The sequence below is a fragment of the Tardiphaga sp. 841_E9_N1_2 genome, assembly GCF_051811065.1.
GTDB classification, from domain to species: Bacteria; Pseudomonadota; Alphaproteobacteria; order Rhizobiales; family Xanthobacteraceae; genus Tardiphaga; species Tardiphaga robiniae.
This window is the reverse complement of record NZ_JBPWQC010000001.1, coordinates 6,085,992-6,201,334: the sequence shown is the minus strand read 5'-3', so window position 1 is coordinate 6,201,334 and position 115,343 is coordinate 6,085,992. Positions and strand designations below refer to the sequence as shown.

Below are 115,343 nucleotides of genomic sequence, written 5' to 3'. Positions count from 1 at the left end.
GAGCCCATGGCCAGGTCGATCCGATCCAGCACTTGATTGGCACAGCCTCCGGTTGGGGCGGCATTCCGGAAAAGGACGCCATGTATCCGAGTTTCACTCCCGCGAAGAACGACGGCAAAACGGTCTACACCCTCGATGTGCCAAAGACCGTGCCGGTGAAGGCTTTCTGGTCGATCAGCGTCTACAACGCAAAAGGCTTCTTCGAGAAAAACGCCTATAATGCCTATTCGATCAACAACATCACCGCGAAGAAAAATGCGGACGGCTCGGTCAAAGTCCAGTTCGGCGGCTGTGACGGCAAGATCCCGAACTGCCTGCCGATCGTTGAGGGCTGGAACTACACCATACGGCTTTATCGCCCCGAACAGCCCATCGTCAGCGGCAAGTGGAAACTTCCGGAAGCCCAGCCTTTAAACTGAGACTTATCGGGCATGCGGCGACCTTGCGAGGACGCGCGCGGACAAAGCGATAGACAAAATCCGACTGTAACGGGACAATCGATCCGTCTTAGTGAACTGGTTCGCTAGATCCAGACTGACGGGGCGCCTCGGGCGGCGACTTTTCCCCGCACGCACACCACGCCGTTATGAATTGAATCGGTTCGGACGCGTCCGCACCTTGACGGAACGACGTCCGCTAATGGGATGGACCGGCTGCTTCTCCCGCGCGGCAGTCGGCCTAGACTGCTGCATTTCAACCGGAGAAGCAGCCCATGGATACGACCATTGCGCCACTCGCCTCGATCGGCATCGATATTGGCAAGGAAGTCTTCCACCTCGTCGGCTTCGGCACCGACGGCAAGATCGCGTTCCGTCGCGAGATCAAGCGACTAGCCCTTGTGGAAACGTTCAAGAAGCTACCGCCATGCATCGTTGGCATGGAAGCTTGCCTCAGCGCCCACTTCGTCAGTCGCGCTTTGCGACAGCTCAGCCATGAGCCACGGATCATTCCGGCGATCTATGTGAAGCCATTCGTGAAGGGGCGAAGAACGACTACAACGACGCTGAGGCAATTGCCGAAGCCGCTTTAAGTAACCTGCGTACCGTCCGGGAGAAAAGTCAAGATCAGCTTGATCTGCAGGCCTGCCACCGGGTTCGCTCTCGGCTGGTCTCCCGCCGAACAGCGACAATCAACCAGATCCGAGCCTTCCTCATCGAACAGGGCATTGCCGTACGAACCGGCTCGCGCGCCTTGCGCGCCTCACTATTCGAGATTCTGAAGAACCGCAAAGACGAGATGTCGCTACGCATGAGCGATCTGATCATCGGGCTCCATGAGGACTGGCTCCGGCTCGACGAGCGCATAGAGACGACCACGCGCGAGATCGAAGAGATCAGCGAGCACGAGGAGAACTGCACCCGCCTCATGAGTGTGCCTGGCGTTGGGCCATTAATCTCGACGGCCGTTGTCGCAGCGATCGGCACGGGCGAGGCTTTCAACCGAGGCCGGCATTTTGGCGCCTGGCTTGGGCTGGTGCCGCGACAGTACAGCACCGGAGGGCGCTCGATCCTGGGCGGCATCTCCAAGCGCGGCAGCCGATACCTGCGAACCCTCTTCATCCAGGCTGCCAAGGTCCTTTTGATGCGACCTCAAAACTGGGCGAAGTTCAGCTTCGGAGAGTGGCTGACCAATGCCGCGCCGAGGATGCATCGCAACAAGCTCGCCGCCGCTCTGGCCAACAAGCTCGCCCGCATTGCCTGGAGCGTGCTCTATAGCGGAAAGGCCTTCGACACCCACAGACTTGAGGCCGAAACCATCTAGGCTCTCGACCTCCAAATCAGTTCGCGATTGAGAAGCTGCATGGAACGGATCGATCGACGTGCTCAGAGCCTGGTGGCGCAAATGGTTACTCGAAAACCTGTCCGCTAATGAGGCCAAAGGTGCGTGCGTATCCCCATCAAGGCCACGGCCCGCGAGCCGATCAACAGGCCGGATACATATCAGCGACTTCCGCTATCCACGCAAACTTTCACTTGCGATCAGCAGCCGGTCCATACATTGCGCCAGGAGCTGCCAATCGCCCAAGCTGAGCCGAAAAGCCCACTGCTTCACGATAGCTCGTAGCTGTCGTATCACCAGCCCCATAGCCGCCAATTAGAGGCACATGGGGGCACCAACCGACTGAGCCCCACCTTCCAGCCCATTTCGTTTCCACGGTCGCAGTTTGGCGTTCGCGCCGGGTTGATGTCACTCATTGCAGAATGGCGAGATCACACCGAGTTAGCTGATCGCCGATGACTGTATAGGAAAATGCAGTTTCCTATACAGTCATCGGCGTGGACGAATTCTCATGTTTCTTAGTTCAGCAATGATCGTCGAACTATCCCGCTCCTCGAACTGATCGCGCCTCGTTTCGAAGCGGGTTCAGAACTACACGGCCCTCGTCAGAGCACCGTCGATGATGAGGTTGGTACCCGAGATGCGGCTCGCGATCGGGCTAGCCACGAACACGACTCCGGCGGCCACTTCCTCCGCGGTTCCCATTCGACCGGTCGGATTCAAGCTCATGGCCGTCTTGTAAAGTTCGGGCGAGCCGTGTTCGATGCCCTGCCATATGCCGCCTTCGAAATAGGTGTTGCCGGGCGACACCGCGTTGACGCGGACGCCTTTGCCGGCGAGCTGATTGCTCAATCCCTTGGCATAGTGGATCAGTGCAGCCTTGAAGGCGCCGTAAGAGCCGGCGGCGAAATCGACCTCGAACCCGGAGACGCTGGAGACGATGACAATCGACGGCGTCTTCGATTTTTCCAGATAGGGAAGCGCGGCCGCCACCGCATTGACCGTGTGCATCATGTCGATGCGGAATGACTTTTCCCAGGTTTCCGCGGTATCGCCGACCGCCAGTGCGCTGACATTGCATACGAGGATATCGACACCGCCGAGCTCGGCGGCCGCGCCGTCAACCCATTGCTTGAGGGCGACGGGATCGGCGACATCGGTCGACTTGCCCCAGGCTTTGACGCTCTTCGCCTGCAAGGCCGCAACGACGCTGTCGATCTGCTCTTGTTGTCGCGCGCAAATGGCGACGTTGGCGCCCTCGCTAGCGAACATATCCGCAATCGCACGACCGATTCCCTTACTTCCGCCCGTCACGAGAGCGTTCGTGCCCTTCAATCCCAGATCCATGGTTCACTCCTCGGTTGAGATGCCTGACTGCTCGTCTTGCACGATTGTCATCGGTGCTCTCGCGCGTGCCACCCCGCAGCCTTCGTGATCAACCCGCGGTAGCTGTGCGGCATCCGCATAGCAACCAGATCTTTCCGGCGCACAACGTTGGTCGGATAGACGGTGTCGAGATTCGTGGTGTCCACCACCGCCGTCGCCGTCCCTTCGGTATCCGCCGCGATGGCTTCCCGACGCGGAAACTCGAAGGTGTCGGGGCCGAACACGCCGCTGAGGCCTGGATATCCGTTGCCGGGATCAAACACATTCGAGAACGCAAAAAACACGTTGTTCTCGCCGGCGCGAACCCGGAAGTGATGCCAGTGATAGAGATCGGCGCCGGTCGGGATCGGATAGTTCTGCGACACAAGCGATCCCACATGCGGGGTGCTGAAACGTTCCTTAATCGCTGCCGCGCAGACGATGAGATCACACCCCTTCAGCGCAAGGATGCGGCCGGCTTCAGGAAACGATGCATCGTGACCGATCAGAAGGCCGATGCGCCCGACCGACGTGTCGGCCACCACCCAGTCATCGCCGTGACGCGCCCAGGCACGCTCGGATTCCGTCAAGTGGGTCTTGCGGTAAACCGCGACAAGGCCTTCAGGCCCGATCAGGCACGCGCTGTTGTAGATCGCATCGCCGTTACGCTCGGCGATGCCGACGACAAGATACACCTTGAGCTGGGCGGCCAGACGGCAGAGCTGATCGGTCACCGGCCCCGGAACAGTCTGCGCTCGCGCGCCGGGATTGTTGAGGCCGCTCAGCGCGAGTTCCGGAAACACGACGAGGTCGGCCTTGCCCTCAAGCTCCGCCTGCCGCGCAAGCGAGGTGATGCGCGCGAGATTTGCTTCGACGTCATCACTGGGACTCATCTGCGCGACCGCAACCCGCGACGTCCGCCCCGTCGGCCAGGGCTTGTGGCCGTACAACTTGAAGAAATCGCGAGGATTCCAGCTGAACGTATCGGACAGCAGCCCCGCATAGAGTTCGGGGCGGCGCTGAGAGAACACGGCTTCACCGCCAACACGCCGCGCGCGGGACGCGTCCAGATCCATGTCAGCTAGTGCGAAGCCGTCCCCGCCATCGATCAGAGCCGCAATTGTTCCGTCCGGCGCGATCACGCAACTGCCGCCGCTGAACTGGACGGTGCGTTCAAGTCCCCACCGATTGCTTTCGATCAGATAGCAACCGTTCTCGAACGCCCGGCTGATCCAATACGGAGCCGGTGTGCGCTCAGCGAGCCAGTTCGAGATATGGCAGATCACGTCGGCGCCCTGCAAGGCGACGAGACGCGCTGTCTCCACAAAGTGGATGTCCATGCAGATCAGCAGCGCGATGCGCCCGATCGGCGTGTCTAAGACCTGATGGCCGAGATCGCCTGCCGCCGACCATTTCGGCTCCGCAATATAGGGATGCGTCTTGCGATGCTGGCCAATCACACCTTCGGGTCCGATCAGCACCGCAGAGTTGAAATAGATGCTGTCGCTATCGACCTCCGGCATGCCGACAACAATGTAGCAGTCATGTTTCCGCGCGAGCGCTGCGAAGCGATCCGTGGTCGGCCCCGGGATCGTCTCGACGAAAGGTGCGACCTCAGCCCGGTCGAACCAGCAATAGCCCGTGGTGCCCATCTCCGGCGTAACGATGAGCCGGGCGCCCGCTGTCGCCGCCGCTTCGCAGAGTTCGAGCAGCCGCGCGATATTGCGCTCCTTCTCGAACATGGTCGGTTCGAACTGAACCGTGGCAACCTTGTGCACGCGCGACATGATCGGCTTACCTTTTAGACCAAAAATGATTTCTTGATCGAAGCGCCGAGCGTATATTTCGGATCCACCATGTTGCCGAGCCGGACGCGGCCGGTCTGGGTCAGCAGCATGTAGGCATCGATCTCCTCAAAGCCGTAATCGGCCGTCATCCAACGGCAAAGCTCGCGATAGGCGATGCGCGCAGCATCTTCCATCGGCCGCGCCGAGCCGATCGTCATGATGAAGTCCTTGGTCTCCAGCCGCGGCCAAGCAATGCTCCAGCCCTTGATCAGATCGATCTGGACCGTGGTCACGGTCGGATGCTCGATCGCGACGCCGCAGAGTTCGCCGTCGCCCTGCGCCGCGTGGCAGTCACCGAGATAGAGCAACGCGCCCTTGGTATTGACCGGCAGATAGATCACCGCACCGACACCGACGTCGGGCAGGTCCATGTTGCCGCCGTAATAGTCCGGCACCAGCGACGAAATCGCCTCGATCTCCGGCGAAGTGCCGATGGTGCCGATGAACGGCTCATAGGGCAGCGTGATCTTGTCGTTCCATTTGGTGCCGTTCTCGAGAGTGATCTCGAGCTTCTTGACGCGCTCGGGCAAAGCCGGATTGAGCAACGCGGTCTGGCCGGTGCCGACCAGCCCGCCGAATTCCGGCATGACGACAGTGGTGCCGCGCGGTTGCGGCCCACGCGGCACGATGCTCTCGATATAGACCGCGAGCGTATCGCCCTTCTCGGCTCCGTTGATCCAGATCGGCCCGTTCTGCGGGTTGAGAAAGGGAAAGTTGAGAATCTTCGAGGGGATGTCGGTCTCGTGCTTGATGGCGCCCTCGAACGCATCATGGGTTTCGGCGGAGACCACAGCGCCGGGATCGACCGTCAGCACAGGCCCTACGTAAGGGCCATAGACATAGTGGTACTTGCCCTGATCCTGTTCGGTGATCATGTGATGGGTGCCGGGTTTTCCCTTGGCGACGCCCTTGCTCGCCATGATCGAATTTTCCTGCCAGGCCATCGATTCCCTCCTTCATCTCTGTGTTGTTATGGGCGTGGGTTGGTTTCAGACCGCGAGATGGCGGCGCATTTCTGCCGGATCGTCGAGCGCGGCCCGATCGAGGCTTGCGACGATGCGCCCCTTGTCCATCACGTAGCAGCGCTGCGCCATGGCGCGGATCATGTCGAGATTCTGCTCGACCAAGATGATAGTGACGCCGGTGCTGCGGTTGAGTTCGAGCATGTTGCGGGCAATGTCCTGAACGATATTCGGCTGAATGCCTTCGGATGGCTCATCGAGCAAAATGAGGTGGGGATCGGCAATCAGCACACGCCCGATGGCGAGTTGCTGCTGCTGGCCGCCGGACATGGTGCCGGCACGCTGGCTCCAGCGCTCCGCGAGGATCGGAAAGGCTTCCACGATCCGCCGCCGTCCCTCCTCGGGGATATCGCCCTTGATCGCAGCGCCGACAGCGATGTTTTCGGCCACCGTCAGGCGCGGAAACACGTCGCGCCCCTGTGGCACATAACCCATGCCAAGCCGCGCCCGTTTGTACGGCGGCAACAGTTCGACGGCCTCGCCGCGATAGACAACCGAACCGCTCATCGCCGGCACGAGGCCAATCAGGCTTTTCATCAGCGTCGATTTGCCGACGCCGTTGCGGCCGATCACAGCGATGATCTCGCTCTCCCGTACCTCGATTTCGAGGCCCTGCAACACCGGCTTGCCGCCGTAACCGGCGCGCAAGGCCTGCGTCGAGAGAATGACTTCCTTACGCATGGGCCTGCCCCAGATAGATAGCGGCGACGCGTTCGTCGGCGACGATCTCATCGATCGAGCCTTGCGCGAAGACCTGTCCAAGATGCAGCACCGTGACGCGCTGCGCGACCTGGCGCACGAAGGCCATGTCGTGCTCGATCGCCAACACTGTCATGCCGTCCGCATTCAATCGCTGCACCATCTCGCCCGTCTGATGCGTTTCTTCCGGCGACATGCCCGCAGTCGGCTCGTCGAGCAGCAACAGTTGCGGCTTCAGGCTGATCGCCATGCCGATTTCGAGCCACTGCTTCTGGCCGTGGCTCAGATTCCCGGCGGTCTGCATCTGCTCGGCTTCAAGGTTGAGGAACGTCAGCAACCGATCGATCTCGCGCGCGAGCTCAACGCTGCGATGCGTCCGCTGCAGGGCGATTTCGAGGTTTTGTCGGACAGACAATCCCTTGAATACGCCAGGCACCTGGAATTTGACCGACAGCCCGCGGTGAATGCGCGCGAACGGTTTCAGCGCAGTGATGTTCTCGCCGGCGAACAGAATATCGCCGCTGCCGGGATGGTGTTCGCCTAGGATCAACCTGAACAGCGTACTCTTCCCCGCACCGTTCGGACCGATCAGGCAATGGATTTCACCGACCTCAAGCACGAGATCGACCGAATTGGTGACATGCAAGCCGCCGAAATGTTTATTGAGTCCGCGAAGCTCTAGAAGCGCCATCAGACGTCTCCCTTGCTGCGGCGCGCAACGAGCCGGGAAATCAGATTCATGGCACCGAGCACGAGCCCGTTCGGCGCGATCAGCACGGTCAGTACCAGCAGCACACCCATGAACACCAGCGCGTATTGGCTGCCGTAAATGGTCAGGGCCTGGAAGGCCGCGAGCACCACCAGCGTGCCGATCAGGGTCGACGTGAGATCGCTGCGGCCGCCGACCGCGACCCAGATCAACGGCAGCGCGGCCGCGGTCATGCCCATGCTCGACGGCGTGATGTACTGTCCCCACGCCGTGTAAAGCACGCCGGAAATGCCCGCGAGCGCCGCTCCGATCACGAAGGTGATGAGCTGATATTTGCGCACGTCGTAGCCCAGCATCTCCGCGCGCTCCGGATTCTCGCGGATAGCAACGATGACATTGCCAAACGAGGAGTTCATCAGGATGCGCAGGCCGAGATAGACCAGCAGCAGCAATCCCAGCACGGCGTAATAGAGTCCGATATCGGCCAACAACACGATGTCGCCACCGGACCATGGGATCGTTAGCGGCGGCATCGCGCTCATGCCATTAAAGCCGTTGAGGCGCGCCGCGCCGATGCGCCACTCAGGGCCCGCGGTCTGGGCCATAAAGCGCTCCAGCATCAGCGTCACCGCCAGCGTGACAATACCGAGGAAGACGCCGGCGATACGGCCGAAGAACATGAAATAGCCGAGCAGCAACGCAAACAGCGCGGCGATCACGACCGCCAGCACCAGCGCGACCAAGGTGAACCCATAAGCCGAGCCGAAATTGAGCGTGAGGATGCCGTAGCTATAACCGGCAATGCCAAAAAAAGCAGTCTGCCCGAACGAGAGCGAACCGCCATAGCCCCAGATCACACACAGGCTGAGCGCGATGAACACCCAGACGAAGAAATACACAGTATTGCCGACCGTATAACCGTCGCTGAACGACGGATAGGCGCAGGCAATCGCGAACACGATGGCGAACATAATCCAGAACGCCGGACCACGACCCACAGTCTGCGGGCCTTCGAGGCGGCGGAGGAAACCAGGCAAACCGTTCACAGCTGCGGATCCTTCAGGTTCGTTCGCGCAGCAGGAAGCCGGAGATGCCTTTCGGCAGGACCCGGACAACGATGATCACGGCGACCAGCAAACCGATCTGGCCAAACAATTGTCCCTGCCAGGAGGTCATCACCGACTTCACCACCGCGAGGATCGCGCCGGCCGGCGCGGTACCGAGGAATACGTCGGCCCCACCAATCACCACGGTGACGAAGGCCTCCATGATGAAGGTGGCGCCCATCGTCGGCACCAGCGTCATGGTGGGCGCGTACAGGCCACCTGCAAGACCGGCGAGCCCGGCACCGCAGGCAAAGGTGAGACTGTAGATCAGGCGGGTATCGACACCGAGAGCCGCGGCCATGTGCGGCACCTGGATGGTGGCGCGGGCAAGCACGCCGAAGCGCGTCCAGTTGAACAGCATATAGAGGCCGCCGAGTACGCCGAGCGCGGAGGCAAACAGCACGAGGCGATAGATGGAATAAGAATACTCGCCAACCTGAAAGCTGCCGAACGGCGTTCCGACGCCGGCCATGGACGAGCCCACCAAGATCAGCGTCCCCTGGGTCGCAATGAGGCTCAGGCCCCAGGTTGCCACGATGGTGTCGAGCGGCCGGTCATAGAGATGGCGGATCACCACGAGTTCGACTAGCGCGCCGACCAACGCGGCGACGATGGCCCCGGCCAAGATCGCCAGCGGCAGCGGCAGGCCGAGATGGACGGTGGAAGCCGTCACATAGGCGCCGCACATGATGAACTCGCCATGGGCGAGATTGATCACGCCCATCATGCCGAAGATCACCGCGAGTCCGCATGCCGACAGCACGAGAAAAGCGAATGCATCGCCGAACTGATAGAGCGCCGAGAATATATGCGTTGCGATGTCCATGAACCAACCGGGATGATGCAAATTCGAAATGCGAGGGAAACTTCAGCTCTTCGAGAACACTGTCCCGGCAGGCAGACATACCTGCCGGGGCGGCGCCGACGCCGATGTCAGGGTTTCGGCGGCGGGTTCGAGGGCGTGTACTGCGCCATAGGATCCTTCTTGGTCAGATCGCAACCGGCATCGCCCAGCCAGTACGGCTTGATGCCCTCCCACACTTTCGGAAACGAGATCGAATGATCGGCCCCGACCTTGGCGAGATAAATGGTGTGCGACATATGCTGGCTCTTCGGGTCGATACAGACCTTGCCCTCCGGCGCATCTATGCAGACATCACCGACCGCGATTACCTTGCGGATATCTTCCCGCTTGGTCGACTTCGCCCGTTCGACCATCTGCTTATAGAGATAGACTGCGAGATAGGAATTCTCGGCTTCCTGGTTCACATAGGGCTCGTTAGGGAACTTGGCCTTGAACTTGGTGTAGAATGCCTTGCTGGCCGGGGTATCGATTTCCTCGATGTAGTTGGTCGTGACGTACATGTCCTTCAGGCTTGGCGGCTTGAAGCGTTTGTGTTCGTAGCCCTGCCCGACGTTGACCGACGAGGCCATCGGCAGATTGACGTTGGCGGATGCCGCCTGCTCGTAATAGGAAGCCTGCGCAGTGCCAACCAGCAGCGTCACCACAAAATCAGGCTTTGCTTTCTGGATATTCTGGATGCTCTGTGAGAACTGGGACACGCCGAGCGGGATGAACTCCTCACCGGCCATCTTGCCGCCGTTCTCCTTGACGATGTTGCGCACCCACTCCGCCGATATCTGGCCGAAATTGTAATCCGCGGCGAGCGTGTAGACGTTCTTGCCGTACTTCTCCATCATGTAGGGAATGAGCGTGGAGAACTGCTGTTCCGGCACCGCACCGGTGACAATCATATGGCCGTCGCAAACGCCGCCTTCGTACTGATTGTTGTAGAATGCGAAGCCGTTGAACTGATCGACGATCGGGCGATAGGCCTCGCGCGAAGCGGACGAGAAGCCAGCGAATACTACGTCGACCTTGTCGCGCTGGAGCACACGCCGCATGAATTCCTGATAGCGTGTGTTGTCGGACTGAGTGTCGTAGGCGACCAGCTCAAGCGGCCGGCCGTCGATACCACCGGCCTTATTGATCTCTTCGGCCGCGAGTTGGATCGCATGCACTTTTCCGATGGTAGCCACCGCGAAATCGCCGGACTGGTCCTCCAGCACCCCGAGCTTGATCGGGGTTTGCGCAAACGCCGCACCTGTCGCGAGAACAAGCGTCCCCGTGAGGGCTACGGCGCGCAGCCCCCGCAACACATTCTTGGTCATGTTGGTGTCTCCTACATCGCTTGCTTGTTGCCGCCTCGCAGCGTGATGCTGGTCGCGCGGCCGGGAATGTCGGGCGCACTTGCCCGCCTGCTCAGAAATTCCTCGCAGTAGAGTTCCAAGTTCTGCCGCGCGCGCATGCTCTCGCGGCGAAGCTGGGAATAGGCGCTCTCTTCATCGAGACCGTCTTGCTGCATCAAGAAGATCACCGCGCGGATCACCGCGCGACGGCTACGACGGCGTTCTTCGAGATCCTGAAGGCGGGCATGCATATCGCTACGCAACATGAACTGGTTCACGCCCATGAACAGTGAGGTGTAGACGGCGCCGCCGTGGACCGGCTTACGCAGGAAGGAAGTCGCGCCGAGATTGACCAACGCCTTCAGACGGCTCGGCGCCTCGACGCCGACCAGACCGATCACCGGCACCGGCGGCAGGCGTGAGATGGGATTGACCTCAATCGCCACCGCGCCTTCGAGATCGCCGTCAACGAACAGGATATCGCGCTCGGACTGCAGGTTGCCGACATCGATCTGCGCGCGGCCGTCGACGATCTCGGGATATTCGGTCGTTACACCAAGTTTGGCGAGGGTGGACTCGAGTGAGCCCTCTTTTCCGCCGCGTCCGATGACGACAAGAGCGCGACCGCCTTTGAAATTCTGCAGCAACCGGGATGTCATGATTGCACCACTCTGAGCACGGGAGAGCGCATTGCACTCGCAAAGCGCGGCGACGACTGAACGAGATAGGGATCTGGCGCGATTGGGCTGCGTGCCTCCAGCAGCACTTCGAACTGCCCATTGAGGGTGGAACGGGCGATCCGCGGTGTCAGCCAGGCGTGATAGGTTTGCGGATCAATGCGCACCTCGCCCTGCGGCGCCAGCAGGCTCTGGCTGGCGACCGCGGCGCGCACGGCGCGTGCATCATCGGTACCCGCCTGCTCCAATGCTGCGGCCAGAAGCTTGACGGCGATGTAGGACGCTTCTGCGTCGGCGGACGATACTGGTCCGCCGGGGAATGCCTTGGCATAGGCGGCGATGAATGCCGCATTCGCCGGAGATTCCAACGAGGAGAAATAGACGCTGGAGCTCAAGTGCCCGTCGATAGCCTCGTCGCCAATCTCCGCAAGCTCCGGCTCTGACAGCGTGCAGCTGGCCACCGGAATTTCATTGACCTGATCGATACCACGCGCACGGCAGGCAGCGCGGAAAGCGCGGAAGAAGGCATAGGCGCTCGTACCGATCAGATTGTTGAAGACGAAATCTGGACGCTGCTCAAGGATCGCCGATATCACCTGGTCGAATTCGGTATCGCCCACGGACAGGTATCGCTCTGCGACCACGGTGCCTCCCCGCGCGGTCAGCGCCTCACGGAAGATGCGGTTGTTCTCCCAGGCCCAGATGTAGTTGGAGCCGACGCAGAATGCGCGAGTACCAACCCGCGAGGCGAGATACTCGACCAGTGGCAGCACGTGCTGGTTGGGCGATGCTCCGGTGTAGATCACATTGTCCGAACTCTCGAACCCTTCATAATGCGACGGATACCAGAGCAACCCGTCAAACTTCTCGAAGCAGGGAATGACCTCCTTGCGACTCGAAGACGTATAGCAGCCCAAAACTTGGCGGATGCCGGCGCCGAGCAGCTCGAGGCTAAGTGCGCGGTAACGTTCAAGATCGCCCGACGGGTTCACCACGACGGGCTCCAACATCGCCGCACCGTCTGCCTCGGCATTCTCCTGGAACGCCAGCAACGCGCCGTTCAGCATCGAGCGTGCGACGACGCTGTAAGACCCTGTCGTCGAGAACATTATGCCGATGCGATAGTGCTTTCGCGCCATTAGCCGATCCAAAACAAAAAAAGCGCCCGCCGGCTGTGAAGCCGTGGGCGCCCTCGCCACCAACTGGACACGCTTGAATTTGAAGCGCGGTGTTGGAAATGGTTTGAACTTGTAGCGTTATCGGGCAGCTCTGCCCAACGCTTGCAGTTTAAGCTCCCTTAGAACGACCATACTGTCAAGCACGTTGTTACGGCGAGAGCTGCTTCAATTCATCCCTCGTTGCAGCAAAACTATGCAGGGCGCCGGGGAATTACACTGGTTGCACGAGCGCCAATGACAGTCATTGCGTCGGGATCCATTCAGACTGCAATGCAGAGCATCACCTACCATCCACAGCTATCGAATTAAATCGCAGGTCATACCCAACAGATGTATTATGAACCGGCAAACAAAAATATCGACCTTCGAAGACGAGTTGAATGAAAACGCCAGCAATTTGACGACCACCAACGAGGAGACCGCGTGGACCATACACTGCGACGTTGCGTGGCTCTTCGTCGATCGGCATTTAGTCCCATTGGATGAGCGACATCTACGAGAGGAGCTCGCTGAGCGCGACCATGGAGCCGCAGGTCAATCAACTTTCGACGCGCTCGCGGTAATGCTCAAACACACTTGTAACGCCGCGGGATGAGATCCAGCCATTCAAGCACCAGTTCCCGCCCTGTCGCCATCACAGCAGCTCACGTTTCAACAGTCCATCCAGCCAGTCCGCAAAGACCTGAAACCTCCGAGAGAGATGCTGACGGTGTGGATAGAGCAGTGCCATCGGCATCGGCGCAGCTCGATGATGGGGCATCACCTCGACGAGTTCGCCCGCGTCGAGGTGGCGTTTTACATCGTAGGCCGGGACCTGGATGAGGCCGAGGCTGGCAAGGCAGCAGGCGATATAAGCTTCGGCACTGAAGACCTACCCGGGTTTCCAAATTCAAGGTTGGCTTCATTCTACGCAGCAATATCCGGTAGCTACGAAATCGCCTTTCTCTCTCGCCCCAGGCGTCCCAACAGGATCAATCCGGCGAAAATCGCCGCGATCCCGACGACGTGATACCAGGCGAGATGTTCGCCCAGCCACCAGATCGAAAACACTGCCGTACACAGCGGGCTGAGATACAGAAATCCTGCAGCACGCGTCGGTCCGTTGGTGGCTACGCCGTACATATAGAACACGTTACCAAGCATGGTAGGACCCAATCCGGTATAGGCGATCGCGCCGAGGGCTATGGCCATGTCAGCGTCGGTCCAGGCGAACCATGGACCGCCGCTTGCAACCCATATGACATAGACCGGCAACGACACGACCAGGAGACCTGCCCAGGCAGTCACCACCGCGAGCGGCAAGGTTTCGATCACGCGCGACCATTCGCGCACACGGATCGAGAACCACGCAAAGAAGATCGCTGCGAGAAGCGACCAGAGATTTCCAAGATTCAGTTGCAGCCCGGTCAGTCGCAGCAGATCGCCCTTGCTGATGATCAGGAGCGTGCCGACAAAAGCCAGAGCGAGCCCAACTTGGCCCATTCGGGCGACTTGCCCCTGCCCCACGATCCAGCCGATCAACACGACCCATACCGGCGTCGTGGCATTGATGAAGCCCACTTCGATAGCTGGGCTTTGATAGGCTCCGCCGATCAGAAGAAACGAAAACAGGCCGACGCCGACAACGCCACCGATCGTCAATTCGCCCAGCCGCGGCCGGATCTCAGGCCAGCCGCGCCGCAGGGACGGCCACGCAATGACTGTGAGAATGATGAGAGCGGGCAGCCAGCGCCAGAACACTAGCGCCGGCAAAGGCGCCGCGTCACGCGCGGCCCGCGCGACCACATGGTTGCTGCCCCACAGTGCCGCAGTCACTATCAGCGCAAGCGTACCGAGTGATCGCGAGCCGCCGTTCATGCCCGATCGGCGGATGACTGATGACGCCCGCGTTGCGAGACGTGCCATGGCAAGGATAGCCGCTCAGCATAGTCTACGAGAAAGAAGAGGATTGTTCCGACTACGCCCAACAACAGCAGCGACACGAACACACGAACCGTGTCGAATTGCCCTTGCGCAACGAGTATCTGAAAACCGATCCCCCGACTGCCGGCCACGAACTCTCCGACGATGGCGCCCACCAGCGCGAACGAGATCGCCACTTTCATGCCCGCGAACAGACTCGGCAAAGCGCAGGGAAAGCGGATTTTTATCAATACGGCCCAAGGCGATGCCTTTGATACCTTGGCCAGCGCCAGCATGTCAGGATCCACCGACCGCAGGCCTAGAACCATATCGATGACGATCGGAAAGATCGCCAGCATTAGCGCAATCGCCACCTTGGGCTCAGGACCGGTGCCCATCCAGATAACGAACAGCGGCGCCAGCGCCACTTTCGGGATCGAGTTGAGCGCCACGAGCAGCGTATAAATAGTCCGCTCGAGGAATTTCGAATAGACAATCCCGACCGCCAGCGCGACGCCGATGACGACCGCCAGTACAAAGCCGAGGCATGTCATCCAGAGCGTAAAGCCGAGATGACGCAGGAACAACCCAGGTGTCTCCAGAAACGCGGCAAAGATCGCCGACGGCGCCGGCAGGATCAGCGGCGACGGCTGGAACACGCGAACCCCGATCTCCCACAGAACGAGAGCTCCGGCCAGCACGACGATGACGTCGCGTGTTTCGTTATCGCCCAGAAACAGACGCCTTGCGAAACGCATCATTCCTTGACGATCCCCAACTCGGCGAAGTGGTGACGGATCCGGTGCACATAGGCGGCGAATTCCGGCGTGTCGCGCACTGCAAGCAGGCGTGGTCGCGGGAGGTCGATGGTGATGACATCGACCACCATGCCCGGCGCCTTGCTCATCATGACAACGCGATCCGACAGGAAGACGGCTTCCGCAATCGAATGCGTGATGAACAAGAGCGTCTTGCGCGTGTCCTGCCAGATCTGCGCGAGCTCGATGTTGAGATCATCGCGGGTCATGGCATCGAGCGCGCCAAATGGCTCGTCCATCAGAAGCAGGTCGGGATCGGCCAGCAGTGCACGGCAGATCGATGCGCGCTGTCGCATGCCGCCCGACAATTCCCACGGAAACCGATGCTCGAAGCCACCGAGGCCGAACCGGTTCAGCAAAGCCGCCGCCCGCGCGCGTTCATCGGGGGTCGGTTTGCGGGTGAATTCGATCGACAGCAGGACATTGTCGAGAATGGTGCGCCAGTCCAGCAGGACATCGCGCTGGAACACGACGCCAAGCCGATCCGGCGTGCCGTCGAGCGGTTTGCCGCCGATGTCGATCGTTCCGGAGGTCGTCCCTTCGAGGCCGGCCACCAGCTTCAGCAAGGTGCTCTTGCCGCAGCCGGACGGGCCGACCACGCTGACGAATTCCTGTGGCCGGATGTCGAGATTGATGTCGACCAGGGCCGCGACCGGCCCGCGTGGGGAGGCGTACGTCTTCCCCACGCGGCCAAGCGCGACATAGGCCGCCGTCTCTGATGAAGCAGGAGGCGCCATGTTACTCGACGAGGCTGTTGGTGTAGTAATCGGTCACTTTCCAGCCCGCCGGCAACACGCCCGCGGCTTCCATCGACTTGCCAGCCGCTTCCCAGTCCGCCTGTGCCTGCCAGCCGATCGGCTTGCCCTGCGACGCCGGCGTGTCGAAGTAATCCAGCGTCAGCTTGATTTGCCCGAGCAGCACCACGGGATCCAGCTTGGCGTCCGGACGCTCGGCGATCATCGCCTTCACGCCGTCCTCGGGATTGGTGCGCAGATGTTGCCAGGCACGCTGTTGCACTTCGATCAGGCGCTTCAACGCAGGTCCCTTGCTGGCGATCACCTCGTCACGTGCAACTAGGCCGTAACTCGGGAAAGCGATCCCGGCGTCCGACGCCAGCAGGCACTTCGAAGGTCGCGATGCTTCTGCGAGTGGAAGCGCCGAACCGATCGTGGACATCAGGCCATCGGATCGCTTGGCAATATAGGTGCCCCACAATGCGGCCGGATCGACAACTTCAACCTTGAGATCGTCACGCGTCAGTCCGCCCGATTTCAGATAGACATCGATGAAAGGCGCCCATGGGCTCGCCGCAAAGACCACCACGTTCTTGCCGCGCAGGTCCGCGACCTTCTGCATGGGCGACGCCTTGTCGACCAGAATGCAGAGATCAGTCTTGCGCTGGAACGTCGCGATCGATCGAATAGTGGCGCCTTTGGCGCGCGCAGAGCCGACGAGCCCGACTTGAACCTGACCGACGTCGACCTGGCCGGCATTCACCAGCTGGATCGTGTTGCCGGAGCCGCGACCGTCCTGAATATCGACGTCGAGCTTGGCTTCCTTAAACCAGCCGCGGTTCTGCGCGAGATGCATCGCCGCCTGCACGCCCCATGGCGAGAAATCCAGCCGCACCGACAATTTATCCTGGGCCTGAGCAGGTGAAACACCCGCGCCGGCCGCAACACCTAGAAGCATCAGGGTCGATAGAAAAAGCCTTCGCATATCCCAATCTCCGGTTTGATTACTCTGTGTCCGCGCCATCCGCTTCTGCCGGCGAATTCTGCGTCAAATAGCTCAGCACCATCTCGACGACGTGCTGGCGTCTCTTGAGCACACGTCGGCGCGCCGCAAGATCGCGGTCGAGCAGCCAGGACAATGTGTGCTGATTGGACAGAAAGAAGTAAGCGAGGCCGGAGATCGACATATAGAGATCGACCGCATCGACATTGGCGCGAAACACACCCTCGGTCTGGCCGCGTTTCAGCAGGATCTGGATCGTGTCGAGCAACCCGCGATAGAGCGGCTTGATGGTGCTCGAACTTTTGAGGTGATGCGCATAATGGATGTTCTCGATGCTCATCAACCGGATTAGATCCGGCGTCGCAACGAAATGATCGAACGTGCTGCTGACCAGTCGCTTCATGCCTTCGACCGGCGGCAGACCGCGCAGGTCTTCGTCCTGCTGCTTAGTACGCAAGTCCGTATAGATGCGCTCAAGTACTGCCAGATAGAGCTCGTCCTTGGAGCCGAAATAATGGTAGATCAGGTTCTTGTTGACACCGGATTGTTCGGCGATGCGATCGACGCGCGCGCCGTTAAGCCCGTTGGAGACGAATTCGATCCGTGCCGCGTCCAGGATCTTGGCACGGCTCGCTTCCGGATTGCGGGTGATCTTGCTGGGCGCGGCCACACTAAGCTCCATGGCGCCCTTCCGGTAATGGCGGGGCGTCCCGTGAGGATCGTAGTGCCGCAGTTCCCTCGACGTCCAGCACGCCACGCGGGCCGAATGTCACAGCATAATGCTTTCGCGCGAACTCGGCCGTGATCTTGCCGTCCAGGAAATCCTCGCGCACATCGGAGGGATCACGCAGCAGCGGATTGCCGAAGCCGCCTGCACCGGCCTGCTCGTGGATCAGGAGCGCGCCCTCAGTGACATTCCGCGTGATCTTGCCAGGAATGGCACTACGCTCATTGCCGATCTCGATGTAGTTCTTCGACAAGCCGCCGGGCTCGCCCCCATTGAGACCATAGGGATGAAACTTGACGCGGTCGGTGCGCAATTGCAGCAACGCTTCCGGCGCGAGGATACGATAACTACGGCGAATGCCGACACCGCCGCGATATTGTCCAGCACCACAGCTGTCCGGCACGAACGAGTAATCCTCGATTCGCACCGGATGCTCAGCCTCCATCACTTCGACCGGCATGTTCGAGAGATTTTGCGAGGCATTGGTAACCGCTTCAAGCCCGTCTTTGTCGGGACGACCACCCCAGGCGCCGCAGATCATGTCGACGATGATGAAAGGCTGGCGGTTAGGTCGCAGGCCGCTGATACAAATGACGCTGTTGCCGCCCTCACCTGCGGCTGGCACCTTGTCCGGCACGATCTGCGCAAGTGCTCCGAGCATCGTATCGAACACGCGATACCCCGTCAGCGCACGTGCCGCGCACGGCCCAGGCATGATCGGGTTGAGCACGGAAGCTTCCGGCGCTTTCACTGTAATGCAACGAAAAAGGCCGACATTGTTCGGCACGTCCTTAGCCAGCACGCAGCGTATGCTGAGATAAGTCAGCGAATGTGTGAAACTGAGCGTCGAATTCAACGCTCCTTTCACCTGTGGCGAAGAGCCCGTGTAATCGACCAGCAGCGTACCGTCGCCGTTGACGGTGATTGCAACCTTGATAGGGATCGGCGTATCGGAAAATCCGTCATCATCGATATAGTCGATGAAACTGTACGTACCCTTCGGCCAGGTCTTGATCTCCTGCCGGGTCAATCGTTCCGCGTAGTCGAGCAGTTCCTGCATATAGGCGTCGACATCGTCCGCGCCGTAACGCTGCATCAGCTTCTCCAAGCCGCGCTTACCGACCTGAGCCGCCGCAAATTGCGCCGAAAGATCGCCCCAGACCCGATCCGGAACCCGAACGTTGATCTTGATCAGCGCCTCTAGCGTCGTGTTCAGCATACCGCGGTCATAGAGCTTGAGCGGCGGAATCCGCAGCCCTTCCTGATAGATCTCGGTCGAATCCGACGCGTTGGAGCCGGGCACGCGGCCGCCGACATCGGTGTGATGGCAGATCACCACGGCGAAGGCGCGCCGTTTGCCGCTGTGGAAAATCGGCACGAACATGAAGATATCAGGCAGATGCATGCCGCCGTGATAGGGATCGTTCATGATGACGACGTCGCCGTCGTGCAGATCGCCTTCGTATTTGCCGAGCACGGAGGCCATGGCTTCTGGAATCGCGCCGAGATGCTGGGCGATGGTCTTGGCCTGCGCCACCATCTGGCCGTCGCCGGCACAGATTGCCGCGGAAAAATCCATCACGTCCTTGACGATTTCCGAACGCGCTATGCGCACGACCGTATAGGCCATGTCGTCGGCGATGGAATCCAGGCCGCTCTTGATGACCGCGAAGGTGATCGGATCGACTTTCATACCTCGAACTCCAGCACAATGCAGCCGATCGCATCCTTGTGCACCCGAGCATCGGGCGGCACGATGATGGTGGCGTCGAATTCCTCGATGATCAGAGGTCCCTGCCGTGGCGACATTCCGACCGCGCCGCGATCGACGATCTCGACCGCGACAGCGGCCTCGCCACGCGCGAAGGAAACGTCGCGGGTTCCGGAACGCGATGCGCCCTGCCGCGCGGCGATCTTCATGGCCGCAAAATCCAGGCGGTTCTCGCGCAGGCCGCGCCCGGCCACGCGCACTTTCATCAGTTCGATCGGCGTGGCGTCACGATAGCCATAGGTCTTGAAATACTCGGCGATGAACCGCTCACGGATCTGATCGAAATCTTCGCCCTCGAACGGCACCGTGAGTTCGGTGGCCTGACCTTCATGACGCAAATCGGCTTCCCACAGAAACATCGTGCGTTCGGCCTGATAGCCATCGCCGGCGAGTTGCCCCGCCACTTGCTGTTGCAGCTCGGACTTGATCGCCTTGAGGTCGCTGACCTGCATCCCGTCGAGATATAGGCTGACGGTTTTCAGTGCGGTATGCTCAATATCGGAAGCCAGCATGCCCAGTGCGCTGAAAATTCCCGACATCGGCGGCACCACGACGCGAGGAATGCCCAACTGACGCGCGAGATCCGGCGCATGCACGCCCCCGTTGCCGCCAAATGCCATCAACGTGAGATCGCGCGGATCGCGACCACGCTCGACGGTGACGGCGCGCACGGCACGCGCCATCGCCGCATTGGCGACGGCACGAATGCCATGTGCGGCGTCCAGTAGAGTGAGGTCGAGCGGGTCGCCGACATAGGTACGGATGGCAGTCTCGCTTAGCTTGCTATCGATATTGAGATTGCCGCCAGCCAGCGACGTGGCGTTGATGAAACCGAGCACAACATTGGCATCTGTCACTGTCGGCTTTGTGTTGCCGAGCCCATAGCAGGCCGGGCCCGGAACGGCACCTGCGGATTGCGGGCCGACGACCAGCAGGCCACCTTTGTCGATGCCGGCAATGGAGCCGCCGCCGGCGCCAACCTCGGCGATATCGATAGCCGGCACCTTGAGCATATAGCCGCCGGCCTTGATGAACCGGCTCGACGTCGAAATTCCATCGCGGAATTCGTATTCCGACGTCATGGTCGGGCGGCCGTCCTCGATAATGACCGCCTTGGCCGTGGTGCCGCCCATGTCGAACACGATGACGTCGCGATCGTCACGCGCGATGCCGAGCCGTGCCGCGCCGATGACGCCGCCCGCAGGACCGGACGCCACCACCAGCACCGGCTTCTCGCAGGTCACATTGGCAGCCAGCATGCCGCCATTCGAGGTCATGACCAGAATGGGCGCAGCCACGCCGATCGAGCGCAGACCCGATTCAAGCTTCTGCAGATAAGTGCGCATGGCCGACAACAGATATGCATTCACCACCGTCGTGCTGGTCCGCTCATATTCCTTCATCTCGGGCAGCACCGCGCAGGATGTCGTCACCAGCAATTGCGGGAAATTGGCCCGCAAAATCGCTTCGGCCTGCAATTCATGCGCCGGATTACGATAGCTGTTGATGAATGCGATAGCGACGGCCTCGATATCCTCGGCGAGTAGCGCCTCTCCGGCCGCGATGACGCTTGCTTCGGAGAGCGGCTCGACCGTCGTTCCGTCCGCCGCCATGCGTTCGGTCACTTCCATACGATACCGGCGCGGCACCAATGGCTGCGGCTTCACCCATGTCAGGTCGAACATGTCGGGCATCCGGATGCGCCCGATCTCCAGCACGTCCCGGAAGCCGCGCGTCGTGATCAGTCCAGTCTTGGCGCCCGACCGTTGCAGGATGGTATTCGATCCGACGGTGGTGCCGTGCAGCACTTCGGCCACAGCCGAAGGCGCAATCGATAGCTCCGCCAGCAGGCTTCCGACGCCGTCAACAACCGCCCGACTCGGATCGGCAGGCGTCGACGACACCTTGCTCTGATGGATCAGGCCAGACTCAAGGAACAATGCGATGTCGGTGAATGTTCCACCGATATCGACCGCAACCCGGATTTTTCCGCCTGACGCCATAGCCACTACCGCCCACCCGTCATTACTAACTAGTTAGTCAATAATCTTGACTAGAGGATGCAGAGTGTCAAGCTGCTGTTTTCGGCGCCTAGCGCTCGAAAAACAGGCTAAAGGCTCACTTTTGATCATGTGGGATTGGCTGGCGACGCACGACCAAGCGTAGGGTCGGGGTTCGGCTTCTTGATAGCTACGCTAGCTTGCGCGCGGAACGCTTCAGCCAGATTCCGCATCCGTTCAGCGTGCTCGGTGTCTTCCGAGCGATGAGCTACGGCCTCGGCTTTCTCGGCCTGCTTCCTCAGCGACTTCGTTGGCTTCATGCCGATGTTATACCGCAACGCGGGAAGTTGTTCCACGCTTCCACGCTCCCTCCGGACAGCGTAGGATCCGACAATGAAACAGTCCGACACTTACCGGGCGAATGCAGAGAACTGCGCGGAGATGGCTGCTGCATCCGATAGCGAGCCAGCCAGGAATCGTTTCAAGCGCATGGAAGCTGCATGGCTCGCGTTGGCCGAGGAAGAGGACTGGCTCGACGGCGAGACACCGCTGGAGAAGTCACCAGTTAATCGACAGTAACACTCCGCGAGCGACGCCGGAGTTTATGATGCTGGCACCCTTCCGGGCAATCATAATGGCGCGACCGATGCATCTGCAGGTGCTGTGCGCCGTCGGGGCTTCTGGCCATATGTCCGTCTTCAAGCCCGTTATTGATTTCCTCTATGCAGGCCTCAACGGCACGCTCCCGCGTCAAATGTTTGGCGTCGCCAACCACTTTTGGGGCGTCCTCCGTCTTGGGATATGATCCAGCACCTATCCCGGGTCGGTCTTCTTGAACGCCGTAATCAATGCCCCGGTGCTTCACGATCGAGTCGAGTCCTTAATTGCGGCCAAACATACCACGGTGGCAGGACCGGCGCGACCAAGCCGCAAACGGGGAACCCTTTTATCGGCCTCCCAAAAAGAGCGAAGGAACCGCGTTGATCTGGCGCAGAATGGAGGCTGCACCTTAACTTCTCGCTCCTGTCTTCGTATTTGGATCAACGATGCAGCAAGAGGTGACGTTTTGACTTATGCCGATCAGATCGAAATAGCGATTGCAGATCAGGACATCGACAGGTTGATAAAATTTGCATACGACGACACATGTAGGTGCACTACCGTCAAAGGTGAACCGATGTGCGTCTGCAAGATGTTGGCGACAGCACTTCGCTCCAAAGTTGTCCCGCGCTCACTTTTCGAAAACAGGATTGAGCGAGTTACCTCGATCTAACGGTCGATAGATTTCCGACTCGAGTTAACGCAGGATGACAGCGACCGAATCTTGCCCCCAGAAGCCTCGCTTCGGTCGGCCCGGCGGTAGAGCGACCTACTCGCCGGGCCTTTAGGGAACAATGTGCCCTAACGTTGCTGTTCGAGCAGCCGGACAGCATCCTCCAGCATCGATGTGCCGGTCAGGCCCGACGCGCATTGCCCCAAGGGGGCGTAGGCAGGATGCACGAGTCCGCCGATCCGAACATGAGCGCCTGGTGCAGGCAGGCGCTGGCATGACGCCAACATGAACAGCTAAATGGATCAGTCCGCGAAGCCGGTCAAGAAGATGAAGAAGTCGAAGACAATGTGAGAGCCATGGTGATCCGCGAGGGGCCCTTTCGCAGTTCACGTTTGACTTCTACTGCACGCCAGCAAGAAATCCAGAGCCGACATAGCATCCAAGTATCGCAGTTTGACGCGGCTATTAACTCCAACCACCTCGTCGACTAACGTTTGATCCGGCACGCGCATGAAGCCCATTGACCAGTTCGGAAATAGCCGGTCCCCAAATCCAAGGCCTCGTTGAAGCAAGCTGACATCGCGGTGCCGTGGGTCGACGCTGATACGATCGTATACCCCGATAACATCCTCCGGCTCTCCCTCAAGCACCTGAAGAAAGTCACCGTCCGAATGCACAAGCATGCCTGTGACGTGGGCCGCATTATTGCGAGCCCTCGCCTTCTGCAGTAGCTCGGAAAGATCACCGGAAGAAAATGCTTGATTTGCAGTGCTGAGGTATGAGATTCGAAACATGGCTTGCTCCAACATCCGTTAACGCCGGATACTGGAGAGAGTTCACTTAGCTCGCCTTCAAACCTGCTGCCCTCCAATATGACCTCCCGAAAGAAGAAAGCCCCAGCGACGTTTTTGCCTCAGCAGAGTGACGCATAAACCATCACCGCGCCATCATGACGATTTGTGTGACCCCAGTGTGCTCGCTTAACGGCACGACATCCCTTCGGACATGTTGCCCCAATAGCCGCACTGAGTGGCCGGTGCAGCGGGTCTGTTTAGGTGGAGCGGATCATGAGCATTGAGATCGCTGCGGAAGAGGACGAGAAATGCGGCAGCCAAGAGGGCAGCCGGAAGAAACATGAGTAATCGATTTTTCATGCCGCGCTTCTTACGCGATCGCGCCCCGTTTTCAAAATGACGCCCGTAGAATATCTATCGTGCACTCTTGGGTAAAAGTGCGCCTTGAAGCCAATCGGCCGTACCGCGCGACCAATATGGTTCGCCGCAGGATCCGCCGGACATACTGTTCTACGGGCATAACGTGGCTGCTGCTCTCGACAACGTTTCTGACGAACAGTCGAGATTGGGAGGTCTCCAAATGCTGGCAGAACCGGAAATGTTGCTGCGCCTGTTCTCAGCTGCCGCTCTCGGCAGCTTGATCGGTTTCGAGCAGGAACGCCTACTTTGGGCGGCGGGCATACGCACACACATGCTTGTTTGTGTCGGTGCATGCCTAATAATGTTAGTCTCTCAATATGGCTTCTCCAACATCCTCACTCATCAGAATATTGTGCTCGATCCGTCACGCATCGCAGCACAGGTCGTGTCCGGTATCGGATTTCTAGGCGCCGGCTCGATCCTGGCGCGCGGCGATATCGTCAAAGGACTAACCACGGCAGCAAGCATTTGGACAGTGGCCGCAATTGGGCTAGCTGTTGGCGGTGGACTATACCTCGCCGCTGGCGCCTCGAAAGTGATCAGTCTGATCATCCTGGTTGGCATTAAGCCATTGGAGGAAGTTTATCGCTCGCGAAATCAGTCTTGCATGCTCAAGATCGAGGTAGAAAATAATGGCCTGACACCAGAGTTATTGCGTGAAACTCTCGCACTGAGAGTCGGACAGGTAAAAAGATTTCTGGTCGAAAACCACGATCCAAATGGTATGGATCGACTATCGATACTTCTCACGAAGGTCTCCTCACGCGATATCGCAACATATCCTGAGAAACTTCGCGAGCTTGAAAGCGCGCGCGATGTTACCATCGTCAAGCGCGCAGATGCTAGCGCCGTCAATCTTCGCGATTAGTCTCGCTCGATCCAGAGCCATAACATCTGACGCCCTAGATAAACAGGCGTTCCTTTCGTGAAGAGCGCCTGCAGCATGCCGAGGCGGGCGAACTCGTCCGCCGTACGGCGGCCTGGATCAAGACGTGCATCGCGTTCTGCCACGATGGCGTGTCAGCATCCACGGTATGGATTTCTACGATCCGGTCAGCGTGAGAATGACCAGACGGCGCACTGGGCCTGATGAACAGTCGCCCCAAGAGTATCGAACTTCGTAACAAAGGATTTGATCGAGGCGGATTGCGGCGGAAGCTTGGCTTTCGGTCGAACTGCCTGATCGGTTATGTTTCCACGTTCGGCTATTGTCGCAGTCTCCGGGCTTCCCACTTCGCCTCCATCTTCTGAAATTCAACGACCGCTTCGCGCAAAAAGGCGCGTCACTGCATGACGCGCCTTAGATCCCTTTAGAGGTCCACCTGCTCAGACATGGCAAGTGCATCATCCACCTCAATTCCAAGATACCGCACCGTACTTTCGAGTTTTGCGTGGCCTAAGAGCAATTGCACCGCTCGAAGATTTCCGGTTCTCTTATAAATCTGAGATGCTTTTGTCCGACGCATCGAATGCGTCCCATAGCGTCGTCGGTCCAACCCAATACTGGTGACCCATCGATCTACGATTCTCCCGTATTGTCGGATAGACAAATGAGGTTTTGAGCGCATTCGACTCGGAAACAGGTGGTCTGCCGATGTCAGTTCTCGTTCAACGATCCATTTCTCCAATGCGGACCTTGTGTGCTCTGAGAGCTCGAACTGGACTGGCCGTCCGGTCTTTCTTTGGATGACCGTCGCCCGATCGCGTAGGACGCCCGATATCGTCAAATTGCCCACTTTAATCGACGTCAAATCGCAAGCACGAAGCTTACTGTCGATCGCAAGGTTGAAGAGAGCAAGCTCTCGGAGATTCGAGGCAACCTCCAATCTGGTTCGTATTCCCCAGACTTCTTTCGGTTTTAACGGCAGTTTTTGACCGACGATCTGCCCCTTATTCCAGACAGGCATAGCTAGACTCCATGCCACCCGCCCAGCCCCACCGCTCCCATCGAGCAAGAGGAATCTACGCTATGGAGCTAAATGGCGCCTTAGCGCCACAAGCCGACGTCACGGCGAGATGCGCCTTTATCTTCAGCGGTTACGAAGTCAGCATCGGCTTTTCCGGTCGCTGTGACGCCAACGGCGCGGCTTGGGAAGCTACGGCACTGGCAGGCAAGCGCTGTCTGCGGCTGGCCGCCGAGCTGAAGCTTCTGCATCGGACCGACCGGCCTCAGCGCCGAACCGGTCGAAAAGATTTGCATGCGCGGTCCACGGACGAACCTGCTTCGAATCGCGTCACAAGAGTTTCGAGCGTCAGACGCTGAGGTAGGCGCGCTGTATCTCGCTGTTGTGTGCCAGATCCTGCATCGAACCTTCGTACATAATCTGCCCCTTCTCAAGTACGTAGGCACGATCCGATACCAGGCACGCAAAATGAAAATTCTGCTCAGACAGCAGAATACTTGCTCCGCGTGCCTTGAGCGACAGGATCATATGCGCCATCTGCTCGACGATCACCGGCGCGACGCCTTCCGACGGTTCGTCGAGCAGGACCAATAGCGGATTGCCCATCAACGTACGGGCCACCGTGAGCATCTGCTGTTCGCCGCCGCTCATCTGGCCGCCGCGCCGATCCTGCATGCGGCCGAGATTGGGAAAGAGCTCGTAAAGCGCGTCGGGCGTCCAGTTGAGTGCGGCACTTCCATCCGCCCACTGCCGCGGCGCCTGCCTGCCGGTTTCCAGATTCTCGGTCACCGTCAAATCAGGAAAGATACGCCGATCCTCGGGCACGAACCCAAGCCCCATGCGCGCCACCTGGAAAGGCGCCTTGCCAGCGATGTCCTGCCCCAGGAAATTGATCTGCCCCTCGCTCCGCGACAGCAGGCCCATGATGGCCTTGAGCGTAGTGGATTTGCCGGCGCCGTTGCGCCCCATCAGCGATATGACTTCGCCACGGCGCACGTTGAGCGCAACGTCGAACAGGATGTGAGCTGCGCCATACCAGGCGTTCAGGCCGGAGACGTCGAGCAGGATCGGATTCACGGATGCAGTCATGCGGGTATCCTTGCCGCGACGGCCGGTTCCGGCGGATGTTCGAAAGTCAGGCCGTTGCCGAAATAGACTTCCTTGACCTTGGGATGACTGCGGATTTCGTCTGCTTCCCCTTCCGCAATCAATTTGCCGCGAGCGAGCACGATGATGCGGTCGGCATGGGCGAAGACGACATCCATGCTGTGCTCGGTGAACAGCACGGCCATGTCGCGCTCGATCACCAGCCGCTTGGTCAAAGCCATCAATTCGTTGCGTTCGCGTGGCGCCATCCCGGCGGTCGGCTCGTCCATCAGTAGCAGCCTGGGATTGTTCGCCAGGGCCATGGCGAGCTCGACGCGCTTGATGTCGCCATAAGCCAGTTCGCTGCAAGCTCGGTCAGCCTGCGCGTCCATGCCGACCTGCGCGAGCAGCATCAACGCCTCATCGCGATAACGGCTTGCGGCGGGGCGCCATAGCGAAAAGATCTGCTGCTGGTGGGACATCACCGCCATTTGCACGTTCTCCACGACCGTGAAGGATGCGAATGTGGCCGCGATCTGGAATGTGCGCCCGACGCCCAGGCGCCAGATTGCGCGCGGCTTCATCCCGACCAGCTCTTGCTCGGCCAAGCGGACGGATCCGCGCGAGGCACGCAGCTGGCCGTTGACCATATTGAAAGTGGTGGATTTGCCTGCACCGTTCGGGCCGATCAACGCCAGCAATTCGCCGGGATGAAGGTCGAAGGTGATTCCATCGACGGCACATACGCCGCCGAACGTCATATAGAGATCGCGGACCTCAAGCAGCGCGCCACTCATGTCAGCTTCTCCCGTCGGACAACGCCCACGGCTGGACGATACAGCTGCCATAAGGTTTCGATCTGGCGCGAGATACCCGCCAGTCCCTCCGGGAAGGCGAGCACCAGAAACAGAATGATGCCGCCGAACAAAGCCCGCCAGTAATCAGTGGCGCGCATCACCCAGTCCTGCAGCACACCGAACACCGCCGCACCGATCACAGGCCCCGTGAGTGACTGAATGCCACCCAAGAGAACCATGACGAGCCCGTCGACCGATTTGCTGACCGAGATCACATCCGGCGAAACGCTGCCCTTGGAGAAGATGTAGAGCGTGCCGGCCAATCCGCCGAACACGCCGGCGATCGTGAAGGCCAGCCACTGCACGAGCTTCACATCGATACCGATGGCCTCGGCACGCAGCGCTGAATCCCGTCCGGCCCTCATCGCATAACCGAACGGCGCAAAAGCGAACCGCCGCAGCGCGTAGGCCGAGAGCCCAACCAGTATGAGGGTGAAGTAGTAGTAGCGCGTTCCGCTCAGCCAATCGGCCGGCCAGATGCCCACCATGCCGTTGGAGCCGCCGGTGACCGCATCCCATTGAAACACGACCGACCAGACAATCTGCGAGAAGGCGAGCGTGAGCATCGCGAGATAGACGCCCGACAGCCGGACGCAGAACCAGCCGAACAGCAAGGCGCCAAGACCGGCCACCAGGGGAGCGACCAGCATCGCGAGCGGCATGGGCATGAATGCCAGTTTGACCAGGATCGCCGCACCATAGGAACCGAGGCCGTAATAGGCGGAATGCCCAAAGGAATGCATCCCGCCCGGTCCCATCATGAAATGCAAACTGACCGCGAAAAGCGCCGCGACAAGAATGTCCTGACCGAGCACCGCAGCATAAGGCAGCGATTGATCGAGCATAGGCAACACCGCCATCAACAGGAAGACGCCGATGACCGTCATGCGAAACCAGTTGGAACCCGGCTTCAACGGTGCTTCGACCGGCGCCGAGTTACGACTGGTTGCTTGCGGCCGTCCCAACAGCCCCCACGGCCGGATCACAAGAACCACCGCCATGATCAGGAATTCGACCACCAGAGTGAGCTTGGAGAACGAGATCTCAATCCCCGCGAGATGAACCGTACCGATGCCGATACAAATCGCCTTCACTTCGGCGATCAGGAGCGACGCCAGAAAGGCACCGGGGATAGAGCCCATGCCCCCCACGACGACGACGACGAACGCATCACCGATCGTCGAGATATCGACGGTGAGACTCGCCGGCTGACGCGGAAGCTGGACCGCTCCGCCGAGTCCCGCCAGCATGCAGCCGAGCGCAAACACGCCGGTGAACAGCCACGCCTGATTGACGCCGAGCGCGCCCAGCATCTCGCGGTCGTGGGTTGCCGCACGCACCATGACGCCCCAGCGCGTCTTGGTTAGCAGCATCCAGAGCAGGCCGAAAATCGCAGGGCCGATCACGATCAGGAACAGATTGTAACTCGGATAGGCACGACCGAAGAGCTGGATAGCACCCTCCAGGCCTGGTGCACGACGACCGAGCAAATCCTCCGGCCCCCAGATCCATAGTGCGGCATCATTAAAGACGAGCACCAGCGCGAATGTCGCCAGTAGCTGAAACAGCTCGGGCGCCTTGTAGATCCGACGCAGCAGCAGAATTTCCACCAGCGCGCCGAGCAGTCCGACAGCCAGTGCTGCGAGCACCAGCGCGCCCCAGAAACCAATCGCCCGCCAAGGCCCCACGCCGATACGTTCGATCAATGAATAGCTCACATACATGCCGAGCATGAAGAACGAGCCGTGGGCAAAATTGACGATCCGGGTGACGCCGAAAATCAGCGACAAGCCGGTCGCCACCAGGAACAGGGACGACGCCCCGGCCAAGCCGTTCAACAATTGAGCCAAGAAGGCAGACAGATCCATGGCAGTCTCGCTCGGGACAGATGTGGCGCTCAAACGCGACCAGGCGCCCTCGATAGGAGGACGCCCGGCATTGGGTTAGTCGGCTGGACGCAGCTTGCGCACTTCGTCGTCCGACGGCAGCAATTTGTCGCCCGGGGCGTAGCGATAGTCGACCATCACGCCCTTGCCGTCCTCGACGGCGAGCTTGCCGACATAGAGGCCCCAGGTCGCCTGATGATCGATCTTGCGGAAGCTGGTCTTGCCGTCCGGCGTATCGAAATTGAGCCCTTCGAACGCTGCGACGAGCGAATCGCTGTCGGTCTTTCCGCCGGATGCGGCGACACCCGCCTCGATGGCCTTGATCGTAGAATAGCCGATGATCGACCCGAACCGCAGATTCTCCTTACCGTACTTCTTCTGATACTCGGTCAGAAATTCCTGATGGGCTGGCGTCTTGATGCTGTACCAGGGATAACCGGTCACCATCCAGTTCTTGGGGATCTCATCGCGCAGCGGTTCGAGATATTCAGGCTGACCGGTGATGATGCTGAACACCGGCATCTGGTCACCGAGATATCCACGCGTATTGCCCTCGCGGATGAACTGGGCGAGATCGGAGCCGAACAATGCGTTGAACGTGGCCTCGGGCTTGGCGTCGGAGAGCGCCTGGATCACGCTTCCAGCATCGATCTTGTTGAACGGCGGCGCTTGTTCGGCGACGAACTCGACGTCCGGCTGCTTCTCCTTCATCAGCCTCTTGAAGGCCGATGCAGCCGACGTTCCGAATTCATAGTTCGGATAGATCAGTGCCCAGCGCTTCTTTTTCAGTTTCACCGCTTCATCCACCAGTGAAGAAACCAGCATATAGGTCGAGGAGTCGAGGCGGAATGTGTATTTGTTGCCGACGGCCCAGACAATGTTATCGCTCAGCGCCTCGGTGATCAGCATGAAGCGCTTCTTCTGCTTCGCATAGTCGGTCAATGCCGTACCGATATGCGCGTAGAAGGCGCCGGCAAGAATGTCGACCTTTTCGCGGGTGACCAGATCTTCTGCCTGGCGGATCGCTTCGCCCGGATTGGCATTGTCATCGCGGGTGATGAGCTCGAGCTTGCGCCCGGCCACACCGCCCTTGGCGTTGATCTGATCAATGGCGAGCATCATGCCCTTCTTGTAGCCGTCGGTGAAGACCGGCTGGGACTTGTAGCTGTTGATCTCGCCGATCTTGATGGGGTCGTCGGCCCTGGCCGGAACCGAGGCTCCAATGGCAATCGTCGCCAAGCCAGACAGTAGGACGTGTCTAAAACTCACTTGCTTGATCATGACTTACCTTCTCCGGTGGATGATATGATCGTGGAACGTGGGTGGGTGCTCGGAACAACGAGACAACAGCTCCTGACGATCGACCGTGCCGAACGAGCAAATGTCGACCCGAAGCATGCCATGTGAGTGGATGCTTCTCAGGAAGCCGCGCTTAGAGCCGGGGATTTGCCGAAGCGATCACGGCAGGTGCGGGCGTCGTATTGGTAGACCCACTCAGCCTTGATCCCGACTGCGTTGGGGTTCTTCGCCTGCTCGAGCTTGAATGCGAGGTCGCGCGCTTTCGATTCTTCGGGAGAGGACAAATGATATGTGCGGCCACGCTCACGTGCCTCGAGCTGAACACGCGTGGTGCGCGGACGGCGCTCGGCCTCATAGGCATCGAGCGCCGCGCCGAGATCGCCCGGGCCGAAATGGCTCAGTGCCTGCGTGAGAACATAGCCGTCTTCGACTGCCATGGCTGCGCCCTGCGACAGGAAAGGCAGCATCGGATGCGCGGCATCACCGAGCAGCGTGGCATTACCGCGCGACCAGCGTTGCATCGGATCGCGATCGAACAGCCCCCACTTGTAGATCTGATCGGGATTGGTGAGCTCGAACAGACGGATCAGGTTGTCGTTCCAGCCCGCGAACCCATCAAGCAGTTCCTGCCGGCTGCTCTTGATGGTCCAGGACTCCTCGACCCAATCGTGATTCTCATTGACGGCAACGATGTTCACCATCGCGCCACCCTTGACGTAATAGGTCACCACATGCCCCTTCGGTCCCATCCAGAAGGCAGACGTCGGCGTGACGAAAGGCAGTGGAAACTGTTCGACCGGAACAAGGGCACGCCAGCACATATGCCCGGTGTAGCTGGCCGGTTCCTGGCCCCAGAGCGCGGCGCGGACAGCCGAGCGAACGCCATCGGCGCCGACCACCAGATCGGCCGCATATTCGCTGCCATCGTCGAAGCAGGCGATCGTGCGCCCAGCCTGCTGACGCAGCCCAGTGCAAGATACACCGAACGTGATGCGCTCAGGCGCGATATCTTTCACCAGCATGGTGTGCAGGTCGGCGCGATGAACGTGATAAAATTCGGCCCCGAACACTCGAGGGCATACTTCTCGGAGCGGCGTACGAAACAGCTCTTCGCCGCTCTGCCAATTCCATCCCACCATGGCCTCCGGCAGGAAGCCCGCTGCGATCAAATCCGGTCCCAGGCCAAGCGCTTCAAGCACCTTGACGGCGTTGGGCGTCATCTGCACGCCGGCACCCACTTCGCTCAAGGCCGAGGCGCGTTCGAACATGTGATAGTCGATACCGAGCTGGTCCAGACTGCGGGCCAGTGCCGCGCCGCCGATACCGCCGCCAATGATGGCTACTTGGAAATTATGTTTCATGTTGTCTCCGATCACAGGACGTCACGTGAATTAAAGGTCCAGCTCGAGTGTGGTCAGCCCGCGCGAGCAGCAGGCCATCATCGTGCTGGAAGACGCTCTCGCCGCGGGCGCAATCACTTGGTCGCGATGATCGACGCGCCCCGAGAGAACGCGGACTTCGCAAGCACCGCAGACGCCTTCCTCGCATGAGTAGGAAAGATCGATTCCGGCGGCGAGGCAGGCGCTGAGCACAGTCTCCTGTGTCCCGACATCGAGCGTGCGCCCCGAGCGCGCCAGACGAACGGTGAAGCTGCCCGTGGGGCCGGTATCCACCGGCGCCACGGCAAAACGCTCGCGATGCACGAGGTCGATCGAACGCCGCTCGGTCAGTTCGTCGAAAGCATCGATCATGCGTGTCGGCCCGCAACAATAGAGCGGCGCCTCCATCGGCGTATCCGCAAGGACATCGGCGAGACGTGGCGCTGGTCCACTGGTGTGATGAATCCGCACGCTACCGTCGGCGATGGCGGCAAGCTCGGCATGAAACAGGGTCGCCTCGGGGCTGCGCGTCCAATAGTGCAGCTGTACCGGCTGACCATCGGCGACAAGCTTGCGATACATCGAGACGATTGGCGTGATGCCGATGCCGCCAGCGAACAGGTAACGTGTCGTCTCGTTGGTAGTGCCGAGCGGGAAATGATTGCGCGGGATCGAACTCTGATAGATCTCCCCTGCGACCGACTGCCGATGCCAGGCACGCGAGCCCCCTCTTCCGTCGAACGCCTCCTGCACCGCGATCTCGTAGCAGTCCGAAGCTGGCTGCGGCCAAAGCAGCGAGTATTGCCGCATCAGTCCGGGCGCCACCTCGAGATCTAGGTGAGCGCCGGGCTCGAAAGCCGGCAGCGTCGCGCCGTCGGACGAAGCGAGCCGGTAGAGATTGATCCCCGGCGCTCCGTATCGCACTTCGACCAGCCGCAACCTCAAACCGAGGTCAGATGACGCCATAGGTGATGCCCTTGGCGCGCAGCCAGCTCCGGTAGCGTTGCCCCATCAGATCCGTTCGGTGATGCAACTCGTAGCGCAGCTCCGTTGGAATGCGCTCCGGTCGCTGCGACTCGACGATCTCGCGATCCTGATTGAAGACCACGTCCGCCCGATCACGCACGACTTTCGGATCGGGATGCGGATTCACGTTCATCGCTGCGCAAACGCGCGCGATAGTCGTCTTCTCATCGACCGGTTGGCAGACGAAGAAGGTGGCGAAGATATCGGACTTGTCGGAAACGATATTGCCGAACTTGTCCGCTTGCTGGGTTCGCTTCGAGAAGTAGGCCACCAGCGGACGGAACGTGTGATAGGTGTAGAACGCCATCAGCGGAATGCCGCGCGCATCGCCCCACGGCTGAAACACCTTTATTTCCGACGAGCAGAGGCCGGTATCGAGCTCATACACGTCATAGGGCTCAAGCCGATCCGGATTGTCCATGACGCCGTTCAGGCCGGCATGGACGAACGGGAAGTGGCTGGCATCGATGAAGTTTTCGATCGAGCGAAAGCCATTGGCCGAATACATATAGGGGCCGCTATGGACCTTCAGAAAGCTCGGATCATCCCATTGCGGGAACACCGGTATGTCGGCCGTCGGCTCGCCGAGACACACCCACACGAAGCCGTAGCGCTCAACTGCCTGATAGGGGAAGGCGCGCGCCTTTTTCATCGGCGTCTCGTCGGGAGCAGCAGGCATGAGGGTGCAGCGACCGCCGCCGTCATACTCCCAGCCGTGATAGGGGCAAACAACACGATCGTTCTTGATCCAGCCTCTCGACAGCCGGGCGCCGCGATGAATGCAGAGGTCCTCCCAGACATGGATGTCGCCGTTGGCCGAGCGCCAGACGATCAAGTCGCGCTCGAGCAGGCGAACGGGATGGATTTTGTCGGAGGCGAAATCGGAGGAATAGCCGACGACATGCCAGTCGTTGAGCAAAACCGGATCCTGACAGCCATCCTGCGCGGTGATCGGCCGCTGGGCCGATAAGGTCGTGACGGACATTGATGCTCCTCAAGATTGGCCGCAGCTAGTTACATTAATTAGCCGGCCATATAATTGTTTGGTTGGCCGGCTATATAATTTCTGGTAGCAATCCTCGTGCCATCCCATGAAACGGCGGGAAACGGCATCGGCATCGACGCCTCAGGGGTCCACAATGCTATCTTTTCTATCTTCGCCACATCGGCTGCACCGATTTTGTGCGCCTTTGTGCTCGAATTGCTGCCACGGCATCGGATTCATGAGGAGGCCAGCATGAACCGCGTGTCCGGCCGGCGAGGCGTCTTGTCCGCTGAGCCACCGATCAAACGTCCTGGGCGGCCCGAAGGCGGCAAGGGAGCGATGCGCGAGGGCATAATGGATGCCGCCGAGGTCGTGTTTGCCAATCAGGGATATGCGGGCACCACGCTACGGGAGATTTCCGTGCTCGCCGGAGTTACACAGGCGCTGATCACTTACTACTTCGGCTCGAAGTTCGACCTCTTCAGCGAAACATTTCTTCGACGTGCGACGCCGATCGCAGATGCGCGGATCGAAAGCTTGGCGAGATTACAGACCGATGGAAAGGCAACGGACGTCGTCGCTATCGTCGAAGCCTTCCTTCGGCCGGTCCTGGACCTCCGTGCGACCGAGCAAGGGCCCGCCTTCTTGCGGCTCCACGCCAGGCTGCATACCGAGCCACCCAACCTCTCTTACGAGCTGCGCAAGACGGCTTATGACGAGTCCACGCACCTCTATATCGATGCGCTGCACAAGGCGTTGCCGCATCTTTCACGGCTCGACGTGCATTGGCGGATGACGCTCATGATCGGCACTTATCTTTACGCTCTATCCGATACGAACCGCATGGAGGACATGGTGCCCGAGTCGTACGATCCGAAAGACGGCTCCAGATTGATGGCCGAGACTGTCGCCTTCATCACCGGCGGCATGTGCCGCGAGCCGACGAAGGCTGTTGGTGTGCAAAAAAAGAAGGCTGCGAGAAGCTGAGTTCAGATTTAAACGAGAGGAAGAGTGATGGATCACGCCAGCTTCACTGAAATCTGCCTGCATCAGCTCAAGATGTCCGGCGTGCGCGAGGGCGAGCGTCTAGTCGTCCTGACTCAAGGCAGCGACCGACTGTCATACGCTGATGCGTTCATGGCCGCAGGCCAGCGTCTCGGCGCCAGGATGTATCACATGCGCCTTCCCGCACCGATGCCGACCGCGGGCTGGAACGTCGGCGTGACAGGCCTGGCCGCTGTGCCCGATGCAGTCGAAGCGCTGAAGAATTGCGACATGCTGATCGACTGCATCTTCCTGCTGTTCTCGCCCGAGCAATTTGCGATCCAGGCCGCCGGCACTCGTATCCTCACCGCAGTCGAGCCACCCGCGTTGCTTGCCCGAATGCTCCCCTATCCGGAATTGCGCGAGAAGGTCGAAATTGCGGCAGGTCTTCTCGACAAGGCGAAGATGATGCGCATCACGTCGCCGAGCGGTACCGACGTGACCTACAAGCTAAATACTTACGATACGATAGCGGAATACGCCTGCAACGACACGCCCGGCCGTTGGGATCATTGGCCCTCGGGCTTCGTCTTCACCGGCGGAGACGATGACGGGGTCGATGGTCAGATTGTAGTCGCGACCGGCGACATCCTGCTTCCGCAGAACATCATGGTTCGTGAACCGATCACTTACACCATCGAGAAGGGCTGGGTCACCGACATCCGCGGTGGCCTTGAGGCGGAGATAGTCAAAGCCTATATGGCTTCGTTCAACGACAAACGCGGTTTCGGCATGAGTCATGTCGGCTGGGGCATGAACCCGCAGGCCAGATGGCACAACTTCGTACCGGGCGAATTTACCGGCGGAATGGGAATGGAGCCGCGCAGCTTCTACGGGAACGTCATGTTCTCGACGGGCCCGAACAGCGAACTGGGAGGCCCCAACGACACCGCCTGCCACCTGGACATCCCGATGCGCAATTGCTCACTTCTGCTCGACGACAAGGCCGTCGTGATCGATGGCGATGTGGTCGTGAAGGAGATCCAAATGAGCCGTTAAGCGGCCGCGGGCCCCTGTGCGACGCAACCGGTTTGTCTGGCGTATTGCGTGCATCGATCGGCGCGCTTTCAAACCCGAGCCGACGTGCGTTGCCCGCTGTTTTCTACAGAGGCTTCGGTTGAATTCCCGACGGAGCTGGCGTCTCAACCGAGTTGGCCGTACACAAACTTCACATGCTGTCGAGTTCTTTCTCGACGACCCACGCCGTGATTGCTGCGCAAAGACAGCGCTTGCACAGTACGGCGCGCACGCAATTCCGAAGAACACTGGCGCCTTTCGCGGCCAGCAGTGGGTAAATACACGAGGGAAAGTGCTTCTCTATATGGGCACTGGGAGCAACACTAGGAAGTAGTGGCATATCCTTTGCTTGCACTCGTTGGATGCTTCAACCGCCAACCGAATGGAACGCGACATGCGCTCGCCAAACTGGTCATCGTGGAAGCTCAATGTTTCACGGGTGCTTGAATGGTCCTACGGCCATCTTATCGCAGCCGAGTATGACGCGAGCCATCCTCAATCCGAAGGCGGCGTGCGAAACACGTATCAAGCGATTTGGTCGCCTGAGAATGGATCCTCTGCCTCCCCTTCGCATCGCGGGAACGACTAGGGCCGCGGGCCACCAAGTCGAATTGACGGCGGCTCCCCCCGGACGCGTTCGCGTGACGATTCTCGCCTCAGACCTGCGAACCTGATCACCCAAGTGGTAGACTGCTCCTGTCACGTGGTCCCGCAGCGAACGGCCTCTCCCGATGCAATCGCGACTGCATCAACTTCGTGCGAAACACTCTCGGCCCGCCGGCGAGCACGTCCGTGATATTGAACGAATCACTGGTAGTCGCCACTAGTAACAGGGCAGCCGCCGTCAATTTGTCCGAAAATTTGTCGACGGGCTTGCATGAGCTCAGTTCTAATAAAAACGCAGCCGGTTTCGATACCGACTGCGCTTGCGCAAAGTGGATGGCGAGATGGCGGGTGGCTGCCCGGGGCTTCCCAAGGACGTGTACGCATAGATCGCCCTAGACTACTTCTGTCTTCAAGACCAATTTCTGTGCAGATCGTAGCTGCTGCACACGAGATTTGGATGCACGCATGCAGAGTTCGAAGCGTTGCCGATCTAACATGATCTGGACCAAGCCAAGATTGAGACCGATGCGCCTGGATGGCGGCTTTGCGCCAACAGCGGACATAGCCAGTAGTTAGCCCCCACGAGATCATCGGAGCATGTCTATGCGCCAAACCGCCCCCATAAGCCGGCTAGCTCAAGGTCTTGAAAGGCACCCTGATCGCATACCGGCCATCGGTCCTTAACAATTAGTGCGTCTTGCTAGCAGGCTTCTTCTCCCACCGCTTTGCTTCCTTGATTGCGGCATCTTGCGATAGAGGAATTTCGGAAGAACGGCGCTTATTGCTCCGCAAGAAGACGAACACGGAAGCCAATAGAAACGCGGCTTGCCCGGTGAACATGCAAAGAAGCGTCTTCCAAACAATCTGGCCTTCGACATTAGCTGAGAGCACAATTGCTGAGAGAAGCATCGAGCCAAGTAGCGCAAAAATTGCGATGCCGCTCCGTCCAAGCAGACCGAGCGCAAAGCCAGCCAGCCCGTTGATTATAATCAGCATCATGATGACGCTCATGTCAGCTCTCGCCGCCTAAGCAGAACATTAATGCGTCCCAAGCTAAATTTTGTGAAGCAACTATCGAACTAACGGAACTACACCCAGAGTCCAGAATATTCGATTCCGCGGCGCAAAATCTTGTTAGCATTCGCGGTAGGCGCCCACGTTTTGGACACATGGGCGAGCGTGCATCTGATGCGCGCGATTTCAAAGAATCAGAAGCGAGCTTCCGCAGCCACCCTGTAGTCGGATACTGTCTGCGGGACCGATCGGATAAGAGTGATAAACTTCAGGAAATCAACAGAGGGCGCGTTCGAGACGTAGATCATATCCCGATCACGCATGATGAAATCTGAGATGAGAAAGTAACCGGATGGATCTTCGAGGTCTGCCCGATACACTGTCGGGACAAGCGGGCCGGGATGCAGGCTGACGTCTACGCCCATGCGCTCAAGTGCTTGGCGCGACTCAAATCGATAGAGAAATACGGCTGCCGCCTGCGCGCGGTCATCTTGAAGACCGCCGGCCTTGGCGAGAGCGTCTCCGAGAGACATACGGTACGAGTCGAACGGGAAGCGACGATCCAGGGGCCCAAGAGTTGTTGTCTGACCAGTCGCGCCGAAAGCCAAGAAATAGCGCGGACGACGCGTAACCGTCACGACATCACCGGGACGAAGCTGAATATTGTTGTCGGGCCGTTCATTTACAGCAACGAGCAGCGCGCTGTCGATTTTCCCTTCTCTCTGGATCGAAATGAGACTTTCAAACGCCGGTGCCTTTGTGCCGCCCGCTCGGGCAAGCGCTGGCAGCAGCTGGATGCCACCAGGTTCGATCGGAATACGAGCAGGCGTATTCACCTCGCCAAGAACGCTGATGCTGTTGGAGATTCGATCCGCGACCGAAACAAGGACCTGAGGATCGATCGCACGGCCGCTTAGCTTACTCTTGATCTCAAGCTGCACATCCTGCGGCGACCGGCCCGCAGCCTTGATGGCGCCAGCATAAGGCACGGTGATGTTGCCGGCCAGGTCGACCTGCTGACGCGGCAGCTCCACAGCGTTGCCAGGCGCGGCATTGCCTTCGGTCGAAGTGAACAAACCGCCGCGCTGGGCCTCATAAATTGTGATGCTGACGACATCGCCGATTCCAAGCGCAACACTCGTCTTCGCGCGTCCCCGCATGTTGCTAAAGAGCCGCCCGCCATCTTCGGAATTCAAATGCGTAACCACCTCGGGGCGGAGGTTAACTACAACATAGCCGACGGTCGAATTGGGGTTACCAACGGTGTCGACCGACTCCTTGAAGACCCTAGCCGACGGAGGACCACTGGACGGAAGCACTCCGCCCGCACAGCCTCCCAACAGTAACGAGACAAATGCCAGCCCTGCCAACACAGGCCGAGGCCGCGCGCAATTCGAGAAAAGCGCAATCCGTAAACCGCCCTCGGAATTGGTTGGCGTAGACATCTTCATCAAAGGGGCAGCCTTATTGGCAAGAACGCAAACGCATTTCTGAACAACAGCCTGCAGATGCCGTACCAAGGCAGGTCAGACTCGTCCAACCCCTTTGAACTACCAGTGCTTTTTTATTGGGAATGGAGGATTTCAGGCAACATCGGTTAATCGATGATGACCAAAGACGATTAACGAATGCTTATGGCTGGAAAGCCAAAAATAACATACTGATATCATTGGGAGTCTTGAGAGCAGAGTTGAGAGGCTCCCATGAGCCAGAGAGCACCGCGGATTCATGCCAATCGAATAAGCACAGTTCACCCGACGAGCTCTCAAATAATACTTTCAGGATGCCGCTTTATTAAGCACAACGCCTAGCATTTTCTCATAGACCATTGGTGCCGTAGACAGGGCACCAATGACTTCGTCGTACGAGGTCTTTCTCCACTCCACAACGAAGACGAATTTTTCGATCAGAGGGCTGATGGCCCTGGCATCTACCGCTTTGGTTAGCGGCGGCAAATCGATGATAATGTAATCGAAGTTCTCCTTGGCCTTCTTCAGCAACAAATCCATCCCGACCGACGAGAGTTTCTCCGCCGTGTGGATCGGTCTTTCCTGCGTTATCGCTGGCAGGAATTTCAATCCCGTTTCACCATCTTGCCAGAAAAATTCATTGGTATCTTCAGGACGTCCGATCGCATCGAGTAATCCGGTTGCCGCCGTTGGAGCCAGCGCACGCGTCAGGCCGGCATCCCTCAGACCGCCGTCTATTAGCAACACATGATTGCCTGCATGCGCCACCAAATGAGCGAGATTAGCAGCAATTGTGGTTGCCCCCTCTTCAGGCATCGCTGAAACAACGCCGATGACCTTCGACTTCCCGATCAATCCGGCGTGATCAGCAGCGACCCTGATCGTGCGAAGCGTTTCAGCAAAGCGCGAGAATGGATCATTAATGACGTAGCGCGCAATTGACTCGCCTGGGTCGAGGTCGCGGGCCGGAGCATCGGTCTTAGGCTCTCCCAAACCTAGTATCTTCGGTCCCGACCTGCGCAATTTCCTCCCCGCTACGAACGGCAAAGCTCCGAAACAAGAAACGCGTAGCGTCGACTCGACACTCTCAGTCGAGCGGAACGTCCGATCGAGTGCCTCGCGCCCAAACGCAGCGGCTGCGCCGGCCATCAAGCCAAGCGCGCTTGCGATACCAAGAATGATGCCGCCCTTTGGATTGCTCTTCTTTTCTGGCGGCGTCGCAATCGTGATAACGCGCGCTTCCGTGGAAGGAACCGAAGTTTGCTGATTCGACTGCACATACTTTTGAAGAAACGAGTCAAAAATCGCGCGATAGCTCAGCGCAGTGCTTTCAAGTTGGCGTAGGGTCACCTGCGCCTTGCGCGTCAGCGCTTCGCCTTTGATCAAGGTATTTACGTTTGCAGTGATCGCTTGCTGACGTAGCAGGGCAATTTGGTAGTCGCTTTTGTTCGCCTCGGCAACGCGGTTTACTTCGTCGGCCATCGACCGCTCGAGACCAGTCATCACGTTTCGCAGGTTGACGGCGGCTCCGTGTTCGCGCCCGTACTTTCTCGACAGTTGTGCTTCTTGCTGCTGCATATCGAGATATTGTTGGCGCATTCGATTGATAACTTCACTTTTCAACGTATCTGCGACCGCGGCGTTAGTGACACCTTCGGTCATGACCACGTTCACACGATCCAGTCGTGCTTTGGCCTCCGCAACCTGCCCCTGGACGAGCACCAGTTGCGTGTTCAGTTCGCCTAATTGCTGTTCACTAATGAGGCCCTGCTTGGTGTCGACGATATTGTTCTGCGATTTGAAATCCTGCACGGCGCTTTCAGCAACGAACGACTCTTGCCGAAGTTCAGCAATTCGTTCACGCAGCCAGTCGGCCGCTCTTTTCGCTTCGCTATACTTTGCTTCTAATTGACCCGCGATATACGCATCCGAAAACGCATTAGCGATGACGGCAGCCTTCTTTGGATCGCGGGCGCGAAAGCTGATCTCGATGACGTAGGTCAATCCAACCCGAGTGACTGTCAGATTCTCGAGTAGATTATCGACCGCAGCACGCGAAACCCGGCTTTCGCTCGGATCGGACGATTCCGTGAAAAGACCAACAACAAACCGGATAACAGTCGCCACTGGAGACCCGCCTGGCGAAGTAAAGTCAGGATCGTTGGCAAGATCCAATTTCTTGGCGACAGCAATCGCAACGCCTTCCGATCGCACCACCTCGACCTGGCTCTCGACGGTCATGGCATCCAAAACCCCGTCGGGCGCGCTGGCTTGCTGCGACGACAGGAACTTTGACCTCGTCGCGTCCAGCATCATGCGCGCCTTAGACGTGTATAGCTTGGGAGACGTCATATAGACGATCGCACCAATGCCCCAGGCGAGGGCGAGGCAGCCTATGACCAACCAACGGTTTCGGCGGAAAATTGCCAGGAAGCCGGACAGGCTCAGACTTCGATCGCCAAAAGGCGGCGCCTGATTGATCTCTTGGTCAACACGAAACGAATTTCGATGCAATTCGAGCACGGCATGCTCCCTTACTCTGACACTACTTCACAATACTGCGCGTCGTAGAAAGCATAGAAAGGCAGTTGGACTCGAAATCTTCTGAGCCGACCCAAATGGTAAGCAAGGACGGTGCCAGATATCGGCCACGACCTCACTCAGATATCTCCACTCTCGTTCCTTCTTAGATATCCATGGATTTAAACATACGTTCCGGGATCGCCCGGATAATGAACATGATCCCTCGCCAGATACCCAGCACGTAGAGTACGTCCTTCTTCTTGCGGTGGGCACTGATAATGGAACTGGCAACCTGCTGCGGACTCGCCGTCAGAAGCGGCGGAAGCGCCATTCCCTCAGTCATTCGGGTGGCGACAAATCCAGGCTTGACCGTGAGCACGTGAAGTCCGCTCGATCCGAAGCGATTACGCAGACCGGATAAAAACGCAGTAAAACCCGCCTTCGCGGAACCATATGTATAATTCTTCTTGCGGCCCCGGTCTCCCGCGACCGAGCTAATTCCAATGATGCACGCGCCTGGCCGGTCCGCCATGAGATTGGCGAAGGCCCCGAGCAATAGGGACGGAGCAACATAATTTACTTGCATGATGTGGTTAGCAGCAGCGGCACTGCTCCATGCGTCCGCTTCGTCGCCGAGAACGCCGGCAACGGAAATGACGGTACCGGGAACCTCCGTTAATTTTCCAAGCAGTGCTTCACGCTGCCCCTCGTCAAGAATATCAAGCTCCATGAGCTGCGCGTCTGCCTTATATCGATAGAACAGATCCTTCACGTCGGGCTCTAGCCTGCTGACATCTCGCGCGGCGAGAATGAGCGAAGCGCCCGCCTTGGCATACTCCGCCGCAATCGCGCGTCCGATGTCGGACGCGGCACCCACGATCAAAACAGGCGAAGCGATCATCATTAAATGCCCAGTCGGTCAGAGAGTAAGGAACGCATTTTGCGATCCGGATCAAACCGCTGTCGTACGGCGGTAAATTCGGAGATCCGCGGATATCCGCGCTCCAGCATGCGGGCTCCCATCCTGGCATCCTTCGCCAGATAGATCCGCCCCCCGTGATCATCGACGATACGATCAAGTTCGAGGAGCATGCTGAAAGTTCTTGCTCTAATGGGATAGTCGAGAGTCAGCGTGTAGCCCTCCCGTGGAAACGAGAGTGGACTATTCCGCTGTCTGCCACAGAGCTTCAATACGGAGAGAAATGACCCCAGTCCGTAGTCAGAGGCAGTCCGAAGGATCGCGCTTATCCCTTCGAAACTGCTCTCGCGCGGAAATGCCACCTGATACTGAATGAAGCCCGCGCGCCCGTAGATCCGGTTCCATTCCGCGATACTATCGAGAGGGTAGAAGTAAGGCTGGAAATTGATCAACGAGCGCCCGAATTTGCGCGATCCGACATAGAGTGCATTGAAGGCCGATACACTAAATCTGTTCAGAGTCATTCCGGGAAGGTCAAATGGCACTTTTCGCCCGTTCGGAAGCTTGGCGGAAAATGGCACAGATGCCCGATCCTTCGGCAATTCCGCTGCCGACAGATGCTCTCCCGTGAACACAACCGAGCGGCCAAACCTGTCTCCTTTTGCCAAGCTATCGATCCATGCGACCGAATACGTTGCAGAAAGCGAGTACTCCAGCACGTCAAAAGCTTCTATCAGGTTGTTTGCACGGATCGTTTCCTGAACGATCAAGTCCGTCTCGATGCGCAGCATGCGGAAGGTCGCGCGCAGGATGACGCCGGTCAGTCCCATGCCGCCGATCGTGGCATTGAACAGGTCGACATTCTCATCATCCGCACAGCGCAACGTTCGTCCATCGCTAACCGCGAGTTCAAGGGACTCAACATATTCGCCAAAACTTCCCGCGCCATGATGATTCTTTCCATGGACGTCCGAGGCGATCATGCCTCCCACAGTCACGTATTGCGTGCCCGGCGTAACGGGCGGAAACCACCCCTGCGGTACGAAGACGTTCAGGATGTCCGCGAGAAGCACTCCCGCCTCGCATGTCAGACGACCCGTCTGGTCGTCGAAAAAAAGAATGCGGTCGCTGCCCTCCATCAGCAGCGTCATCTGCGAATTCAGTGCCGCGTCGCCATAGGCGCGGCCGGCTCCACGAGCGATCAGACTTGTTGTTGAAGCCATTAATTTTATGACATCAGCTTCGCCGCGCGCCTTCCGGGCTGTGCATGGCAGCACAGGATATCGCCCCCATCCCGAAAGCATCATACCGCCGCCTCAAAGACAAATCGCCGATCGAGGTGGTACTTGATGACATAACCGATCGTAAGTCCGATCATGCCGCCGACCATCAATCCCGTTGTCGTCGGCACGATGAAGAACGCCACGGATTCGGATATCCAGAAGATGGCCGTCGTCACTAGTCCCATCGCCGTATACATCGAGAACTTGCGCGCATGGGAGTTAAGGTCGCGGCTACGGTCCTCGAAGATATAGCGCTTGTCCAGCACGTACTTAATCAGAAGGCCCGCCAGTGTACCGCCGGCGAGTACGATAAGCAGTCGAAACTGGTCCGCGACTCCCTGCTTTACCAACAGCCAGTTTAATGCGTTCTGCGTCCCGAGGTTGGTCGCCATTGCTATGACGCAAAAGACGACATAAGTCGCGATCAGGCTGTGAGTCGATGGCTTCATAGGCTGATATACACGATACCGAGACATACCGCTCCTACGCCCAGGCTGACTCGATCCCGCGCAGCAAAAACGATGGGATCATCATCCATCTGCCCGCGATGAGCCTTGAGCAACATCCGGCTCGTCCAGAACAGCAACGCCACGCAGATCAGCAGCAGTCGATGCGGCTTGTTATAGAGGTTTACGACAGCCTCGCTGTTCAGGTAGAGCGCCATCACCAACGCCGACAAATAGCCGCTGGCAGCGGCCATGGACTCGATGACCGGCAAATCGTCGAGCCGATACCCCCGTCCGCCCGGATCACCACGTCCGCTCTTAACGCGATCGACTAGTTCGCCGGAACGCTTCACGAGGGCGAGGCTGAGGAACAGGAAGATGGAAAATGCTTCCAGCCACTGCGAGATCAGCACGCCGGTCGCCACTGATCCGCCGACCACCCTCGCGGCATACAGGCACGCAAGCGCGATGACGTCCACCAACACTTTGCGCTTGAGCCAAAAGGAATAAAGCGTTGTCAAAACCAGGTAGCCGGCCAAGACGACCGCAAAGACCTTCGGCAGGAACAATGTGAGGGAGAACGCCGCAAGCAACAGGCTCGGCGCCATCACCGCCCCATGGATGATGGGAACGCGCCCTGATGCGAACGGACGATTGCGCTTGCGCGGGTGCTGTCGGTCGGCTCGTAGATCGAGTAGATCATTGAGAATATAGACTGCGGACGCGCACAGGCAAAAACTGATGAAGGCGAGGATCGACCCGAACCAGGTCGTCATCAGGACGTGCCCGGCGATAGCGGGAACAAACACGAGCGCGTTCTTCAGCCATTGATGCGGGCGCAGCGCCGCGATGTAATCGCGAAGGCCCGGCTGGGACCCGACAATCTCCACCACGCCGGGCTGGCCGCCTGAAATCCCGGAGTGCCACGCGCCCCGACCACCCGCGACGATCGCAACGTTGCAGGTGCTCCAGACCTTGAGGTCCGCTCGGCTGTCGCCAACATAGTCGAACTGAGCCCTGCCAAATCGCTCGCACAAGGCATCCGCTTTGGCAGCACCAGACAGGTTGATCGTGCCGTCCGATCCAAGCACACCGTCGAACAGGCCGAGGTGATCGGACAATGCGGATACAAGCTGCGCATCTGCCGCTGACGCGAGATAGATCTTCCGCCCTCGAGCCTTCTCACCGTGAAGGAACGTGATGACCTCTTCCCGCACGGGCATCAGCGAGATATCGATCTCGGCTTCGCTCGCTAGCCGCGCCTTGAAGGCAGCCTTGCCTTTCCGCAACTCCGCCAGTGCCAGCAGCGCTCTCCATGGCTTGCGTGAGAGCAAAGCAAGAAATGTCTCGACGAGCAAATCTGTCTTCAGGAGCGTTCCGTCGACATCGACAATAAGTGGAACCGACATACCGGATAACGACGCTTCTGCTAAGCCCATACGCCTTACTCCAGCTCGCCTCACAGTATTTCAGGTCACATCAACTCGTCTGCATCTCGTCTCGCGTTGCGCCAGCCCATCGAAGACCCGCCTGTCACCGCCTCGGACTTCAGAGCGCATCCCGCAGGCCACACGGAATCGGCTTTTCCGCACTTCCCGCAGGTGCGACCGGAAACATGTTTGCGGCCACATTGTTGAAAAAATCCCGAGCCGGGACTTCAATTAGATTGTACGTATGACGCGACACGAAGATCACGATGACGAGATAGCCAACCGCTACGAGATCCAGAAACCAGGGGCCGCCCACCGTGAGAACATCGAACGGCGCTCCGTCATGAACGAACTGCGCGCGCAGCGGCATATGCAGTTTTTGCTCCAGCGCCCGTGTCAGCGCATTGAAAATGGTCAGAACAACAAAATGAACCAAATAAATCGAGTACGAAATCTCTCCCATGCTCTGAAGCGGCCGCCACATGAGCCCGTTCGATACGATCCCGCCCCCGCCCGCGAAGACAAAGACCATCACTCCAAAGAGAAACGGACTCACGAAAGCTAGCTGGCTGCGGGATGAAATCGAAACCAGCACGACCATCGCGATAACGATTGGGACCTCGAACCACGACGCTACGCGCATCCCCGATGGCGGCGTCATTCGAAAGAGCCGGTAGACGAAAACGCCGACGAAGAATTCGCACATGCATCGCGGAACAGCGGTATAGAGCGGCGGCGGCCCGGTACGTTGACCGATCAACATGTAGAAGACGACGGCAGCCAGCGCAGCGGCCACCCCCGCAATCACCACGGATGGTCGTCCGAACACCACGCAAACACTCGCGAATGCTGCATAGACGTAGAATTCAGTGCTGATGCTCCAACTCGGCAGGTTCCAGGTGAAGTCCGGGAAGAAGCCAAGGCCATGCAGCAAGAACACATTATAGATGAGCGCCTCCACGCTCGTTCGTCCGGCAAATGCAGGCGCACCCGCACCGAGGCCTGCAAACTTCATCGTCGCATACTTCAGGACCTCGCTTGCGAGCAGAACAAGCGTAGTGACAATGTGCAGCGGCCACAGCCGGCCGAAGCGACGAATAGCGAAACGAAAAAACTCGTCCTTGTTCGAAAGGCGGTTGCCATAAGCGTGAGTAAGAACAAAACCGCTCAGGACAAAGAAGAAATCGACAAATACATCCGCTTTTCGGACAAAGGGAATATCAAAAAAATGACCGAGAACACTGAGATGGAAAACTGCAACCCCGATGGCTGCTATACCACGCCAGCCGTCTAAAGCTGCGAAACGCAATGGATCCTCCTAAAGGAAAATTCCACTTCGAGTAGGCTAGCGAACGCGTACAATTTTCGGCAAGTACATATTATATGCAGGAAACGCCTTCATTTGCGACATCTCCAGAAACTACACTTCCACGTTTAGTTGGGCGGAACCGAGACTTACTTTTCAGTAAAATCAGCCTTCCGCAGGTTTTCCTTCGGAAGCACGCGATGTCCTATAGCGCACCACTCGCACTGCGGACTGTGCCCGCGTCGCGCGCAGTGCCTATGTTCGCGGCGATTTGAGGCGAGCCAATCCACCGAACGATGCCAATACCAGCACAATAGCGAACTGGCGCTCCACCGCCTGGGTGACAATCATGGGAGCGAGCAACGCGACGCATGCGATTGCAAATGAGAATGATGAAACTCGAATTCGTTCACTTCGTGCCGCATAGATCAAACCGATGAGTGCCATTAGCTCGAGGCCGTAGAATGCCATCAGGTCGAGTTTTGGGCTGACATTACAGCCATAACGCTGGCCCGGGACACAGCCCTCTCCGCCAATCAGGCCTGTGGCGCGCTGCATCGCCCGGATCGCTGCGCCCGCCGGATCGGCGCGGACCTCCTCCATGGCCATTTCCTTGAATATGCGGCGCTTGTTTTCGTCATGGAGCCACTGCTCGTATCTTCCCTGGGGCAACAACATGGGGCGCGGGTATGTCACCTTGTCACCCGCTTTATACCGCCGCTCGATTTCCGCGAAAAGCAGTTCATCCGCCTGCGGTCGCTCATGATTCCGAAGGAAAACATTATTGTTCCGTGCAAGATTTTCCTCGGCCGTGGTCGCGAATAGCACCACGCCGTTATGTATCATCGCCTGCGCAGCAGCGTAGGGCCCGGCGATCAGGGCAAATGCCACCACAAAATGAAACCGATACCGGATCCTGAGCAGAGCGAGTATCACAAGATAAATGGCCAGCACCGCAACGAAAGCGTGTGTCAGACAAGCCATCGCGAACAACGCCCCGCAAAGCACATATCGGCTAGGTTGCCCCTGCGTACCAACGGAGAACAGGCGATACTTCACGATCAGAAATATCGCGGCACCGAGCAACAGGAGAACAAGGCTTTCAGGACGAATTTGAAAGTAATAATGTGTCCCGATAACGAACAGAGCAACAACGACGATACCGATATAGCGACCCCATGGCTGCGCTATCGCGCCGATCAAAAACGCAAAGCCACCATAGGCAAGCAATACATTGGTTCCCCGAAGAAACCCCACACCGCAATTCGTTAGTGCCTGGATACTGCCCATCAGCATCGGATAGAGCGGCGGCCAGATTCCCCCCGCATAGAATGTGCCGATGGCCTCGAGATTTGCATTTCCGCGGACAATGCTGGCAAACATCATTGACCGCTTGAAGTGATCATGCTCGTCCGAGAATGTTTCGACAACGCCGAAAATGCCGTTACGGGACAGCATCGCAAGCGTCAGGACAAAGGCAATGCCAAGCAGGACGAATGAGCCGCCCGGTTTGATATAATGAGCTGCGGCGTGAGCCATCTCTTTGACGGCGCTTGCGTCATTCGAAGAACTCGTCTCGGCCTGCATGATTGCCTCAATCTGCCCTGTTCACCTTCAACTTGCCCATTCGCCGGCTCCGCCAGTCCAGGTTTCTCACTGCTGCAGGTGTGGACTCCACAAGCGGCCGAAGGAGCCTACGCCGGCCGGAAACAGGAGCCTGTGCACTGGCGACACGCTGCGAATGGCAACAGCAACACCCACAGCGATTGCAATCGTCGAAGCGAGTGTCACGGCGCCTGTCACCCATGGCCCCCAATTGGTGACTAGCGCCGCCGGCGAGATCGCACGGATCCCGATATAGATCGGCTGGTGAAGCACAAAGAGCTCGAAGGACATCCTGCCAAGCCCGCCGAACAACCTCTGCACCGGCAATAACCGGCTGACGGCCATGAGAGTAACAAAGGCCCATATCTGGATGAGGTCGAGCGCAATCAATTTCAACGGCGTTGCGATTGACGGCACAAAGATCATTCCGACATTGAGCGGATGACCACGATTGATCAGCCCCGTCGCGAGCATGAGCGTCAATGCAATCGCGCCAAGGCCGATGAGCATCCACACTGGTATTCGGCGTCGCCCAAGATCGAGGAGTGCAATTACCATTCCCGGAAACAGCAGCAACGCGGCAATCGGCCACCCGAATGGCGTGACGTATTTCAGACTCTCCGGCAACAGACCTATCAGGCTGTGGGCGAAAGCCGCGACGGCCAGAACAGGCCATAATTGCGCGCCTGCGAGCGGTGCTACGAGCATCATCGCGAAACGGATGCCGATCAGCGCTGGCAAAAACCAGAGCAGCTGAAGGCCTGTCGCGTGATCGAAGCCGCGCGCGCTCATGGCAAGCACGGCTTCAGCGACCAGCATGGGTACTTCGGTCAATGAGCGACCGGAGAATTTTACAAAGATAAGTGAGTAGACGAGTGTGAACACCACACATGGCCAGCCGTAGCGGATGATCAGGTCGAGTGGTTTTGCCCGCCCCCACGTCTGCCACGGCCTCAGGAACGGCAAGTACAAGAACATCGCGACGTGAAACAAATACAGAAAAGCCCTGAACTCCGGGCTCGCATATTCCAGGCTTTTGTTATGTCCGAAGATGATAAGGAAGATGCAGATACCTTTGAACGCATCAGCCGACACCGATTCTAACCTTCCAGCATGCGGCTCCTGCTGCGACTTCTGCTCATCAATGACTTCCGGCGTCGGATGACTTGCGGAATAGGTCATAGGTCCTTTGCTCCGTCGAAATCGGTCGCCGGCCCCGGGCATGAAGCCCATGACGCACTACATCCTGCGTCAAGCAATCGACATGCCAGAGCTGGCCTCACTATTGCATGAGTAGTTCGTCTCGAGCGTTAGAGGTGCGTATGTCGGATAATAGCTGGGAAGACGAGTCTCGCTCGTCAGGCTGGCGCGAGTTTCACTGCGCAGCATGCGGAAGCCCATCCATTCGGATCCCGAAGGTCCTCAGAGAGGATCAGGAAGTCAGATGTCAGCGCTGTGACTTCGTCGTCTCGACGTGGGGTAATTTTAGGACTTCGATCGAAAACAATATTAGCTGAGACAGAGCTTTTGCCGATAACGCCACATGAATCCCGCGAGAGCTTTGCGGCATTCTTCTTGCACTACATTCTTGGGGCTATTTTCGCATCCTTTTAAATCCATTGTATCGCGCTTGCGCGATGCGACTGACCGTGGACGAGCGAATGTCTATTCGAGACCTCCGCGACGCAGAGATCGACGAGACGAAGTTTGCACAGATATGTGTCATCGGCGCCGGCTTTGCCGGTTTGGTTGCATCGCTGCGCATGGCCAGGCTGGGCTATTCCGTAATCCTTCTTGAAAGCGGTTATCAGACGGTCGAGTCTGACATCAACGAGTTGAACCGCGCGGACACATCGACGACGTCATATGCTGGCGCCATGACGGGACGGATGCGCGGCCTTGGCGGCACATCGCGCCGGTGGGGTGGCCGCCTTCTTCCGCTGACACCGCACGACACAGGTCCACGGCCGCACCTGTCGCTGGATGGCTGGCCCTTTCCGATCCATGAACTCGATATCTACACGACTGAGATCGAGCGCTTATTCGGTCTGGACAACAGCGCTTTCGAGGGCGACGTTCTTGACAGCTTGGACCCCGATACTGTCATTCCGCGGCGCGATCCGGATATCCAGATCCGCCTGCCAAAATGGCCAAACTTCCGGCGCCGAAATATCGGTCAGCGGCTGAGGCGGGAGATCGCACGCAGTTCCGGTCTCCAGCTCTATCTCGGAGCAACCGCTTGCCGCCTGCAAGTCGATGAAGCGACGGGTCGACTGACCTCGGTCGAGGCACGTTCGCTCAGAGGCCGCAAGCTTCAGATCAGGGCCGATCAGTTCCTGATCTCAGCTGGCACGATAGAAACGACGCGCCTGCTACTATTGCTCAATTTGCAGACACAATATCGCGCATTCGAAAACTGCCGTGCACTAGGCCATTATTTCCAGGATCATATCCGGCTCGAAGTCGGGCGCCTGCAGCCCGGAAACGATAGTCGCGTAACCCGCTTGTTCGGCTACGACTACTGGGGAAACACTCGCCGAAAGCTCTACTTCCAGCTCAGTGACCAGGCGCAGGATATCAATGCCGTCGCCAGCGCCTATGCCGAAGTGCGCCTTCATATATCCGACGGAACGCCACTGGACATGCTGAGAGCCCTCGTTCGCGATTTCCAGCGGCACGAGATACAGCATTCGCTACGAAAGTTTCTTTATCTCTCGACGAACGTCGATTTGCTGAGGAGCCTCGGCCTCTGGCACGCGCTGACGCAGAAAAATTTTCTACCATCGGCGGCCGAGCTACGCCTCGATGTCAGGATCGAGCAAGTCCCCGTCTACGACAACCAGATTGCACTCTCGCAGCAGCGCGACAGCTTCGACGTTCCGCTACCCAAATTGCAATGGGCGCCAGGCGAGACCGATCTCCGCACCTTCCTGCGGACGATTCAGTGCCTCCGCGATTTCTGGGTTCGTGCGGGGATTGAGCGGCTTTGTCCTGTAATCTGGAATCCGAACGTGATCGAGGGAACCCTGTCCCTCTCCGACTCTATTGACACTTCTCACCCGTCCGGCACCACACGTATGGGCACCATACCGGCAGATTCTGTCGTCAATCCGGATCTGCGATGCCATGCGGTCCCGAACATCTGGATCGCCAGCGCATCGGCATTCCCAACTTCCGGCAGCGCCAATCCAACTTTCACAATCATACAGCTGGCGCTCCGGGCCGCCGATGGAATCGTAAGGGCAATGCTATCGGGAGGCTGACGCTGGCCATCCCCACTTGGTTACGAAAGGAAGCCAACAATGCGTTTTCCTATCACGGGCATAGCCGGCTTCATCGACTTTCGCGTTGCACGTGAACTCCTCAAGCTGAGTCATACCGTCCACCGGTCCGCGAATTGGCAGGGATTCTGCATATCAGGCTATGAGGTGCCGCTCGCGCGTTGCCTGGTATGTGAGCAATTGCCGGATTTTCGTTTTCTCGAGTAAAAGAGGTTTGAGCGATGGATATTACGGTAGTCGGCGCTGGATATGTCGGACTTGTTTCGGCAGCTTGTTTCGCAGATTTTGGCCATTCGGTAACTTGCGTTGATACCGACGCCACGAAGATCGAGAACCTCAGGGTCGGTACCATTCCAATCTTTGAACCCGGACTGGACGATCTCGTCACCCGCAACGTTGCCGCGGATCGATTGCACTTTACGACGAATCTCAAAGACGCTGTCCAAGGAGCATCCGTCATCTTCATCGCCGTCGGCACGCCATCAAGACGCGGCGACGGCCATGCGGACCTGAGCTATGTCTATCAGGCGGCGCGCGATATCGCGGGAACCGCCAGTCGCTATACGATCGTTGTGCTTAAATCGACGGTACCGGTTGGAACCGGCGATGAAGTCGAGAGCATAATCCGATCGGCACGTCCCGACCTCAAATTCTCGGTCGTTTCCAATCCCGAATTCCTGCGCGAAGGTGCTGCGATCGGCGACTTCAAGCGCCCGGATCGCATCGTGATCGGGACCGAGGACGAGCGTGCGCGCGACGTCATGAGTGAGGTCTATCGCCCTCTTTTTCTCAATCAATCGCCCATCTTCTTCACGGAGCGGCGCACTTCCGAGCTGATCAAATACGCATCAAACGCTTTTCTGGCGGTCAAGATCACGTTCATCAACGAGATCGCAGACCTTTGCGAGCTAGCCGATGCCAATGTCCAGGATGTCGCGCGCGGTATGGGGCTGGACAACCGGATCGGTCAGAAATTCCTGCACGCCGGCCCAGGCTATGGTGGGTCATGCTTTCCGAAAGATACGGCGGCGCTCGTCAAGACGGCGCAGGATTACGGCGGAGCGTTGCGTATCGTGGAGACGGCCGCTGCCGTAAACGACCAGCGAAAGCGCGCCATGGCCCGTAAGGTCATTGCCGCCTGTGGCGGCTCCGTTAAAGGCAAGACGATCGGATTGCTGGGGCTGACCTTCAAACCCAATACCGACGACATGCGCGATGCCCCATCTATCGCGATTGTTCAAGCGTTGCTCGACGCCGGCGCGACGGTCAATGTTACAGATCCAATAGGAATGGCGCAGGCCCAAGGGGTTATCAGCGGAGTGACGTTCTATCCGGATGCCTACACTTGCGCCGATAATGCGTCGGCCCTGGTTTTAGTGACAGAGTGGGATGCTTATCGTGCACTGGACTTCCCACGGCTTCGCGAACTGATGTATCTGCCTATTCTGGTCGACCTCCGGAATGTCTACCGAGCGGCCGAGATCGAACGCCACGGCTTCATTTACAACAGCGTCGGTCACAAGCCTTCGCGGCCCAAGTCTTTGCTTCGTGCCGTCAGCTAGATGGCAACATGTAGGCGCGTGGGCTGTCAGTCAGCCTCAGTCGACCGACACAGCGGGCAGGCCAACCACCGGCCTGCCCGTCCGGATCTTGATCAGTGAGAATATTCTGCGCCGCGCCCAAACCAGATCCTCGCCGATGATCCGATCCGGCAACAGCGACATCGTCACCGCAAGAACGATGATTAGCGCCATTGCCCCCGCACCATGCGACAGAAGCCAGCCAAACCGTGAGAAGGACCAGATCACCGCGATGTCGGCGAATGCGCCAACGCCAGCGACCCCAACGGCGCGCACGTGCACGAAGGCGATGCTTGCCCAGCTGAGATTAACAAGACGCCGAGCCTGGAGAACACTTACCACATAGAATATCCAAATTGCAGCAGTGAAGCCGCTCGCGACTCCGACCAGGCCGTGCGGAGATCCTACCAGCAAGCCAACGCTCACAAGGACAAGATAGAGTAGTTGACGAAAGGCAACGCTGTTGAAACGACCTTTGCTGAGCGCTAGCGATTCCGAGATTTTGTAGCTGGCGCGGCCTGAAAAAGCCAGGAACAACACACTGGTCACGGGGATCGCGGCCAACCATTGAGAACCGAACAGGATACGAATGATCGGCTCGGCATGGATGGCGAGCCCGACGCCGATAGTGACGTAGATGGGCAGCAACACGGACAGCATGCGCCGAAAGAGCAACGTTACACGCTCGCCATCGTCCTGAACTCCCGACAAGCCCGAGAACATGACCCGCTCAACCGTCGTGGAGAACAGTTGCGTTGCCATGGAGAATAGACTACCGGCACGTGAGTAAAGCCCCAGTCCATCCGCGCCGAACAGTCGCCCGACGATGACATTCGGACTCGAAAGTGCACCCCAGTTCAAAAGCCCACTGGAGACGGAGGCGCGCAAGTCGCTAATGAAATTCCGATCTGTGATCCGCCATACGAATTTTCGAGGCGGACCGGCTGCACGACCAACCAGGACCAGCTCGGTCAACGCGGCGAGAATGCTCGGGATCACCAAAGCCCAAATCCCGAATCCCAGAGCGGCAAGCAAGATGGCTGCGATGGAGTAGGCGAATATGTTCGATAACAGCGCGGCAACCGTGACCTCCCGATAGCGATGATCGCGCATCAGCAACCCGATGGCGGGCGCCGCCATCGCTTTGATTGGAATGATGACGACCGCAGCTAACAGCGGCCATTCGAGTCCTTCTATCCTGAAAAATCCGGCCACCCACGGCGACGCAGCGGCTGCCAAAGCTCCGAGCACGAGGCCAAATATTGCAGACAGACTGAAAACTGCATTTCTGAAATCAGCATCGACCTTTGTCCTTTGAATGATGGGAGAGACAAAGCCGCCCTCGGTCAGAGCATTGCCGAGAAACAGAACGACCGTGATCGCAGCCATCATGCCGAATTCACGCGGTGACATCAGTCGTGCCAGTGCCACTGACGACGCAAGCCCGGAGAGCGCCAACCCGAGGCGCCCGATCATCAGCCAGCCAACGCCGGTACCGAGCCTTCGTGTGAGGCTGCTGCCGGAGGATTCCCCACGCGCGTCCATCAGCGAAACGTCCCTCCAGTATCAACTGTGTTACGGTTCACGACGCCACCTCACTAGCCTAGATAGATATCCGCTGGATGCAGCTGCGGCCGGACATTCCCCGAAAATTTAACGCCGAAGAAGAATGAGCCATTTGCACCGTCGATCCGCCGCTGCTCGGGGATGAATCGATCCAGCATGACGAAAGCCAGTCCTGGAGCTGCCAACAAATTGCCTAGCGTCTTTGATCGCGTGACCGCCCTCCAGAACTGACGAACGGCCCAGTAGAGCGAAAGACCGGGCCCACCGAGAGTACCACGATCGATTGCTTCGAACTCGCGGAAGAGCAGCCGATGCCCGCTTTCGCTAAAACGCCAGAAATCATAGGCACCCTCGTGAACATGCTGCAGGAACGGTGTTTCCGCATAGACAAACCCGCTCGGCTTCAGTACGCGAACGATCTCGGAGACCACTCGGACAGGGTCGACGACATGCTCCAGCACGGCCTGAATGCAAACCAGATCGACACAGCCCGACATCAATGGGATCGAGTGAGCGTCGGCGACGAACAGCGTATTGTCGCTCGGATAGATGTCGAACGAGACGACGCGTAATTCGGCATCACTATAGAGCGCCTCCGCGCCCTCTCCCCTGGTCCCGCCACCAATCACCAGCACAACCGGCTTGGCGACACGCGCCTTGATCTCCGCCGCGACCCGCTTGTAGTTCCGCGCGCTTGTCGCCGTAGACACATAGAGACTTTTCGCGAACCGCCTGAAAAGGGAGTGCCGCTTCCTGTCCAGAAGCGGGCGAAATCCCTCGCTGAAGTCCTCTGGGCGCGCCACGCTGGTGTCGAAATCAATTAGTATCGGCTGGCCATGAATGCGGCGGACGGTGTCTTCCGTCTGGACCACTTCACCGCCATTGGCGCCAATAGCTTCCTTCAAGAACAACGGCGTCTCCAGACATTCAGGACGCCTGAGCAAATGAGCGATTTCGGTGAGGCTAGCCAGCACGGTCACGTCCCCTTTTTCTGAGGGTTGAAAGATCACTAGGCTTCATTGACCTGAGATGTCTCGCGAGTGGTCCTTAGTTCGACAGACGCGCCTGGCTCGGACAAGGCACGGTAGAGTTCAACATAGCGCGCCGCGACCGATTCAAGGTCGAACTTTTTCTTCGCGTGCTGGGACAGCCGCCGCGACCACTCCAGCCAGATCTCTGGGTCGAGCACGTGGGCCCTGCGAACAGCAACCGCAATGTCGACCTCGCTGCCGCTCGCCGAAAACAGCGGATAGCTCTCAAATGGAATGACGTCGCGCGCACCGCTCATATCCGTAATGATTGGCACGACGCCGGCCGCGAGCGCCTCTAGCAACGCGTTAGAGAGACCTTCAGAACTTGAGAGAAGCAGCAGAAAGTGCGTGCGGTGAAGAAGCCCGCTAACGTCTGTAATGGCACCAAGCAGCCTTATATCTAGCGGATTTCGTGTACTTTGCAGTCTTGCTTCGATCGCTTCCCGTAAAGGCCCCTCCCCGGCCAACATCACCATTGTCTTCTTCGGCGTGGGTACAGACTGGAGACCCGCAATCATCGACAACACATTCTTCTCGGGAGACAACCGCCCAACGAAGCTGAATACTGCCGCGTCCTTGATACTTTCGGCCCGCGCTGCCTGCGTCTCCTCAATGCGCGCTGCGAAACGAGTGAGATCGACACCGTTCGGGATCGACGCGATTGCAAATGGGGATACGCCATGCACCTTCAGGTCGTCTTCGATCTGCTTACTGATCGCAATAAACCGGCTCGCATGCCTAACCACAAAATCGATACCGGCCTTCCCGAACAGATACTTCCTCCGTCCGATCACCACGAGATCGTTCTCTTCTCCACCAACGCCCAACTTCAGGACCGACGGCAGCTTCAGGAACTTGCTTGCGACCGCGGCAACATAGGCGTTGATCCGGAGCTGGTGCGCGTGAACGACTTTAATGTGCTGGCGATGCCAGAATAGCCAGAAGAGCGCCTGAACCGCCCAGAGCAATGACGACAACAAATGGCGACCGGCGAGCTGCGGCGGCGACGGACACCAAAATCGGATCACTCGGATACCGATAGCATCGTCATCGAGAGCGACACCGGGTACGCGGCTCGACAAGACGATGACATTCTCTCCGCGACCTTCCAGCGCCCGAGACAGGCTCAAACACTGCTTCTCCGCGCCGCCCATGATCTCCACGAACTGACACGTGAGCATCACAACAAGGGACTGGCGATCGTCCTGCTTATGCCGCAACCACATAATCGAGTACTCCGACTCAAAGCAGTCGCTTAAAAACAAGCATACGCTATGCCAACTAATATCGACGCGAGTGCAAGCAAACCGCTGCACAAAATACTGCGCAATACTTCACATCCTGCCGCCGCGATGATTAATGACGGAACTCAGGACGATGCCTGAAGAGCAATCGCAACGTCCACATCTTCAGCGGCGACTGCCGCGAAATTTCGCAAAGCATCCATAGCTTCTTCGTCACAGGTCATGTCATGACGACGAACCTACACTTTTGAAAGCAAACACCGCTAAACTTTTAGTCTTGACGTTAAGCGCCTTCGCAACCCTGAATAGGGCCACGATATTTTCTTCTGAACTAACAATTTCTGACTATCAAGAATTACGCTCAACGACCTCGACTGCAGAACGATACAAAGCGACGCCCCGTGCGGGGCTTCCACTTTCTATCTTTTTCAATGCAACGCGTCGGTAGCAACCATGGCATCGGTATCAGAGTTCCACGGGCCACAGCTCCTCTTCAAGCCGAGCCATCGACTTCCGCTATCGTATGAAGCATGGGGCTACGCGCTGGCAATAGGCGACGCCTGCGCCATTATCTTGACCGGCTGTATCTCCGTACTGACATATGCATACTTCTATTCTCACGCCCAGATTCCAGTTTTCAGTGAATTAAGCGCTCCGCTCGGCGCGAGCTTCATACTTGGCGCCCTGTATCTCGCCTCGGCACAAGCAAGAGGGATATATCGCCCATCATCGTTGCTGCGAAACGGAACTACACTAACCAAGATACTGACAAACTGGGTCGGCGTCTTTCTCTTTGGCTCCCTGGCGGCGTTTCTGCTGAGAATCGGCGATCAATTCTCACGAGGCGCTCTTATTCTTTACTTCGCGACCGGCGCCGTAGCGCTCGGAGTCGTAAGATATTCCGCTGGACGTCTTCTAACGAATGCGCTTCGCCACGGCGGCCTCAAGCGCAAGCGGATCGCCCTGATTCAGGATTCCGACCCGCACGTGCCGCTGTCGACAACCAATGGCATCATTCACTCTCTGTCACAGCATGGCTATGAGATTGTTCGATCTTATCCCGCCAACGATCTCGTGGACACCTTGGGCCGGGACAGCGCGCTAGCCCGCGACGACCTCCTCAATCTCAACCGCGACGGAAAACTCAACGAGATTGTCATTTGCGCCGGCGCCATGAATTCGAAGCAGCTTACAAACCTGATGCATCAATTGCGTCGCATCCCCGTTTCCGTGAAATTGATCCCGCATAGTGATCTACATTCCCTTCTGCAACGACCGCTGGTCGATATCGGGGCCGGTGTTGCTGTCGAGCTGCAGCGCCGACCGTGCTCAGCGTTCGAACAGACCATAAAGCGCCTGATTGACGTTACTTTGGCCGGAGCGGGGCTACTCGCTCTGTGCCCAATGCTGCTGATGATCGCGGCACTGATTCGCCTGGATAGCCCGGGACCCGTATTCTTCGCACAAAGGCGCACTGGCTTTAATGGCCGAGTGTTCCGGATTCTCAAATTCCGCTCAATGACGACCGCAGATGACGGTAACGTTATCCGGCAAGCATCGCGCGGCGACGCTCGCATCACCAGGATCGGTGGCTGGCTCAGATCGACCAGCATCGACGAGCTGCCTCAGCTGATCAACGTTCTCCGCGGCGAGATGTCGATCGTCGGACCTCGTCCGCATGCCGTTGCGCATGACATCACCTACAGCAATTTGCTTGATAACTATGCACTTCGCTATCGGATGCCGCCGGGCATTACGGGATGGGCGCAAGTCACCGGCTATCGTGGCGAGACGGCCACTACGGGACTTATGGCGAAGCGCGTCGAGCAAGATCTCTGGTACATCGAGAATTGGAGCTTAGCCCTCGATATCAAGATTATCTTTCGGACTATCTACTCGGTTATGAAAATCCGCGATGTCTACTGATCTGCGGGAACGTCATTTCGCGTTCCCTGAGTCGTTTGCAATTTTACGTTTTCTCTTCCGGAGAAATCGACATGTACAATACGAATCCGCATCATATTCTTCACATCATCACTCGGCTCGTTGCGGGAGGAGCTGATGAAAATACAGTCCTCAGCTGCAACCATTTTGCTCAACTGGGGCATCCCGTCACAATCATCTATGGTCACGACTTCGATCCGAAGATGATTGCCCGGTTGCATCCGGCGGTGAAAGCCATTCAGGTCAAGTCCCTCACCAGAAGCATCAGCCCGATGCGAGATCTGCGTGCCATGCGCACGATTAGGCGCCTGCTGTGGTGGCTCCGTCCGGACGTCGTACATACGCATACCAGCAAGGCCGGCGTCATCGGACGCATGGCGGCAATGAACATCCCAAGCCTCGCCGTCGTTCACGGAATCCATATCCTCGCCTTCATCAATGTCGGTTGGCTGCAGCGTCAGGTCTATGTTGCTCTGGAGCGGGTCACCGCATCATGCACCCACGCTTTCGTCGATGTGAGCCCCGGCATGATGGAGCTAGCTCTCGCGCACGGCGTCGGCACCCCTGACTTACACTATATCGTGCCCAGCGGCATGGATATTGACGCCTTCCGAAGCCGGCAACTGGAGCACGTGCGCATCGACACTCCGACGAGCCGTCCACGCAGGCGGGTTGTCTACCTCGCCAATTACGAACGACGGAAGGCTCATCGCGAGTTGATCGACAGTATCAGCGGGCGAAGGGCGCAATTTGGCGACACGACATTCGTACTGGCTGGTGCGGGCGTGCTCGAGAACTCATTGAAGGAACACGTATCCAATATCGGGCTACAGGAGATCGTTGATGTGTGCGGCTACGTCGCGGACGCGCCCGCGTTTCTGGAGACGGCAGATCTGTGCATCTATTGCTCCGGCAGAGAGGGCCTACCGCGAGCTGTGGTTCAATACTGTGCCAGCGGAAAACCCGCCGTTACTTTCGACCTGCCGGGCATCGAGGTCATCGTTAAATCGGAGTACAACGGCGTGGTCTGCAAGCAGGGTGACTTTGATTCAATGCTGACTTCCGTCCGCAACCTGCTCGACGACCCGTTTCTTCTTGCCAGCATGAGCTCAAATGCAAAATCCATCGATCTGGAAAAGTGGTCGACTGCCAGTATGGGTGTCTCTCTAGAGACGATCTACCAAACTGCCATCATGCGAGCGCGGGCCATTGTACAATAACTCATCCAGAGGCCGATTTGAGGTCACACCGCGAAGCATCGTCACGGTCGGTATCGTCTGTTCGCTCGGCGCGCTCTTCATGGGACTGGAGCTGCGAACCCCGGTTGGCACGCTTAAGCCTATCGACATCGTCACCTTGGGTCTGATTGCACTGTATCTATGCACGACGCATCCACGTCACATCAGAATTAGTGCAGGCATGCACCTTCTCGTTATGTTTTATCTGGTTTCGACGGTTCCGGCACTTTGGACTGGTGAACTGGTCTACATTAGCAAAAGATTTTTGCAGATCGTGATTCTTATCTCGCTCGGAATTCTCATCTGCAACATCGACACGTCCGGCCTGCGACGTTGGCACTACCAGCTACTTCTCGGTCTTCTCGCCGCGACAATTGCATTCAACGTTATTTGGCATATCTCGCATGGTCATATCATCGTTTGGAAGCAACTGGGCGATCCGAAATCGGCTTTTCTGTTTCTCCCTATGTGCATCGCGATCGGACTTGTGATCGGAGCACTGCCGACCAACCGCTTCTGGCTCTCAATCTGGGGGCTGCTTTTTGTTTTGATCCTGATGTCGGCCGAACGAAAGGCGCTGGTGCCATTTCTGGCCGTCACACTCGCGGTATTTCTCAATGTTCGGAACCTGGGCGCTCTCGTGCTGGCCGCCGCTGCGGGCGCCTTGGCCATGGTCTTTGCAGACATTCTGACCGACGGACAGATATCACAGCGTGTCGGGAGTATATTTGTCGAGCAGGACCGAAATGAGATCTGGTACGCGATAGAGGGCGGCTTACCCTCCTCCATCAGTGACACCGCTCGCAAGCTTGGCACCGAAGTCGCGTGGGCGATGTTTTCCCAGAACCCGTTCCTGGGCGCGGGTACCGACGCAACCGGCAATTTCGCACGGACCTATTTCGCGAACTACCCGCCGTATTTGCGGGCAGCCGTGCATAATGAATTTCTGCGCATGCTGGCCGAGAACGGGATTCTCGGTACGGGGATCGTACTTGCTGCGCTTGGCCGTTCGATGGTCCTTAGTATTCGTGATGGCATCTGGATGAGGCGCCGCTTCGGCGACTATGCCTACATCCGACTCCTGTTCATTATGTTCATCCCGGTGCTGACCTACATGTGGTATGAAGGGTCTGGCACCGAAATGTTCGTCATCATTGTTTTGATTACTCTGATGCCGGACTTGCTTCCCAATATTGTCATGCGCGCGCGGACTTACGCAGAGCAATGCGTCGCGGTCGCTCGCACGCCGCATGCGATCGAACCCGAACAACGGCATCGGTATATCATGGGGAGCCAGGCCACCTGAGCTGGTGGCGATATGCATAGGACGGCGCCTGACGCACAAAAGCCGGCTGGAACGTAGTAGTGAGTAGTCGCATGAGTGTTTCCGTTATCGTTACCTGCTTTGACGAGGGACCTTTTCTGCATGCAGCGATTGCCAGCGTGCTCGAGCAAAGTCGCGCTGACTTGATCGACCACATCGTTATCTGCGACGACGGGTCGGACGCGGAGACCCAGGCGATCCTTCAGGAACTCCCCGCGCGAGATCCCCGCATATCCATCTTGCCGGTCGCCACAGACAAGATCCAGGGCACGCGCGGCGTGTCGCTCAACCGCAATCGTGGCGTCGCTGTCACCGATAGCGACTATATCGCCTTCCTGGATGCCGACGATCTCTGGCGATTGGACAAACTCGAACGGCAGCTTTCCATCTTCGACGCCATGCCGGAGACCGCGCTCGTCTATACTGCATTCTCATTATTCTGGTCGGACAATCGCAAGCCGCCCGAAGTGGCTCCGCTCGTTGATCTTACCCTTCAGTCCGATCAGAGCCTTGCATATTTCATGGACGACCCCCCTATCGTCCCGTCTACGGTTCTGATGCGGCGATCGTTATGGGACAAGCTTGGCGGCTTTGACGCTGCACTGGAAGTATTCGAGGACACTGAGTTCTTCTTCCGTGCAACGAGGCTAGGTCGGGTTGCAGCGGTGAAGATCCCTCTGGTCGACAAGCGACTTCACGAATCGGCCATGACCTCCAAACGTAACCAGTTGATGAAGCATCACGCTTACGTAGCGTTTCATATCGCCGCTCAGGATCCACGGCTACTTCGCTACGCAGCCAAGCGACTATCCGAACGTGCGCGAAAGCTCGGCAATCTGGAGGCGCTGGACGGCCGGAGCGACAGCGCCGTGAATCTTCTGACGTCGGCGATCTATTTCAACCCGTTCAATCTGCGAGCCTTGCTCACCCTCGCATTGCACTATTTGGGTGGTGAATCGGCCATGAGAGCCGTAAAATTAACGCTATCACGCGCGAGCCGATCATGACCGAGCAAGGCCGCGTCATCTACTTCATCAATGGCCTCACGCGAGGTGGCGCCGAGATCGGGTTACGCAGTCTGCTGGAGAACGGCCTTTTCGAAGGTTACGAATTCCGGGTCATCATTCTGCACAGAGGCTCCGCCGAACTCAGGCGTGAAGTCGGGGCTTTGGCAGGCGAAGACCGAATTATCGAAGCGAGCACGTCGCCGAAGCTGACAATCCGCGGTTGCGTCATCGGAATGTATCTGCTGTTCCGGACCATCATTACCTTCCGTCCAGACTCCGTAATTTTGTCACTTAAACAGGCGAACATTATCGGCAGGTTCGTTCTATACGCATTTCCCAAGGTCAAGTGCATCGCCTTCGAGCACATTGCCGAACTGGAACACGGACCCGCCGTCGCATTATATAGCAAGCTTCTGAAGCTGACGTCCGGTCGCGTCGACAGCGTTTGGGCAGATTGCACGACGACATTGCATGCAACGCGCGTTTATTTCAAACCGCGCCCGCGTGAGGAGAAAGTCGTCCCGCTGTTCCTTGCCAGCGATGAAGCCCCGTTGAAGAGCTGTTACGAACTCTCTGGCCCAGCGCGGATCGTAACCGCCGGTCGCCTAGTCAGTCGAAAGCGCGTCGATCTCCTGCTCAAGGCAATTCGGATTCTTGCCGATCGTGGTCGTATAGTCGTTCTGACCATTTACGGCGAAGGACCCATGAAATCCGCATTTCAACAGTTGGCGAACGAGCTTGGCGTTGGTCAACAGGTCGAATTCGCCGGCTTCAAGCATAAATGGTACGCCGATGCGGCGGAGCACGATCTCTTTATCCATATGAGCGACGAGGAAGGATTCTGTATCGTCGTCGCTGAAGCCATGATGGTAGGCTTGCCCGTTATCGCAAATGCCGTGGGCGGGATACGCGATTACTCCTGCGACGGAAGAACAGCTGCTCACCTGTCATCGATGGATCCGCAGTATGTGGCCGATATTATTGGGAGACATCTCGACTGCGAACATCATCGGCACTATTTGGGAAATTGTGCCGCCGATTGGATCAAATCAACATACCGACGAGAGCGAGTGATGGAGCTGTACAGGGACGTTGAGTTCTGACTTGCCTTCACGGATTATTCCTGGATTGACTGACCACGGCCGGCTCATCAATCGGCGGCACAGCCCGGAAGCAACCACGCCATTCATTCTATTTTTCTATTGATGGACTTTTTATTTTCTGTTTTTGTTACGAGGCACGTCTTCTAATGACAGCGGCTCAAGTATTTGTTCTTGAGATTGACGGCAGGCCGACGCTTGTATTTGACGCGCCTGATGCGGATATCGCTGGTGCAATGTGCGTCGACGATCTGCTTAGAACAGATCTCGAGTCGATGACCACCAATGGCGAGCCGATTTGCTCCTCCGATTCCCGTCTCGCATACCGCCCTGCCTCTCCACGCGAGATCGCCGCCTTTGAGCACGCGCATCTTCGTGCTCCCGAGTCTGATGAACTGACTATGGTATTCCTTATCAATGTCGATGGAATCGTCATGATATCCGTCGACCCTTCCGCTTGAGTCCAATGATCACCGATCCGAGTTCTCCAACGGCTTCTGCTCATTGTAAATGCCTTTCGTGAGCAAGGGGGTAACGTGACAGTTCCATCGAACAATGCTTGGTCGGTTGAGGACGATCGGAGATTGAAGGAACTGGCTATAGCGGGCCGATCCAATCTCGAGATCGCGCAAGACTTGGACCGCACCCTGGCCGCCGTCAAACGACGGGCCAGTTCTTTGGGCGTTCCGTTGGGCAGGGCCGGACGCGCGCGCCCCGGGATCTCGCGATTTGGATAAACGAGCGCGCTCCAGATCAAATCCGAACTCGCGCGCGGCCGTCAATGTATTGCGGCACGAATGCGTATTAATGTTCCAAGGTGGACAGCGACGATAAGTCGATCGATGTGCGACAACATACTGACGCAACGATTGGCTGAGACGAAAAATTACACACCCCATCACGCCGCTTTCAGGACCGGCTTCTGCGCATTCATGGCCATCCTCAAGGTGGCACTGATAACTTCACCCGAGGGCGTCACGCATTGCCCAACGGTCGATCAATGTCACGATGACAGCTTTATGGCGGTCTGCGTTTAACGACCTAGCCGAGAACCGAGCTCTTCGTCCAACCCTTGCTTAGGCGCTCTCCGCTTGGTCGTCTTAGAGACAGATGTAACTCATGAGCTTTGATCGTCGTGGCAGCTCGGGTGCGTCCAATTTCTTTCGCTATTTCCTCCGGCGGCAGGGTTCCCGCCAAGTGGTGAAGCATTGCAATTTCATCGGCAGTCCAAGGCCGGTGTAACATCGCCATCTTTACCTCCTAATACTCAACTCAATCCAATAACTGATGCGGTGCAAATTTCATTCCAGACTTCGGAATTGAACCGTAAGCAACCATGCGTAATCATGGTTGATGGACAAACCCCACCAGATATCTGATGGAACTTTTCAAGGTAACGAAATACAGAATATTTTATCCGCCTGCTCGGATGTTACTACTCGCCTATGAATTTTAGACGAAATCCGCCTCGTACCATTGGCACTGTTTCGTCAGCGAACATATTGCCCACTCGCTTTTGTGAGCACGAATCCAACGCAAGCTGGTATCCCCAGGACAATCTCGATATTTGGTCAGAAGCGGCGTCGCCACTACGAGGCACAGCGCCCGTGATCACCGATGCGCCAAAGATCCATCACAAATTTTCACCGCGCGGTCGGTGAAGCCTAATAAGCCATTTTATCTTGGCACATACGTGACACCCGCGTATCGGCATATCTTCGCTTTGCCGTGGCATCACGCATTCGCTAATCAACCCAGCATCTCGGCCGCCCTTCTGTGTGTTTTCGGTAGCCGGACGTTGGGAAAGTTCCGAGGCAATCTTCGCTACGTTCAATCACCATGCGTGCTGCGCCAGAAATGGAAGAAGGCCGGCCTCAGTGCCCCCCTCCACGCCAACCAAGAGACCGCCGCAGCCATTAAAGGGGCCTGTAGCGACATCACGAACAGGTAAACCTAGCTGGGCCACTTCCCGTAGGCCTTCACCAGCACCGGGACGTGGTCGAGCAGTTCGCCCAGACCCGGCCTCATCAATGGTAATTTCCGCATCGTCTCGAATCCCACAGCCGCTTTGAAAAGGAGCGAAGTCTCTTTGCCAATCGGTCAACTCAGTCAGCCTACCCAGAGGTTGTTTCCAAAAATCGGGAAAGTCGTCGAAATCTGATAGATATCTCTGCCACCGTTCATTGTCCGAACGGACCAAAGATTGTCCGAAAATCGTCTATGTAATCCATCTAGCGCCGCCCCCCCCCCGTCCGAAATGCCGGAAAACCCTTTCCGGCCACTCGGAAACCTATGCCGGGACAAAAACAGCCGGCTGTTTATTTCAGACAGAAAACAGCAAAAGCCTGCAACGCACCGATAAATATTCCTATCAAACTCCGACAGAAATAATAGGTTTAGGTTCCGATCGCAGCACGAGTTGTGGAGCGGCGAAGCCTACAAACGCGATGCTGATTCCCGCGGGAGACCACAAGGTGTCACCCTTGGTCAGTCGCGCTTTCGCTTTTCCTGGGAGATCAGCTCGGCAATCCGCACGCGACCTCATAAAGCCAACTGGCAACCGGGATGGCACGTCGGAAAAGTGCGCTGACGCGACCCATTCAAGTCTGGATGACCGTAATTGCCGTGCGCGTCGCGTTGCAGCTTCATGTTAAAATATCGGTGTGGATTCGCGATGCAGCCTTTCACCCTGTCCCTACGAACACTTAAGCAGACGAGCTCATGGACCCGCTTGACAGCCCCAATTCCAGGCCAGCGCGTCTGGCAGCGCAGTCATCACCGCAAGGAATTGCGGCTGATCTTGTTGCAGTGCTGGTAACCGTCACCTCGGGTGAGCCTCGTGTTCTAACGCTTCAGGATCAGCGCGCCCTGCCCTCCGGGCCCTTCGAACTCGCCCATCGTTCGCTGCAATCGGGGCTACGTGCCTGGGTCGAACGGCAGACACGGTTGCCGCTCGGCTATGTCGAGCAGCTCTACACCTTTGCCGATCGCGATCGTGCTGGCACCACTACGCAGCATGTCATCTCGATCAGCTATCTTGGCTTGACACGAGAACAACCGGCATTCGGCGCACACGAGGCCAGATGGCGCGGCTGGTATGATTACTTCCCCTGGGAGGATCGTCGTGACGGCCCACCGCCGCTGATGGAGAAAGCTCTGCAGCCAGGGCTCAAAGCCTGGGCTTCTGCAGCATCCGATCGGGCGGCGCAGCGCGCCCGCCGGCAGCGCGTCGCAATGCTCTTCGGTTTCGAAGAGCACAGCTGGAACGAGGAACTGGTTCTGCAGCGGTACGAACTACTATATGAGGCGAAACTGATCCCCGAGGCGACACGCGGAAATTCCTCAACATCCACGTCTACCGATACGGCTTTATCGAACACGCCGGGTCACCCCATGATCCTGGACCATCGCCGGATTCTGGCCACCGGAATTGCAAGACTCAGGGCCAAGATCAAATACCATCCTGTCGTATTTGAATTGATGCCGGACACATTCACGCTGCTGCAATTGCAACGCTGTGTTGAGGCGCTGGCGGGACGGCAAGTGCACAAGCCGAATTTCCGCCGCCTGATCGAGCAGCAGGAACTCGTTGAGGAAACTGGCGAAACCAGCCAGGACACCGGCGGACGTCCGGCAAAACTCTTCCGCTTTCGCCGCGCCGTACTTGCGGAACGCGCCATCGCCGGAACCAAACTTCCCGTCTCGGGGGCTTGACAAGGCTTATACTCGATTACAGTATAACATATGCTCAACGAGAGTATATGACATGCTGTCGATACCTGAACTGCGTCCTTCGGAACATCTCTATGCGAAAGTGCGCCACGCGATCCCTGCGATCGAATGGTCGATGCTGTCAGAAGATATCGACGCGATCATCGCGTTGAAGAAAAGCCGCAACGCCGTCATCCTTGCCCACAATTATCAGACACCGGACATCTTCCACTGCGTCGCGGACATTGCCGGCGACAGCCTCGCTTTGGCGCGCGAAGCGATGCACGTGGAAGCCGACGTCATCGTTCTCGCCGGTGTTCACTTCATGGCCGAGACGGCCAAATTACTCAATCCGTCGAAGACCGTGCTGATTCCCGATCGCGGTGCCGGCTGCTCGCTTGCCGACTCCATCACGCCCGAGGACGTGAGGCTGCTGCGGCAAAACTATCCCGGCGTGCCGATCGTGACTTATGTGAACACCTCGGCCGCGGTGAAGGCAGAGTCGGATATCTGCTGCACCTCAGGCAACGCCAAGGCGGTGATCGAGTCGCTTGGCGTTGAACGCGTGATCATGCTGCCGGACGAATATCTGGCCAGGAACATCGCTGCCGAGAGCAATGTTAAGGTGATTACCTGGACCGGTCATTGCGAGGTGCACGAGCGCTTCAGCGCCGAAGAGGTGCGTCAATTGCGCGAGAACCACCCTAGTGTCGTCGTACTGGCACACCCGGAATGCCCGCCAGACGTCCTGGCGGAGGCCGATTTTTCCGGCTCGACGGCCGCCATGTCGTCCTACGTCGCAAGCAAACGACCACCGCGCGTCGTGCTTCTGACGGAATGCTCGATGAGCGACAATGTCGCCATCCAGTATCCGGACCTCGAATTCATTCGTCCGTGCAATCTTTGTCCGCACATGAAGACGATCACGCTCGGCAACATCCGTCACGCGTTGGAGACGATGCAGCATCAGGTCACGATCGACGACGGTGTCGCAGCGCGCGCACGCCTCGCGGTCGAACGAATGCTGGCCGTCACATGACAGCATTACACGATACGAACGGCGCTCCCGTCATCATCGGCGGCGGCATCGTCGGCCTCATGACTGCTCTGGCGCTGGCGCCGCAACCGGTACTGCTCCTGACCGGCGCGCCGCTGGGCTCGGAATCGTCGAGCGCACTCGCGCAAGGCGGTATCGCTGCCAGTATCGGGGCGGATGACAGTGCTTCGCTGCATCTGGCAGACACGCTCGCCGCCGGCGACGGCTTGTGCGATGAAACCATCGCGGCCTCAATCCTCGCCGCAGCGCCCGACGCGATCGAACAGTTGGCGCGGCTCGGCGTCATTTTCGATCGGGATGCCAGCGGCAAGATCGGCCTCGGCCTCGAGGCCGCGCATTCGCGCCACCGGATCATCCATGCCGGGGGTGATGCAACAGGCCGGGACGTCATGCGAGCCCTGGTCCGCAAGGTCCGTGAGACGCCTTCGATCACGGTGATCGAGGGAGCTACGGCACAGCGCCTGGTCGTCGAGGACAATGCGGTGGTGGGTCTTCTTGGCCATATCGGTCGAGGACCCGTGCTCTTTGCCACCGATCGTGTGGTCATCGCGACCGGTGGCATCGGAGGTCTGTTTCTGCATGGGACGAATCCGGCTGGATCCTTTGGCCAGGGTCTCGCGCTCGCAGCCCGCGCCGGCGCCGTCATGGCCGATCTTGAATTTATCCAATTCCATCCGACGGCGCTCGACAGCAAGTCCTCTCCACTGAAACTCATCAGTGAAGCCGTACGCGGAGAAGGCGCGATCCTGGTCGATGGGAATGGCGATCGCTTCATGGGCGGTGCCCCCGGCGCCGAGCTTGCGTCCCGCGATATCGTTGCACGTGCCGTCTGGCGGCACATCGCGGGGGGGCATCGGGTTTTTCTCGACGCAAGGGGCGTGAAGGGACTCGACTTTACGCGGCGGTTCCCGGCCATCACGGCACTTTGTCGCGACGCAGGAATCGATCCAGTTAAGCAGCCGATCCCCGTCCGTCCCGCTGCGCACTACCACATGGGCGGCATACTGGTTGACCCGACCGGGCGGACCTCCGTCGACGGTCTTTGGGCTTGCGGCGAAGCCGCCTGCACCGGCCTGCATGGGGCAAACCGGCTCGCCAGTAATTCACTCCTCGAGGCGGCCGTGTGTGGCGGTTGGGTTGCCCAGAATATTGCCGCAACGACCTCCACCCGGCGACGTCAGCCAATGTTGCCCGGTGGAGTAACAGACAGCGACCCAAGTTCGGTGCGCCCTGTTCTGTCGCGTGCCGCAGGCGTGTTGCGCGATGGCGAAGGCCTGCGTGCCGCCGCCCGCGCGCTCTATCCCCTCGCGATCTCGCAGCAAGCTGCAAGCGATCCCGCAATTGTCGGCCTGATGATCGTGATCGCTGCCTTGCGCCGCCAAGAAAGCCGCGGCGCGCATGCACGCACCGACTTCCCGAAGCACACGAGTCTGGCACAGCGTTCGACGCTGCGCCTTGATGACGCGCTTCAAGCCGCGCGAGACGACATCCCGGAACTCGTCGCCTAACCCAAAGGATCGCCATGACGCCCTCACCGCTCCCCCACGTCATGATCGAGCCATTGGTTCGCATGGCATTGCTCGAAGATCTCGGACGAGCCGGCGATCTCACGACCGATGCGATCGTGCCAGCCGACCGACGCGCCACGACACTTCTTGTTGCGCGCCAGCCCGGCGTGGTGGCCGGGCTCGACCTCGCTCGACTCGCCTTTCAACTGATCGATCCCGCGATCGAGGTGCATATCGAGCGCAACGACGGCGCAGTCCTGGCGCCCGGCGACGTGATCGCCACGATCACCGGCCCGGCGCGCGGTATTTTGACCGCTGAACGGGTCGCATTGAATTTCCTGTGCCGCCTGAGCGGAATCGCGACGGCGACTGCCTCTGTGGTTGCAGCGGTCCGAGACTACCAGACGAAAATTGTCTGCACGCGCAAGACAACGCCAGGGCTGCGCGCCATCGAAAAATATGCGATCCGCATTGGCGGTGGCAGCAATCACCGGTTCGGCCTCGACGATGCCGTGCTCATCAAGGACAATCACGTCGCCATCGCCGGCAGCGTAACCGAGGCGCTGAAGCGGGCAAGATATGGCGTCGGCCATCTGGTCAAGATCGAACTCGAAGTCGACACGCTCGATCAGCTGCGCGAGGCGCTCGATCACGGTGTAGACGCGGTACTCCTTGACAATATGGGTCCACCGACGCTCACGGAAGCCGTCGCGATGGTCGCAGGTCGGGCGGTAACCGAAGCCTCCGGCCGCATCACGCCCGCGACAGCGCCACACATCGCTGCGACCGGCGTCGATCTGATCTCAATCGGATGGCTCACCCATAGCGTCGGCGTTCTCGACATCGGGCTCGATTTTAAACCGGACGATTTGAAGATGTGAGTCAGGTTGATGTTGTTGCGGTCGAACTCAACATCAGCAGAAAGCCTCAGCAACTATCCCGATTGCAACTTTTTACCAGTAGCTTCGTCGATCCCGCGTCGCGCGGTCTTCGTCCTCTAGCCCGCTTCTCTCGGGAGATCGAAAGCATCAGATCTTTTCACTGCTCGGCGCAAAAATGCACATCCGATCGGTAAAGCACCGTCACGTTCTAACTTCGCGTGGCGACGTTCTTCAACGCCTGAGTATCGAGAAGGACAAGTGTACGATTCTTGACCAGAACCCAGCCGCGATCGGCCCAAGCGGATATGATTTTATTTGCGCGCTCCCGCGAAATTCCCACCATCTCGCTGACGCTCTGTTGCGTCATATTCACCACAAGGGGTCCATCCATTTGCACATTCGGCTCCGCAAATTTTATGACGATATGGGCAAGGCGAGCCTCGAGACCGTGAAGGATCACCTCTTCCAGATGCTCGCTCGTCCATCTCAGGCGCGCGCATAACAAGTCAATGAACTTTGCAGCTAAAGCCGGCTCGGTTCTAACCAGGGGGATCAGATCGCGCCGCGCAATTCCCCAGATCTCACAATCGCTATTCGCGATTGCATCCGTTGTTCGGTCGAGGCCATCCAAAACAGCAATCTCGCCAAATGTCTGACCGGCACCGATCAGATTTAACACCGCGCTCTTACCGTCAGGAGAGGATGCACACATCCTCACCGAGCCTTCCACAACTCCGAACAGGCACGTCCCAGGGTCTCCGCGTCGAAAAATGTAGTCTCCTCGTTCGAAGGCCTGGAAAGACGCGCGATGAAACAGCTGGGCAACTGTCTCGGGCGCGAGGTCGCTGAAGATCGTGTTCATACGTCTGGCCGCCTGACGGCCCGCTGATCTCGCTGCCTTCGCTTTCGACACCGCGATGTTCCCTGTGCTTCGCACCGGTCCAAAATTAAGGTCTGTTTGGACGTCCGCACCGATCCAGCCGGCCAGCCCCGATCCGTACAGCCAATGGTGAGCCGGGACCTGGCGCCTTTGTGTCTCCTGTTTTCGCGATGCGCTGTACGTCCGGACGATCGCAAGCAAGCTGCGAGATCATCAATTCTGAGATCAATCGTGTCACCTGCGGAGCCGCGACACTTGTCCCATTCATCGTCACAACGGAACCGCTGCGCGTACCGGCGGCAAGTAGATTCCTGTGCACCGGCGACTCGTCTCCAACTGCCGACACATCGGGGCTTCGGATGGGGGACGTGCCATCTGATGTCGCGCGCCCTCCGGCCCCCGAATACTCGCTGACGGCCTTGTCGCTGCGAAGATATGCACCCACGACGATCGCGTGCGTCCCAGTTGCCAATGCGTTGATCGTACTTTCTCTCCTGACCGGGCTGGAGCCCTCGTCGTCTTGCTCCGGTCGCCCGGCAAGATCGAAGCGCACATACTTCTCGTCTTCAAGCCGAGATTGCCGCCCTGACAACGGATAGCCAAATGGCGTGTCGCCGCGCTGAACCCAGACATCGACTGTCGTGGCTACGCCCTTGTTTTTGAGTTCGATCAGCCACGTCCCGGACGGAGCGGTCAGCGAGGGCATTCCGAGATCAGCCGTGGGGGCCATAGCAAGGAATATCTGCGATCGCTCCCCGACTGCAGTATAGTATTTCGCGAAAAACCGGAGCTGGCCTGATATGCGCCACTGCCAGTTCTGGTTAGCCCCAATCCAAGGACTGCGCTGGTTGGTCGGAGTGGTAATCCTTATGGCGATTTCGGGTTGGGACTTCTCTGTTGCCTGTTTGGGCAGCCAGAGCTCCATAAAGCTGTTGGCCTTATCGTCGGGCTGCACGCGCCACCGCAAGCGCTTGGGCGACTGGCCAGGGACTGATGCCTGAGACAGTTCGACCAAGGCATGACATCGCGCCAGATAGTGATTTCCGGCTGGCAGAACGACCCTGAGCGGTGCGGTGCGTGACGCTATCAACTGATCGATCGCAGCTTCCAGCTGTGACGTGCCATCGTGCGCGCCGGCAATGGTCCCATAACTCAAATTGATGACCACAGGGATCGGCCCCGTTCCTTCGGCGGCCGAGATCTGATCCGCACGACTGAGCACATAGGAGATGGCGGCGTAGACATTCGGAGTCAGGAATGCGCCCGACGTCTCCTCTGTCACCCACTTCGGCAATTGAACGCCGATGATATAGGGAAGGTTGGGATCTTCGGGAGCCGCATGTTTCGGATCGAGCCCGCAAGCGATGTCCATGACGTGCGTACCGTGCTTAGCGCGGCGAGCAACCAGCTTCTGGCCGGCCAACCGATAGAACTCATCCTCATCCAGAAGTCCAGTATGCGTGCAGGACGTCAGCAGCCGATTGATCTCGTTCTCCTGCAGCTCGCGCCCCCAGCCGAAGCCCATCGGCATGCCTGTATTTGTGTGATCATCCTGGTTCCAGAAATACTTCACCCGCGATCGGCCATCCCGAAAGCGGAATCTCTCATGGGCGAACGCCAATCCGTCATCGATGATCGCGACAATTGCCCGCCGCGACGGACTCGTGGCAAGCAACTGCTGCTCGATCGGTTCAGTCTTCTCGAACAGATTCGTCGTCGGCGTTCCAAGCTCGATTCGATTGATCGAGGACAGCAGGGGCCCAAACCGTTTGGCGTCACCGCGCGATACCTTGCCGGAAACAAATGCGGAAAGAGCCTCACGTCTCGCAATCGCCATACAGCATGTTAGATCGACACCTCTCAGCGAGGGTGGTGCCCCCTGATAGACCGCCGGAATTCGAATGAACTGATCCAGCTCCGAGCGCACGACGGAACGGGCAAAGGCTTCCGCGGGTTCATCAAGCTCCAACAAGACCCAGAACCACTCACCCGGGAGATAAGCGAACTCCGTCAGCACTGCCCATTCCAGATAAGGTGAAACCCGTTTCCGTTGTTCTGCCATAACGCACACCTCGCGAATGCGATCGCCCTACCGCCATTTCCCAGCAGCTACTTCACCTCTGCAAGCGCCGCGTCCCACAGCCACTTCATAATCGGTGATACAGCTGGCGGCGTGGAGGCGAGAAAATCGACATAGGGCGGATCAATCACGGGGCTCAGCTTTTCCTGTCCATTTGCTGGGTTATAGAAATCATGGAAATTGAAGTCCTGAGTAGCTCCGTATCGCCCGCCGTCAAAACGCCAGGCGTTGAACCTCGGCCCACCTTTCGCCCGCAGAATGAAATAGCGGGCAAGTGACAGTCCAAGCACCTGACCGGCCGCAGTGTCGACCGGGAAATGGACACCTGCCACTGTGCGGTTGACCGCGATCCGCGCCGCCTGTCGCATCAACTGCTCACCTAGCTTCGGTTCGCGCCCGTACAGCTCCCACAGGATGCGCGCAATCATGTGATTTTCGGTTGAGTGACCGCTCGGAAATGTCCCGTGGCCCGGCGTCAGAATGATCGGTTGAACCTGAGACGACAGCTCATATGGTCGCCAGCACGCCAGAGCATGCTTGATGCGCATTTCCACCGCGGTCGCAAACCGAAGCGCAGCATCGAGCAGCTCGATCGTCTTCTTGGTGCGCTCCGGATGCAAGTTCACGACCGAACTCCAGAACGCATATTGAGGACCGAGCTGGGTCACGATTTCTGAAACACGATCCTCGCGAAGATCGGAATATTGATCCAGAAACTCTAGCTGTCCTTTAAAAGTGTCGACCGGCGGGCGAATCAAAGTCGCTATCCGGCTCGATTTCGCTTTGGGGGACGGATCTGTCGCTGTGGTTTGAACGTGGAACTGCCAGACCGTGACCGACTTCTCGCTCGGTGTCCGGGAGACGTTCTTGCCCTGATGCTTATAGCTGAATCTCTCTGAGTGGCTCGTAAAATGGAGGTGCGACAGCAGTTCGAAGTCGATGACCGCCGCCCGCACCCACGGCTCCCAGAGCGCGAGGTTCTTCTTGTCGTCCAGCGCACGTGGCGACCGATTGACGGTCTGACCGAGCCAGCTTCCGACGATACCGTCGCGGTGCTTGACGAGTGCATCGGCAACCAGCGGCGACCCGTAACTGCCGTAGGGCCCAGCTCCAGCACCGCCCGCGCCTCCGGCACCTCCCGCTCCCCCAGCACCACCGGCGCCGCCTGCGCCCCCCGCGCCTCCTGCACCGCCTTCAGGACCCATCGTGCACATGTTTTCGCTCCCGTTCTGCTAATTCGGTACACCAGCTCCCTGCAATGCGCTCGACCAGATGCGGCCGGTTTCATATCCCCCACTGGGGTGACGCTCGCGATATTTCGCGACCGTCAGGCCCGGCTCGAGTTTCATCAGTTCGGTCACCGTCGTGCGCGCCTCTTGCTGAAGGCCGAGCTGCCATTGCGCGATCGCCAGCGCGCGAAACGTGGATGTATGCGTGCGATTTGCGCGCAACGAACGGTTCGCAAGGTCGATGGCGCGCTTGTATTGCCCGGCGGAGAGAGCAGCCGTTGCGGCCAGGGAATCGTAGAAGTATCTGTGAGGGTCCAGCGGCGACAGTTTCAGCGCGTGCTCGGTGTGTTCGACTGCCGACTTTCCTGCATCCTTGAAGGCGAGAAGTGTTCCCTTTAGCAGCCACGCCATCGCATCGTTGGGATTGACGCGCAGCGCGAGGTCATACTGCTCCTGCGCGACGTCAAATTGTTTCAGCAGATTGGTATGAGCAAAGCCCATAACCACCAGCGCGAGGGAACAGCGCGGATCGGCACTCAGCGCTCGCCGCCCGCAATCGAGCGCCAGTTGCGTATCCGCACTCCAGTCATCGGTCCATCCCTGCTGGACCCGCAATATGTGCCACTTGGCCATCCATGCCCATGGTACGGCCTGGCGGGGCATGCGTTCGGTCAAGACCTGGAGCATCTGGCGCGATCTGTCAAAATCCTGCATCGAAAGGCGATGCATGAGCGCGATCGCCCCCATCAACAACGTGTAGCTCTCGACGGTCGGGAGTGATTGCGACTGTGCACGTTCAAGCTCGCGCGCCATGATCGCCAAGCTGACCGCCGTCACAATACCCGCGACAGCACCGTCCTTTCCGCTGATCAAAGCTGTCGCGCTACAAACGAACGAGTCAGACCAAACGATCGTCAGATTCGACGAAGATGCCAGTTCGAGGTTCACCCGCAACTTACTTCCGGCCTTGCGGTAAGAGCCCGACAGAACGTAGTTCGCCGTCAAATAGCTACTGATCTCCTCGACCGAACTATCCCGCCCGCGAAAGACAGACGTCGACAGGCGCGAGATGACGTTCAGCTCCGATGAACGCGAAAGCGCGGATATGACTTCGTCGGCGAGCACTTCGCCAATGACCCGATGTTCCGGACCATCATCCAGCCCGGCAAAAGGCACGACCGCGACAGTGGCGCGCAACTTCGGCATTGATACAGCACCTGGCTCGATCACGGGTCGCGGCCCTGGCGGGCCGACACGATACGCTCGAACGGGTTCATGCACATGTTTAAGGTAACAAGCTCCCAAATCCTCGACGTCGGCATCCAATACAGGCACGAGTTGGTCGCGAACATCGGCCGATACAACAATTTCTCCCGGCCCCGCTAAACCTGTGAGCCGGGCTGCAAGGTTAACGTCAGCCCCGTAAACATCGTGCTCGTCGGCAAGAAGATGACCGACGTGAGCTCCTTCACGGACGAGGATATACTGATCTTGCGGAACGCCTTCATTGATAACCGCACACGCATTCTGGACTGCAAAGGCAGCTTTCACCGCGAGGGGAGATTGAGAGAATTCCATCAGGAGCCCATCCCCAAGGCTCTTTACAAGCCGCCCCTCGAACCGCGGCAGGATATCTTCATCTATCGTTTTAACGAGTTTACGCCATCGCTGTACGGTGCTGGCCTCGTTCTCTTCCATCAATCGCACGGACTCGACCACGTCCACGAAGAGCAGTGTGCGCACCACCCATTCCGGATTCTCGAATGCGAGTGAAGCGCTTGATCTAGCCATCAGCCTCGCTGGTCACTGTTCTGATCCGCACCATTGTGCACTAATGCGCACAAACTCGGTATCACGGGCGGATCACACTCAATTTTGCCCGCCAAGAACTTGTTAGCTAGACTTGAACAACGGCGATTTCAGGACGCCGCTCCTGACGACTAGATTGCAACCACGTCGCCACGCGACTCGTCTTTGATACGCCAGCCGTTGTCATCGATACCTGCCGCCGGACCGAATGGTACTATCCCGATCATAGACCAGGAGTTCTTCAGCCGACAACTGCGACCTGCGCGTAGCGACGGCGCCTCCGCCCCTGACGACGGATGCATATCGTTAAAGCCTGAAACGATTTGCTTCACGATGGCAGGGACGGCGGCGGTTTGCCCAACCACGATCGCACACAAGAGGACGGCGCAAATCACTCCGGCCCCGATCATCAAGCGATGGTATAATCGACGATAGGACTGCTCCAGTTTATCTTCCGATGCACTCATGATTGCCTCCAGATAAGGCACATAGCCTTACTGCGTCCCGCTGGAGGTGGATGTGACGAGCGTCACATCCCGGGATGATTTTGTCTGATTGCCGACGCTCTTTGTCCCGGCCTGGCCGCCCCTTGAACCAAAGATAGCGTATCAGGCTACGCGCGGCTTCGAGGAAGCGCAGCGAATTCTTGGTCGTAGCTGGCGTAGGATTCCTTGAGCGTCGCCAGATTGAGCAGCATCGTCGCGACCAGCGCGTTCGAGCTATTGAAGACTTCGGTGCGCACCCACAGACTCTCGGTGCGTTTGCTGCCGGACATCGCGACGACCTTTCGGTCTATGCGGTAGTCTTCTCCAACAAACAACGGACCTCGTAGCAACCGGATTTCCTGATCGGCGAACAGGCCGACTGCCGGCCCCTTGACCGGCAGACGATCCTTCTTGCTGCCGTGTTGAAACAACACGCTGAGCATTTCCATCGGAATGATTGCGCGTCCCCATGGTGATGCGCTTGCGCTCTCAGGCGCGTAATATGGCGATGGCTCGGTAATCACCCTCAGCTTCTGTGCCAGCGAGAATGGGTAGAGTTCGCCCATGTTCTGGTCGTAGTCCATCCGGACGATCTGCGGCGCAGTGGTCATGCCGACCGCGATGTCGCGCAGGATCACCGCATCTGTCAGCGGTTTCAGTTCGGTCAGCCGTATGTCGAGGGCGGAGGCTGGCGCGTCGCGGCCGATTGAGGCACTGCCGCGCAACACTTCGGTGCCATCGCGCTTCACCATCCTGATCGTGCAATAATGCCCGCCATCGATCGGCTTTTCGACAATGGCCTGCACCTCCTCGCCCTCAAAGGCAGCAGCACGGTAATGCGCCGAGATACAGCCCGTCTCGAACCAGTCTTTGCCCCACAATCGTTCGCAGAGCGGTGCAAACTGACTGAAATGGGTCGGGCCCTCAATGGTCCCGCCCTTGAAGCCGAGCTTTTGTGCTGTCGCATCGTCGTGGATGGATGCGTGAGAGTCGTAAGTCTGCGCATGGAGCATCTGTCGGGGCTGTCGCCATGGGCCGATCAGTGCATTTCCGGCGTCCTCAATCACCGTATCGAATGCTTTTGATATCATTGGAAACTCCTCCGGGAATGTGGGCCGTCGGTTCGTTGTGGCTACCAGGTATCGACACAGGGGCGCTTGCGACCCTCGCGTTGCGGTGGCTTCGGCACCGAACGCAGGCCGGCCATCACCCAGCGGCGCGTCTCGGCGGGGTCGATGACATTGTCGATCTCGAACACCGACGCGATCGAGGTCGCCTTGCCGTTGGCATAGAGCTCAGCGACCTTATTCTTGTAATAGGTCTCGCGCTCCACCGGATCGGCGATCGCCTCCATTTCCCTGCGGAAGCCGAGCCGCACGTAGCCTTCCAGCCCCATGCCGCCGAATTCTCCGGTTGGCCACGCCGCCGTGAAGAACGAGGCGTGGAAACCGCCGCCGATCATCGACTGCGCGCCGAGTCCATAGCCCTTGCGCAGCACGATGCCGAACAACGGCACTGTGATGCTCGCGCCGGTGACGAACATACGCGCGACATGACGTACGATCGCGGTCTTCTCCGCCTCCGGCCCGACCATGAAACCCGGCGTATCGCAGAGCGACACAATCGGAATGTCGAATGCATCGCAGAGCTGCAGAAAGCGCGCCGCCTTGTCTCCGGCCGCGGCGTCGATGGCGCCGCCGAGATGTTTGGGATTGTTGGCAATCAGGCCGAATGGCTTGCCCTCGATACGAATGAACGCGGTGATCATGCCGACGCCGAAATCGCGCCGGATTTCGAGCACGGAGTCCTCATCAGCGATCAGATCGATCACCGCGCGGATGTCATAGACGCGCAGCCGGTTCTCCGGGATCGCGCGTCGCAGCAGCCGCTGATCGGGCGCACGCCATTCCGCCACAGCGCCCTGGAAGTAGGACAGATATTTCTGCGCGGCCCGTGTCGCTTCCTCTTCGTCCTCGACGAGAATATCGACGACGCCGTTCGGTGACTGGAAAGAGACGGGTCCGACTTCGGCCGGATGATAAACGCCGAGACCCCCGCCTTCGATCATCGCAGGACCACCCATGCCGATCGAGGCGTTCTTCGTGGCGATGATAACGTCACAACAACCGAGCATCGCAGCGTTACCCGCGAAGCAATAGCCGGACACCACACCGACCACCGGGACGAGACCCGAAAGTTTGGCGAATTGCACGAAAGATGGCCCGTCGAGACCCGTCATGCCGAGCCGGTCGGTATCGCCGGGACGACCGCCGCCGCCTTCGGCATAGAACACTAGCGGCATTTTCCACTGCTCGACCAGCGACAGCATGCGGTCGATCTTCTTGTGGTTCATATGACCTTGGGTACCGGCCAGCACGGTATAGTCATAGGAGATCACCATACAGCGTGCTTCGTGCTCGCCGAATTTCGCAGCATTGACCGTGGCCGTACCGGCGACCAGACCATCGGCCGGCGTGTTCTTGATGAGATCATCGACCGCGCGGCGGCGCCGCTGGCCGGCGATGGCGAGGCTGCCATATTCCATGAACGAGCCGTCATCGACCAGTTGCGCAATATTCTCGCGCGCGGTGCGCTGATTGGTCTTGCGCCGGCGCTCGACCGAAGAGGGCCGGTTTTCATCGAGCGTGATACCCTGGCGAGCGATCAGTTCGGCAAGGTCGGGACGAATGTGGTCGAGATCGATATCGGCTTCTTCCGTGGCGAGGTCGCCGGCCACGTCCTGAGGTTCGATATACAGAATGGGCTCGCCCTGCATCAACGTGACGCCATCGGATGCCGCGATCCGGGTGACGCGACCGCCCTGCTCCGCAGTCACCAGATGCTCCATCTTCATGGATTCGATGATGGCGAGTTGCTGGCCGGGCCTGACAACATCGCCTTCGGCCACCGGAATGGACACGACCGTGCCCTGCAGCGGCGCCGCGACCGGGATCGATCCTTCCGGCGCGGGCTGTACGACGCCGGCGGAGGTCCGTGCATCACCGGTTGATCCGCTGGCGGCGAATAGCGGCTTGCCCGCTGTCAGTGTGGCAGCGACCAGATCGGCGACGTTGCGATCGATGAAGCTGGTGTTGATCCGATTGGCCTGGAAATCGGCGTTGGCCAGGATCGCCCGCATCAACGGGATATTGGTGGCGACGCCCTCGATGCGGAATTCGCGTAACGCCCGCGTGCCCTTGGCTATGGCGTCGGACCATTTCGACGACGGCGTGTGGACGATCACTTTGGCCAGCAACGAGTCGAAGGCCGCACTGGTCTTGTAACCGGCATAACCGAACGTATCGACACGCACGCCCGGGCCTGACGGTGGCTCGAAAATCGCGAGCGTGCCGCCGGTCGGCTTGGTGGCGCCGGTGGCATCCATGGTCTCCATATTGATGCGGAGCTGCATGGCGAAGCCGCGCGGACTCGGCACCGAGGCCTGATCGAGACCGAGCGACGCCAGCGTGGCGCCACCGGCAACGGCGAGCTGCGACCGCACCAGATCGACCGACAGCACTTCCTCGGTCACGGTGTGCTCGACTTGCAGCCGCGGATTGGCCTCGATAAAGGCGAAGGCGCCATCGCCCTCGCCAACCTCGCCATCGACCAGGAATTCGAACGTACCGAGGCTGTCATACTTCGCCTCCGCCGCAAGATTTTTGGCGGCTTCAACGATGCGGCTGCGCAATTTGTGTGACAGCGACGGACTCGGCGCTACTTCGACCAGCTTCTGATTGCGACGCTGGATCGTGCATTCACGCTCCCAGAGCTGGCTGATATCGCCGTGACGATCGCCGATGATCTGCACTTCGATATGACGGGCATTGCGAATGAGACGCTCGACATAGACGCCGTCGCTGCCGAAGGCCGCCTTGGCCTCAGACTGACAACGCGCATAGGCGTCGTCGAGATCTGCGGCGCGTTCGACCACGCGCATGCCGCGGCCGCCGCCGCCAGCCATGGCCTTGATCATCACGGCGGCATTGCTCCCGAGCGATGTGAAGAACGCTTTCACCTCATCAAGCGTCGAGGGGCCCGTGGTGCCCGCGATGATCGGCACACCACAGCGCTTGGCGAGTTGCTTGGCCGCAACCTTGTCGCCGAACAGCTGCAATGCCGCGGGTGACGGGCCGACAAAGGTGATGCCCTCTTCGGCGCAGCGGCGGGCTAGATCGGCGTTCTCGCTGAGAAAGCCGTAGCCCGGATGCAGCGCATCACAGCCGGTGGCTTTCGCTGCACCAATCACACCTTCGATGTCGAGATAAGCACGCGCACCACGGCCGGGGATTTCCGTGGACTCGTCGGCGATCCGTACATGCAGCGACAGCGCGTCATCGGCTGGATATATGGCAACGGTGGCAAGGCCAGCGTCTGCCGCGGCGCGCGCGATACGAATGGCGATCTCGCCGCGATTGGCAATCAGCAACTTGCGAAAGGGCATCAAAACTCTCCGTGAACAACAGACGCGATCCGGGGTGGCATCATCCACACCCAGGGCCATGTAACGTTTCGATTTACTGCGGCGCGTTTGCGTCGAGTTCCTGTTTCTTCACCTTGCCGGTGGCCGTCATCGGCAGCGCGTCGATGATGCGAATCTCAGGCACCTTGTAGACGGCCATCCGTTCGGCACACCACGCCTGCAGTTCCGCTGGCGTGATGGTGCCTCTCTCTTCTGGCTTGAGCTGGATGAAGGCGACCGGCACTTGCCCCTTGCTAGCGTCTTCGCGACCGACCACGCCCGATCCGAGAACCTTCGGATGCTGACCGAGCAGCGCCTCGATCTCCGGCGGGAACACGCTCATGCCCTTGACCTTCAGCATCTCTTTGCGACGACCGAGGAAATGCAGGAAGCCGTCGGTATCGATGGTGCCGATATCGCCGGTGCGCAGCCAGCCATCGATCAACGACTCCGCTGTTGCTTCCGGCTTATTCCAGTAGCTCTTCAGCAGCGATGGTGTCCGCACGCGGATCTCGCCCTCGCCACCGAGCGGCACGAGTTCACCTGTCTCGAAATCGGTGATCTTGAACTCGGCGCCGGGCACCGGGAGCCCAACGAAGATCGGCTGTGACAGAAGATCGAAATCATCATCCTGGAAGCCAGCCGTCAGGGTGTTGGATGTATGGGTCTCGGTCATTCCCCACGAGGCTTCGGTCAGGATCGTGCCGGTGAGATCCTTCCAGCGCTTGCGATAGGCCGGATTGAGCTTCTTCACGAAGGACACGACGCGCACCTGATTGAGCGACGACAGGTCGAATTCCGCGAACCGCGGATGATCCATCAGCTCGACGGCACCATCGACCGGCATCGCAGTGACATTGACCTTGTAGCGATCGATGGCCGACAGTGCCCCGATCGCATCCCAGCGCGCCAGCAGGACGAGCGTTGCGCCCGTAAACATCGGGAAGATCAGGCCGAAATTCTCACCGGCAATCCAGAACTCTGGAAAGAACGACAGAAAGACGCTGTTTTCATTGGCAACGACGGAGATGCCGTGATTGGCGGCGGCCGTATAGACCATATCGCGCTGGGTGTGCACGCACCCCTTCGGCATGCCGGTGGTGCCACCGGTGTAATTCAGCGCGGCGATATCATCGAGTCCGGCGGGCGGCAGCGGCTTTGGCACGGGCAGCGCAGCCAGCGCCGGCAGCAGATCGGTCGCACCGGAGATGGCAATGCGCGGCGCACTGATCGAATCTGGGACGGGAATGGTCGGCTTGGCCGGAAGCACATCCGCAAAACTGGTAACGATCACTTCGCGCAGCTTGGACTTGCTTCGTACCTGGTCGACCACAGGCGCCAATTGATCCAGCGCCACGATGACTTCGGCGTCGGTATCATTCAATTCGTAGGACAATTCGAACGCGCGCGACAGGGGGCTGACGGGGACGTGGATAGCGCCAAGCTTGAGGATGCCGAAGAATACGATATGGAATTGTGGGCAGTTCGGCAGGAACACCGCGACACGGTCGCCCTTGCGGACGCCCTTCTCCATCAGCAACGCCGCGAAGCGATCACTCTGCGCGTCGAGTTCGGCATAGGTGGTGACGTGACCATAAAAGATCACCGCCGGCTTTTCAGGATTACGCTTGGCCCACGCGCGCAAATATTCGGTTAGCGCGATTTCGCCATGCAGATATTGCGGCTTGTTCGGCGTGCCTTTCGGCCAGGCCTTAGCCCACAGCTCGTGCAGCCTGGCGAGATATTCAGTTTCTTTGGCGCTTGCGGTCATCACCGACGTCCTTGTTCTTGATCTTGGTCAGTTGCGTTTCATGGTCGGATCGAGCGCGACTCGCAGCGATTCACCCAATGTGTTGAAGGCCAGAGCGGTAAACAGGATGGCGAGGCCGGGCGGATACATCTGCTCGGGCGCGATTTCCATGTTCTGATAGGCGCGCGCCAACATCGAACCCCAGCTCGGATCCGGCGGCTGAATGCCGAGGCCGAGAAAGCTGAGACTGGCTTCGGCAAGCAATGCCGCGGCCAGCAACAGCGTGACCTGCACGATAACGGGCTGGATCGCGTTCGGCAGCACGTGACGCCACAGGATGCGTGGTGTTGATCCGCCAAAGCAACGCGCGGCATCGACATAGAGCTCATTGCGCACCACCAGCGTGCGCGCACGGACGAGGCGCGCAAGCTGCGGCGAAAACACGATGCCAACCGAGATCATGCCGTTCGTAAGGCCGATGCCGAGCGCACCTGTCACGGCGATCGCCAGCACGATGGCCGGGAACGACAGGAAGCTGTCGATAACACGGCTGATCACTGTATCGACCCAGCCGCCAAGATAGCCGGCGAGAATGCCGACCGGCACGCCGATCAGAACGGCGATCGTAACCGCAAGGAAACTCGCATAGAGTGACGCCATACCGCCATAGATCAGGCGGCTGAGCGTATCGCGACCAAGATCGTCAGCGCCAAGCCAATGTTGAGTCGACATGGTCGCCAGCGCCGCGTCGAGATCCTGTGCGGCCGGCGCGTATGGCGAGATCCACGGGCCGAGGACCGAGATCACGAACAGCGCGACGAGGAAAGTCAGGCTAAAAGCGCCGCGTAGATCACTGACGAACCAGCGTACAAAACTCGAGAAACGTCCCGGTCGACGCTCGGGCGCCATCACTGCATCCGTCATGACGAAATCCTCGGATCGAGGACGCTGTACAGAATGTCCGTGAGCAGATTGAGTGTGACGACGATCAGGACCATGGTGAACACCACGCCCTGCACCACCGGAAAATCGCGGTTCATTGCGCCGTTGACGATCAGGCCGCCCATGCCTGGAATCGCGAACACGGCCTCGACCACGACGGTCGCCGCGAGCAGGCGGTTCGCGAGCAGGCTGACGACGGTGAGCAGGTTGACGCTGACATTCTTCAAACCGTGACGCCACAGGATCGATGATGGCGGCAAACCCTTGGCGTGCAACGTGCGAACCTGTTGCGACGACAGTATCTCGACGAGTGACGACCGCAATTGCCGCGCCACCTCGGCAATGCCGCCGGACGCGAGCGCCACCGCCGGCAGGATGGCATGACTGAGCGACGCCCACGGATCTTTCATGAGCGATACTGCACCTGTGGCCGGTAGCCAATTGAGCTGCAGCGAGAAGAACGCCACCAGCAGCATGCCGAGCCAGAAATTCGGCACGGCGACACCGAGCGAGGCGATGGCCATGACGAAGCCGTCGATCCACGAGCCGGGCTTGGTTGCCGCGGCAATGCCCAAGGGGATACCGACCAACATCGCCATGAACAGCGCGAGTGCGACGATCAGCAGCGTATGCGGCAGGCAGCGCTGGATCGAGGTCAGTACCGCTTCGTTGGAGATCAGCGAGCTGGAGAGATCGCCATGCCCCGCCTTCCAGAGCCATGAGCCATATTGCAGCAGGAACGGCTGGTTCAGGCCATAGAGCTCGCGGATTTCAGCGATCCGCTGCTCCGACGCATTATCGCCAGCAAGCGTCACCGCAACATCGCCCGGCACCAGCTTGAGCAGGCCGAACACGATGAAGGTCGACAGCACCACCACCGGGATCGCCTGCAGCAGGCGACGACCGATAATGCGGAGACGTCCGGAATTCAACATGCGCAATTCATACCAGTTAAGGACGCCGCGATGATCGCGGCGCCGGTTGCTGTGTCGGACGGATTAGCCGAGCGAGATATTTTCGAATTTCGGCTTGCCGAGCAGATTGGGCTTGAAGCCCTTCACCTTGGCGGACAGCGCATCGAGTTCGAACTGGAATGCGAGCGGTGCCGACAGAGCGTTCTCCACCGTGAATTTCTGGATCTTGGCGAACACATCGGCGCGCTTGGCGAGATCTTCGCTGACACGGCTCTCCTGGATCAACTTCGACAACTCCGGCTCGCCGCTGCGGCCCGCATTGTAATAAGCGCCTTTGTCGAAGCTCAGCCCGTAGGTCATGCTCGGATCTGGACGCCCGGTCCATGCCGAGACAAGAAGGTCGAACTTCTTCTCGGTGGCGAAGAACTGCGCGCTGATTTCGGCAATGGTGCCGCGGGTGAATTTCAGGCGGATGCCAGCCTTGCCGAGCTGATCCTGGATCACCTCGCCACGCCGCACGGAATCCTGATCCATATAGCCGCCTATGGTCAGTTCGAGACCATCCTTGTAGCCGGCCTCGGCGAGCAGCTGCTTCGCTTTCTCCGTATTGTTGGGATGCATCCCCGCGACGTCCTTGTTGAACGCCCAGTGCGAACTCGGCAGCGTCATGCGCGCCGGTTCGCCAAGGCCGTTGAGCGCCGCCTTAACGAAAGCATCGCGGTCGAGCGCGAAGTTGATCGCCTGACGGACCTTGACGTTGTCGAGCGGTGCGCGGCCGTAATTGAAGTAGACCTGAATGCAATACAATGTCGGCGAGCTGACAGTTTCCAGATTCTTGGCGCGCTCGATCACCGGCTTCAATCGCGCCGGCAGCTGGAATGCCATGTCGTTCTGGCCGGCGACAACCGAACGCAAAGCGGTGGCGTTTTCCGGGATGATGTTGAACTCGATGCCGTCCAGATAGGGCCGCCCCTGGCGCCAGTATTGATCATGGCGGGTCACGACGATGATCTCGTTGTCATTCCAGCGCACGAATTTCCATGGGCCAGCGCCGACCGGCTTGCGGTCGGTCTCATTGCCGAGCGCTTTGATATTGGTCGGCGACACCATCATGCCGGCGCGATCCGACAGGATCGCCGGCAGCGCGGTGTCGGGATTCTTTAGCTTCAGCGTCACCTGCAGCGGACCGGTGACCTCGACCGCATCCACACTGGACAGATCGGGCTTGACGTTGGAGCGCTGGTCGGTGCGGTTGCGCTCGAGGTTGAATTTGACGGCCTCCGCATCCATCGACGTGCCGTCGTGGAATTTGATGCCGGTGGTGATGTCGAGCACCATGGTCTTCGGATCGGGGAACGCCCATTTCGCCATGCCCGGCTTTGGCTTCAGCGTCTCGTAGTCCCACTCCACCAGCGTGTCATACATGGTCCACAGAATGCTGTGGTCGGAGCCGGCGCCACCGGTGGCGGGATCGAGCGACGACGGATTGGCCGGCGCGGCGACCTTCAGTACGCCGCCCTTCTTGGCCTCCTGCGCCCAGGCCGGCAGGCCGAGCGCGCCGGTTACAGCAGCGCCACCCATCAGCGCGAGAATGTCACGACGGCGTAGTGTCCGCTTGCTGAGGTCGATGGTAGTCATTTGAAAATCCTCCCGATGATTATGATGCGCGTTGCGCTTTTTGATTGTCTGGTGGTGGCCCATCCGCCGTGGCGAAATGACAGGCCACGCGGTGTCCCGGCTTGACGTCGCGCCAGACTGGCACTTCTTTGGCGCAACGCGGTTGCACCGACGGGCAGCGCGTGCGGAAGCGGCAACCCGATGGCGGCGCCACCGGGCTCGGAATTTCACCTTCGAGAATGATGCGGCGGTCGACCCGCAAATGCGACGGCAACGGCACCGGCTCGGCCGACAACAGCGCACGCGTATAGGGATGCAGTGGCCGCTCGACCACATCCTCGGCCGGACCGAGCTCCATCAGCTTGCCGAGATAGGTGACGGCGATGCGGTCGGAGATGTGCGAGACCACCGAGATGTCATGGGTGATAAACACATAGGTCAGGCCGAATTCGCGCTGCAAGTCAGCAAAAAGATTGAGCACGTCGCCGCGGATGGAGACGTCGAGCGCCGCCACCACCTCGTCGCAAACAATGACCTTGGGCCGCAACGTCAACACGCGCGCGATGTTAACGCGCTGCTTCTGGCCACCGGACAATTGGTGCGGATAGCGATCGGCCGCTTCGGCGGCGAGGCCGACGCGCTCCAGCACTTCGATGCCACGACGGTGGCGCGAGGCATGATCGCCTTCGCCCATGATCTCCAGCGGCTCGACCACGCTGTCGATGATCGTCATGCGCGGATTGAGCGCGGCATTCGGATCCTGGAAGATGATCTGGTAATCGCGGCGGTGCTTGCGGAATGCGCTTGTGCTGAGGGCAGCCGGATCGGTGCCGTCATGCAGAATTTGGCCGTCGCTCGGCGGCAGCAGCGACACCAGCGCACGGCCGAGCGTGGTCTTGCCCGAGCCAGACTCGCCGATAATGCCGAAGGTCTCGCCAGCGTGGACCTCGAAATCCATGCCGTCGATCGCCTTGACTGTGTCGCGGCCATCGCGGGTCGGAAACAGGATCCGCAAGTCACGCACTGCGAGAATCCCGCCGCTGTCGCGCTTGTGGCTCCGCATGCCTGACATCAATTCACCGCCCCCGGCAGCACGAGTTCGGGAGCACGCCAGCAGCGCGCAGTACGACCGCTTTCGATCTCGACCATCGGCTGACTCCGCTCGCAGCCCGCCACGGCATGCGTGCAACGTGATCGGAAGCGGCAGCCGGCGGGCATTGCATTGGGCGACGGTACGCGGCCGGGAATCGAGGCCAGCACGCCGCGGCGCGGGCTGAGGCTAGGCAGCGAGCGCAGCAGTCCGGATGTATAGGGATGACGTGGCCGCGTCAGCACATCGTCCACCGGGGCATCCTCGACGACCTCACCGGCATACATGGTGATCATGCGGGTGCAGGTTTCGGCGACGACGCCGAGATCATGGGTAATGAAGATCAATGCCGTGCCGGTGCGCTCGCTCAACGAACGCAAGAGATCGGTGATCTGCGCCTGCACCGTGACATCGAGCGCCGTGGTCGGCTCGTCGGCGACCAGCAGCTTCGGCTTGCAGATCAACGCCATCGCGATCATCACGCGCTGGCGCATACCGCCCGAGAGTTGATGCGGATATTCGTCGCAGCGGCGTTCCGGCGCGGGGATACCGACTTCACGCAACGCAGCGATGGCGCGCTCGCGCCCCTCCGCGCGACTGACCGGAAAATGGATGCGATAGGCTTCGCTGATCTGGTCGCCAACCGTGAAGACAGGATCAAGCGCGCTCATAGGCTCCTGGAAGATCATCGCGATCTCACGGCCGCGCACGGCCCGCATGCGACGCGGCGACAGCGTGGCCAGATTGGTTCCGTTGAACAGAATATCACCTTCGATCCGCGCCGATTGCGGCGGCAACAGTCGCAGCAGCGAGAGTCCGGTAACGGTCTTGCCGCATCCGCTCTCTCCGACCAGACCGACGCGCTCGCCCGGCGCGATGGTGAAATTTACGTTCCGGGTGATCGGCAATGCGCCACGCGCCGTCGCGAATGACAGCGAGAGATCGCGTACTTCCAGCAGCGGCTGCGGCGAAACGCCCGCGTCGGGCATTCCAGCAACGCGCGTTGCCGTGGGAGCGGAGATGTCGATCGCACCTGTCATTGCGCTTCGCCAGCCAGAACACGACCAATGACGCCGCGCCTCATCCGCTGCTGCAGGGTTTGCCGGTGCTGCACTTGCACATACGGATGAAAGCCGCAGACGCGTGTCTGTTGGGCTGTTGTCAGTCGGACACGCGCCGACGCGAACAGAGCCACCATGTTCACCTCCCTTGCCATCCCTGTTCTGCAGATCTTGCATCGGGACGTTCCATCGCGGTCCGGCTTGTGCCGGTATGTATTGAAGCGACAGTAACCCAATGAAAGGTCATCGACTGTCAATTGTCAACAATTGACTTCTGCGGTAGACAGAACCGTATGACGCGGCAAGCGTGCATCGACAGGAGGCAGCCATGGCAGCGACACTTCGCAGGCCATTCAACGATAACCAGCACGACGTCGAACGGAGATTTGCACCGCGTACTATCCCCGACCAGGTTGCGGAGGAACTCGGTGCCGAAATCGTCTCCGGCCGTCGCAAAGCGGGCGAGCGTCTTGTCGAAATCGACCTGGCGCGCGATTTCGGCGTCAGCCGTGGCCCAATCCGTGAAGCGATCCGCATTCTCGAGCGCCGGCGCCTGGTCGACATCTTTCCGCGGCGCGGCGCCTATATCAGACCGCTGTCACTCAAATCGGTGGCTGACCTGTTTAATGTCCGCACCGCACTGTCGATGCTGGCGGTGCGCACCATGGCGACCACGCCGGTCGAAAGCTTCATCGACACACTGGCGCGCCGCTGCGACGAGTTGAGAGTCGCAGTCGAGGTCGATGATCCAATGGCTTTCGCACACACCACGACGCGCGCGGTAAAGACCATTGCGCGCGGCTCGGGCAACGAACTGCTCGTCGAACTGCTCACCGACCTTGCCAATCAAACCGTATGGGAAACCATATGGAAGACGCCGCTGGACTATCAGACCCGCGACATCCGCCGACTCAGCACCGACCTGATGGCGTCGACATTGAAGGCGATCCGGCAGCGCAAGCCGAATGCCGCTGTCACACATCTCGGTCAGCTTCTGGAAAGTGATCGCGACCGCGCCTTGTCCACCCTATCGCGCATTCGCGGAGAGACATTCGACCTGAGTGCGCTAACACATAGCGATGGGCACGATATTATGCCGGCTGAGATTGCGCCTGCTCCGCGCGGGTGAATTCAATGGGGCTGCCGGCTCAGACGGTAGCGACCGCAATTCATCAACGCAAAAACGTAGGGTGCACACGGGGCGCCAGTAACGCCCCGTGTGCCATGTCCGCCGCTAGACGAAGCGGAAGTCGTCAGCGGTGAGCGACGCCAAGCTGGTGTTGGCGAGCGTAACTGCGTTGTTTTCATCCAGCGTCACCACGATGCTGCTGCCGACCTGGGCGGTGTGAGACATCACATCGGCATAGTCGGAGAACAGATCGCTGGAGAACTGGATGAAGTCCTTGGACGCTCCACTCGCGGCGAAGTCGGTGATCATATCCTTTCCGAACCCGGCGGCGAACACGAACACGTCGGAGCCAGAACCGCCGGTCAGGATATCGTCGCCGGTTCCACCGCCGATGATGTCGTTGCCGGAGCCGGCATTCACCTTGTCCGCACCCGCACCGGCCACGATGATGTCGTCGCCCGAGCCAGCATCGATGATGTCGTTGCCGTCACCGCCATCGACGCTGTCATCGCCGGAGCCGGCCTTCAGCGTATCGTTGCCGATGCCGCCGGACACCACGTCATCGCCGGAACCGCCGTCGATCGCGTCGTCACCAACGCCGCCGCTGAGCGCATCGTCACCCGCACCGCCATTGATGGTGTCGTTGCCGGCACCGCCATCGAAGGTGTCGTCACCGTTGCCGCCGGTGATTTGATCATTGCCCGCACCGAACAGGATCTCCTCGATGCCGGTGAAATGATCGGTCCCGATCCCGGCACCCGTCACCGTTCCAGCCGCGTAGTTGACCGTCAACGCTCCGGTCGCATCCGACAGGTCGAGCACGTCGTAGCCGGCTCCGCCGTCGATCGTGTCGTTGCCGGCACCGCCGCGCAGGATGTCGTCGCCGTCACCGCCGTTCAGAACGTCGTTGCCCGCGCCCCCGATCAACGTGTTGGCACCGCTGGTTCCGATCAGAAGATCGTCATAGCCGGTCCCGATCGCATTCTCGATATTGCTGAAGTGATCGGCGCCGGCGAGATAGCCGGGGTAGTAAGCGAGCCCGGAGGCAAGATCGACCGTCACCTTGAATGTGATCTGGCTGTAGTCGATTGTGTCGGTTCCGTCGCCGCCGTCGTAGGTATCCAGCCCGCCGGTGCCGAGGAAAGTATCATTTCCGCTGCCGCCAAACACCAGATCATTGCCGGCAGAACCGGTGATCGCGTCGTCGCCGTTGGTGCCGATCACTAGCTTCCAGGCCCCATCGACAAAATTGAGCTGCTCGACATTACGCAGCGTGTCGATCCCGTCCGGCGCACCATTGCGCAGGTCGGTGACCTTGATGGAGCCGTCCGCGTTCAACGCGTAGCCGTGGTTGTTGAACGTTCCCGTGTAGAACACGGTATCGTTCCCTTCGCCACCATCGATGCTGTCATTGCCGCTATCACCATGAATGGTGTCAGCTCCAATGCCGCCGGCGATATCGTCATTGCCGGATCCGCCCTTGATTAGGTCATCGCCGTCATTGCCATAGAGCGTATCGTCGTCAGCCCCGCCATCGACCTGATCGTTGCCTGCACCGGCATAGATGTAGTCGTTGCCGTTTCCGCCGCTGAGGATGTCAGCACCGCCATATGCGTAGTCCATGGCCATCGTATCGCTGCCGTCGCCGCCATCGATCTCGAAGCCACCAGCCGAGGTGGAGAGAGCGACGTCGTCGCCGGTTCCGAGCAGGATCTTGCCGGTCACCTTCGCACCGACATAGAGGTTCACCTGGTCGTTGCCGGCGCCCATGTCGATGGCCGATCCACCGGTCGCGATGATCGAGCCGGAGTTGTTCAGGGTGTCCCTGGCTCCACCCATCGATATGCCGCCGATGATCCGGCCCGTGCTGTTGTTGCCGACGAAATCCTCATAGTCGCCAACCAGATTGATCGCCTCATTGCCGCGTAGGTCGAAGCGGGCAGCGTCTTCCGCAGAGACGCCTTCCGGACCGTGACCGTCGCCGCGGATCAGGCCATCATTCACGATCGTGGACACACCCAGCGCGTTGCTGTTGCTGGAATTATCCACCTGGATAGCACGACCGTAACCGTAGATCTCGCCAGTAGCACTGTTGACGACGGAGCCTCCTCCGATGGCGATACCCTCGGAGACGTTCGGTTCGCCATCATGGTAACCCTCGGCGCCGAGGCCGGCGATACGGCCGTAGTTCAGGACCTGCACCAGACCATCAACGTCGATGGCATCGCCATCGGAGTCGGACAGTTCCGCCGAGCGACCTTCCATCGTGCCGTGGTTGGTGATGAAGACCTTCTCGGCTTCAGAACCGCCATTGTCGATGTTCACCGCCGAGCCGTTGCGGCCGATCATCGTGCCTGAATTGACAACGGTCACAGCATTGTCGCCGGTCACGGCATGGCGCGAACCTTCCATCCAGCCGCCGGCATAGTTGTTGACCTTGCCGCCGGTATCACTCTGGAAGTCGATCAGGTCACCTCCGCCGACGAAGCCAGGATCGGTCGTGATGGTACCCCAGTTATTAACAATCCCGTCATTGCCGGGGCGGATCACGTCGGTGTCGCTCCCGTACTGGCGGATAATGCCGCCGGCGAGATTGTTGATCACCGCCGAAGCGCCGGCTCCATCGAAGCTGCGGAAGTCGATGACGCGACCGCCTGCTTCCATCACGCCAGCATTGTTGATCGTGATGGTCGCATCAGCGTGTCCCGCCTGTTGTGGGCTCAGCGCACCGCGAAGAATGCCGCCTGCTTCGTTGTTGAAGGTCAACGAGCCCGTCACACTGCTCGTGGTGTTGAGCACGCGGCTCGATCCTTCGATCAGGCCGGCATTGTCGACCACGGCGGCTCCGCCGCCCGACCAGAGGATGGCGGTGCCGGCGATCAGCTTGCCGCCAGCATGGACCGAAAGCAGATCGCCGTTGTTGACAGCCACGTTGCTGATGAGTGTGGCGCCGCCCTCGACTGTAACCGTGGAGTAGTCGCTGCCGGTAACCGACCAGGTACCTTCACTGACCACGAGATTTTCGACGTTGATGACAATGTTGCTGGTGTCGATGACGCCGGTACCGGAACCCACCAGTTTCAGGATGTCATTGCCGTCACCGCCATCGATCAACGCCGGCGCGTAATCGTCGGTCGAGACCACGATAATGTCGTCACCATCGCCGCCGGATGCGCTATCGCCGGCTCCGGCAACGAGCCGGTCGTTGCCAGCACCGCCGTCGAGGGTGTCGTAGCCTTCGCCGCCATCGATCTCATCGTCACCGGCGCCGCCGGAGAGCGTGTCGTCACCTTCGCCGCCGGCCAGGACGTCGTTGCCGGCATCGCCGCTGAGAGCGTCGTCACCTTCGCCACCGGTGAGATTGTCGTTTCCGGCACCGCCGAGCAACGTATCATCGCCCTCGCCGCCGTCGAGTTCGTCATTGCCGCCAAGACCCGTCAGCGTGTCATCGCCCTCGCCGCCGGAGATCGTATCGTTGCCGAGTGCGCCAGTGAGGATGTTGTCATCATCGTCGCCGACCAGCACGATCGGCTGCACGGAGAGCACCGTATCCGACCGATAGTCGAGGTTCTGGATTCGAGTGTCATGCGCGCGGTCGGTGTCGAGGACATCGTAAGCCGTTTCGGAATAGTGCGCCGCGAGATATTCGGCGAACGCGTCCTGTTCGGTGCCTTCGGCCGCAAAGTTAGCCACCTGACCAGCATCGGGAACGAGATTCGAAGACAGGTTCACAACATTTGCAAAGGCCGGATTGGCCGCAATGAAGCTCGCGAACGGATAGCCGTCGCCGCCCGTGAGCAGGAAGCTCAGCGTCACGACCCGGATCGCCATATTGGCATCGACAACGAGCTCACCGTTCTCGACCAGGGCAAGGACGGGATTGCCGTTCTCGTCGATCAGCGTCGCCGACTGAATACGGTTGCCGGCCGGGCTATCCTTGTCGAAGGAGTAAGCGATGCCGCCAACCTGAGCGAACTGACCGGGGGTGGCGCCATTCGCGGTCGCGGCCACCGCATGCTCCAGCACCGTCAGCAACTGTGTTGCCGTCACGGTGACCATGGACAAAGCATTGTTGAAGCGCAGCGAGTTGGCGATGTCGAGCTGCGAGATGTCGCCCTCTTCCTTGCCGACACCGGGATTGGCCGATGGCGGGTTTTCCTGGGCGACGCCGCCCACTGCGGAGACGCTGCCGATCGAATCGCGGACACCGCCGCCATTCTTGATCGAGACCATCACCGTCGCATCGGCCTTCTGGGCGTACCAGAGATTGGCGTCGGCCGTGAGGTCGCCCAGATTGGTCTCCTCGGTGCGGACCTCGCCGCGACGGCCTTCCAGATAGACATTGGTGCTGCCGAACAGATTGCCGTCCTGAGCGTCGATCACATTACCGACCCCCTGGGCGATGTCGTTGACGAGATCCCCCTTGCTGCCTTCGGCGAACGGATTGGCATCCGCCGCATCGATATCGCCGTCACCGTCGACGTCGATGACGTCGTCATAAAGATCGGCGACCTCTTCGTCAGTGGTCGCATAAGCACCGCTGACATTAGGATCGACACTTCCCGCGATAACGTTGCCATTGGCGTCGAAATCGACCACAAGCCGGCCGACATAGGAGTATTCGCCGTCAGTATTGACGATCAGCGTGGTGTTGCCGTCGGCATTATGGGTCACGATCGGGTAAGTGCCATCGGCGGTGTCGCCGGGACGCAGCGTATCCTGCGCATCGGCAAGCAGCGTGTTCGATCCGCCCGAGATGATGATGTCGACGCCATGCAGCAACGGTGCAAGTGCCTGCTCGAACGCGATCTGCTGGAGATGGCTGACCAGGATGATCTTGTTGATACCCTGGGCGATCAGGCTGTCGATAGTTGGCTGCAGGATCGCAGCAAGTGCGGCCATGTCGTCAACATCGTCGCCGATCACCTCGACGCCGCCGGTCGAGGAAATGCTTTCGACGATCTGAGTGGTGGCGCCCACCACGCCGATCTTTTCGCCGCCCTCCTCGATGATGGTCGCAGGCGCGATCTTCTTGCCTATGCCGGCGGCCGGCGGGAAGCCGGAATAGTTGTCAGCGTTCTGGATGAGGCTGGTGTAGAGGCCGGCAAGATTGGGATCGCCTGAGAAATCCAGATTGGCAGATAGGAAGGGGAACTGTGCGCCCGGGAAGCCGGCAGTTTGCCGAATGATTGCTGCGAGCGGATTTGTGCCTGCGTCGAATTCGTGATTTCCGATCGCCGAGGCCTGCACACCGATGATGTTCAGCATCGAGATGTCAGCACTACCGAAGCCGGGCGTGATGTTCAGCGTGCCGCTGGCAAGACCGTAATAGGTCTCGAGCGCGGTCTCATATACTTCCTTCAACGAGGCGTCGCTGCCGGCGCTGAAGAACGGGCTGGGGATGAAGTTGTCGCCCGACGACAGCGTGATCGAATTCGCCTGTGTCTCTTCGAGGTAATCAACGATGGCGGCGAAATTGCCGGCGCGATCGACCGCATCGAGACCGGCCTCGAAATCCGACGCATGCAGGATCTGCAGCCTGTAGGTCGACGGCGTCTGGTTCTGGTTCAGATCGAGACCAACGATGACCGGATCGTGGTCGGAAACGCGGACATTCGTATCGGCATCGAAGATCGCCGGATCGCGCGAAAAGTCCGTGTTGTAATCGAGGGCATCGGCCTCATCGGCATTGATGTGCCAGGTGGTGACGCCAGTAACCTGCGACGACAGGCTGTCATTCGCGAACGCGTAATCGAGGGTGCCGGTTTGACCGTCGAAGACGTAGGAATAAGCACCGTCCTCCCGGCCATGCAGGTTTTCATAGCCTGCGTTCTCGATGATGCCCGTTGCCTGCTCCTTGGCGTAGCTGTTGAAATCGCCGAGCATCAGCACGTCGCTGTCGCCGGAACCGGTCGGGTCGCTGTTGGCCCAGGCGGTGAGCGCAGTCGCTGCGAGCTCGCGCTGGTTCTGCCAGTTGCCCTGACCGTCACCCTGGTCAGCATCGAGGCCGGTGCCGGTGCCGCTCTTGGATTTGAGGTGGTTGGCGATTGCGGTGAAAGTTTCACCAGTGGCGATCTGCTCGAACGTCACCGCGAGCGCATTGCGGCTGGTATTCGCGCCGTCGAAAATGTGCCCGACGGTGCTCTGGCTCAGCAGGCCAGAAAGCCCGAGTCCGGGCAGATCGGCATCGTTGAGGATCGCGACCGTCGTCCCGTCCGCGATTTTTACATCCGCGGTCTTGTAGATGAAGCCGACCGCGATCGCATCACCACCAACAAACTGCTGACCGGGATTGACCCAGGCATAGGCGCCGGGGCCTGCAGCGGCATTGAGCTGGCCGACCAGATATTCGATCGCATTGCCCGACGAGCCGGGAAGAAAATCGTTGTCCAGCTCAGTCAGCGCCAGCACGTCGGCATCCATTGCAAGAATGGCATCGACGAGCTTGCCGGTCTGGCGGGAGAATTCGACGGCGTCGTTGGCGCCGCGCGGCTCCTGGCCGATGGCGGTGCTGGCGCCATTGTCCAGCGTCTTGAAGAAATTCAGAACGTTGAAGCTCGCGACTTGCAGGGTGCTGCCGACATCCTCAGGGGCCGTGGTTCGCGGTGCGGTGCCGTCGTCGAATGTATTGGTGCCGTTCTCGACCGAGCGGACCCGCCAGGTCGCGCCGGAGGCGGCGTTTCCAGCCCATTGATAGTCCAGTACGCCGGTCAGCCCGGTGATCGTGTCCCCCATCCGCGGCGCCGTCGCCGTGTTGTAGGTCGGGCCGAAGCCATCGAGATTGCTGATGGCCGCGTTCTGGGCGTTCAGGCCATCATCATAGGTGATGGTGCGCGAGCCGAGTTCGGCCAGATAGGCCTGGTAGGCTGCAGCGTCCGGCGCATTTTCCTGAGTGAACTGGGCCGGGCGATCGCCTGCCACCAGCTTGATTTCATTGAAGCGATCGAGGTTGAACTGCTCGGTAATCACGAGTGTCTCTGGCAGCGTGACCAGCATGCCCTCATAGGCTTCGAGGTTCGGCTGATAGTCGCCGTCCTGGCTCAACGTGGTGCCGGCACCCGGCAGATCGATCACGGTCGCCATCGTGTTGATATCGGCAACTGCTCCCGCTTCAACCACGGAAATGTTGGTCGCGGTGAGTTCGGTGAGACCGAAATACTCGCTGATCGAACCGGTGACACGGACACGGTCGCCGACGGCCACGTCACCGTTGCCGCCGAATACGAAGATGGCTTCAGAGGTCAGGACATTGCCGTCGGAGTCGGTCACCTCTTCCTGAACATAGAAGCCGTTCAGGTTGCGGCTGTTGTCGCCGTCCCCATTCTGGAAATCACCGACTACGATCGCTTCGACAGTGACCGTCTGGCCGACCATTCCGCTGGTGGCGCCCGTACCCTGGATGGCGCTGATCTTGGTGATCGCGACGTCATCATTGACGATGGTGCCGGCGGCTTGCGCGGTGCCGATCGTGGTCGCCACGGCGGTGGAATTGGAAGCGCTCTGAAGCGTCAGCGTGAAATTTTCATTCGGCTCGCTGGTGGTGTCGCCGGCGACCATAACGGTCACCGTTGCCGAGCCCTGCCCAGCCGGGATCACGCCGCTAAAGCTGCTCGGCACGCTTCCAACAAAATCCGATGCGTCGGTCTGCGCAGAGGCAATGGTTCCGGAGAATGAGACATCGCCATCGGTGCCACCACTGCGCTCCACGGTGAATTGATAGACCGTCGAGCCGCTATTGCCCTCGTCATGCGAGACCGACACCGTGCCTGCAGAAAAGCCGACAGTCTGACCTACGACCGGGGTGCTGGCATTGCTCGTGACGCGGATATCGTCGATCCCGACCCACTCGTCATTGCCACCGGCATTGGTGGTGAGAATCCGGACCTGCAAGTCCGCGTGACCATTGACTTCGGACGGCAGCAGTAAATTGAAAGGCGTCACTTGAGTTGCGGCATTCGCGGTGGTCACGTCGGCAGCGTAGCCACCCGGCACATTCGTCCAGGACCCGGCGGAACCGACCCGGTACTGCACGGCAATTGGCTGGGACGCATCGTCTGCGCTGCCGTCGAGATCGCGCGCATTGAAGGTCAGTCGCACATTATCGCGGCCGCTCGCATCGAGATAAAGCACGAGGCTCGGTGCGTCTGCAGTACCCGAGCCGTTCAGCGCAATGGTCGGATTGGCAACAGCGAATTCCGCAACGCCGCCATTGGTAAGAGAATTCGGGGCAGTCTGATTGGCGATCACATCGACGGCGCCAAGCCCAGCGCCGGTCAATGTCCGCGGATCGGTGCCAGTTGGCGAACCAGCGTTGATGTCACCGAGATAGCCGACGATCGATGGAACGGAAGACCAATTATCATCGGCGTTGATTGCGCCGGCATTGGACCAATCCTGGACGAGATCGCTAACGGCAAGGGCGTGATATGTCGTTGACATGAAATCGGCTTCCATCGTTGAGGCGTGCGTCGAACATCGCTCGCTTCGCAAAATGCGAAGACGCGCGACCGACTGCCTTTGGTTAACGAAAAGTTAATGCGCCGGATGTAGCCACGTCGATTTAACAGCCGCGTGACTGGTTTCTAACGTCGCAGTGAAGCCACGCGCCGACCGCTCTTTTTGCTCGACTATACAAAGGCGACACAGCAAATCGCGACATCGTGCCACACCCGCAAAAGTGCAAAGCGTTGCGGGTTGCTCCACCGCGGCTTGGTCGCAGCGCGCATTGAACGACGATGGAACTGATCGAACTACACCGAATTCGAAATCTCCAACGATCACGTGTCAGACAACGGTCGAAATTCACGCACACGACGTGCAAGAACAAATGTGTTTGCTGTTGCAGTGTCTTGCCGCACAACATCGCTCGCAATTCGTATGGCTGATCGAGCGACTGCATCATTGCACGCGCACGCAATCCACACGCTGTCACGTAGTTGACGCTGAAGCCAGATAACGAACTCGATCGGCGCGCATCGCTGTCGCTTACTGGCCCAGGTGAAATATGACCGCAGCAATTTCGACAGACAGAACAGCCGGATCGAAGCACCAAGATCTTCCGAGTGCCGCTCTCGCATCATGTCGTAGCGCGTTCCTGTCTGTCGGGTTGTTCTCCGCCGTGGTCAACATCCTGATGCTGACCGGATCCATTTACATGCTGCAGGTCTATGACCGCGTCATTCCCTCGCGCAGCATTCCTACTCTCGTATCGCTCTCGATTATCGTAATTGCGATCTACGCTGTGCAGGGTGTTTTCGACTGGTTGCGCCAGCGGATCCTGACGCGCATCGGAGCTGCACTTGATGGCGCGTTGTGGGAGCCGGTGAATTCCGCCATTCTGCGATCGCCTTTGAAGTCCAACCGCGGCAGCGGCGTTCAACTCGCGCACGATCTGGATTCAGTGCGCGGGTTCCTGTCCGGCCTCGGGCCGACAACGCTGTTCGATCTGCCGTGGATGCCGCTGTATCTCGCCGGGTGCTTCCTGCTGCATCCCTATCTTGGATGGACCCTGGTCGGTGGCGCAACCATTCTGTTCGGCATTGCTCTTGTTACGGAGATTCTGACACGGAAGCCCACGCGAGAAGCATCCCGCCATGCCGCCCTACGCAACATCCAGCTGGAGGCGGGACGCCGCAATGCCGAGGTCGTCGCCGCCCTCGGCATGGAGCGACGAGTCATCTCACGCATCGGCGCAGCCAATGCGGATCAGATCGCTGCTCAGCAGCGCGGTTCCGATATTGCCGGTGCACTTGGCACGCTGTCGAAGACCCTGCGGTTCATCTTGCAATCGGCATTGCTCGGATTAGGCGCTTGGCTGGTAATCGAAGGACAGGCCAGCAGTGGTGTCATGATTGCCTCCTCGATCATGGGCAGCCGTGCGCTGGCTCCCGTCGAACTGGCGATCTCGGTTTGGCGTCCTTTCGTCGGCGCCCGCCAGGCCTGGCAGCGGTTACGCGACGCGCTGTCGTCTCAAGACGAGAGCCCTTCTGCCGTTGCGCCAGAACGTGCTCAACACATTCTCACGGTCGATCAGATTTTCATTGTCGCGCCGGGCGGCACCAAGGCCATCGTTCAGAATGCCACGTTCCAACTCAAAGCCGGCCAGGCTGTTGGAATCATCGGACCGTCGGCGTCGGGCAAATCCACATTGGCGCGTGCGCTGGTCGGGATCTGGCCTGCAGCGCGCGGCGAGATCCGCCTCGATGGCGCAACCCTCGACCAGTGGCCCGCCGAAATTCGGGGCGGCTTGATGGGCTATTTGCCGCAAGACGTCGAACTGTTCGACGGCACGGTGGCCGAGAACATTGCCCGCTTCGATCCGGAGATGGATGGACCGACCGTCATTGCCGCCGCGAAAGCCGCGGGTGCCTATGACATGATCCTTAACCTGCCAAAGGGCTTCGAAATGCGAATCGGTGAAGCCGGCGCTGCCCTCTCGGGTGGGCAGCGGCAGCGGGTAGCGCTTGCACGCGCGCTCTACAGGGACCCGTTCATGGTGGTGCTCGACGAACCGAACGCCAATCTCGACGTCGAAGGCGACGCTGCATTGACCCAGGCGATCAAGGGCGTACGTGAGCGCGGCGGAATCGCCATCATTGTCGCACACCGCCCGGCGGCTCTCGCAGGGGTCGATCTCGTGATGACGCTCGCCAATGGCCAGGTCCAGGCATTTGGTCCGAAAGATGAAGTCCTGCGCAAGGCGCTTGCCTCGCAACACCCTGCAAACCAGGTGGCGCCACAGCCGGTGCACGAAGTCCGCATGACCGCTGACGGCCGAAGCTGAGGAAACCCTGATGCCAAATTCTGCAACGTCCAACTCAAGCCGCCCTGATCCCTTCCGCGATATCCGGCGAACTGCATATGCGGGACTGGCTATACTCGCCGTGGCGATCTCCACCGCTGGCGTCTGGGCGGCAACCGCGCCACTCGCGAGCGCGGTGATAGCGCCGGCACAGATCGTCGTCGATAGCAACGTGCGCAGGATTCAGCATCCGACCGGCGGGGTGGTCGCCGAAATTCTTGTCAATGACGGGGACCGCGTACGAGCAGGCGACGTTCTGGTCCGGCTTGACGAGACCATGACGCGAGCCAACCTGGCGCTGATCGAAAATCAGCTCAACCAGTTCTGGACGCGCCGAGCGCGGCTGCGCGCGGAACAGGATGGTCGCGACGCTTTCGTGATACCGGCCGAACTTGCGGACCGTATCGAGTTGCCCGCGATCGCCGACATCATCACCGGTGAAACGAGCCTGTTGCTCAGACGACGCGAAGCCGTCAGCGGCCAACAGTCGCAACTGCGCGAGCGCACGTCGCAGATCGGTGAGGAGATCCACGGCCTCGCCGCTCAAATCGAGTCAAAGCGCGAACAGATCCGACTGATTCAGCGCGAACTCGAAGGGGTTCGCCAGCTCTTCGAGAAAAATCTAATTCCCTACGCACGGCTGACCACACTCGAACGCGAAGCCGCGCGGCTGATCGGCGAGGAAGGACAATTGATCGCCGAAACGGCGCGGGCCAAAGGCCGCATCACCGAGACAGAACTACAGACGCTTCAGGTCGTGCAGGATCAGCGACGCGAGATCGCGACCGAGCTGCGCGAGGTGGAGATCAAGATGGCCGATCTCTCCGAGCGCCGGATCGCAGCAGTCGATCAACTCGCGCGCGTGATGCTGCGGGCGCCGCAGGACGGGATGGTTCACCAGAAGACGATCCATACGGTGGGCGGCGTTATTACTGCGGGCGAACAGTTGATGCTTATCGTCCCGGAGAAGGATTCTCTCGTGGTCGAGGCGCGGGTCGATCCGCAGATGATTGACCGTCTCCGACTAGGTCAATCCGCGAAGCTGCGCTTCACGGCTTTCGATTCCGCGATCACACCGGATCTCAACGGAAGGCTTACCCGCATAGCGGCCGATCTCACAAAAGACCAGCAGTCCGGCGCGTCCTATTATGTAGCGCGCATTAGCCTCATCGACGGAGAACTCGCCAAACTCGGCGGGAAGGCACTTGTGCCGGGCATGCCGGTCGAAGCCTATATTCAGAATGGCTCCCGTACCGCGTTCGCCTATCTCCGCAAGCCGATCGAGGACCAACTGGCTCGCTCGTTCCGTCACGACTGAATCGAGTCGCCCCGGCCTCAACCTCCGCATTGATGACCCCATCAATCTGCGCAAGGTTTTCCGTGACTATTCATTACCCATACCGCGGCACCCTTCCCTCAGCGTCAACCTAAGCGAATCGGCGGCGACATCATGGACAGGCATGAGGGACGCGAACTGTTGCTCGCAGATACGATAGCATTCCTGCAGCAGGCGATCGGAGAAGGACTGGTGCTCGCCGTCAAGCTGAAGGCGCCGCTTTCGCCGGAGATCGTCGCCGCGGCCAGGTATTTGCGGGGATATCACGAGGGACCGAGACCGACGCAGATCGAAGAGCTGCGCAGGGAGCTCCGTACTGTCGTCGAGGTGTTCGGCAAGATGCAGTCCGCCCTGCGTCGCAGGCAACTGGGTGACGATCAGATCGCTGCCGACTGCACAACTGGAAACGATAAGCCGACAATGATGAAGGCTGCCTGACAGCCCAATCCACTGCTCTTCTGCTCCACTGAACCCGACCCGCGCTATCTGCGACTAATCGGTATGCCACATGCCCTGAAACGCGCCTGGACGAGATTGATGGACTGGATCGAGAATGCCGTCCACTTCGTGGACTGGCTGACGGATGACCCATCCCCGACCAACAAATTTCTGGAAGAGCCGCCAATTAAGGAACGAGCCACACCGGACAAACGCTCGACACGCTAGCGCGCGACGTCACACGGATTTCAGTTGACCGAGACCGATCGCCGGCCACGGGAGCCGCGCCAGCTTGCTGGCGCATAGGGCAGCGCCGTGTATGCCGATGAGCGCCTCACCGCTACGGCGCCACGCGACACGCGGTTCTTCGGCGCAAACATCCATCCGATCAGGCCAAGCGTCGTTTTGCACGCCGTCGCGGGCGTCGACGCTGCAATCGATGTCGCCTTCAATCCAAATTGTCTGGGCATTCAAGCCTCCATCCCGGAATTCCGATTACGCCAAAAGGGCGCTCCGAATCCCAGCCGAGATTGAATTTATACACCGCGAATCTTGTGGCGCACTTGCGCTGCATCAAGTCACCAATCAGTGCAGAACGGCGTGCGCCATCTGCTCATCGAACGGCCGTGCGGCCATCTGCGCACGCAGCTCGGCCAGTTCGGTCTCGAGTTGCTGATTGACAAGAATGAGTGCTGCCACGGTACCGCGGGTGTCGCCGTGGCAGGCGGCGATGAGATCGTCGACTTCCGCGTCTAACTTGGTCATTGAAAAAATCTCCTGCCGCGCTTTCGGTTGCCTTCAATAATCGGCTGAGCGTTGCATCAATATTAAACGATACCGGAGTCGTCGGCGTCATCGCCAACGTGCATGAATACCGGTTAAGAGCGCCTTTCCGGGCTCAAAGAATCCACAAGCGACTTTCTGCAATCGGTTTAAGCGACCCGTTTCAATCACCGCGCTGCAACCGCGCGTTGATCGCAAAATCACCTGTTTCTGATTAGTCATAGTCCGCCGAACCGGCTACCGCCGTCAGGCCGATCACGATGCAAATTCAAGGACATGCCAATGATGAACGATGGTCGCCCGTTCGGGCTTTATATCAATGGCCGGTTTCAGCCAGCCTCGACCGGCCGCACTATCAGGATCGAGAACCCGAAGGACCGCAGCCATCTGGCCGATGTCGCCGAGGGGGACGAGAAGGATATCGATCTGGCCATCGACGCCGCCGAACGCGCCGGCAAAATCTGGGCGGCGACACCGGGCGCGGTCCGCGGCGACATCATGCACCGGGCCGGCGAATTGCTGGCCAAAAAGCTCCCCGAACTGGTGACCATCGAGGTCGACCAGATCGGCCGCGCTCGCCGTGAAATGACCGCCCAGCTAGGCCGGCTGCCGGAATGGTTTCGCTATTTCGGCGCTCTGGCGCGCACCCATGAGGACACCGTGCCGCCGTTCGGCGGCAACTTCCTGAATTATACCCGCCGGGTGCCACTCGGCGTCGTCGGCCATGTGACACCATGGAATCATCCGCTCCTGATCCTTACCAAGAAGATCGCGCCGTCGATGGCGGCCGGCAATACGATGGTGGTGAAGCCGAGTGAACTGGCGCCGATCACGCCGCTGCTGCTCGGCGATATCTTCAAGGAAGCCGGCGTGCCCGACGGCGTCTACAATGTCGTGCCGGGCTACGGCGCCACCGCCGGCAAGGCACTGACCACCAGCAAGCGCATCAAGAAGATCGATCTCACCGGCGGTACCGAAACCGGCAAGATGGTGGCTTCAATGGCCGGTGCCAACCTCACCAAGGTGGCCGCCGAACTCGGCGGCAAGGCTGCGGTCATCCTGTTCGACGATACGCCGATCGAGCGCGGCGTCGCAGCCGCGTTGTTTGCCTCCTTCATCGCCACCGGCCAGACCTGCGTCCAGGGTGCGCGTCTGCTGGTGCAGCGTTCGGTGCATGACGCCGTCGTCGCAGAGCTGGTGCGCCGAACCAATATGATCCGCATCGGCGATCCGCAGGACATGGCGACGCAGATGGGCCCGATGGTCTCGGCCAAGCAGCGCGAGCTGACCGAACGCTACGTCAAGATCGGACTCGAGGAAGGTGCGACGCTCGCCGCGGGCGGCAAGCGGCCGGACGGCAAGGCCTTCGAGAGCGGCTACTATCATCAACCGACCATCTTCACCGGCGTGACCGGCAATATGCGGATCGCGCAGGAAGAGATCTTCGGGCCAGTCGTCGTCGTGATCCCGTTCGACACCGAAGAGGAAGCCATCGCGCTATCCAATGGCACCGAATTCGGCCTGGCCACCTCGATCTGGACCCGCGACGTCACCCGCGCCCATCGCGTTGCGCATCGGCTGGAGAGCGGCATCGTCTGGATCAACGACCACCACCGCATCGATCCCTGCTCGCCCTGGGGCGGCTTCAAGATGAGCGGCATCGGCCGCGAGAATGGCATTGTCGCCTATGAGGAATACACCCAGATCCAGAACGTGATCGTCAATCTCTCGGACGAAACCTTCGACTGGTATGCGGACGATGGTCAGGAGAAGCGGTACAGCTGAGACGAACGTCGTTTCAGTCGAACACTCCGTCCTCATCCTGACGAGCGCGTACTTCGCGCGCGCCTTGAAGGATGCACGACACACTCATGGTTCGAGACGCGCGCCAAGCGGCGCGCTCCTCACCATGAGGACAGTGAATGGGCGCTAACCAAACCCAGCCACGGCATGCGGCACATACGGCGCTTCAAGCGATGCGACTTCCTCGCTCGTCAGCTTTAACGACAGCGCCGCCACCGCATCGGTGAGATGCGCCGGCTTCGAAGCGCCGATGATCGGCGACGTGACCCCCTTCTTCTGCAGCAGCCAGGCCATCGCGACCTGTGCCTGCGGAACGCCGCGCGCCTTGGCGACCGCGGCAACCTGCTCGACGATCTTGCGATCGGAATCCTCGGACTGCACATAGAGCGTCTTGCCGAACTCATCGGTCTGCTGGCGCTCGCTGGTCTGGTCCCAGGCGCGTGTCAGACGTCCCCGCGCCAGCGGGCTCCACGGCATCACGGCGATCTTCTGGTCGGCGCAGAGCGGCAGCATCTCGCGCTCTTCCTCGCGGTTCAGCAGATTGACGTGGTTCTGCATGCTGACAAATTCGGTCCAGCCGTTCAGCCGCGAGGTATAGAGCGCCTTGGAGAATTGCCATGCATACATGCTGGACGCGCCGATATAGCGGACCTTGCCGGCTTTCACGACGTCGTGCAGCGCTTCAAGCGTCTCCTCGAGGGGCGTGTTCTTGTCGAGGCGATGGATCTGGTAGAGATCGATATAATCGGTGCCGAGCCGGCGCAGGCTGTGATCGACCTCGGTCATGATCACCTTGCGCGACAGGCCTGCCCCGTTCGGTCTCGGCCGCATCCGGTTGAAGACCTTGGTCGCCAGCACCACATCGTCACGGCGCGTGAAGTCCTTCAGCGCGCGACCGACGATCTCTTCCGAGGTGCCATCCGAATAGACATTCGCCGTGTCGAAGAAATTGATGCCGAGCTCAATAGCCTGCTTGATCAGCGGCCGGCTCTTGTCCTCGTCCAGCGTCCATGCATGCGCGCCGCGATCGGAGACGCCATAGGTCATGCAGCCCAGACACAGACGCGAGACGTCCAGGCCGGTGTTTCCAAATTTCACGTAATCCACTGCGTTTCTCCCTTGTTGTTCTATTTGCGTTTGACGAAGTCTGCGAAGGCATCGGCATAATCGGGGTGCCAGCGCGACAGAGCCGGTCTGTTCTCGACGACGTCGCCGATGGCCCACAACATGCGGCGCTCGTCGAGCGCGCGCGGCACATCGTTGTCTGGGCAGAGAATGTAGAAGTCACTAGCTTCGAGCCGTTGCATCATGAAGTCCACGGTCTGCTCGGCTGTCCACGCTGCATCCGGCTTCTCGCTGCGCCCGCCAGCTGCGAGCGGCGTGAAGACAAAGCCGGGGATCAGCAGATGTGCGGAGACCTGACATCCCTCGGTGTTGCGCAGCTCGTGCGCCAGCGCTTCGGTATAGGCTTTCACGCCGGCCTTGGAGACATTGTAGGCGGGATTGCCGGGCGGCGTTGTGATGCCCTGCTTGGAGCCCGTATTGATGATCAGGCCCGGCCGCTTGCGCGCGATCATGTCCACAGCGAAGGCCTGACAACCATTGACGATGCCCCACAGATTGACGCCGAGCAGCCGCTCCCAATTCTCGCGCGGACCGAGCGCCGAGGTCGGCACCTGAATGCCGGCATTGTTCATCAGCACATCGCAGCCGCCGAAGCGGGCCTGCACATCGGCCGCGAGTCTGGTCATCGCGCCGACGTCACTGACATCGACAGCGGCCGTCATCACATCGTCACGCCCGCCGCGCGCCACACCGGCGATCTTGCCAGCCGCCTCAGCCAAACGATCCTCGCCAAGATCCACGATGCAGATGCGCATTCCCAGTCGCGCAAAGGCCGTCGCTGCGGCCAAGCCGATGCCTGACGCACCGCCAGTAATGACGGCAACAGAGCCTGCGGACAGAGCGGGATGGGACATGATGTTCTCCAGAACTGGGAGGTTTGCGCAAATGCGTATAGCATCAACGCGCGCCTTAGCATCTCACAACAGCGCTAACGCATGGACCGGCGTCCGTTCGCGCATGGCTATTACTTCTTCCCGTGAAACACCTCGTTCACGGTCTTGATCGCGCCGGTATCGGACGCGGCATAGCCCGGCAGCTTCACCAATGCGTCACGGAACTCGGCGCCGCGCAGCACCGCGAGAATGTGCTGCATCGGGGCCTGGTCGAGCAGCGTCTCGCGGCAAACGAAATAGTAATCCTCGGTCAGCAACCGCACGAAATCCAGCCCGAATTGCCGCGCCGCAGCCTCGACGCCGAAGGCGACGTCGGCCATGTCGCTAGCGACATAAGCGGCGACGGCCGCATGGGTGAACTCCACCTGCTGATAACCGTTGATCTGTTCGGGATCGATCTTGTGTTGACGAAGCAGCTGATCGAACAGCAACCCCGTGCCGGAATCCTGATCGCGGTTGACGAAGCGGATCGCGGGATTGATCAGCGCTTCCATGGAGGTGATGCGCAGCGGATTGCCCGGCTTCACCATCAGCCCCATTTCGCGGGTCGCGAAACCGACAACGCGATGGACGCGGTTGTCGACCCACTCCTTGCAGGCATTGACGCTGCGCTTGCGCAATTCGCCGCGCGGCAGATGCACGCCGGCGAGATCGCAGGTGTTATGCGCCAGCGACACCAGCGAGGTCTGGTTGCTGACATAGCGCAGATCGATGCCCGTGCCCGCCGTGGTGTTCAGCATCTCGCGCAGTTTCGACACGGCAAAACCGTGACTGGCATGAACGCGGATGACCGCAGGATGGTTGGGCAGCAGCTCCTTGAGTTCGGTCGCCAGTTCCTGCGCCAGATTGTCGAGCTGCGGTCCGAGCCGCGCTTCCAGCCGTTCGCCGGCCCAGACCAGTTTCTCGCCAAATGCCGTCAGCTTGGTGCCCTTGCCCTTGCTCCGCTCGACCACCGGCACGCCGAAGAAGGCCGACCAGTCATTCACCAGGCTCCACGCATGGCGGTATGACAGCTGGTTGCGGCTCGCCGCAAGCGTCAGCTTGCCGGTCTCATTGATGTCCTTGAGAAAGCCGAGCATCACCGATGTCGGCTGGCGCGAACCCGGCTTGCGGAATCGCCAGATGGTTTCGATATCGATGCGCATCGTGCTTCCTATCGCCCTGCCACCTATGTTCGCGATTGCATATGTGCCGCCGCGCTGTGACTCACGTTCTCATATTTACTGTCGATGCCCCTCCTGATCCGATCGTCGAAACATCGGGAGGTATACACTATGCCAGAGATCTCACATGCCGATCTTGCCATTTCTGTATCGTCGAAACTGACGCGCAAACGGCTCCTCATCGACGGCCAGCAGGTCGAACCGTTGTCCGGTCGCTATTTCGATGTCCTCAATCCCGCGACGGGCGAGATCATCGCCGTCGTCGCCGAAGCCGATGCCAGCGACATCGACCGTGCGGTCCGCGCGGCGCGCAAGGCGCTTGAGGGTCCGTGGGGCCGCATGCGCGCGGCCGATCGCGGTCTTGTCCTGCAGCGCTTTGCACAACTGCTGGAAGATCACGCTCAGGAACTGATCGCGCTGGAAAGCCTCGACACCGGCAAGCCGCTCGCCGCCGTGCAGCGCCAAGACCTGCCTGCCGCCATCGACACGCTGCGCTACTATGCGGGCTGGGCCGACAAGATCAACGGACAGGTGATCCCGGCGCGCCATGACGCGCTGACCTATACGGTGCGCGAACCGATCGGCGTCGTCGGCGCCATCGTGCCGTGGAATTTCCCGCTGATGATCGGAATGTGGAAGATCGCGCCGGCGCTGGCCTGCGGCTGCACCGTCGTGCTGAAGCCGGCCGAGATCACGCCGCTTTCGGCACTGCGGATTGGCGAGTTGGCACTGGACGCCGGCCTGCCGCCGGGCACGCTGAATATCGTGCCGGGATTTGGCAAGACCGCCGGCCGTGCCATGGTCGATCACCCCGACATCGACAAGATCACCTTCACGGGATCGCCGACCGTCGGCCGCGAAATCCTCGCCGGCGCCGCCGGCAATCTGAAACGCGTCACGCTCGAACTCGGGGGCAAATCGGCCAATGTGATCTTCGACGACGCCGATCTGGATTCCGCCACCAAGGCCGCCGCTTCCGGCATCTTCTTCAATTCCGGCCAGGTCTGCTCGGCCGGTTCGCGCATTCTCGCGCATGCGTCGGTCTATGACGAGGTCGTGGAGCGCATGACGGCCCGTGCCAAGGCAATCCGCGGCGGCGATCCCACGCAGTCCGGCACGACGATGGGACCTATCGTCTCGGAACTGCAGATGAAGCGGGTGCTGGAATATGTCGATATCGGCACCAAGGAAGGCGCGACTGTGACGACCGGCGGCACCCGGATCGGCGACCGCGGCTATTTCGTCGCGCCTACGGTGTTCGCCAATGTCGAACACGAAATGCGTGTCTCGCAGGAGGAGATCTTCGGCCCGGTCGTCAGCATCATCAGGTTCTTCGACGAGGCCGATGCCATCAGCAAGGCCAATGGCACCAAATACAGCCTCGCCGCCGGTGTCTGGAGTTCGGATATCGGCCGCGTGCAGCGCTTCGCCAAACAGGTGAAAGCCGGCACGGTCTGGATCAACTCCTATGGCTATACGGATGTTCGACTCCCCTGGGGCGGCTCGCGCGATTCCGGCTTCGGCCGCGAGCATGGCGATGCGGCGCTGGAGAACTTTACCGAGCCCAAGGCCGTCTGGATGAATCTCAACGTCTGAGGCAACCAGCGGCGTAGCGCGTCGCGCAATTGGTTGTTGATCGTTATATTCTTATAGATATAACGATTGCCGGTCAATTGCGCGTGAGCTTTCCTTCATGAACCGTCACCGGCGTTCTGCCGTCGCCCTGCGTCATGTCGCTTTCGAGGACCTGGGCCTGCTGTCGTCGGTACTGGATCGTGAGGGATGGGACGTCTCGTTCTGCGATGCCGCCATTGATGACGTCTCCCACCGCTCCATCGAAGATGCCGACCTCCTGATTGTGCTGGGCGGCCCCATCGGCGTCTATGAGGCCGACGCCTACCCGTTCCTGACACGTGAGATCGCCCTGCTGGAACGGCGCCTCGCGCAGGGGCGCCCGACCCTCGGCATCTGCCTTGGCGCCCAACTGATGGCCCGCGCGCTCGGCGCCCGGGTCTATGCCGGCGGCATCAAGGAGATCGGCTGGGGCCAGGTGTCCCCGACCAAGCAGGGCACGGCCTCATGCCTCGCGCCGCTGGCAGAGGATGGCGCCAGCGTTCTGCATTGGCATGGCGACACCTTCGATCTGCCGGAGGGTGCCATCCGTCTGGCTTCGAACGATGCCTATGACAATCAGGCCTTTGCCTATGGTCGCCATGCACTGGCGCTGCAGTTCCATCTCGAAGCCGATCCACGGCAGCTCGAGGAATGGTATGTCGGTCACGCGGTCGAATTGGCCGCCGCCGGCATTCCCATCGCGCAGCTGCGTTCAAACACCGCTGCCGTCGCCAACCGACTGCCAGCCCAGGCCGATCACATTTTCACGCGCTGGATCCACGAGATCAGTTGAACGATTCCAAGCATCAATTCACGATCATGAATTGGTCGCGAAGACCTCCCATGCAAGTCGTGTCGGGTTCCCCGCCTTTACCCGTTTCGCGAAAACGATATATTCCGCGCGCTACAACGACACTTCAAACAAACGTCCGGGAGGATCACATTATGGGCTTGATGCAGCCAATCTCTGCCACCGCGCACCCCTACGCGAACGGCTCCTACAAGCAGATGCTGATCGACGGCAAATGGCAGGACGCCCAATCCGGCAAGACTTTCGAAACGCATAATCCAGCCACCGGCGAACTGCTCGCCACCGTCGCCGAGGGCGATGCTGGGGATATCGACCTTGCGGTCGCCGCTGCCCGCCGCGCCTTCGAAGGCCCATGGAGCAAGGCCAAGCCTTACGAGCGCCAGGCGCTGCTGCTGAAATTCGCCGAGCTTGTCGAGAAGCATTTCGATGAACTCGCTCTGCTCGATACGCTCGATATGGGCGCGCCTGTCATGCGCACTTTCGCCGGCAAGCAGCGCATCCTCGGCATGCTCCGCTTCTATGCCGGTCAGGCCACGCTGATCTACGGCGAGACCATCGAAAACTCACTGCCGGGCGAAATCTTCTCCTACACGCTGAAGGAGCCCGTCGGCGTCGTCGGCGCGATCATTCCGTGGAACTCGCCGCTGTCGGCCAGCATCTGGAAGATCGGCCCTGCCATCGCCACCGGCTGCACCATTGTGCTGAAGCCGGCGGAAGAAGCCCCGCTGACCTCGCTACGCCTCGGAGAGCTCGCATTGGAAGCCGGCTTCCCGGCTGGCGTCATCAACGTCGTGCCGGGCTATGGCGAAACCGCCGGCGCCGCGCTGGCCTCGCATATGGACGTCAACAAGGTCGCCTTCACCGGTTCCCACTTCACCGGCCAGTCGATCATCCGCGCCTCGGCCGGCAACCTCAAGCGTGTCTCGCTCGAACTCGGCGGCAAGTCGCCGAACATCGTGTTCTCCGACGCCGACCTCGATGCCGCCGTTCCAGGCGCCGCAATGGCGGTGTTCGCCAATTCCGGCCAGATCTGCAGCGCCGGCACCCGCCTGTTCGTCGAAAAGAGGATCTATGACGAATTCGTCGGCCGCGTCGCCGAATTCGCCAAGAAGCTGAAGGTCGGCAACGGCGTCGATCCCAGCATCCAGCTCGGGCCGCTGGTCTCCAAGGAGCAACTCGACCGCGTCACCGGCTATCTCACGACCGGAAGCGGCGAAGGCGCCAAGGCGCTGTCCGGCGGTGGCCGCCTGATGGACGGCGAATTGTCGAAGGGCTTCTTCGTGCAGCCGACCGTGTTCGCCAACGTCCAGGACAACATGAAGATCGCGCAGGAAGAGATCTTCGGGCCGGTGATTTCGGCGATCTCCTTCACCGACATGGACGAACTGGTGCAGCGCGCCAACAACACCACCTTCGGCCTCGGCAGCGGCGTCTGGACCAGGGATGTCAGCAAGGCGCATCGCCTCGCGAAGTCCCTGCAGGCCGGCTCGGTCTGGATCAACTGCTATCAGGCGATGGATCCTGCCGTGCCGTTTGGCGGCTACAAGATGAGTGGCTACGGACGCGAGTCCGGCGTCCACCACGTCGACGAATATCTCAACATCAAGGCGGTCTGGATCAACACCTGATCGCCGCTGTCCTCGAAAGAGAGAAGGCGCCGAGCAACGAGCCCGGCGCCTTCTTTTTGCGCCGTCATTGCAAGGAGCCCTTGCGACGAACATTGGCGATTAAGCAGCCGGCGCGGCACCGTATCGATCGCGCAGCTTGCGCTTGAAGATCTTGCCGGTCGACTCGCGCGGCAGCGCCGTGTGGAAGTGGATTTCCTTCGGCACCTTGAAGTTGGCCAACCGCTGCTTGAGATAGGCTTGGATCTCGGACGAGGAGAGCTGCGCATCATCTTCGAGTTCGACGCAGCCCACCAGTCGTTCGCCGAATTCGTCGTCGGGCACGCCGAACACCGCGCAGTCCCGCACGCCGTCCATGCCGATCAGCGTGTTCTCGATCTCGGCGGGATAGATGTTGACGCCGCCGGAGATGACCATGTCGCGCTTGCGATCGCACATGAAGAGATAGCCGTCCTCGTCGAGATAGCCGACGTCACCGACGCTGATCAGCCCCTCGCGGCCGGCTTCGGCCCGTGCGTCGGGGCGGCCCTGATAGTCGAAATCCGGCACCGAGGTCTGCCGCATAAAGATTTCACCGGGCACATTGACCGGACATTCCTTGCCGTCCACATCGAAAATCTTGACCACGCCCCCCTCGATGGTGCGACCGACAGTGCCCGGCTTCCTCAGCGCCTCCTCCGACGAATGCCAGATCGGCACCCCGGTTTCGGTGGAGCCGAGATATTCGTTGATCACCGGTCCCCACCACGCAATCATCGCCTGCTTCACATGGATCGGGCACGGCGCTGCGCCATGGATGATGAAGCGTAGCGACGACAGGTCGTAGCGCGACTTCACCTCGTCCGGCAGACGCAGCAGCCGCACGAACATAGTCGGCACCATATGCATGTTGGTGATGCGGTGCTTCTCGGTGAGCTGCAGCAGATCCTCGGGATCGAAACGCGGTTCGAGCACGATCGTGCTGCCATGACGGAATGCCATCAGCCCGTAGGAGCTTGGCGCCGAGTGATACATCGGCCCGTTCATCAGGATGATCTGATCCTCGTTCGGCTTCAGCCCATAGGCGATGCCGCCGACGCGCTCGGATGCCGCAGCCTGTTCCGGCGTCATGGCCGCGCGGGTCACGCCCTTGGGACGGCCCGTGGTGCCCGACGTGTAGAACATGGTCAGCGCGCGCTTGGGAACGTTCTCCATCGGCACCTGCTGCTCGCGCCAGATATCGAAGTCGGTACAGCCGGCACGCACTTCGGTCGCGGCCTCGGGAATACCATAGGCGACTGAGATTTCCGGCGGCGTGCGGACGACCAGAAGCGGCAACCCCTTTGGCAGGTTTTCCGCGATCTGCGGCAACAAGTCGGCGTGGCAGACCAGCAGCTTCGCGCCACTGTCAGCAAGAATATAGCTGACCTCTTCACCTTTCAGATGCCAGTTGATCGGGACCACACGCGCGCCGAGCGCACCTGCGCCGAACGCAGTCTCGAACAGCGCGAAATCGTTGCGCAGCATCATGCCGACCGGCGCATCGGCGCCTGCGCCGAGGCTCTTGAACCCGGTCGCCACCTTGGCGATGCGCTGCATGATGTCCGGATAGCTGATCGCCCGGTCGCCGCTGATAATCATTGTCCGCCCTTATATTGTTCTTGAATCGATCGAAGCCATCGCTGGCTTCGATCCTTGTTCTGTCGATGTGATGGTACAGATGCTCACTGGTCGTCGAGCAGTTCGCCAAAGCCTTCCCAATTCTTGCCGTTGAAACGGCGCAGCCGCAGTTGCTGGAACGAAAGATAGTCATCCTTGTCGGTATTGACCGTGACGCCCGACAGCAACAGCGGCAGCTTGACGTTCTTCATCGACGTCGCCTGACGCAGGATATTCTCCCGGCTGACGTCATCGCCGCACGCTTTCAGGATATGCGTGATGAGATGCGCATTCA

The 115,343-nt window shown here is 59.4% G+C and carries 86 protein-coding genes and 2 pseudogenes (2 of these 88 cut by a window edge); 27 read left to right on the top strand and 61 right to left on the bottom strand.

What is annotated here, in order from left to right:
• Both AB8A50_RS29640 and AB8A50_RS29635 read left to right on the top strand, forming a co-directional pair.
• Positions 1 to 419 carry the end of a DUF1254 domain-containing protein gene (locus tag AB8A50_RS29640; protein ID WP_439079854.1) on the top strand. The gene continues 622 nt to the left of window position 1, outside the view, so only the last 419 of its 1,041 coding nucleotides appear in the window; its start codon lies off the left edge, out of view; the stop codon is at positions 417 to 419.
• Between the two features lie 293 nt (positions 420 to 712).
• A pseudogene (locus AB8A50_RS29635) lies at positions 713 to 1,761 on the top strand (IS110 family transposase).
• Positions 1,762 to 2,370: 609 nt separating this feature from the next.
• On the opposite strand, the gene AB8A50_RS29630 reads toward AB8A50_RS29635, so the two are convergent.
• The 18 genes and pseudogenes from AB8A50_RS29630 to AB8A50_RS29545 all read right to left on the bottom strand — a co-directional run bounded on the left by AB8A50_RS29630 (position 2,371) and on the right by AB8A50_RS29545 (position 21,530).
• Positions 2,371 to 3,126: an SDR family NAD(P)-dependent oxidoreductase gene (locus AB8A50_RS29630; RefSeq protein WP_089267939.1), complete on the bottom strand. Its 756-nt coding sequence runs from the start codon at positions 3,124 to 3,126 to the stop codon at positions 2,371 to 2,373.
• Between the two features lie 47 nt (positions 3,127 to 3,173).
• Positions 3,174 to 4,931 (bottom strand): nitrilase-related carbon-nitrogen hydrolase, encoded by a 1,758-nt coding sequence (locus AB8A50_RS29625; protein WP_439079853.1) that lies wholly within the window; start codon positions 4,929 to 4,931, stop codon positions 3,174 to 3,176.
• A gap of 14 nt (positions 4,932 to 4,945) precedes the next feature.
• On the bottom strand, positions 4,946 to 5,935 hold the full coding sequence (locus AB8A50_RS29620) for an acetamidase/formamidase family protein (RefSeq protein WP_120292939.1): 990 nt from the start codon (positions 5,933 to 5,935) through the stop codon (positions 4,946 to 4,948).
• Between the two features lie 45 nt (positions 5,936 to 5,980).
• A complete protein-coding gene (locus AB8A50_RS29615; RefSeq protein ID WP_439079852.1) occupies positions 5,981 to 6,694 on the bottom strand; it encodes an ABC transporter ATP-binding protein in 714 nt (237 codons plus the stop codon).
• On the bottom strand, positions 6,687 to 7,403 hold the full coding sequence (locus AB8A50_RS29610; RefSeq protein ID WP_439079851.1) for an ABC transporter ATP-binding protein: 717 nt from the start codon (positions 7,401 to 7,403) through the stop codon (positions 6,687 to 6,689). The genes AB8A50_RS29615 and AB8A50_RS29610 overlap by 8 nt, the downstream gene beginning before the upstream one ends.
• Positions 7,403 to 8,467, bottom strand: a complete 1,065-nt coding sequence (locus AB8A50_RS29605; protein WP_439079850.1) for a branched-chain amino acid ABC transporter permease — start codon at positions 8,465 to 8,467, stop codon at positions 7,403 to 7,405. Before AB8A50_RS29605 ends, AB8A50_RS29610 begins: the two co-directional genes overlap by 1 nt.
• 13 nt (positions 8,468 to 8,480) lie before the next feature.
• Entirely contained in the window at positions 8,481 to 9,353 is an 873-nt protein-coding gene (locus AB8A50_RS29600) for an ABC transporter permease subunit (protein ID WP_089267934.1), read from the bottom strand.
• Positions 9,354 to 9,460: 107 nt separating this feature from the next.
• Positions 9,461 to 10,699 (bottom strand): urea ABC transporter substrate-binding protein, encoded by a 1,239-nt coding sequence (locus AB8A50_RS29595; protein ID WP_439079849.1) that lies wholly within the window; start codon positions 10,697 to 10,699, stop codon positions 9,461 to 9,463.
• A gap of 11 nt (positions 10,700 to 10,710) precedes the next feature.
• Positions 10,711 to 11,376 (bottom strand): ANTAR domain-containing response regulator, encoded by a 666-nt coding sequence (locus tag AB8A50_RS29590; protein ID WP_439079848.1) that lies wholly within the window; start codon positions 11,374 to 11,376, stop codon positions 10,711 to 10,713.
• Positions 11,373 to 12,533: a transporter substrate-binding domain-containing protein gene (locus tag AB8A50_RS29585; RefSeq protein WP_439079847.1), complete on the bottom strand. Its 1,161-nt coding sequence runs from the start codon at positions 12,531 to 12,533 to the stop codon at positions 11,373 to 11,375. Before AB8A50_RS29585 ends, AB8A50_RS29590 begins: the two co-directional genes overlap by 4 nt.
• 673 nt (positions 12,534 to 13,206) lie before the next feature.
• A pseudogene (locus AB8A50_RS29580) lies at positions 13,207 to 13,443 on the bottom strand (LysR substrate-binding domain-containing protein); the annotation flags it as partial.
• A 56-nt stretch (positions 13,444 to 13,499) separates the two neighbouring features.
• Positions 13,500 to 14,477 (bottom strand): DMT family transporter, encoded by a 978-nt coding sequence (locus AB8A50_RS29575; protein WP_439079846.1) that lies wholly within the window; start codon positions 14,475 to 14,477, stop codon positions 13,500 to 13,502.
• A complete protein-coding gene (locus AB8A50_RS29570) occupies positions 14,426 to 15,235 on the bottom strand; it encodes an ABC transporter permease (RefSeq protein WP_089267928.1) in 810 nt (269 codons plus the stop codon). The genes AB8A50_RS29575 and AB8A50_RS29570 overlap by 52 nt, the downstream gene beginning before the upstream one ends.
• A complete protein-coding gene (locus AB8A50_RS29565; protein WP_089267927.1) occupies positions 15,232 to 16,029 on the bottom strand; it encodes an ABC transporter ATP-binding protein in 798 nt (265 codons plus the stop codon). Before AB8A50_RS29565 ends, AB8A50_RS29570 begins: the two co-directional genes overlap by 4 nt.
• Position 16,030: 1 nt before the next feature.
• Positions 16,031 to 17,011 (bottom strand): ABC transporter substrate-binding protein, encoded by a 981-nt coding sequence (locus AB8A50_RS29560; RefSeq protein WP_439079845.1) that lies wholly within the window; start codon positions 17,009 to 17,011, stop codon positions 16,031 to 16,033.
• 19 nt (positions 17,012 to 17,030) lie between these two features.
• Positions 17,031 to 17,699: a TetR/AcrR family transcriptional regulator gene (locus tag AB8A50_RS29555; RefSeq protein WP_439079844.1), complete on the bottom strand. Its 669-nt coding sequence runs from the start codon at positions 17,697 to 17,699 to the stop codon at positions 17,031 to 17,033.
• A gap of 1 nt (position 17,700) precedes the next feature.
• Positions 17,701 to 19,449 (bottom strand): hydantoinase B/oxoprolinase family protein, encoded by a 1,749-nt coding sequence (locus AB8A50_RS29550; protein ID WP_439079843.1) that lies wholly within the window; start codon positions 19,447 to 19,449, stop codon positions 17,701 to 17,703.
• Positions 19,446 to 21,530, bottom strand: coding sequence for a hydantoinase/oxoprolinase family protein (locus tag AB8A50_RS29545; protein WP_439080056.1), 2,085 nt, complete (start codon positions 21,528 to 21,530; stop codon positions 19,446 to 19,448). The genes AB8A50_RS29550 and AB8A50_RS29545 overlap by 4 nt, the downstream gene beginning before the upstream one ends.
• 390 nt (positions 21,531 to 21,920) lie before the next feature.
• Between AB8A50_RS29545 and AB8A50_RS29540 the strand changes: the two genes are divergently transcribed.
• Both AB8A50_RS29540 and AB8A50_RS29535 read left to right on the top strand, forming a co-directional pair.
• The gene (locus AB8A50_RS29540) at positions 21,921 to 22,106 is read left to right on the top strand and encodes a hypothetical protein (RefSeq protein ID WP_439079842.1); all 186 of its coding nucleotides are present in this window, start codon (positions 21,921 to 21,923) and stop codon (positions 22,104 to 22,106) included.
• Positions 22,107 to 22,134: 28 nt separating this feature from the next.
• Positions 22,135 to 22,332, top strand: a complete 198-nt coding sequence (locus tag AB8A50_RS29535; protein ID WP_439079841.1) for a hypothetical protein — start codon at positions 22,135 to 22,137, stop codon at positions 22,330 to 22,332.
• An 854-nt stretch (positions 22,333 to 23,186) separates the two neighbouring features.
• On the opposite strand, the gene AB8A50_RS29530 is transcribed toward AB8A50_RS29535, so the two are convergent.
• Positions 23,187 to 23,594, bottom strand: a complete 408-nt coding sequence (locus AB8A50_RS29530; protein WP_439079840.1) for a BLUF domain-containing protein — start codon at positions 23,592 to 23,594, stop codon at positions 23,187 to 23,189.
• Between the two features lie 580 nt (positions 23,595 to 24,174).
• On the opposite strand from AB8A50_RS29530, the gene AB8A50_RS29525 reads away from it, so the two are divergent.
• On the top strand, positions 24,175 to 24,882 hold the full coding sequence (locus AB8A50_RS29525) for an MgtC/SapB family protein (RefSeq protein WP_439079839.1): 708 nt from the start codon (positions 24,175 to 24,177) through the stop codon (positions 24,880 to 24,882).
• A 442-nt stretch (positions 24,883 to 25,324) separates the two neighbouring features.
• Here AB8A50_RS29525 and AB8A50_RS29520 read toward each other — a convergent pair whose 3' ends face one another.
• The 8 genes from AB8A50_RS29520 to AB8A50_RS29485 form a co-directional block, all read right to left on the bottom strand.
• The gene (locus tag AB8A50_RS29520) at positions 25,325 to 25,921 is read right to left on the bottom strand and encodes a tyrosine-type recombinase/integrase (protein WP_439079838.1); all 597 of its coding nucleotides are present in this window, start codon (positions 25,919 to 25,921) and stop codon (positions 25,325 to 25,327) included.
• Between the two features lie 345 nt (positions 25,922 to 26,266).
• On the bottom strand, positions 26,267 to 26,986 hold the full coding sequence (locus tag AB8A50_RS29515) for an ABC transporter ATP-binding protein (protein ID WP_439080055.1): 720 nt from the start codon (positions 26,984 to 26,986) through the stop codon (positions 26,267 to 26,269).
• Positions 26,987 to 27,003: 17 nt separating this feature from the next.
• On the bottom strand, positions 27,004 to 27,801 hold the full coding sequence (locus tag AB8A50_RS29510) for an ABC transporter ATP-binding protein (RefSeq protein ID WP_439079837.1): 798 nt from the start codon (positions 27,799 to 27,801) through the stop codon (positions 27,004 to 27,006).
• Complete coding sequence (locus tag AB8A50_RS29505) at positions 27,798 to 29,729, bottom strand: ABC transporter permease (protein ID WP_439079836.1); 1,932 nt, start codon at positions 29,727 to 29,729, stop codon at positions 27,798 to 27,800. Before AB8A50_RS29505 ends, AB8A50_RS29510 begins: the two co-directional genes overlap by 4 nt.
• 75 nt (positions 29,730 to 29,804) lie before the next feature.
• Positions 29,805 to 31,028 (bottom strand): ABC transporter substrate-binding protein, encoded by a 1,224-nt coding sequence (locus tag AB8A50_RS29500; RefSeq protein ID WP_439079835.1) that lies wholly within the window; start codon positions 31,026 to 31,028, stop codon positions 29,805 to 29,807.
• Between the two features lie 137 nt (positions 31,029 to 31,165).
• On the bottom strand, positions 31,166 to 32,407 hold the full coding sequence (locus AB8A50_RS29495) for an FAD-dependent monooxygenase (RefSeq protein WP_439079834.1): 1,242 nt from the start codon (positions 32,405 to 32,407) through the stop codon (positions 31,166 to 31,168).
• Between the two features lie 30 nt (positions 32,408 to 32,437).
• A complete protein-coding gene (locus tag AB8A50_RS29490) occupies positions 32,438 to 33,391 on the bottom strand; it encodes a PDR/VanB family oxidoreductase (protein ID WP_439062594.1) in 954 nt (317 codons plus the stop codon).
• Complete coding sequence (locus AB8A50_RS29485) at positions 33,378 to 34,436, bottom strand: Rieske 2Fe-2S domain-containing protein (RefSeq protein WP_439079833.1); 1,059 nt, start codon at positions 34,434 to 34,436, stop codon at positions 33,378 to 33,380. The genes AB8A50_RS29490 and AB8A50_RS29485 overlap by 14 nt, the downstream gene beginning before the upstream one ends.
• Positions 34,437 to 34,688: 252 nt before the next feature.
• Here AB8A50_RS29485 and AB8A50_RS29480 point away from each other — a divergent pair, with 252 nt between their 5' ends.
• Positions 34,689 to 35,423: a TetR/AcrR family transcriptional regulator gene (locus AB8A50_RS29480; RefSeq protein ID WP_439079832.1), complete on the top strand. Its 735-nt coding sequence runs from the start codon at positions 34,689 to 34,691 to the stop codon at positions 35,421 to 35,423.
• A gap of 27 nt (positions 35,424 to 35,450) precedes the next feature.
• On the top strand, positions 35,451 to 36,479 hold the full coding sequence (locus AB8A50_RS29475) for a leucyl aminopeptidase (RefSeq protein WP_439079831.1): 1,029 nt from the start codon (positions 35,451 to 35,453) through the stop codon (positions 36,477 to 36,479).
• Positions 36,480 to 37,790: 1,311 nt separating this feature from the next.
• Here AB8A50_RS29475 and AB8A50_RS29470 read toward each other — a convergent pair.
• From AB8A50_RS29470 to AB8A50_RS29425, 10 genes are all read right to left on the bottom strand, one after another.
• Positions 37,791 to 38,114 (bottom strand): hypothetical protein, encoded by a 324-nt coding sequence (locus tag AB8A50_RS29470; RefSeq protein WP_439079830.1) that lies wholly within the window; start codon positions 38,112 to 38,114, stop codon positions 37,791 to 37,793.
• 197 nt (positions 38,115 to 38,311) lie between these two features.
• On the bottom strand, positions 38,312 to 39,313 hold the full coding sequence (locus AB8A50_RS29465; RefSeq protein ID WP_158550426.1) for a polysaccharide biosynthesis/export family protein: 1,002 nt from the start codon (positions 39,311 to 39,313) through the stop codon (positions 38,312 to 38,314).
• Between the two features lie 582 nt (positions 39,314 to 39,895).
• On the bottom strand, positions 39,896 to 42,109 hold the full coding sequence (locus tag AB8A50_RS29460; RefSeq protein WP_439079829.1) for an AAA family ATPase: 2,214 nt from the start codon (positions 42,107 to 42,109) through the stop codon (positions 39,896 to 39,898).
• Between the two features lie 163 nt (positions 42,110 to 42,272).
• Entirely contained in the window at positions 42,273 to 43,013 is a 741-nt protein-coding gene (locus AB8A50_RS29455) for an SDR family oxidoreductase (RefSeq protein ID WP_439079828.1), read from the bottom strand.
• On the bottom strand, positions 43,013 to 44,335 hold the full coding sequence (locus tag AB8A50_RS29450; protein ID WP_439079827.1) for an FAD-binding protein: 1,323 nt from the start codon (positions 44,333 to 44,335) through the stop codon (positions 43,013 to 43,015). Before AB8A50_RS29450 ends, AB8A50_RS29455 begins: the two co-directional genes overlap by 1 nt.
• The gene (locus AB8A50_RS29445; RefSeq protein WP_439079826.1) at positions 44,332 to 44,760 is read right to left on the bottom strand and encodes a GtrA family protein; all 429 of its coding nucleotides are present in this window, start codon (positions 44,758 to 44,760) and stop codon (positions 44,332 to 44,334) included. Before AB8A50_RS29445 ends, AB8A50_RS29450 begins: the two co-directional genes overlap by 4 nt.
• Positions 44,757 to 46,196 carry a UbiA family prenyltransferase gene (locus AB8A50_RS29440; protein WP_439079825.1) on the bottom strand — a complete coding sequence of 480 codons (1,440 nt, stop codon included), beginning with the start codon at positions 46,194 to 46,196 and terminating at the stop codon, positions 44,757 to 44,759. The genes AB8A50_RS29445 and AB8A50_RS29440 overlap by 4 nt, the downstream gene beginning before the upstream one ends.
• 109 nt (positions 46,197 to 46,305) lie before the next feature.
• Positions 46,306 to 47,496 (bottom strand): acyltransferase family protein, encoded by a 1,191-nt coding sequence (locus AB8A50_RS29435; protein WP_439079824.1) that lies wholly within the window; start codon positions 47,494 to 47,496, stop codon positions 46,306 to 46,308.
• Positions 47,497 to 47,748: 252 nt separating this feature from the next.
• Complete coding sequence (locus AB8A50_RS29430; protein ID WP_439079823.1) at positions 47,749 to 49,080, bottom strand: hypothetical protein; 1,332 nt, start codon at positions 49,078 to 49,080, stop codon at positions 47,749 to 47,751.
• Between the two features lie 66 nt (positions 49,081 to 49,146).
• Positions 49,147 to 50,280: an acyltransferase family protein gene (locus tag AB8A50_RS29425; protein WP_439079822.1), complete on the bottom strand. Its 1,134-nt coding sequence runs from the start codon at positions 50,278 to 50,280 to the stop codon at positions 49,147 to 49,149.
• Positions 50,281 to 50,759: 479 nt separating this feature from the next.
• Here AB8A50_RS29425 and AB8A50_RS29420 point away from each other — a divergent pair, with 479 nt between their 5' ends.
• Together AB8A50_RS29420 and AB8A50_RS29415 are read left to right on the top strand one after the other, a co-directional pair.
• The gene (locus AB8A50_RS29420) at positions 50,760 to 52,361 is read left to right on the top strand and encodes a GMC oxidoreductase (RefSeq protein WP_439079821.1); all 1,602 of its coding nucleotides are present in this window, start codon (positions 50,760 to 50,762) and stop codon (positions 52,359 to 52,361) included.
• Between the two features lie 239 nt (positions 52,362 to 52,600).
• A complete protein-coding gene (locus tag AB8A50_RS29415) occupies positions 52,601 to 53,941 on the top strand; it encodes a UDP-glucose dehydrogenase family protein (RefSeq protein WP_439079820.1) in 1,341 nt (446 codons plus the stop codon).
• A gap of 36 nt (positions 53,942 to 53,977) precedes the next feature.
• Here the strand turns inward: AB8A50_RS29415 and AB8A50_RS29410 are convergent, their stop codons facing one another.
• The 3 genes from AB8A50_RS29410 to AB8A50_RS29400 are packed head-to-tail and all read right to left on the bottom strand — an operon-like array spanning position 53,978 to position 57,782.
• A complete protein-coding gene (locus tag AB8A50_RS29410; protein WP_439079819.1) occupies positions 53,978 to 55,504 on the bottom strand; it encodes an oligosaccharide flippase family protein in 1,527 nt (508 codons plus the stop codon).
• A gap of 53 nt (positions 55,505 to 55,557) precedes the next feature.
• On the bottom strand, positions 55,558 to 56,505 hold the full coding sequence (locus tag AB8A50_RS29405; RefSeq protein WP_439079818.1) for a class I SAM-dependent methyltransferase: 948 nt from the start codon (positions 56,503 to 56,505) through the stop codon (positions 55,558 to 55,560).
• A gap of 29 nt (positions 56,506 to 56,534) precedes the next feature.
• Entirely contained in the window at positions 56,535 to 57,782 is a 1,248-nt protein-coding gene (locus AB8A50_RS29400) for a glycosyltransferase family 4 protein (protein WP_439079817.1), read from the bottom strand.
• Between the two features lie 471 nt (positions 57,783 to 58,253).
• On the opposite strand from AB8A50_RS29400, the gene AB8A50_RS29395 reads away from it, so the two are divergent.
• From AB8A50_RS29395 to nadC, 10 genes are all read left to right on the top strand, one after another.
• A complete protein-coding gene (locus tag AB8A50_RS29395; protein ID WP_439079816.1) occupies positions 58,254 to 59,726 on the top strand; it encodes an undecaprenyl-phosphate glucose phosphotransferase in 1,473 nt (490 codons plus the stop codon).
• 71 nt (positions 59,727 to 59,797) lie between these two features.
• Complete coding sequence (locus tag AB8A50_RS29390) at positions 59,798 to 60,964, top strand: glycosyltransferase (protein ID WP_439079815.1); 1,167 nt, start codon at positions 59,798 to 59,800, stop codon at positions 60,962 to 60,964.
• 79 nt (positions 60,965 to 61,043) lie between these two features.
• A complete protein-coding gene (locus AB8A50_RS29385) occupies positions 61,044 to 62,288 on the top strand; it encodes an O-antigen ligase family protein (protein ID WP_439079814.1) in 1,245 nt (414 codons plus the stop codon).
• A gap of 71 nt (positions 62,289 to 62,359) precedes the next feature.
• Positions 62,360 to 63,313, top strand: a complete 954-nt coding sequence (locus tag AB8A50_RS29380) for a glycosyltransferase (RefSeq protein WP_439079813.1) — start codon at positions 62,360 to 62,362, stop codon at positions 63,311 to 63,313.
• Positions 63,310 to 64,416 carry a glycosyltransferase gene (locus AB8A50_RS29375; RefSeq protein ID WP_439079812.1) on the top strand — a complete coding sequence of 369 codons (1,107 nt, stop codon included), beginning with the start codon at positions 63,310 to 63,312 and terminating at the stop codon, positions 64,414 to 64,416. Before AB8A50_RS29380 ends, AB8A50_RS29375 begins: the two co-directional genes overlap by 4 nt.
• Positions 64,417 to 64,562: 146 nt before the next feature.
• Positions 64,563 to 64,874, top strand: coding sequence for a hypothetical protein (locus AB8A50_RS29370; protein ID WP_439079811.1), 312 nt, complete (start codon positions 64,563 to 64,565; stop codon positions 64,872 to 64,874).
• Positions 64,875 to 67,134: 2,260 nt separating this feature from the next.
• Positions 67,135 to 68,127 carry an NUDIX hydrolase gene (locus AB8A50_RS29365; protein WP_439079810.1) on the top strand — a complete coding sequence of 331 codons (993 nt, stop codon included), beginning with the start codon at positions 67,135 to 67,137 and terminating at the stop codon, positions 68,125 to 68,127.
• Positions 68,128 to 68,179: 52 nt separating this feature from the next.
• Positions 68,180 to 69,163 (top strand): quinolinate synthase NadA, encoded by a 984-nt coding sequence (gene nadA, locus AB8A50_RS29360; protein ID WP_439079809.1) that lies wholly within the window; start codon positions 68,180 to 68,182, stop codon positions 69,161 to 69,163.
• Positions 69,160 to 70,689 carry an L-aspartate oxidase gene (locus AB8A50_RS29355; RefSeq protein ID WP_439079808.1) on the top strand — a complete coding sequence of 510 codons (1,530 nt, stop codon included), beginning with the start codon at positions 69,160 to 69,162 and terminating at the stop codon, positions 70,687 to 70,689. Before nadA ends, AB8A50_RS29355 begins: the two co-directional genes overlap by 4 nt.
• A 14-nt stretch (positions 70,690 to 70,703) precedes the next feature.
• On the top strand, positions 70,704 to 71,570 hold the full coding sequence (gene nadC, locus AB8A50_RS29350) for a carboxylating nicotinate-nucleotide diphosphorylase (RefSeq protein WP_439079807.1): 867 nt from the start codon (positions 70,704 to 70,706) through the stop codon (positions 71,568 to 71,570).
• A 208-nt stretch (positions 71,571 to 71,778) separates the two neighbouring features.
• On the opposite strand, the gene AB8A50_RS29345 is transcribed toward nadC, so the two are convergent.
• From AB8A50_RS29345 to AB8A50_RS29285, 13 genes are all read right to left on the bottom strand, one after another.
• Positions 71,779 to 72,432: a Crp/Fnr family transcriptional regulator gene (locus AB8A50_RS29345; RefSeq protein ID WP_439079806.1), complete on the bottom strand. Its 654-nt coding sequence runs from the start codon at positions 72,430 to 72,432 to the stop codon at positions 71,779 to 71,781.
• A gap of 85 nt (positions 72,433 to 72,517) precedes the next feature.
• Complete coding sequence (locus AB8A50_RS29340) at positions 72,518 to 74,512, bottom strand: S8 family serine peptidase (protein ID WP_439079805.1); 1,995 nt, start codon at positions 74,510 to 74,512, stop codon at positions 72,518 to 72,520.
• Positions 74,513 to 74,559: 47 nt separating this feature from the next.
• The gene (locus AB8A50_RS29335; protein WP_439079804.1) at positions 74,560 to 75,744 is read right to left on the bottom strand and encodes a phosphatase PAP2 family protein; all 1,185 of its coding nucleotides are present in this window, start codon (positions 75,742 to 75,744) and stop codon (positions 74,560 to 74,562) included.
• An 18-nt stretch (positions 75,745 to 75,762) separates the two neighbouring features.
• The gene (locus tag AB8A50_RS29330) at positions 75,763 to 77,502 is read right to left on the bottom strand and encodes an adenylate/guanylate cyclase domain-containing protein (RefSeq protein ID WP_439079803.1); all 1,740 of its coding nucleotides are present in this window, start codon (positions 77,500 to 77,502) and stop codon (positions 75,763 to 75,765) included.
• A 197-nt stretch (positions 77,503 to 77,699) separates the two neighbouring features.
• On the bottom strand, positions 77,700 to 78,035 hold the full coding sequence (locus AB8A50_RS29325) for a hypothetical protein (RefSeq protein WP_439079802.1): 336 nt from the start codon (positions 78,033 to 78,035) through the stop codon (positions 77,700 to 77,702).
• 146 nt (positions 78,036 to 78,181) lie between these two features.
• Positions 78,182 to 79,144: a hypothetical protein gene (locus AB8A50_RS29320; RefSeq protein ID WP_439079801.1), complete on the bottom strand. Its 963-nt coding sequence runs from the start codon at positions 79,142 to 79,144 to the stop codon at positions 78,182 to 78,184.
• Between the two features lie 41 nt (positions 79,145 to 79,185).
• Complete coding sequence (locus AB8A50_RS29315; protein ID WP_439079800.1) at positions 79,186 to 82,497, bottom strand: carboxyl transferase domain-containing protein; 3,312 nt, start codon at positions 82,495 to 82,497, stop codon at positions 79,186 to 79,188.
• A 73-nt stretch (positions 82,498 to 82,570) separates the two neighbouring features.
• Positions 82,571 to 84,286, bottom strand: a complete 1,716-nt coding sequence (locus AB8A50_RS29310; protein WP_439079799.1) for an AMP-binding protein — start codon at positions 84,284 to 84,286, stop codon at positions 82,571 to 82,573.
• A gap of 27 nt (positions 84,287 to 84,313) precedes the next feature.
• Entirely contained in the window at positions 84,314 to 85,189 is an 876-nt protein-coding gene (locus AB8A50_RS29305; RefSeq protein ID WP_439079798.1) for an ABC transporter permease, read from the bottom strand.
• Complete coding sequence (locus tag AB8A50_RS29300; RefSeq protein WP_439079797.1) at positions 85,186 to 86,142, bottom strand: ABC transporter permease; 957 nt, start codon at positions 86,140 to 86,142, stop codon at positions 85,186 to 85,188. The genes AB8A50_RS29305 and AB8A50_RS29300 overlap by 4 nt, the downstream gene beginning before the upstream one ends.
• Before the next feature lie 63 nt (positions 86,143 to 86,205).
• Positions 86,206 to 87,759 (bottom strand): ABC transporter substrate-binding protein, encoded by a 1,554-nt coding sequence (locus AB8A50_RS29295; protein ID WP_439079796.1) that lies wholly within the window; start codon positions 87,757 to 87,759, stop codon positions 86,206 to 86,208.
• Between the two features lie 19 nt (positions 87,760 to 87,778).
• A complete protein-coding gene (locus tag AB8A50_RS29290; protein WP_439079795.1) occupies positions 87,779 to 88,801 on the bottom strand; it encodes an ABC transporter ATP-binding protein in 1,023 nt (340 codons plus the stop codon).
• 8 nt (positions 88,802 to 88,809) lie between these two features.
• Positions 88,810 to 89,868 carry an ABC transporter ATP-binding protein gene (locus AB8A50_RS29285; protein WP_439079794.1) on the bottom strand — a complete coding sequence of 353 codons (1,059 nt, stop codon included), beginning with the start codon at positions 89,866 to 89,868 and terminating at the stop codon, positions 88,810 to 88,812.
• Positions 89,869 to 90,217: 349 nt separating this feature from the next.
• On the opposite strand from AB8A50_RS29285, the gene AB8A50_RS29280 reads away from it, so the two are divergent.
• Entirely contained in the window at positions 90,218 to 91,018 is an 801-nt protein-coding gene (locus tag AB8A50_RS29280) for a GntR family transcriptional regulator (protein WP_439079793.1), read from the top strand.
• Between the two features lie 105 nt (positions 91,019 to 91,123).
• On the opposite strand, the gene AB8A50_RS29275 is transcribed toward AB8A50_RS29280, so the two are convergent.
• A complete protein-coding gene (locus tag AB8A50_RS29275; RefSeq protein ID WP_439079792.1) occupies positions 91,124 to 99,457 on the bottom strand; it encodes an ExeM/NucH family extracellular endonuclease in 8,334 nt (2,777 codons plus the stop codon).
• Positions 99,458 to 100,022: 565 nt separating this feature from the next.
• On the opposite strand from AB8A50_RS29275, the gene AB8A50_RS29270 reads away from it, so the two are divergent.
• From AB8A50_RS29270 to AB8A50_RS29260, 3 genes are all read left to right on the top strand, one after another.
• Positions 100,023 to 101,801 (top strand): type I secretion system permease/ATPase, encoded by a 1,779-nt coding sequence (locus AB8A50_RS29270; RefSeq protein WP_439079791.1) that lies wholly within the window; start codon positions 100,023 to 100,025, stop codon positions 101,799 to 101,801.
• 10 nt (positions 101,802 to 101,811) lie between these two features.
• The gene (locus AB8A50_RS29265) at positions 101,812 to 103,137 is read left to right on the top strand and encodes an HlyD family type I secretion periplasmic adaptor subunit (protein WP_439079790.1); all 1,326 of its coding nucleotides are present in this window, start codon (positions 101,812 to 101,814) and stop codon (positions 103,135 to 103,137) included.
• A gap of 210 nt (positions 103,138 to 103,347) precedes the next feature.
• On the top strand, positions 103,348 to 103,593 hold the full coding sequence (locus tag AB8A50_RS29260) for a hypothetical protein (RefSeq protein ID WP_176454751.1): 246 nt from the start codon (positions 103,348 to 103,350) through the stop codon (positions 103,591 to 103,593).
• Between the two features lie 248 nt (positions 103,594 to 103,841).
• Here AB8A50_RS29260 and AB8A50_RS29255 read toward each other — a convergent pair whose 3' ends face one another.
• Complete coding sequence (locus tag AB8A50_RS29255) at positions 103,842 to 104,063, bottom strand: hypothetical protein (RefSeq protein ID WP_439079789.1); 222 nt, start codon at positions 104,061 to 104,063, stop codon at positions 103,842 to 103,844.
• 115 nt (positions 104,064 to 104,178) lie between these two features.
• Positions 104,179 to 104,358, bottom strand: coding sequence for a hypothetical protein (locus tag AB8A50_RS29250; RefSeq protein ID WP_089268001.1), 180 nt, complete (start codon positions 104,356 to 104,358; stop codon positions 104,179 to 104,181).
• 300 nt (positions 104,359 to 104,658) lie between these two features.
• Here AB8A50_RS29250 and AB8A50_RS29245 point away from each other — a divergent pair, with 300 nt between their 5' ends.
• Complete coding sequence (locus tag AB8A50_RS29245) at positions 104,659 to 106,161, top strand: aldehyde dehydrogenase (RefSeq protein ID WP_439079788.1); 1,503 nt, start codon at positions 104,659 to 104,661, stop codon at positions 106,159 to 106,161.
• Positions 106,162 to 106,305: 144 nt separating this feature from the next.
• Here the strand turns inward: AB8A50_RS29245 and AB8A50_RS29240 are convergent, their stop codons facing one another.
• From AB8A50_RS29240 to AB8A50_RS29230, 3 genes are all read right to left on the bottom strand, one after another.
• Entirely contained in the window at positions 106,306 to 107,286 is a 981-nt protein-coding gene (locus AB8A50_RS29240) for an aldo/keto reductase (RefSeq protein WP_439079787.1), read from the bottom strand.
• 20 nt (positions 107,287 to 107,306) lie between these two features.
• Complete coding sequence (locus AB8A50_RS29235) at positions 107,307 to 108,158, bottom strand: SDR family NAD(P)-dependent oxidoreductase (RefSeq protein WP_439079786.1); 852 nt, start codon at positions 108,156 to 108,158, stop codon at positions 107,307 to 107,309.
• Between the two features lie 110 nt (positions 108,159 to 108,268).
• On the bottom strand, positions 108,269 to 109,342 hold the full coding sequence (locus AB8A50_RS29230) for a substrate-binding domain-containing protein (RefSeq protein WP_439079785.1): 1,074 nt from the start codon (positions 109,340 to 109,342) through the stop codon (positions 108,269 to 108,271).
• Between the two features lie 129 nt (positions 109,343 to 109,471).
• Between AB8A50_RS29230 and AB8A50_RS29225 the strand changes: the two genes are divergently transcribed.
• The 3 genes from AB8A50_RS29225 to AB8A50_RS29215 all read left to right on the top strand — a co-directional run bounded on the left by AB8A50_RS29225 (position 109,472) and on the right by AB8A50_RS29215 (position 113,413).
• Positions 109,472 to 110,956, top strand: a complete 1,485-nt coding sequence (locus AB8A50_RS29225) for an aldehyde dehydrogenase family protein (protein ID WP_439079784.1) — start codon at positions 109,472 to 109,474, stop codon at positions 110,954 to 110,956.
• A gap of 97 nt (positions 110,957 to 111,053) precedes the next feature.
• On the top strand, positions 111,054 to 111,767 hold the full coding sequence (locus AB8A50_RS29220; protein ID WP_439079783.1) for a glutamine amidotransferase: 714 nt from the start codon (positions 111,054 to 111,056) through the stop codon (positions 111,765 to 111,767).
• A 152-nt stretch (positions 111,768 to 111,919) separates the two neighbouring features.
• Positions 111,920 to 113,413: an aldehyde dehydrogenase family protein gene (locus tag AB8A50_RS29215; RefSeq protein WP_439079782.1), complete on the top strand. Its 1,494-nt coding sequence runs from the start codon at positions 111,920 to 111,922 to the stop codon at positions 113,411 to 113,413.
• A gap of 99 nt (positions 113,414 to 113,512) precedes the next feature.
• Here the strand turns inward: AB8A50_RS29215 and AB8A50_RS29210 are convergent, their stop codons facing one another.
• Positions 113,513 to 115,030: an acyl-CoA synthetase gene (locus AB8A50_RS29210; RefSeq protein WP_175368177.1), complete on the bottom strand. Its 1,518-nt coding sequence runs from the start codon at positions 115,028 to 115,030 to the stop codon at positions 113,513 to 113,515.
• Between the two features lie 83 nt (positions 115,031 to 115,113).
• Positions 115,114 to 115,343: the final stretch of an ABC transporter substrate-binding protein gene (locus AB8A50_RS29205; RefSeq protein ID WP_420878682.1), read on the bottom strand. 955 nt of this gene lie beyond the right edge of the window; only the last 230 of its 1,185 coding nucleotides appear in the window; its start codon lies off the right edge, out of view; the stop codon is at positions 115,114 to 115,116.

What these genes read in the sequence shown, in the direction of transcription:
- AB8A50_RS29630 (WP_089267939.1), bottom strand. Translation starts at nt 3,126, where the DNA reads ATGGATCTGGGATTGAAGGGCACGAACGCTCTCGTGACGGGCGGAAGT.
- AB8A50_RS29625 (WP_439079853.1), bottom strand. Translation starts at nt 4,931, where the DNA reads ATGTCGCGCGTGCACAAGGTTGCCACGGTTCAGTTCGAACCGACCATG.
- AB8A50_RS29620 (WP_120292939.1), bottom strand. Translation starts at nt 5,935, where the DNA reads ATGGCCTGGCAGGAAAATTCGATCATGGCGAGCAAGGGCGTCGCCAAG.
- AB8A50_RS29615 (WP_439079852.1), bottom strand. Translation starts at nt 6,694, where the DNA reads ATGCGTAAGGAAGTCATTCTCTCGACGCAGGCCTTGCGCGCCGGTTAC.
- AB8A50_RS29610 (WP_439079851.1), bottom strand. Translation starts at nt 7,403, where the DNA reads ATGGCGCTTCTAGAGCTTCGCGGACTCAATAAACATTTCGGCGGCTTG.
- AB8A50_RS29600 (WP_089267934.1), bottom strand. Translation starts at nt 9,353, where the DNA reads ATGGACATCGCAACGCATATATTCTCGGCGCTCTATCAGTTCGGCGAT.
- AB8A50_RS29595 (WP_439079849.1), bottom strand. Translation starts at nt 10,699, where the DNA reads ATGACCAAGAATGTGTTGCGGGGGCTGCGCGCCGTAGCCCTCACGGGG.
- AB8A50_RS29590 (WP_439079848.1), bottom strand. Translation starts at nt 11,376, where the DNA reads ATGACATCCCGGTTGCTGCAGAATTTCAAAGGCGGTCGCGCTCTTGTC.
- AB8A50_RS29585 (WP_439079847.1), bottom strand. Translation starts at nt 12,533, where the DNA reads ATGGCGCGAAAGCACTATCGCATCGGCATAATGTTCTCGACGACAGGG.
- AB8A50_RS29575 (WP_439079846.1), bottom strand. Translation starts at nt 14,477, where the DNA reads ATGGCACGTCTCGCAACGCGGGCGTCATCAGTCATCCGCCGATCGGGC.
- AB8A50_RS29570 (WP_089267928.1), bottom strand. Translation starts at nt 15,235, where the DNA reads ATGATGCGTTTCGCAAGGCGTCTGTTTCTGGGCGATAACGAAACACGC.
- AB8A50_RS29565 (WP_089267927.1), bottom strand. Translation starts at nt 16,029, where the DNA reads ATGGCGCCTCCTGCTTCATCAGAGACGGCGGCCTATGTCGCGCTTGGC.
- AB8A50_RS29560 (WP_439079845.1), bottom strand. Translation starts at nt 17,011, where the DNA reads ATGCGAAGGCTTTTTCTATCGACCCTGATGCTTCTAGGTGTTGCGGCC.
- AB8A50_RS29550 (WP_439079843.1), bottom strand. Translation starts at nt 19,449, where the DNA reads ATGAAAGTCGATCCGATCACCTTCGCGGTCATCAAGAGCGGCCTGGAT.
- AB8A50_RS29545 (WP_439080056.1), bottom strand. Translation starts at nt 21,530, where the DNA reads ATGGCGTCAGGCGGAAAAATCCGGGTTGCGGTCGATATCGGTGGAACA.
- AB8A50_RS29540 (WP_439079842.1), top strand. Translation starts at nt 21,921, where the DNA reads ATGAAACAGTCCGACACTTACCGGGCGAATGCAGAGAACTGCGCGGAG.
- AB8A50_RS29535 (WP_439079841.1), top strand. Translation starts at nt 22,135, where the DNA reads ATGCTGGCACCCTTCCGGGCAATCATAATGGCGCGACCGATGCATCTG.
- AB8A50_RS29530 (WP_439079840.1), bottom strand. Translation starts at nt 23,594, where the DNA reads ATGTTTCGAATCTCATACCTCAGCACTGCAAATCAAGCATTTTCTTCC.
- AB8A50_RS29525 (WP_439079839.1), top strand. Translation starts at nt 24,175, where the DNA reads ATGCTGGCAGAACCGGAAATGTTGCTGCGCCTGTTCTCAGCTGCCGCT.
- AB8A50_RS29520 (WP_439079838.1), bottom strand. Translation starts at nt 25,921, where the DNA reads ATGCCTGTCTGGAATAAGGGGCAGATCGTCGGTCAAAAACTGCCGTTA.
- AB8A50_RS29510 (WP_439079837.1), bottom strand. Translation starts at nt 27,801, where the DNA reads ATGAGTGGCGCGCTGCTTGAGGTCCGCGATCTCTATATGACGTTCGGC.
- AB8A50_RS29505 (WP_439079836.1), bottom strand. Translation starts at nt 29,729, where the DNA reads ATGGATCTGTCTGCCTTCTTGGCTCAATTGTTGAACGGCTTGGCCGGG.
- AB8A50_RS29500 (WP_439079835.1), bottom strand. Translation starts at nt 31,028, where the DNA reads ATGATCAAGCAAGTGAGTTTTAGACACGTCCTACTGTCTGGCTTGGCG.
- AB8A50_RS29495 (WP_439079834.1), bottom strand. Translation starts at nt 32,407, where the DNA reads ATGAAACATAATTTCCAAGTAGCCATCATTGGCGGCGGTATCGGCGGC.
- AB8A50_RS29490 (WP_439062594.1), bottom strand. Translation starts at nt 33,391, where the DNA reads ATGGCGTCATCTGACCTCGGTTTGAGGTTGCGGCTGGTCGAAGTGCGA.
- AB8A50_RS29485 (WP_439079833.1), bottom strand. Translation starts at nt 34,436, where the DNA reads ATGTCCGTCACGACCTTATCGGCCCAGCGGCCGATCACCGCGCAGGAT.
- AB8A50_RS29480 (WP_439079832.1), top strand. Translation starts at nt 34,689, where the DNA reads ATGAACCGCGTGTCCGGCCGGCGAGGCGTCTTGTCCGCTGAGCCACCG.
- AB8A50_RS29475 (WP_439079831.1), top strand. Translation starts at nt 35,451, where the DNA reads ATGGATCACGCCAGCTTCACTGAAATCTGCCTGCATCAGCTCAAGATG.
- AB8A50_RS29470 (WP_439079830.1), bottom strand. Translation starts at nt 38,114, where the DNA reads ATGAGCGTCATCATGATGCTGATTATAATCAACGGGCTGGCTGGCTTT.
- AB8A50_RS29455 (WP_439079828.1), bottom strand. Translation starts at nt 43,013, where the DNA reads ATGATGATCGCTTCGCCTGTTTTGATCGTGGGTGCCGCGTCCGACATC.
- AB8A50_RS29450 (WP_439079827.1), bottom strand. Translation starts at nt 44,335, where the DNA reads ATGATGCTTTCGGGATGGGGGCGATATCCTGTGCTGCCATGCACAGCC.
- AB8A50_RS29445 (WP_439079826.1), bottom strand. Translation starts at nt 44,760, where the DNA reads ATGAAGCCATCGACTCACAGCCTGATCGCGACTTATGTCGTCTTTTGC.
- AB8A50_RS29440 (WP_439079825.1), bottom strand. Translation starts at nt 46,196, where the DNA reads ATGGGCTTAGCAGAAGCGTCGTTATCCGGTATGTCGGTTCCACTTATT.
- AB8A50_RS29430 (WP_439079823.1), bottom strand. Translation starts at nt 49,080, where the DNA reads ATGCAGGCCGAGACGAGTTCTTCGAATGACGCAAGCGCCGTCAAAGAG.
- AB8A50_RS29425 (WP_439079822.1), bottom strand. Translation starts at nt 50,280, where the DNA reads ATGACCTATTCCGCAAGTCATCCGACGCCGGAAGTCATTGATGAGCAG.
- AB8A50_RS29420 (WP_439079821.1), top strand. Translation starts at nt 50,760, where the DNA reads ATGTCTATTCGAGACCTCCGCGACGCAGAGATCGACGAGACGAAGTTT.
- AB8A50_RS29415 (WP_439079820.1), top strand. Translation starts at nt 52,601, where the DNA reads ATGGATATTACGGTAGTCGGCGCTGGATATGTCGGACTTGTTTCGGCA.
- AB8A50_RS29410 (WP_439079819.1), bottom strand. Translation starts at nt 55,504, where the DNA reads ATGGACGCGCGTGGGGAATCCTCCGGCAGCAGCCTCACACGAAGGCTC.
- AB8A50_RS29400 (WP_439079817.1), bottom strand. Translation starts at nt 57,782, where the DNA reads ATGTGGTTGCGGCATAAGCAGGACGATCGCCAGTCCCTTGTTGTGATG.
- AB8A50_RS29395 (WP_439079816.1), top strand. Translation starts at nt 58,254, where the DNA reads ATGGCATCGGTATCAGAGTTCCACGGGCCACAGCTCCTCTTCAAGCCG.
- AB8A50_RS29390 (WP_439079815.1), top strand. Translation starts at nt 59,798, where the DNA reads ATGTACAATACGAATCCGCATCATATTCTTCACATCATCACTCGGCTC.
- AB8A50_RS29385 (WP_439079814.1), top strand. Translation starts at nt 61,044, where the DNA reads ATGGGACTGGAGCTGCGAACCCCGGTTGGCACGCTTAAGCCTATCGAC.
- AB8A50_RS29380 (WP_439079813.1), top strand. Translation starts at nt 62,360, where the DNA reads ATGAGTGTTTCCGTTATCGTTACCTGCTTTGACGAGGGACCTTTTCTG.
- AB8A50_RS29375 (WP_439079812.1), top strand. Translation starts at nt 63,310, where the DNA reads ATGACCGAGCAAGGCCGCGTCATCTACTTCATCAATGGCCTCACGCGA.
- AB8A50_RS29370 (WP_439079811.1), top strand. Translation starts at nt 64,563, where the DNA reads ATGACAGCGGCTCAAGTATTTGTTCTTGAGATTGACGGCAGGCCGACG.
- AB8A50_RS29365 (WP_439079810.1), top strand. Translation starts at nt 67,135, where the DNA reads ATGGACCCGCTTGACAGCCCCAATTCCAGGCCAGCGCGTCTGGCAGCG.
- nadA (WP_439079809.1), top strand. Translation starts at nt 68,180, where the DNA reads ATGCTGTCGATACCTGAACTGCGTCCTTCGGAACATCTCTATGCGAAA.
- AB8A50_RS29355 (WP_439079808.1), top strand. Translation starts at nt 69,160, where the DNA reads ATGACAGCATTACACGATACGAACGGCGCTCCCGTCATCATCGGCGGC.
- nadC (WP_439079807.1), top strand. Translation starts at nt 70,704, where the DNA reads ATGACGCCCTCACCGCTCCCCCACGTCATGATCGAGCCATTGGTTCGC.
- AB8A50_RS29345 (WP_439079806.1), bottom strand. Translation starts at nt 72,432, where the DNA reads ATGAACACGATCTTCAGCGACCTCGCGCCCGAGACAGTTGCCCAGCTG.
- AB8A50_RS29340 (WP_439079805.1), bottom strand. Translation starts at nt 74,512, where the DNA reads ATGGCAGAACAACGGAAACGGGTTTCACCTTATCTGGAATGGGCAGTG.
- AB8A50_RS29335 (WP_439079804.1), bottom strand. Translation starts at nt 75,744, where the DNA reads ATGTGCACGATGGGTCCTGAAGGCGGTGCAGGAGGCGCGGGGGGCGCA.
- AB8A50_RS29325 (WP_439079802.1), bottom strand. Translation starts at nt 78,035, where the DNA reads ATGAGTGCATCGGAAGATAAACTGGAGCAGTCCTATCGTCGATTATAC.
- AB8A50_RS29320 (WP_439079801.1), bottom strand. Translation starts at nt 79,144, where the DNA reads ATGATATCAAAAGCATTCGATACGGTGATTGAGGACGCCGGAAATGCA.
- AB8A50_RS29315 (WP_439079800.1), bottom strand. Translation starts at nt 82,497, where the DNA reads ATGCCCTTTCGCAAGTTGCTGATTGCCAATCGCGGCGAGATCGCCATT.
- AB8A50_RS29310 (WP_439079799.1), bottom strand. Translation starts at nt 84,286, where the DNA reads ATGACCGCAAGCGCCAAAGAAACTGAATATCTCGCCAGGCTGCACGAG.
- AB8A50_RS29305 (WP_439079798.1), bottom strand. Translation starts at nt 85,189, where the DNA reads ATGACGGATGCAGTGATGGCGCCCGAGCGTCGACCGGGACGTTTCTCG.
- AB8A50_RS29300 (WP_439079797.1), bottom strand. Translation starts at nt 86,142, where the DNA reads ATGTTGAATTCCGGACGTCTCCGCATTATCGGTCGTCGCCTGCTGCAG.
- AB8A50_RS29295 (WP_439079796.1), bottom strand. Translation starts at nt 87,759, where the DNA reads ATGACTACCATCGACCTCAGCAAGCGGACACTACGCCGTCGTGACATT.
- AB8A50_RS29290 (WP_439079795.1), bottom strand. Translation starts at nt 88,801, where the DNA reads ATGCGGAGCCACAAGCGCGACAGCGGCGGGATTCTCGCAGTGCGTGAC.
- AB8A50_RS29285 (WP_439079794.1), bottom strand. Translation starts at nt 89,868, where the DNA reads ATGACAGGTGCGATCGACATCTCCGCTCCCACGGCAACGCGCGTTGCT.
- AB8A50_RS29280 (WP_439079793.1), top strand. Translation starts at nt 90,218, where the DNA reads ATGGCAGCGACACTTCGCAGGCCATTCAACGATAACCAGCACGACGTC.
- AB8A50_RS29275 (WP_439079792.1), bottom strand. Translation starts at nt 99,457, where the DNA reads ATGTCAACGACATATCACGCCCTTGCCGTTAGCGATCTCGTCCAGGAT.
- AB8A50_RS29270 (WP_439079791.1), top strand. Translation starts at nt 100,023, where the DNA reads ATGACCGCAGCAATTTCGACAGACAGAACAGCCGGATCGAAGCACCAA.
- AB8A50_RS29265 (WP_439079790.1), top strand. Translation starts at nt 101,812, where the DNA reads ATGCCAAATTCTGCAACGTCCAACTCAAGCCGCCCTGATCCCTTCCGC.
- AB8A50_RS29255 (WP_439079789.1), bottom strand. Translation starts at nt 104,063, where the DNA reads ATGCCCAGACAATTTGGATTGAAGGCGACATCGATTGCAGCGTCGACG.
- AB8A50_RS29250 (WP_089268001.1), bottom strand. Translation starts at nt 104,358, where the DNA reads ATGACCAAGTTAGACGCGGAAGTCGACGATCTCATCGCCGCCTGCCAC.
- AB8A50_RS29245 (WP_439079788.1), top strand. Translation starts at nt 104,659, where the DNA reads ATGATGAACGATGGTCGCCCGTTCGGGCTTTATATCAATGGCCGGTTT.
- AB8A50_RS29235 (WP_439079786.1), bottom strand. Translation starts at nt 108,158, where the DNA reads ATGTCCCATCCCGCTCTGTCCGCAGGCTCTGTTGCCGTCATTACTGGC.
- AB8A50_RS29230 (WP_439079785.1), bottom strand. Translation starts at nt 109,342, where the DNA reads ATGCGCATCGATATCGAAACCATCTGGCGATTCCGCAAGCCGGGTTCG.
- AB8A50_RS29225 (WP_439079784.1), top strand. Translation starts at nt 109,472, where the DNA reads ATGCCAGAGATCTCACATGCCGATCTTGCCATTTCTGTATCGTCGAAA.
- AB8A50_RS29220 (WP_439079783.1), top strand. Translation starts at nt 111,054, where the DNA reads ATGAACCGTCACCGGCGTTCTGCCGTCGCCCTGCGTCATGTCGCTTTC.
- AB8A50_RS29215 (WP_439079782.1), top strand. Translation starts at nt 111,920, where the DNA reads ATGGGCTTGATGCAGCCAATCTCTGCCACCGCGCACCCCTACGCGAAC.
- AB8A50_RS29210 (WP_175368177.1), bottom strand. Translation starts at nt 115,030, where the DNA reads ATGATTATCAGCGGCGACCGGGCGATCAGCTATCCGGACATCATGCAG.